Source organism: Ottowia pentelensis (genome assembly GCF_964341695.1).
The window spans coordinates 612,182-723,761 of the sequence record NZ_OZ224513.1 but is presented as its reverse complement, the minus strand read 5'-3'; the positions used below and the strand labels follow the sequence as shown (position 1 = coordinate 723,761).

100 protein-coding genes and 1 pseudogene (2 of these 101 cut by a window edge) are annotated in these 111,580 nt (G+C 68.7%); 32 read left to right on the top strand and 69 right to left on the bottom strand.

Translation table 11 applies throughout. The annotated features are described in order from the left end of the window. The 20 genes from ACWHMB_RS03450 to rfbB form a co-directional block, all read right to left on the bottom strand. A protein-coding gene (locus tag ACWHMB_RS03450) for a peptidylprolyl isomerase (protein WP_377481445.1) crosses the window boundary here: on the bottom strand, positions 1 to 100 show its beginning. It extends 869 nt beyond the left edge of the window; the window shows 100 of its 969 coding nt (coding positions 1-100); it begins with the start codon at positions 98 to 100; its stop codon lies beyond the left edge, outside the window. A 169-nt stretch (positions 101 to 269) separates the two neighbouring features. Continuing rightward, on the bottom strand, positions 270 to 1,916 hold the full coding sequence (locus ACWHMB_RS03445) for a hypothetical protein (RefSeq protein ID WP_377481448.1): 1,647 nt from the start codon (positions 1,914 to 1,916) through the stop codon (positions 270 to 272). Positions 1,917 to 2,104: 188 nt separating this feature from the next. Further along, a complete protein-coding gene (locus tag ACWHMB_RS03440; RefSeq protein WP_377481451.1) occupies positions 2,105 to 2,521 on the bottom strand; it encodes a hypothetical protein in 417 nt (138 codons plus the stop codon). 182 nt (positions 2,522 to 2,703) lie between these two features. Beyond that, positions 2,704 to 5,094 (bottom strand): type II secretion system secretin GspD, encoded by a 2,391-nt coding sequence (gene gspD / locus ACWHMB_RS03435; RefSeq protein WP_447648434.1) that lies wholly within the window; start codon positions 5,092 to 5,094, stop codon positions 2,704 to 2,706. Positions 5,095 to 5,099: 5 nt separating this feature from the next. Further along, a complete protein-coding gene (locus tag ACWHMB_RS03430; protein ID WP_377481457.1) occupies positions 5,100 to 5,810 on the bottom strand; it encodes a hypothetical protein in 711 nt (236 codons plus the stop codon). Further along, positions 5,807 to 6,367 carry a type II secretion system protein GspM gene (gene gspM, locus ACWHMB_RS03425; protein WP_377481460.1) on the bottom strand — a complete coding sequence of 187 codons (561 nt, stop codon included), beginning with the start codon at positions 6,365 to 6,367 and terminating at the stop codon, positions 5,807 to 5,809. The genes ACWHMB_RS03430 and gspM overlap by 4 nt, the downstream gene beginning before the upstream one ends. Next, positions 6,364 to 7,455, bottom strand: a complete 1,092-nt coding sequence (locus tag ACWHMB_RS03420) for a PilN domain-containing protein (protein ID WP_377481463.1) — start codon at positions 7,453 to 7,455, stop codon at positions 6,364 to 6,366. Before ACWHMB_RS03420 ends, gspM begins: the two co-directional genes overlap by 4 nt. A gap of 13 nt (positions 7,456 to 7,468) precedes the next feature. Beyond that, positions 7,469 to 8,308, bottom strand: coding sequence for a type II secretion system protein GspK (locus ACWHMB_RS03415; RefSeq protein WP_377481466.1), 840 nt, complete (start codon positions 8,306 to 8,308; stop codon positions 7,469 to 7,471). Positions 8,309 to 8,391: 83 nt separating this feature from the next. After that, entirely contained in the window at positions 8,392 to 9,093 is a 702-nt protein-coding gene (locus tag ACWHMB_RS03410) for a prepilin-type N-terminal cleavage/methylation domain-containing protein (protein ID WP_377481469.1), read from the bottom strand. Beyond that, a complete protein-coding gene (locus ACWHMB_RS03405) occupies positions 9,090 to 9,524 on the bottom strand; it encodes a type IV pilus modification PilV family protein (RefSeq protein WP_377481472.1) in 435 nt (144 codons plus the stop codon). Before ACWHMB_RS03405 ends, ACWHMB_RS03410 begins: the two co-directional genes overlap by 4 nt. Positions 9,525 to 9,655: 131 nt before the next feature. Next, complete coding sequence (locus ACWHMB_RS03400) at positions 9,656 to 10,177, bottom strand: GspH/FimT family pseudopilin (protein ID WP_377481475.1); 522 nt, start codon at positions 10,175 to 10,177, stop codon at positions 9,656 to 9,658. A 31-nt stretch (positions 10,178 to 10,208) separates the two neighbouring features. Beyond that, positions 10,209 to 10,646, bottom strand: a complete 438-nt coding sequence (gene gspG, locus ACWHMB_RS03395; RefSeq protein ID WP_293222690.1) for a type II secretion system major pseudopilin GspG — start codon at positions 10,644 to 10,646, stop codon at positions 10,209 to 10,211. Between the two features lie 26 nt (positions 10,647 to 10,672). Beyond that, a complete protein-coding gene (locus ACWHMB_RS03390) occupies positions 10,673 to 11,896 on the bottom strand; it encodes a type II secretion system F family protein (protein ID WP_377481478.1) in 1,224 nt (407 codons plus the stop codon). Continuing rightward, positions 11,896 to 13,635 (bottom strand): type II secretion system ATPase GspE, encoded by a 1,740-nt coding sequence (gene gspE / locus ACWHMB_RS03385; protein WP_377481481.1) that lies wholly within the window; start codon positions 13,633 to 13,635, stop codon positions 11,896 to 11,898. Before gspE ends, ACWHMB_RS03390 begins: the two co-directional genes overlap by 1 nt. Positions 13,636 to 13,686: 51 nt before the next feature. Further along, a complete protein-coding gene (locus tag ACWHMB_RS03380) occupies positions 13,687 to 14,928 on the bottom strand; it encodes an acyltransferase family protein (RefSeq protein ID WP_377481484.1) in 1,242 nt (413 codons plus the stop codon). After that, a complete protein-coding gene (locus ACWHMB_RS03375) occupies positions 14,925 to 15,743 on the bottom strand; it encodes a glycosyltransferase (protein WP_377516439.1) in 819 nt (272 codons plus the stop codon). The genes ACWHMB_RS03380 and ACWHMB_RS03375 overlap by 4 nt, the downstream gene beginning before the upstream one ends. Then, complete coding sequence (rfbC, locus tag ACWHMB_RS03370) at positions 15,740 to 16,297, bottom strand: dTDP-4-dehydrorhamnose 3,5-epimerase (protein ID WP_377481490.1); 558 nt, start codon at positions 16,295 to 16,297, stop codon at positions 15,740 to 15,742. Before rfbC ends, ACWHMB_RS03375 begins: the two co-directional genes overlap by 4 nt. After that, entirely contained in the window at positions 16,294 to 17,193 is a 900-nt protein-coding gene (gene rfbA / locus ACWHMB_RS03365) for a glucose-1-phosphate thymidylyltransferase RfbA (RefSeq protein WP_377481493.1), read from the bottom strand. Before rfbA ends, rfbC begins: the two co-directional genes overlap by 4 nt. Then, positions 17,190 to 18,092: a dTDP-4-dehydrorhamnose reductase gene (gene rfbD, locus ACWHMB_RS03360; RefSeq protein ID WP_377481496.1), complete on the bottom strand. Its 903-nt coding sequence runs from the start codon at positions 18,090 to 18,092 to the stop codon at positions 17,190 to 17,192. The genes rfbA and rfbD overlap by 4 nt, the downstream gene beginning before the upstream one ends. Then, positions 18,089 to 19,159, bottom strand: coding sequence for a dTDP-glucose 4,6-dehydratase (gene rfbB / locus ACWHMB_RS03355; RefSeq protein ID WP_377481499.1), 1,071 nt, complete (start codon positions 19,157 to 19,159; stop codon positions 18,089 to 18,091). Before rfbB ends, rfbD begins: the two co-directional genes overlap by 4 nt. A gap of 158 nt (positions 19,160 to 19,317) precedes the next feature. Between rfbB and ACWHMB_RS03350 the strand changes: the two genes are divergently transcribed. From ACWHMB_RS03350 to ACWHMB_RS03335, 4 genes are all read left to right on the top strand, one after another. Next, positions 19,318 to 19,800: a phasin family protein gene (locus ACWHMB_RS03350; protein WP_377481502.1), complete on the top strand. Its 483-nt coding sequence runs from the start codon at positions 19,318 to 19,320 to the stop codon at positions 19,798 to 19,800. A gap of 501 nt (positions 19,801 to 20,301) precedes the next feature. Continuing rightward, complete coding sequence (locus ACWHMB_RS03345) at positions 20,302 to 21,174, top strand: DUF3108 domain-containing protein (protein WP_377481505.1); 873 nt, start codon at positions 20,302 to 20,304, stop codon at positions 21,172 to 21,174. Further along, the gene (locus tag ACWHMB_RS03340) at positions 21,171 to 21,848 is read left to right on the top strand and encodes a TetR/AcrR family transcriptional regulator (RefSeq protein WP_377481508.1); all 678 of its coding nucleotides are present in this window, start codon (positions 21,171 to 21,173) and stop codon (positions 21,846 to 21,848) included. Before ACWHMB_RS03345 ends, ACWHMB_RS03340 begins: the two co-directional genes overlap by 4 nt. A gap of 36 nt (positions 21,849 to 21,884) precedes the next feature. Next, a complete protein-coding gene (locus tag ACWHMB_RS03335) occupies positions 21,885 to 22,139 on the top strand; it encodes an acyl-CoA-binding protein (protein WP_377481511.1) in 255 nt (84 codons plus the stop codon). 7 nt (positions 22,140 to 22,146) lie between these two features. On the opposite strand, the gene ACWHMB_RS03330 is transcribed toward ACWHMB_RS03335, so the two are convergent. Further along, a complete protein-coding gene (locus ACWHMB_RS03330; protein WP_377481514.1) occupies positions 22,147 to 23,280 on the bottom strand; it encodes an aminopeptidase in 1,134 nt (377 codons plus the stop codon). A gap of 77 nt (positions 23,281 to 23,357) precedes the next feature. Here ACWHMB_RS03330 and ACWHMB_RS03325 point away from each other — a divergent pair, with 77 nt between their 5' ends. Continuing rightward, positions 23,358 to 24,602, top strand: a complete 1,245-nt coding sequence (locus ACWHMB_RS03325) for a M20 aminoacylase family protein (protein WP_377481517.1) — start codon at positions 23,358 to 23,360, stop codon at positions 24,600 to 24,602. Positions 24,603 to 24,684: 82 nt separating this feature from the next. Further along, a complete protein-coding gene (locus ACWHMB_RS03320; protein ID WP_377481519.1) occupies positions 24,685 to 25,770 on the top strand; it encodes a M14 family metallopeptidase in 1,086 nt (361 codons plus the stop codon). Between the two features lie 3 nt (positions 25,771 to 25,773). Here the strand turns inward: ACWHMB_RS03320 and ACWHMB_RS03315 are convergent, their stop codons facing one another. After that, positions 25,774 to 26,553 carry a type III pantothenate kinase gene (locus ACWHMB_RS03315; protein ID WP_377481522.1) on the bottom strand — a complete coding sequence of 260 codons (780 nt, stop codon included), beginning with the start codon at positions 26,551 to 26,553 and terminating at the stop codon, positions 25,774 to 25,776. A 106-nt stretch (positions 26,554 to 26,659) separates the two neighbouring features. Here ACWHMB_RS03315 and lysM point away from each other — a divergent pair, with 106 nt between their 5' ends. The 3 genes from lysM (at position 26,660) to ACWHMB_RS03300 (ending at position 29,990) form a co-directional block, all read left to right on the top strand. Next, the gene (gene lysM, locus ACWHMB_RS03310; RefSeq protein WP_293222426.1) at positions 26,660 to 27,142 is read left to right on the top strand and encodes a peptidoglycan-binding protein LysM; all 483 of its coding nucleotides are present in this window, start codon (positions 26,660 to 26,662) and stop codon (positions 27,140 to 27,142) included. Between the two features lie 84 nt (positions 27,143 to 27,226). After that, complete coding sequence (locus ACWHMB_RS03305) at positions 27,227 to 28,525, top strand: alpha/beta hydrolase family protein (protein WP_377481525.1); 1,299 nt, start codon at positions 27,227 to 27,229, stop codon at positions 28,523 to 28,525. A 7-nt stretch (positions 28,526 to 28,532) separates the two neighbouring features. After that, the gene (locus ACWHMB_RS03300) at positions 28,533 to 29,990 is read left to right on the top strand and encodes an amidase (protein ID WP_377481527.1); all 1,458 of its coding nucleotides are present in this window, start codon (positions 28,533 to 28,535) and stop codon (positions 29,988 to 29,990) included. A gap of 757 nt (positions 29,991 to 30,747) precedes the next feature. Here the strand turns inward: ACWHMB_RS03300 and ACWHMB_RS03295 are convergent. Continuing rightward, positions 30,748 to 31,149 (bottom strand): rhodanese-like domain-containing protein, encoded by a 402-nt coding sequence (locus tag ACWHMB_RS03295; RefSeq protein WP_377481979.1) that lies wholly within the window; start codon positions 31,147 to 31,149, stop codon positions 30,748 to 30,750. Between the two features lie 216 nt (positions 31,150 to 31,365). Further along, positions 31,366 to 31,887 (bottom strand): annotated as a pseudogene (locus ACWHMB_RS03290) (MBL fold metallo-hydrolase); the annotation flags it as partial. Positions 31,888 to 32,171: 284 nt separating this feature from the next. Here ACWHMB_RS03290 and ACWHMB_RS03285 point away from each other — a divergent pair. The 4 genes from ACWHMB_RS03285 to ggt all read left to right on the top strand — a co-directional run bounded on the left by ACWHMB_RS03285 (position 32,172) and on the right by ggt (position 40,084). Next, the gene (locus ACWHMB_RS03285) at positions 32,172 to 33,005 is read left to right on the top strand and encodes a PPK2 family polyphosphate kinase (protein ID WP_293222434.1); all 834 of its coding nucleotides are present in this window, start codon (positions 32,172 to 32,174) and stop codon (positions 33,003 to 33,005) included. 41 nt (positions 33,006 to 33,046) lie between these two features. Then, positions 33,047 to 36,340, top strand: a complete 3,294-nt coding sequence (icmF, locus tag ACWHMB_RS03280; RefSeq protein ID WP_377481530.1) for a fused isobutyryl-CoA mutase/GTPase IcmF — start codon at positions 33,047 to 33,049, stop codon at positions 36,338 to 36,340. A 48-nt stretch (positions 36,341 to 36,388) separates the two neighbouring features. Then, the gene (locus ACWHMB_RS03275) at positions 36,389 to 38,143 is read left to right on the top strand and encodes an AMP-binding protein (protein ID WP_377481533.1); all 1,755 of its coding nucleotides are present in this window, start codon (positions 36,389 to 36,391) and stop codon (positions 38,141 to 38,143) included. A gap of 123 nt (positions 38,144 to 38,266) precedes the next feature. After that, complete coding sequence (ggt, locus tag ACWHMB_RS03270; protein WP_377481536.1) at positions 38,267 to 40,084, top strand: gamma-glutamyltransferase; 1,818 nt, start codon at positions 38,267 to 38,269, stop codon at positions 40,082 to 40,084. A gap of 52 nt (positions 40,085 to 40,136) precedes the next feature. On the opposite strand, the gene ACWHMB_RS03265 is transcribed toward ggt, so the two are convergent. Continuing rightward, positions 40,137 to 40,547: a YbaN family protein gene (locus tag ACWHMB_RS03265; protein ID WP_377481539.1), complete on the bottom strand. Its 411-nt coding sequence runs from the start codon at positions 40,545 to 40,547 to the stop codon at positions 40,137 to 40,139. Between the two features lie 144 nt (positions 40,548 to 40,691). Here ACWHMB_RS03265 and ACWHMB_RS03260 point away from each other — a divergent pair, with 144 nt between their 5' ends. Continuing rightward, positions 40,692 to 42,185, top strand: a complete 1,494-nt coding sequence (locus ACWHMB_RS03260) for an AMP nucleosidase (protein WP_447648433.1) — start codon at positions 40,692 to 40,694, stop codon at positions 42,183 to 42,185. Here the strand turns inward: ACWHMB_RS03260 and ACWHMB_RS03255 are convergent. From ACWHMB_RS03255 to ACWHMB_RS03245, 3 genes are all read right to left on the bottom strand, one after another. Next, a complete protein-coding gene (locus ACWHMB_RS03255; RefSeq protein ID WP_377481545.1) occupies positions 42,179 to 44,326 on the bottom strand; it encodes a 3-hydroxyacyl-CoA dehydrogenase NAD-binding domain-containing protein in 2,148 nt (715 codons plus the stop codon). The genes ACWHMB_RS03260 and ACWHMB_RS03255 overlap by 7 nt on opposite strands. 183 nt (positions 44,327 to 44,509) lie before the next feature. Further along, positions 44,510 to 45,715: an acetyl-CoA C-acetyltransferase gene (locus tag ACWHMB_RS03250; RefSeq protein ID WP_377481548.1), complete on the bottom strand. Its 1,206-nt coding sequence runs from the start codon at positions 45,713 to 45,715 to the stop codon at positions 44,510 to 44,512. A 119-nt stretch (positions 45,716 to 45,834) separates the two neighbouring features. After that, entirely contained in the window at positions 45,835 to 46,647 is an 813-nt protein-coding gene (locus ACWHMB_RS03245; protein WP_377481551.1) for a crotonase/enoyl-CoA hydratase family protein, read from the bottom strand. Positions 46,648 to 46,743: 96 nt separating this feature from the next. Between ACWHMB_RS03245 and ACWHMB_RS03240 the strand changes: the two genes are divergently transcribed. From ACWHMB_RS03240 to ACWHMB_RS03215, 6 genes are all read left to right on the top strand, one after another. Further along, on the top strand, positions 46,744 to 47,619 hold the full coding sequence (locus tag ACWHMB_RS03240) for a branched-chain amino acid ABC transporter permease (RefSeq protein ID WP_377481555.1): 876 nt from the start codon (positions 46,744 to 46,746) through the stop codon (positions 47,617 to 47,619). A gap of 13 nt (positions 47,620 to 47,632) precedes the next feature. Beyond that, positions 47,633 to 48,709 carry a branched-chain amino acid ABC transporter permease gene (locus tag ACWHMB_RS03235; protein ID WP_293220449.1) on the top strand — a complete coding sequence of 359 codons (1,077 nt, stop codon included), beginning with the start codon at positions 47,633 to 47,635 and terminating at the stop codon, positions 48,707 to 48,709. Further along, positions 48,706 to 49,518 (top strand): ABC transporter ATP-binding protein, encoded by an 813-nt coding sequence (locus ACWHMB_RS03230; protein WP_293220452.1) that lies wholly within the window; start codon positions 48,706 to 48,708, stop codon positions 49,516 to 49,518. Before ACWHMB_RS03235 ends, ACWHMB_RS03230 begins: the two co-directional genes overlap by 4 nt. Continuing rightward, positions 49,515 to 50,288 (top strand): ABC transporter ATP-binding protein, encoded by a 774-nt coding sequence (locus ACWHMB_RS03225; protein ID WP_293220455.1) that lies wholly within the window; start codon positions 49,515 to 49,517, stop codon positions 50,286 to 50,288. Before ACWHMB_RS03230 ends, ACWHMB_RS03225 begins: the two co-directional genes overlap by 4 nt. 4 nt (positions 50,289 to 50,292) lie before the next feature. Continuing rightward, a complete protein-coding gene (locus ACWHMB_RS03220; RefSeq protein ID WP_377481558.1) occupies positions 50,293 to 52,152 on the top strand; it encodes an AMP-dependent synthetase/ligase in 1,860 nt (619 codons plus the stop codon). A gap of 86 nt (positions 52,153 to 52,238) precedes the next feature. Next, complete coding sequence (locus ACWHMB_RS03215) at positions 52,239 to 53,402, top strand: ABC transporter substrate-binding protein (protein ID WP_293225782.1); 1,164 nt, start codon at positions 52,239 to 52,241, stop codon at positions 53,400 to 53,402. Positions 53,403 to 53,509: 107 nt separating this feature from the next. Here the strand turns inward: ACWHMB_RS03215 and ACWHMB_RS03210 are convergent, their stop codons facing one another. From ACWHMB_RS03210 to ACWHMB_RS03195, 4 genes are all read right to left on the bottom strand, one after another. After that, positions 53,510 to 55,102, bottom strand: coding sequence for a class I adenylate-forming enzyme family protein (locus tag ACWHMB_RS03210; RefSeq protein ID WP_293225780.1), 1,593 nt, complete (start codon positions 55,100 to 55,102; stop codon positions 53,510 to 53,512). 35 nt (positions 55,103 to 55,137) lie between these two features. Beyond that, positions 55,138 to 56,295: an acyl-CoA dehydrogenase family protein gene (locus ACWHMB_RS03205; protein WP_377481981.1), complete on the bottom strand. Its 1,158-nt coding sequence runs from the start codon at positions 56,293 to 56,295 to the stop codon at positions 55,138 to 55,140. Between the two features lie 11 nt (positions 56,296 to 56,306). Further along, positions 56,307 to 58,280 carry an acetyl/propionyl/methylcrotonyl-CoA carboxylase subunit alpha gene (locus tag ACWHMB_RS03200; RefSeq protein WP_293225779.1) on the bottom strand — a complete coding sequence of 658 codons (1,974 nt, stop codon included), beginning with the start codon at positions 58,278 to 58,280 and terminating at the stop codon, positions 56,307 to 56,309. A 266-nt stretch (positions 58,281 to 58,546) separates the two neighbouring features. After that, the gene (locus ACWHMB_RS03195) at positions 58,547 to 59,737 is read right to left on the bottom strand and encodes an acyl-CoA dehydrogenase family protein (protein ID WP_377481561.1); all 1,191 of its coding nucleotides are present in this window, start codon (positions 59,735 to 59,737) and stop codon (positions 58,547 to 58,549) included. A gap of 274 nt (positions 59,738 to 60,011) precedes the next feature. On the opposite strand from ACWHMB_RS03195, the gene ACWHMB_RS03190 reads away from it, so the two are divergent. Beyond that, the gene (locus ACWHMB_RS03190) at positions 60,012 to 61,100 is read left to right on the top strand and encodes an IS5 family transposase (RefSeq protein ID WP_122379255.1); all 1,089 of its coding nucleotides are present in this window, start codon (positions 60,012 to 60,014) and stop codon (positions 61,098 to 61,100) included. A 158-nt stretch (positions 61,101 to 61,258) separates the two neighbouring features. On the opposite strand, the gene ACWHMB_RS03185 is transcribed toward ACWHMB_RS03190, so the two are convergent. From ACWHMB_RS03185 to ACWHMB_RS03165, 5 genes are all read right to left on the bottom strand, one after another. Continuing rightward, positions 61,259 to 62,902, bottom strand: coding sequence for an acyl-CoA carboxylase subunit beta (locus ACWHMB_RS03185; protein WP_377481564.1), 1,644 nt, complete (start codon positions 62,900 to 62,902; stop codon positions 61,259 to 61,261). Then, positions 62,899 to 63,801, bottom strand: a complete 903-nt coding sequence (locus ACWHMB_RS03180) for an SDR family oxidoreductase (RefSeq protein WP_377481567.1) — start codon at positions 63,799 to 63,801, stop codon at positions 62,899 to 62,901. The genes ACWHMB_RS03185 and ACWHMB_RS03180 overlap by 4 nt, the downstream gene beginning before the upstream one ends. Next, a complete protein-coding gene (locus ACWHMB_RS03175) occupies positions 63,798 to 64,448 on the bottom strand; it encodes a TetR/AcrR family transcriptional regulator (RefSeq protein WP_377481570.1) in 651 nt (216 codons plus the stop codon). The genes ACWHMB_RS03180 and ACWHMB_RS03175 overlap by 4 nt, the downstream gene beginning before the upstream one ends. Before the next feature lie 419 nt (positions 64,449 to 64,867). Then, entirely contained in the window at positions 64,868 to 65,716 is an 849-nt protein-coding gene (gene asd, locus ACWHMB_RS03170; RefSeq protein WP_377481984.1) for an archaetidylserine decarboxylase, read from the bottom strand. A 6-nt stretch (positions 65,717 to 65,722) separates the two neighbouring features. Next, a complete protein-coding gene (locus ACWHMB_RS03165; protein WP_377481573.1) occupies positions 65,723 to 66,421 on the bottom strand; it encodes a fumarylacetoacetate hydrolase family protein in 699 nt (232 codons plus the stop codon). Positions 66,422 to 66,483: 62 nt separating this feature from the next. Between ACWHMB_RS03165 and ACWHMB_RS03160 the strand changes: the two genes are divergently transcribed. Beyond that, positions 66,484 to 67,428: an ATP-binding cassette domain-containing protein gene (locus ACWHMB_RS03160; RefSeq protein ID WP_377481576.1), complete on the top strand. Its 945-nt coding sequence runs from the start codon at positions 66,484 to 66,486 to the stop codon at positions 67,426 to 67,428. A 1-nt stretch (position 67,429) separates the two neighbouring features. Then, the gene (locus tag ACWHMB_RS03155; protein WP_293225464.1) at positions 67,430 to 68,230 is read left to right on the top strand and encodes an ABC transporter permease; all 801 of its coding nucleotides are present in this window, start codon (positions 67,430 to 67,432) and stop codon (positions 68,228 to 68,230) included. 9 nt (positions 68,231 to 68,239) lie between these two features. Here the strand turns inward: ACWHMB_RS03155 and ACWHMB_RS03150 are convergent, their stop codons facing one another. Continuing rightward, entirely contained in the window at positions 68,240 to 69,859 is a 1,620-nt protein-coding gene (locus ACWHMB_RS03150) for a 4-hydroxyphenylacetate 3-hydroxylase family protein (RefSeq protein ID WP_377481579.1), read from the bottom strand. Positions 69,860 to 69,934: 75 nt separating this feature from the next. On the opposite strand from ACWHMB_RS03150, the gene ACWHMB_RS03145 reads away from it, so the two are divergent. The 3 genes from ACWHMB_RS03145 to ACWHMB_RS03135 all read left to right on the top strand — a co-directional run bounded on the left by ACWHMB_RS03145 (position 69,935) and on the right by ACWHMB_RS03135 (position 72,526). Continuing rightward, a complete protein-coding gene (locus ACWHMB_RS03145; RefSeq protein WP_377481582.1) occupies positions 69,935 to 70,615 on the top strand; it encodes a TetR/AcrR family transcriptional regulator in 681 nt (226 codons plus the stop codon). A gap of 76 nt (positions 70,616 to 70,691) precedes the next feature. Then, a complete protein-coding gene (locus tag ACWHMB_RS03140; RefSeq protein WP_377481585.1) occupies positions 70,692 to 71,183 on the top strand; it encodes a pyridoxamine 5'-phosphate oxidase family protein in 492 nt (163 codons plus the stop codon). Next, a complete protein-coding gene (locus tag ACWHMB_RS03135) occupies positions 71,180 to 72,526 on the top strand; it encodes a GAF domain-containing protein (protein WP_377481588.1) in 1,347 nt (448 codons plus the stop codon). Before ACWHMB_RS03140 ends, ACWHMB_RS03135 begins: the two co-directional genes overlap by 4 nt. A 6-nt stretch (positions 72,527 to 72,532) precedes the next feature. Here the strand turns inward: ACWHMB_RS03135 and ACWHMB_RS03130 are convergent, their stop codons facing one another. Then, the gene (locus ACWHMB_RS03130) at positions 72,533 to 73,255 is read right to left on the bottom strand and encodes a hemerythrin domain-containing protein (protein ID WP_377481591.1); all 723 of its coding nucleotides are present in this window, start codon (positions 73,253 to 73,255) and stop codon (positions 72,533 to 72,535) included. A 129-nt stretch (positions 73,256 to 73,384) separates the two neighbouring features. Continuing rightward, on the bottom strand, positions 73,385 to 74,971 hold the full coding sequence (locus ACWHMB_RS03125) for a GMC family oxidoreductase (RefSeq protein WP_447648432.1): 1,587 nt from the start codon (positions 74,969 to 74,971) through the stop codon (positions 73,385 to 73,387). Positions 74,972 to 75,056: 85 nt separating this feature from the next. On the opposite strand from ACWHMB_RS03125, the gene ACWHMB_RS03120 reads away from it, so the two are divergent. Continuing rightward, on the top strand, positions 75,057 to 75,905 hold the full coding sequence (locus ACWHMB_RS03120) for a 3-hydroxybutyryl-CoA dehydrogenase (RefSeq protein ID WP_377481597.1): 849 nt from the start codon (positions 75,057 to 75,059) through the stop codon (positions 75,903 to 75,905). 120 nt (positions 75,906 to 76,025) lie between these two features. On the opposite strand, the gene ACWHMB_RS03115 is transcribed toward ACWHMB_RS03120, so the two are convergent. Next, positions 76,026 to 76,436 (bottom strand): DoxX family protein, encoded by a 411-nt coding sequence (locus tag ACWHMB_RS03115; RefSeq protein WP_293219953.1) that lies wholly within the window; start codon positions 76,434 to 76,436, stop codon positions 76,026 to 76,028. Between the two features lie 170 nt (positions 76,437 to 76,606). Here ACWHMB_RS03115 and ACWHMB_RS03110 point away from each other — a divergent pair, with 170 nt between their 5' ends. Next, positions 76,607 to 76,996, top strand: coding sequence for a sirohydrochlorin chelatase (locus tag ACWHMB_RS03110; RefSeq protein ID WP_293219947.1), 390 nt, complete (start codon positions 76,607 to 76,609; stop codon positions 76,994 to 76,996). 21 nt (positions 76,997 to 77,017) lie between these two features. Here ACWHMB_RS03110 and ACWHMB_RS03105 read toward each other — a convergent pair whose 3' ends face one another. The 12 genes from ACWHMB_RS03105 to ACWHMB_RS03050 form a co-directional block, all read right to left on the bottom strand. Continuing rightward, the gene (locus tag ACWHMB_RS03105) at positions 77,018 to 77,923 is read right to left on the bottom strand and encodes a PhzF family phenazine biosynthesis protein (protein WP_377481600.1); all 906 of its coding nucleotides are present in this window, start codon (positions 77,921 to 77,923) and stop codon (positions 77,018 to 77,020) included. A 66-nt stretch (positions 77,924 to 77,989) separates the two neighbouring features. Continuing rightward, a complete protein-coding gene (locus ACWHMB_RS03100) occupies positions 77,990 to 79,210 on the bottom strand; it encodes an aminotransferase-like domain-containing protein (RefSeq protein ID WP_377481602.1) in 1,221 nt (406 codons plus the stop codon). Next, positions 79,207 to 80,151 (bottom strand): DMT family transporter, encoded by a 945-nt coding sequence (locus tag ACWHMB_RS03095; protein ID WP_377481987.1) that lies wholly within the window; start codon positions 80,149 to 80,151, stop codon positions 79,207 to 79,209. The genes ACWHMB_RS03100 and ACWHMB_RS03095 overlap by 4 nt, the downstream gene beginning before the upstream one ends. Positions 80,152 to 80,156: 5 nt before the next feature. Further along, on the bottom strand, positions 80,157 to 80,780 hold the full coding sequence (locus ACWHMB_RS03090) for a LysE family translocator (RefSeq protein ID WP_293222438.1): 624 nt from the start codon (positions 80,778 to 80,780) through the stop codon (positions 80,157 to 80,159). Positions 80,781 to 80,972: 192 nt separating this feature from the next. Further along, positions 80,973 to 82,154 (bottom strand): acyl-CoA dehydrogenase, encoded by a 1,182-nt coding sequence (locus tag ACWHMB_RS03085; RefSeq protein ID WP_293222440.1) that lies wholly within the window; start codon positions 82,152 to 82,154, stop codon positions 80,973 to 80,975. Between the two features lie 243 nt (positions 82,155 to 82,397). After that, positions 82,398 to 82,796, bottom strand: coding sequence for a RidA family protein (locus tag ACWHMB_RS03080; protein WP_293222442.1), 399 nt, complete (start codon positions 82,794 to 82,796; stop codon positions 82,398 to 82,400). Beyond that, positions 82,793 to 84,415, bottom strand: a complete 1,623-nt coding sequence (locus ACWHMB_RS03075; RefSeq protein WP_377481607.1) for an AMP-binding protein — start codon at positions 84,413 to 84,415, stop codon at positions 82,793 to 82,795. The genes ACWHMB_RS03080 and ACWHMB_RS03075 overlap by 4 nt, the downstream gene beginning before the upstream one ends. After that, complete coding sequence (locus ACWHMB_RS03070; RefSeq protein ID WP_377481610.1) at positions 84,412 to 85,656, bottom strand: acyl-CoA dehydrogenase family protein; 1,245 nt, start codon at positions 85,654 to 85,656, stop codon at positions 84,412 to 84,414. The genes ACWHMB_RS03075 and ACWHMB_RS03070 overlap by 4 nt, the downstream gene beginning before the upstream one ends. 196 nt (positions 85,657 to 85,852) lie before the next feature. After that, positions 85,853 to 86,710 carry an enoyl-CoA hydratase family protein gene (locus ACWHMB_RS03065; RefSeq protein WP_377481613.1) on the bottom strand — a complete coding sequence of 286 codons (858 nt, stop codon included), beginning with the start codon at positions 86,708 to 86,710 and terminating at the stop codon, positions 85,853 to 85,855. Continuing rightward, positions 86,707 to 87,171, bottom strand: a complete 465-nt coding sequence (locus ACWHMB_RS03060) for a MarR family winged helix-turn-helix transcriptional regulator (RefSeq protein ID WP_293220202.1) — start codon at positions 87,169 to 87,171, stop codon at positions 86,707 to 86,709. Before ACWHMB_RS03060 ends, ACWHMB_RS03065 begins: the two co-directional genes overlap by 4 nt. Positions 87,172 to 87,187: 16 nt before the next feature. Beyond that, complete coding sequence (locus tag ACWHMB_RS03055; protein ID WP_377481616.1) at positions 87,188 to 87,982, bottom strand: SDR family NAD(P)-dependent oxidoreductase; 795 nt, start codon at positions 87,980 to 87,982, stop codon at positions 87,188 to 87,190. A gap of 5 nt (positions 87,983 to 87,987) precedes the next feature. Beyond that, positions 87,988 to 90,351, bottom strand: coding sequence for a bifunctional salicylyl-CoA 5-hydroxylase/oxidoreductase (locus ACWHMB_RS03050; protein ID WP_447648431.1), 2,364 nt, complete (start codon positions 90,349 to 90,351; stop codon positions 87,988 to 87,990). 168 nt (positions 90,352 to 90,519) lie between these two features. On the opposite strand from ACWHMB_RS03050, the gene ACWHMB_RS03045 reads away from it, so the two are divergent. After that, positions 90,520 to 90,846, top strand: coding sequence for a DUF1840 domain-containing protein (locus ACWHMB_RS03045; protein ID WP_377481621.1), 327 nt, complete (start codon positions 90,520 to 90,522; stop codon positions 90,844 to 90,846). A gap of 101 nt (positions 90,847 to 90,947) precedes the next feature. Here the strand turns inward: ACWHMB_RS03045 and ACWHMB_RS03040 are convergent, their stop codons facing one another. From ACWHMB_RS03040 to ACWHMB_RS02970, 15 genes are all read right to left on the bottom strand, one after another. Beyond that, positions 90,948 to 91,325, bottom strand: coding sequence for a hypothetical protein (locus ACWHMB_RS03040; protein WP_377481624.1), 378 nt, complete (start codon positions 91,323 to 91,325; stop codon positions 90,948 to 90,950). A gap of 28 nt (positions 91,326 to 91,353) precedes the next feature. Next, on the bottom strand, positions 91,354 to 92,343 hold the full coding sequence (locus ACWHMB_RS03035) for a tripartite tricarboxylate transporter substrate-binding protein (RefSeq protein ID WP_377481626.1): 990 nt from the start codon (positions 92,341 to 92,343) through the stop codon (positions 91,354 to 91,356). 121 nt (positions 92,344 to 92,464) lie between these two features. Then, positions 92,465 to 93,715 carry a phenylacetate--CoA ligase family protein gene (locus tag ACWHMB_RS03030; protein WP_377481629.1) on the bottom strand — a complete coding sequence of 417 codons (1,251 nt, stop codon included), beginning with the start codon at positions 93,713 to 93,715 and terminating at the stop codon, positions 92,465 to 92,467. Positions 93,716 to 93,984: 269 nt separating this feature from the next. Continuing rightward, positions 93,985 to 94,797, bottom strand: coding sequence for an ABC transporter ATP-binding protein (locus ACWHMB_RS03025; RefSeq protein ID WP_377481632.1), 813 nt, complete (start codon positions 94,795 to 94,797; stop codon positions 93,985 to 93,987). 68 nt (positions 94,798 to 94,865) lie between these two features. After that, positions 94,866 to 96,200 carry an ABC transporter substrate-binding protein gene (locus ACWHMB_RS03020; protein WP_293220183.1) on the bottom strand — a complete coding sequence of 445 codons (1,335 nt, stop codon included), beginning with the start codon at positions 96,198 to 96,200 and terminating at the stop codon, positions 94,866 to 94,868. 52 nt (positions 96,201 to 96,252) lie between these two features. Next, positions 96,253 to 97,329, bottom strand: a complete 1,077-nt coding sequence (locus ACWHMB_RS03015; RefSeq protein ID WP_377481635.1) for a branched-chain amino acid ABC transporter permease — start codon at positions 97,327 to 97,329, stop codon at positions 96,253 to 96,255. Positions 97,330 to 97,393: 64 nt separating this feature from the next. After that, entirely contained in the window at positions 97,394 to 98,323 is a 930-nt protein-coding gene (locus tag ACWHMB_RS03010) for a branched-chain amino acid ABC transporter permease (RefSeq protein ID WP_293220177.1), read from the bottom strand. Positions 98,324 to 98,335: 12 nt separating this feature from the next. Next, positions 98,336 to 99,151, bottom strand: coding sequence for an ABC transporter ATP-binding protein (locus tag ACWHMB_RS03005; protein ID WP_293220174.1), 816 nt, complete (start codon positions 99,149 to 99,151; stop codon positions 98,336 to 98,338). Then, positions 99,148 to 101,097, bottom strand: a complete 1,950-nt coding sequence (locus tag ACWHMB_RS03000) for an AMP-dependent synthetase/ligase (RefSeq protein ID WP_293220171.1) — start codon at positions 101,095 to 101,097, stop codon at positions 99,148 to 99,150. Before ACWHMB_RS03000 ends, ACWHMB_RS03005 begins: the two co-directional genes overlap by 4 nt. A gap of 56 nt (positions 101,098 to 101,153) precedes the next feature. Next, positions 101,154 to 101,945: an ABC transporter ATP-binding protein gene (locus ACWHMB_RS02995; protein ID WP_293220168.1), complete on the bottom strand. Its 792-nt coding sequence runs from the start codon at positions 101,943 to 101,945 to the stop codon at positions 101,154 to 101,156. Further along, a complete protein-coding gene (locus tag ACWHMB_RS02990) occupies positions 101,942 to 103,204 on the bottom strand; it encodes an ABC transporter substrate-binding protein (protein WP_377481640.1) in 1,263 nt (420 codons plus the stop codon). The genes ACWHMB_RS02995 and ACWHMB_RS02990 overlap by 4 nt, the downstream gene beginning before the upstream one ends. A 54-nt stretch (positions 103,205 to 103,258) precedes the next feature. After that, entirely contained in the window at positions 103,259 to 104,332 is a 1,074-nt protein-coding gene (locus ACWHMB_RS02985) for a branched-chain amino acid ABC transporter permease (RefSeq protein WP_293220163.1), read from the bottom strand. Between the two features lie 5 nt (positions 104,333 to 104,337). After that, entirely contained in the window at positions 104,338 to 105,216 is an 879-nt protein-coding gene (locus tag ACWHMB_RS02980; protein ID WP_377481642.1) for a branched-chain amino acid ABC transporter permease, read from the bottom strand. After that, the gene (locus tag ACWHMB_RS02975) at positions 105,213 to 107,162 is read right to left on the bottom strand and encodes an AMP-dependent synthetase/ligase (protein WP_447648430.1); all 1,950 of its coding nucleotides are present in this window, start codon (positions 107,160 to 107,162) and stop codon (positions 105,213 to 105,215) included. Before ACWHMB_RS02975 ends, ACWHMB_RS02980 begins: the two co-directional genes overlap by 4 nt. A gap of 13 nt (positions 107,163 to 107,175) precedes the next feature. After that, on the bottom strand, positions 107,176 to 107,979 hold the full coding sequence (locus ACWHMB_RS02970) for an ABC transporter ATP-binding protein (RefSeq protein WP_293220154.1): 804 nt from the start codon (positions 107,977 to 107,979) through the stop codon (positions 107,176 to 107,178). A 317-nt stretch (positions 107,980 to 108,296) separates the two neighbouring features. Between ACWHMB_RS02970 and ACWHMB_RS02965 the strand changes: the two genes are divergently transcribed. Continuing rightward, positions 108,297 to 109,004, top strand: coding sequence for a Crp/Fnr family transcriptional regulator (locus ACWHMB_RS02965; RefSeq protein WP_377481647.1), 708 nt, complete (start codon positions 108,297 to 108,299; stop codon positions 109,002 to 109,004). Between the two features lie 78 nt (positions 109,005 to 109,082). Further along, complete coding sequence (locus ACWHMB_RS02960) at positions 109,083 to 109,922, top strand: pseudouridine synthase (protein WP_377481650.1); 840 nt, start codon at positions 109,083 to 109,085, stop codon at positions 109,920 to 109,922. A gap of 15 nt (positions 109,923 to 109,937) precedes the next feature. Here the strand turns inward: ACWHMB_RS02960 and ACWHMB_RS02955 are convergent, their stop codons facing one another. Continuing rightward, positions 109,938 to 110,930: a sulfurtransferase gene (locus tag ACWHMB_RS02955; RefSeq protein WP_377481653.1), complete on the bottom strand. Its 993-nt coding sequence runs from the start codon at positions 110,928 to 110,930 to the stop codon at positions 109,938 to 109,940. 184 nt (positions 110,931 to 111,114) lie between these two features. On the opposite strand from ACWHMB_RS02955, the gene htpG reads away from it, so the two are divergent. Continuing rightward, positions 111,115 to 111,580, top strand: the start of a protein-coding gene (gene htpG, locus ACWHMB_RS02950) for a molecular chaperone HtpG (protein WP_377481656.1). 1,493 nt of this gene lie beyond the right edge of the window; 466 of the gene's 1,959 nt are visible here — the first part of the coding sequence; the start codon lies at positions 111,115 to 111,117; its stop codon lies off the right edge, out of view.

Genomic DNA, 111,580 nt, shown 5'->3' with positions numbered 1-111,580 from the left:
TGGACGGCTGGGCTGCCACGTGCAGGCTCCCCAGCGTCAGAGCGGCCAGGGTCAGACCCAGCACCGCCCAGCGGCGCAGGGCAAAAAACGGCTTGTACATCTTGACTTCCTTGGCTGGCCTGCGGGACGCCAGCCGACTCGGCCGCGCGCACCGCGGCATCACTGGCCGGGTCGCGCACGACGTCAACGAAAAAAGGGCGGGATCGCTCCCGCCCTTGCTTTGCGCACAACCTGGGCCGCCCGCTGGCGGCCCAGTGACCGATGATCGATCAGTCGTTGCTGCGGTGCGGCGTGGTCACGCCGAAGTTGCCGGTGCTGGCCTTCAGCGACGTGGCGGAATAGCCGACGACCGGGCTGTTGAAGTCGGTATTCAGGCTGGCCCAACCCTGGGTTCCATTGGTCGCCACCGTGGAGTTGGTGATGGTGGCGCCGAGCACCGAGGTGCTGCCCGTGCCCATGGTCAGGGTGAACACTTCACCGCAGGCCAGGTCCTTCTGCGGGGCCGTGCCGGGCGAAGCCACCGGGCCGCCGGCCGCCACCTGGAACTCCTCGCGGTCGGTGGTGCTGATCGAGCGGTTGAAGCACGACTGCGCACCCTTGTCAGCACCCAGCTTCTTCAGGAACAGGCCAGCGTAGCGGTTGTTGGCCAGCGTCAGCGGACCCACGCCAGACAGGATGAGGGTGCTGGGATTCGCCATGTCGTCGTTGGCAACGATGGCCGGGGCAGTCACGCCACCGACGGTCAGCTCGTAAGCCACGGCCGAGTGGTAGCGGCGCGTCGGCTGCGAAATCACCCAGTCGGTGGTGGCGGGAACGGCGCCCGTGGGGTCAGCCACATAGTCGTTGAAGACCACTTGGTGCGTGATCGCCCACGACAATTGGCTCGCCTGCAACTTGGGGTCGCCAGCGTATGCCGGAACCAGCGGGGTCGACATGTCGGGCAGGTCGAACCACAGCGGCGCCTTGTAGGCCGTGTTGAAGAGCGAACCTGCCGTCGGGTCATTGCGCAGCAACGGGTCGGCCGTCCAAGCGTTGACCGAGGTGCCCGTCGGCGTGTCGATCTGGGGCGAGAAGGCAATGTGGCCGCTGCCGTTCAGGTTGGTTGCGGTGTTGACACGCACGGCCGTGTGGTTGCCGCTGAACACCGCCAGTTCGGCGCGGTTGAACACGCCCCAGCCGCCCATCAGGCCGCCGGTGGGCGCCGCCAGGCCAGCGCCTTCGGCTTGCGCAGCGGTCCACGCGCTGGTGTCCCACAGGTGCGACAGGCTGGCGGTGGCACAGGTCGGCACGCCGCTCTTGTGCTTGATGGCCGCGTAGACGCCGTTGGCGCCGCCGGCTTTCACGCCATCGTTGATGGTGCCCGCCAGGCCGTCGCTCACCAGCTTGGGCGGAATGTCGGCCATGTTGAAGTATTCGATGTAGCCTTCGCTCATGCCGTTGAGCTTGCCGGCGGCGCTGAGCGCCGGATCCAGGTTTTGCTCGTTGAAGACGTTGAGGCCCGGCATGGCGCCCGAGGCCGGGATTTGCGGCAGCGTGCAGGACTTGTCTTGCGTGATGATGTAGGGCGCGCTGTCGCCATCGCGGCGGATGTCGCCCGTCCACACGTCGCCAGGCGACAGCAGCACGGTGAAGTCGAACACGTCGTCCGAGTTGGCGGCGCCGCGGAAGCGCACCTTCACGGCCTTGCCGTTGTTGGCATCGGTGTTGGTGATGTTGATGATGGTGCCGTTGCCGTTTTGCACCGAGTAGTACGGCGTGAACAGGTAGTGACCCACGCTGCCGGGGGCGTACGCCACGTCGACGCCGGTGGGCGGCGTGGTGCCGGCGCCGAAGTAATAGCCAGCTTGCGCGACGCCGGCAAAACCCAGTCCACCCAGGGCCACTGCAGCGCCCAGCGCCAGAATGCTCTTTTTCATACGTATGACTCCAAAAAAGAAGAAGTTTGCGAAACCCAAGGGGAAACTTGGAAATGCGAGAGGGATGCTAACACGGTGGCGCACGCCGATTCAACGCCGGAAACCATAAAAACGGACGCCGCCGTCGATTGTGTTGCAATGGCCCCACATAAAAATGGAGGGGTTGCGCGACCGGCGAGCCTTTGACCTCAAAGAGGCGGCAGGTACCACCACTGGCCGTCATCGCGCACCCAGATTTCGGGCACCTCACCGGTGGTGAGCTGGTTTTTAAAGCCCGGGAACAGCAGTCGGGCGGTCAGGCTGACCTGGGCGGTGCAGCGTTCGGCCTTGCAGGTCACCGACTCCACCTTGGCGGCGGTCCATTGGCCGGCGCGGCCGAACTGGTCACGGTAGTCGTTTTGCTTGACGCGCTGGCGAAAGCTGGGCGTGCTGTAGGTCCAGGCCTTGGCAAAGTCGCCCGCCACCAGCGCGTCCCAGCGCTGCTGGGCGCGCTGCTGCACGATCTGCTCGGTGGTTTGGGGCTGCAGGCCGGCGCAACCGGCAAGGGCCAATACGGCGGCGGCCAGGGCGGCGCGGCGCGCAACAGAGGAGAGAGATGGCTTCATGGGTCTGGAGGCGGGTGAGTCGAAAGGGGCCATTGTCGCAAAGCGGCGGCGCGCAGGGGTGAACCCGGCTCGCGCAGGCCGAGTTGATGGATTTTGGGGAGGGTGGCTTTGAGGCAACGCTGGACAAGCCCCCCGCGCTTGGCCCAGCCTACAAAAGGGGGCGCACGGGCGCCACGAGGCCCTCAGGGCCGCGCGGCAGGCGCGGCAGCCGGAAAGGCGCCGCTGTGCAGCAAACCCTGCATGCGGTCGCGCAGCTCGCGGCTGACGGCACGGGCGTCCTCGTCGGAGCGCAGCACGCGCGGGGTGAGGATGACCAGCAGCTCGGTGCGCTCGGCCGCGCTCTTGTGCTGGCCGAACAGCGCGCCCAACACCGGGATGGACGAGAGGATGGGCAGGCCGGACTTGCCGCTGCTGGCGCTGTCCTTGATCAGGCCGCCCAGCACCAGGGTTTCACCCGAGCGCACGGCCACCTTGGAGTTGATCTGCCGCTGCATGAAGGTGGGGTAGCCGGCGGTGGCCGCCGAGGTGGAGTCGGGGCCGATGTCGGTGACGGTCTGGTCGATGTCGAGCGTGACCAGGTCGCCCGCGCTGACCGAGGGCGTGACGCCCAGCATGACACCGGTGTCCTTGTACTGGATGTTGGTGGTGGTGGGAGCGACGCCGCCACCGGTGTTGTAGTAGGTGGTGCCGGTGTTGACGGGCTGCTGGGTGCCGACCTGGATGGCGGCGGTGTGGTTGTCGAGCACCATCAGCGAGGGGCTGGACATGACCTTGACCAGCGACTTGTTGGCCAGCGCGGAGAGCACGGCGGCGACGTTGGCGCCGTTGCTCAGGGTGTAGGTGAAGGAGCTGCTGGACTGGGCCGACGCGATGGCGGTGCTCGGAGTGCCCAGCACGCCCTGGCCGGCAAAGCGGCCCAGGCCGCCGTTGAAGGCCCACTGCAGGCCGTACTGCAGGCCGTCACCCAGGGTGACCTCGACGATGGACGCCTCGATCAGCACCTGGGCGCGCTGGATGTCGAGTCGGCGCAGGGTGGCGGCGATGCGCTCGTACTCGGCCGCGCTGGCGTGAATCAGCAGGGTGTTGTTGATCTGGTCGGCCATGACACGCACGCCCGTGGCCAGCTGGGTGGTGACCACGCCGGGACCTTGCGGTTGCTGGGCGTTGTTGCGATTGGCCGTGGCAAGACCGCCGCTGGTGCCGAAACCTCCGCTGGTGCCGAAGCCTCCGCTGGTGCCGAAGCCACGCGATTGGCTCTGGTTGCGGTTGCTGAACTGGCTGGCGAAGCTGGTGTTGACGTTGTTGGTGAGGCCAGGGGCGACGCCGGTGGCGCCGCTGAAGGCGCTGCCCTGCGGGCCGCCGCCGTAGATGCCGTTGAGCAGCTCGGCCAGGTGGCTGGCGGAGCCGTTTTGCACCTTGTAGACGAACAGCTGGGGCTCGGTGCTGTTCATGTTGGGCTGGTCGAAACGCTCGATCCAGTAGCGCGCCTCGTCCAGGTAGGCGGCGCGCGGGCTGATGACCAGCACGGCGTTGATGCGCTCGATGGGCACGATGCGCAGCGCGCCGAAGATGGGGCTGCCCTCGGTCAGGCCCTGCATGGCGAGTGGGGCGGCACCGGCGGCGGGTGCCGCGCCGACGCGGTTGCCGGCCGAGCGGGCCGTCGCCGCCGCGGTCGGCGCCTGGCCGGCGGCGCCACCGGCCGCCGCGCTGGCGGCGGTGCCGCTGGACAGCAGGCGCAGCGCGGTCTCGACGTCGGCGGCGCTGGTGTACTTGAGCGGGAACACGCCCACCGACATGCCGCGCAGCAGGTTGACGTCGAAGGTCTTGACCAGGTCGAGCCAGCCCTCGGCCTCGGCGCGGGTGCCGCGCATGACGAGGATGTTGCGCAGGGTGTCGACGCGCACGATGGCGTCGGACGCGACCATGGGGCGCAGGATGTTGGCCATCTCGCCGGCGCCCAGGTATTCGAGCGGGATGATGACCGTGCCGTAACCGGGCGGCAAGGGCTTGCCGGGTTCGGCCAGCACGGGCACGCTGACGATGCCCTTGAGCGCCTCGGGGCTGCCGACGTGGTAGGTGCCGTGGGCGTCGCGCGCCATCACCACGCCGCTGGCCTGCAGGGCGCTTTCAAGCAGCAGCAGGGCGCGGTCGGGGCTGACGGCCTGGCGCGTGGTGAGGGTGATGGTGCCATTCAGTGGCGGGTGCACCACGTAGTCGACCTTGAGCAGGTCGCCCAGCACCACCTTGACCACCTCGGACACGGGCGCGGACTCGAACTTGAGCGCGGTGCTGGCGCCCTTGGCCGGACCGGCGAACTTGACGGCGGGCGGCGCCACCACGCGGTCGTTGCCGCGGATGACGATGGGCTCCATGGTGGCGGCCTCGGACGCGGCCGGCGCCGGGGCGGCAGGGGCCGGCGCGCTGGCCTGCAGCATGGCGGCGCTGGCGGGCGCCGGCGCGCCCCAGGCGACCTGGGCGGGCGCGATTGAAGCGGGGCCGGTATCCAGGTTGGCGCAGGCGGCCAGCGCGCCCAGCAGGGCCAGCGTGAAAAGCGATTGGAACAAGCGTGGCATGGGCATCATGGCGAAGTGCGTTGGGCGGATCGTCCCCCGAGGGTCGTAGGCCCTCCGAGAGTCGCGGGGCCCTTGTTGGTTGGCGGCGCCGCAGGCTTGGCGCGCGTTTGATCGGAAATGCCGGAGGGTGGGTTGGGCGCGGCTGCTGGCACCGCCGCGGGTGGAACCACCGGCGTCGCTGCGGCCGCCGGCATGGGCACGGCTGCCGCCCTGCCCGACGTGGCCGCCTCGCCGGGCGCCGGATTGAACGCGATGCGATGCTGGCGACCACCACGCTCGAACACGGCTTCGCGGTCTTGCACGCGGGCAAGCACCCAATCATCCACCCGCTCCCCCACGCGCACAAAGCGGGTTTGGCCGCCTTCCTGCAGCATGACGCCGGTCAGGGTGGGGCCGGCAACAACGCCCTGCAGCGCAAGCTGCTCAATGGCGCTGGGGGCGGGCGCGGCAGCGGGCGCGGCAGCGGCTGCCGCGGCCGCCGGCCGACGCGTGACGGTGAACAACGGGCGATCGAGCACGACCGGGTACGCCCCGGTGGCCAGGGGGTTGGGGCGCAGCATCGCTGCCTGCACGTCGTCCAACCGGGGGGGCTGCGGCGGTGGCGGCTGCCAGTGGCGCCAGGCCGCCAGCGGGCCGGGCGCCGCCCACAGCATGAACAGCAAAACCGCCATCAGGCCAACGGCAACGAGGTAGATCGGCGCAACCAGGCGGCTCATGGCGCGCGCTCCCTGAGCACATACAGGTCGAGTTGGCCAAACATGAGCTGCGCAACGCCCTGCACTTCATGGCGCTGCACCCCCAACTGCAAGGTGTTGATGAAGATGGCGGGGTGCTGCTGTGTCAACTCGCGCAAGGTGGCAACCAAATCGGGCCAACTGCCCTCCACGCGCAGGGCGAGATCGATGCGGTCGAAGCCTTTTTCGTCGCGCGGGGCAGCGCTCTGGCTGCTGGCCACACGCAGGCCGCGCGCCGTGGCCAGGTCGCGCACCTTTTGCAGGGCGGTGTTGCCGGTCTGGCTGGCATCGTCGGAGGCGGGGTAGACGAATTGGGCCAAGTTTGCCGTCAGCGCGTTGGCAGGTTGCGCAAACAACTCCTTGTTTTGTAGCATTCCCGCCAGGCGTGCGTAGCGCGGGCCGATGTCGGCGAGCTGCACCGAGGCCTGGCGGTACTTGGCCACCACGGTCCAGGAAGCCCAGGCAAAGGCGGCCAGCAACACGCAGCCGGCGAGCAGCAGCCACAGCACCTCGGGCCGCTTGAAGCGCTCGACGTTCATGACGCCTCCTTGCCAGTGCTGACTGGACCGTAGCGGCGGGCGTCGAGCTTGAGTTCGATGATGAAGGTCTCCTTGGCCGCGCCGGCGCCGCGGGTGGCGGGCGACGCCAAGCGCACTTCGTGCGCGCCGGGCTGGGCGGACAGGCGCTGCACCAGGGCGGCGGCGTCACTGGCCTGGCCGTTGAGCACCAGCTTGTTGCCGTCGACACGCAACGAGGTGAGCCAAGCGTCGTCGGGAACGGTGCGCGTCAGCAGATCGAGCACGGGCGGCAGGGCGAGTTGCTGCCCAAGCAAGTCAGAGACGGCCTGCACACGTTCAAGCCGCCGCAGCAGCGCTTCACGCTGCGCCAGTTGCGGTGCGGCCTGTTTTTGCAGCGCGTCAAATGAACGGACGGCCTGGCGCGCGCGCTCGCGCTGCAGTGCTGTCGGCGTGACAACCAAGGCCGCCAGCAAGGCCAGCGCGAGCGCGGCCAGCCCCAGGTGTCGCGTGAGGCCGCGCCGGGTGATCTGCTGGCGTGCTCCTTCACCAAAACCACGCAACACGATCGGGCGCACCGCACCGGCATCGTCGGGGACGGGGCCCGTCAGCACCCAGACTTCGGTCGGAGTCGAACTGGCAAGCTTGGCCTCGTACAGGTTCTGCTCAACCTGCTGGCGCGCGGCGATGGCGACATCGACGCGCAGCCGTTCACCGCCGATACGCCGGGTGCAAAAACCCCAGACGGTCTGCTCCGCACCAAACGGGCTGGCGGCCGCAACATCGAGCTGCACGGCCTGCGTCACGTCGACGGGCGCCAGCCGCGGCAGGGTGAGCGAGCGCTCGAGCACACGATCGACGGGCAATTGCAGCACCTGGACAGCGGCGCCATCGCCCGGGCCGGACACCACCGGACACGCCAACTCACCTGTGGCGAGCCACGCGCTGCTGCTGCCGTCTGGCTGGTGCAGGGCAATCGGTACCTGGGGCAGCAGCAGACGCCGCAGCGGCGGCCATTCGAGCAGCATGGCACCAGCGGCCTGCCACTGACGCAGCCACTGTGCAAAGTCGACGCCGAAAGCGGGGCGATTGTCGGTCCGGATCGGATTCATGAAAAAAACAAAACTAGGCGCCGGCTGCCGGCGCCACCTGGCTGTGCGTGCGCAGCACGCGCCACGGTGCAGTGCGCGATGCGCCCGGACGCAGCGCGACATCTTGAACGAGAAGCAGCATTTTGCCTGCTTCCAGCGGCACACTGACGCGCAGCCGGTAAAGATCGCTGCCGCCGGTTGCGGTAAAGGCCGAATTGAAGGCACTGAGGTCGGCGCCCACTTGCGCGCTGGAACGCTGCGCCACGTATTGAGCCACACGTGCCTCGTTGCCTTGCGCCAACACGGCCAGCACACCGGGCGGCGCAGCTTCCGCGTTGACGCGCCCGGTGCCACTCAAGTCGGCACTGACCAGCGGCGCCACGCGGGCATACAGGTCGTAACCGAACCCTGGCACCAAAAGCAGGTCCTCGGGTGCTTCGAAGCGGCGCGACTGGCCACGCGCGCCGGCTTCGCCCGTCAGGGAGAGTTGGGGCGGCACGTCGCGCCACTCGACCAGTGTTTCCGCCAGCGCCTGCGCCTGGGCGGCGGGCAAACCGCCGGCCACCTGCAGCAACGCGGCCAGCAAATCCGGAGCCGCGCCGTTGAGCGAGATCAAACCATTGAGCGGCGCCACCTGGACGTTCATCACGACTCCGCTGTAGCTGACCTGGACATCGGCCAGACCCGTGGGCCGCTGGGACTCGACCTGCAGTTGTTGAACCACAAGCGCCACCGCGGCATTGGCCAGGGCGCGTCCGCTGACCTGCTCGCGCAGGCTGCTCGCCGCCTGCACCTGCTGGCGCACGGTACCGGTGACGCCGATCACCAGGACACTCAGCGCAGCGACGATCCACAGCACGGCGACGATGGCCATGCCCGACGCCTTGGCACATATCCGTGGGCGCCACTCAGTCGCGCCGAAAGGTTGCGCGGTATGCAGAGGGGGCGTCGGCAAGCTCATTGTCCGCGCCCCCCACCGGAAACCGGGCCGCTGGCCGATGGGTCGCTGATATAAGTCGGAACCAACGCAACCACGATCGGCGGCCAAGCCGGCACTGGGCCGTCAAGGTCAAGCTCGACCGCCGCCGGCAGTCCTGACACCGGCAAATCCTTGGCGGCCACGCCGGGCGGGGGCCACACGGGGCTCCAGCGGCCGCTGCCCGGGTCCATGTAGCGCAGGCTCAGCGCGCCGACGGGCGCGGCCAGCACCTGGGCCTGGGCCTGGCCCCAGGCGTCGTACGTGGGCGCGCCGTCCCACGGCGCGTAGCGCAGCACCAGCTGGCCGCCGGCGGCGCCGCGCTCCAGCGCCAGGCGCAGGTAGTGGCGCCCGCCCAGGCCGAAGCGCGCGGGCATGACGCCGATCCAGGCCAGCGCATCGGGGCCGGCCTGGAAGAACGGGATTTGCGTCGGGCCATCGTCGACCCGGCCGCTGGCAAAGCGCCGCGCCGACACGCGGCCCAGGGCGTCGTCGAGCAGCGCGGTGCTGAGGCGGTAGTCGTCGGCGGCCTCGATGCGCTGCTCGACGCGCGACTCGACCTGGCCCATGGAGCTCAGCGCGCTGGTCAGCACCAGCATCAGCAGGGCCAGCAGGGTCAGGGCGATCAGCACCTCGACCAGAGTGAAACCACCCGGCGCCCGCCGGTTCGCCCAACGGCTCATCGCATCACCTCGCCCGGCTGGGGCTTGCGCTCGGGGCGCAGGCTGGCGAGCTCGAAGTGGCGCGGCGCCGCGCCGTCACTCCAGGCGACGTCGACCACCACCTCGTGCAGGCGCGCGGCCTGGGGCGAGGCGCCGCTGGTGGGCGTGGGATAGGGGTGGCTTTGCAGCTGCCAGGCGTAGCCGGCGGCTTCGCCGCTCTCGCTCAGGCCCGCCGCGGGCACGGTCTCATGGGCGGCCAGCAGGCCCTGGGCCAGCAGCATGGCGCGCTCGTGCTGGTCGAGATTGCCGATCTGGCGCGCGTTGTTGCCGCTGACGCGGTAGAGCATGCCCAGCGCCATGGCGGCGATGGCGAAGGCGACCAGGATTTCGAGCAGGGAGAAGCCGCGCTGCGTCGGTCGAAGGTGTCGAGGACTGCTGGAGCGCGGGGACAAGTCAGCGTCATGGCGAGGAGGCCGCAGGCCGACGCGGCCATCCAGCGACGGCGCGTGCCAGGGCAGGCGTTGCGCCCACCGCCCGCGCGGGGCTGGATCGCCACGCCCCTGCGGGGCTCGCGATGACGCGGTCATGGCTCGATCGCCTCCTGCTCGACGCGGCCCGAGAACCAGTCGACGCGCAGGCGCACGCCGCTGCCGGAGGGGCGGATCAGATCGACGCTGCCGCCCGAGGCGCCGCCGCGCGGCAGAAAGCGGATGGCCATGCGGCCGTCGCCGGCGCTTTCCTCGGCGGCCATGACGGCGCGCAGGGTCAGGGGCTCGGGCACGCTGTGCGGCGGGCCGCCCTCGACGCCGAAGGTGCGCGCGCGCAGGTCGACGTCGAAGCGGGTCTCGACGCCCTGGCTTTGCGCCTGCTGACGCGCGGCGCGCAGGTCGGTCAGCACCTGGCGCACGGTGTCGCGGTACTGGCTGGACTCGTGCAGGCGCTCGAAGGCGATCGGGATCAGGCCGACCACCAGCGCCATCAGGGCGATGACGACCAGCAGCTCGATCAGGGTGAAGCCGCGGGCCTTGCGGGGGGTTTGCCCAAGTCGGTCAAATACTATTATATTCATAGCTGCTTGCGCTTTATACACAAGCGCCAGAGCCATATTTGACTTATATTTTTCCCCGCCGCACGGCCTACTGCTTGTTCTGCACGTCGGCGTTCTCGCCCTCGCCGCCGGGCGCGTTGTCGGCGCCCAGCGACAGGATCTGGATGCCGCCGTTGGGGCCGGGGTTGGCGTAGCGGTAGGCGTTGCCCCAGGGGTCGACCGGCAGGCCGCCCTTGAGGTAGGGGCCGTTCCAGCCATTGGCCGAGGCCGGCTTGGTGACCAGCGCCTGCAGGCCCTCGGCGTTGGTGGGGTAGCGGCCGACGTCGAGCTTGAAGATTTCGAGCGCCTTGTCCAGGTCGGCGATCTGGATGGCGGCGGTCTTGCTCTTGGCGCCGCCCAGCCGGTCCATCACCGCCGGGCCGACCAGGCCGGCCAGCAGGGCGATGATGGCGATCACCACCAGCATCTCGATCAGGGTGAAGCCGCGCGCGGCGCGGGCCAGTTGACGGCGAATGAGGGATTTCATGCGGTGTTGCCTTTCAAGGGGGGGCGCTATCCGGCCAAATCGTTGATCGACAGGATGCCCAGCAGGATGGAGACGATGATGGCGGCGATGAGCGCGCCCAGCACCAGGATGAGAATGGGTTCGAGCAGGGTGAGGGCGCGCTTGATGCCGGTCTCGACCTCGCGGTCCAGCACGTCGGCCAGCTCGTTCATCATGGGGCCGATGCGCCCGGTTTCTTCGCCCACTCGGATCAGGTTGATGGCCAAAGGTTCAAACACCTGGGTGCTTTCCATGGCGCGGGTGATGCGCACGCCCTCCTTGACCTGCGGCGCCATCTTGGCCAGCGGCGCGCGCAGGTTGGCGTTGCCCACCGTCTCGGTGGCGATGTGCAGGCCGGTCAGCAGCGGCACGCCGTTGCCCAGCAGGGTGCCCAGCGAGCGCGCGAACAGGGTCAGTTCGTACTTGTAAATCAGCGGGCCGATGACGGGCAGCTTGAGCAGGCTCGCCTGCCACCAGGCGCGGCCGGCGGGCGAGCTCAGGGTGCGCCACAGCAGCCAGCCCAGCACCAGCACGACGATGCCGATCTCCAGCCCGTGCTGGCGAAAGCCCTGGCCCAGCGCCATGACGATGCGCGTGGGCAGCGGCAGCGCGTCGCCCATGCCCTTGAACAGCTTTTCGAACTGCGGCACCACGAAGCCCAGCATGCCCACCAGCGACAGCACGGCCACGCCCAGCAGGATGGCCGGGTACAGGGTGGCCGAGACCACGCTTTCGCGCAGCGCGCGCAGGCGCTCCATGTGCGCCACCAGGCGCTCCAGCACCTCGGACATCTTGCCGCTGGCCTCGCCCGAGCGCACCATGTTCAGATAAAAATCGCCGAACAGCTTGTCGTGCTTGGCCAGCGCGCGCGAGAAGGTGGCGCCGCCCTTGACGTCTTCAAGCACGCCCTGCAACAACTGTTGCACGCGCGGCTTGGCGCTCATCTCGATCAGCACGCGCAGCGCGTTGTCCAGCGCCAAGCCGGCGCGCAGCATGATCGACAGCTCGCTGGTGAAGGCCAGCACGTCGGCGCGGTTGACCGGGCCCTTGTCGATGCGCCGCGTGCGCCCGCCCACGGTGATCGCGCCGGCAGCCGCGGCGCTCTCGACCTTGAGCGGCGTCAGGCCACGCTCGCGCAGCTGGCGCAGCACGGCATCGGCGGCGGCGGCCTGGCTGCGGCCTTCGACCAGTTGCCCGTCGGCCTGGGCGGCGCGCCATGCGAACTCAGGCATCAGCCCTCACCCTGGTCCTGCGTGACGCGCAGCAACTCGTCCAGGCTGGTGACACCGGCCGCCACCTTGCGCAGGCCGTCCTCGTACAGGCTGTGCATGCCGGCGTGCATGGCCAGGGTGTGCAGGCTGCTCGCGTCCCGCCCCTGCAGGATGGCGCTGCGCAGGGCTTCGTCGACCACCAGCAGCTCGTGGATGCCGGTGCGGCCCTGGTAGCCGGTGCCGCGGCAATGCTCGCAGCCCTTGGCCTCGTACATGGGCTGGCCGGCGGGCAGAAAGCGCCCCAGGCCCGAGTCTTTCAGCAGCTCGGGTGCGGGCTGCACCGGCGCCTTGCAGTGCGGGCACAGGCGGCGCACCAGGCGCTGGGCCAGCACGCCGTTGACGGTGGAGGTGATGAGGTAGCGCTCGACGCCCATGTCCTGCATGCGGATGACGGCGCTGGCGGCCGTGTTGGTGTGCAGGGTGGACAGCACCAGGTGGCCGGTCAGGGACGATTGCACGGCGATCTGCGCCGTCTCGCCGTCGCGCATCTCGCCGATCATGATGATGTCCGGGTCCTGGCGCAGGATGGAGCGCAGGGCGTTGGCGAAGGTCAGGTTGATCTGGGTGTGAACCTGGATCTGGTTGATGCCGGCCATCTGGTATTCGACCGGGTCTTCGACCGTGATGATTTTTTGCGAGGCGGCGTCGAGCTCGGCCAGCGCGGCGTAGAGCGTGGTGGTCTTGCCCGAGCCGGTGGGCCCCGTCACCAGCAGGATGCCGTGCGGGCGGTGCACCAACTGGTGAAAGCGCTCCAGCGTGTCGGGCGCGAAGCCCATGTCGCCCAGGCCGAAGCGCACGCTGGCGCGGTCGAGCACGCGCATGACCACGCTCTCGCCGTACACGGTGGGCACGGTGGAGACGCGTAAATCCAGCTCGCGCCCCTTGACGCGGGTCTTGATGCGTCCGTCCTGCGGCAGGCGGCGCTCGGCGATGTCCAGGTGCGCCAGCAACTTGACGCGCGAGCTGACGGCCGCGCCCTGCCCCGCCGGCACCACCTCGCCGGGGTGCAGCACGCCGTCGACGCGGTAGCGCACGTGCAGGCCGTCGTCGAAGGGCTCCAGGTGGATGTCGGAGGCGCGCAGCTCGATCACGCGCCCGATCAGGCTGTTGACCAGGCGGATGACCGGCGCCTCGCTGGCCAGGTCGCGCAGGTGCTCGACGAAGTCGCCCGCGCCCTCCTCGTCCAGCGCGCCGTCGTCGCCGGTCTCGGCCGCGGCCTCTTCCTGCTGGCGCTGCAGCGCCTTGTCGATGTCCGAGGGCAGGCCCACGGCCGGGTGCACCGCCAGTCCGGTGGTCAGGTGCAGCGCCTTGAGCACGAAGGCGTCCTGCGGCGCGCGCATGACGACGTCGAGCCGGCCGTCCTCGGCACGCAGCGGCAGCACGTGGTGGGTTTTCAGGAACTCGGGCAGCAGGCCGGGCAGTTCGGGCGGCGCCTCGGCAAACGCCTCGGCGGCCACGAAGGGCAGGCCCAGGTGCTCGGCCAGCGCATGCGCGGCGTCGGGCTCGGACACCAGGCCCAGGCTGACCAGCACGCCATCCAGCGCGCCGCCCATCTCCTGCTGCGCCGCCAGCGCCCGCTCCAGGTCGCGCGGCGTGAGCTTGCCGGCGCGCACCAGCAGCTGGCCGTAGGCGGGCCAGCTCAGCGCCGCGACGGGGTCGGTCTGAGGCGTGAGCTCGGCGGTGTTCGGTGGTTCAGTCATGAGCAAAAAATCCCCGGTGGAACGCGCATCATGTGTCGGCAAGCGCGAATTTTACGGGTCAGGGCTGGGCGCCGGCACCATCGGTTCGCGCCTGCGCACGCCCGGCTCAAGCACGGGCTGGGTGCCGAAGGGACCCGCCTGCACGCGCCGCGTGAAACGTTCGCGCAAATCGGAGACGGGTTTCTCGAAAATGTGGAACACGAGCGCCGACAGCGCCAGCACCAGCACCAGCCACAGCGGCACCATCCAGCCGACGTGGATGCCCAGATCAAGCCCCAGAGCCTTAGCAAAGTGGACCATCAGAAGCATCAGGGGAAAGTGGCACAGATACACCGAGTATGAATAGTCGCCCATGCGCGCGGCCAGCCAGCGCAGGCCGGGAACGCCGGCACGCTGGCTGGCCAACCAGGGCAGGATCAGCACGATGCCAACGCCGGGCGCGGCGATCAGCGCCAGGTCATTGAAGCGCCCGCCGGCAAAGCCGCGCCAGTCGATCAACATGAAGTAGAACATGGCGGCCGCGGCACCAATCGTCAAGGTCAGGCCCAGCAGGGCCTTGGCACCTTGCCAGCTGGCCCACCACCGGGGATGCCAGCGGCTGAGGATGGCGGCCACCACGCCCCAGCCCGTGGCGTCCAGGTGCATCAGCGTGACGCGTCTGATGTCGTCATCCCACTGGAAAAAGTGCGCTGATGGCGTGACCACGGTGCGCAACACGCTGGGCACCCCGATCAAAAGGCCGGCGACGATCCAGAACAGTTGACGGCGCTCCAACCGGGTCAGCAGCGCCGCCAGCCCCAGGAGCAGAGGCATGAGGAAGTAAAACCATTCATCCAGCGCCAGCGACCAGGCTTCGGCAAAAAACAGCGGCTTGACCTGAGCTGAGGCCAGGTTTTGCGAGAACAGCGCAAACGACCAAGCGAAACGCCCTTCCTCGACGCCCCACCACGCCAGTAGCGCATTGACCAGCAAGAACAGGTAATAGTTGGGAATGGTGCGAAACCAGCGGCGCAGCCAGAAGTCGCGCGCGCTGGCGCCCCAGCCGCCTCGCGTCTCGAAACTGCGGATCATCATCGACCCAATCAGGAACCCGCTGAGCACGAACAGCCATTCGATGGAAAACACGGCACAGGCACTGAGAGCAGCACGCCAACCCTCCCATCTGGATAGGCCGGGGCCAACGAAAAAGCCCAGGAAACCGTGGTTCATCAGCACCACGCTGATGGCAATCGTGCGCAACAGGTCGAGGCCGAAGTTGCGTTGATAGCGGGGGCTGGACTGGACTGGATTCATGGACGATGGATGGATTCTGGCCGATCAGCTTCCGCGGGCAGGCGCACGCGCCACGCCCGCCAGGCCGGCGAACGCCACAGGCGCAGCAGGCTGCCGGCGTGCCAGACGAGCGGCTGCAGATGCCGCCGGCTGGCGCGCTGCGCCGCGTGCTCGACGACGGCGGCGTCGGCACGCGCCAGCCGCCAGCCCGCCAGTTGCAGGCGCAAGCACAGGTCGACGTCCTCGCAATACATGTGGAAGCCTTCGTCGAATCCGTGCACCTCGGTCCATGCCGCGCGGCGCAGCAGCAGGAACGCGGCGTTGACCCAGTCGGGCGACTGCCCGGGCGCCAGCTCGCGGGCACGGCGCAGCAGGTGACGGCGCAGCAGGCGCGCCGGCGTGGGGGCAAGGCGCTCATGGTCTTGCAGGCGGCCGGCCGCGTCGAGCTGGACCGGGTAGGCCGCGCCGATGCGGGCGTCGGTCTGCAGCGCCGCAACCAAGGCCTCGAACGGGTTGGCGCGCAGTCGCAGGTCGGGATTGAGCACCGCCAGCAGCGCGGACGCGCCCAGGCGGGCGTCGCGCTCGAAGGCCCGGTTGTGGTTGGCGCCAAAGCCGGCGGGGCGGGCGTTGGGCAGCCATTCGACCTCGAACGGCCAGTGCCGGCCCTGCAAGGGCGCGACCCGCTGGGGCTCGGGCACGTTGAGCGTGACGATGACGCGCCGCGGACGCGGCCCGGCCAGGCCCGCCAGGTCATCCAGCAACTGGGCCAGCTGCGCGCCATGGCCATGGCTGACGATGGAGGCGGTGATGTCCATGCGCGCCGCGCGATCGCTCAAGCCGGCAGCTCGGCCTGTGCCAGCGGCGGCGCGGCCCGGTCCTTGGCCGACAGCAGCGGCGCCGTGATGCCGTGCGCGGCCAAAGGCCAGGCAACGCCCACGGCCGGGTCGTTCCAGGCGATGGCGCGCTCGTGCTCGGGCGCATAGTAGTCGCTGGTCTTGTAGAGAAAATCGGCGCTGTCGCTGAGCACCAGAAAGCCATGTGCCAGGCCGGGCGGAACCCACAGCTGCCGCTGGTTGTCGGCGCTCAGCTCGACGCCCACCCAGCGGCCAAACGTGGGCGAAGCGCGGCGGATGTCCACCGCGACGTCGAACACCGCGCCCGCCACCACACGCACCAGCTTGCCCTGCGGCTGCCGCAGCTGGTAGTGCAGGCCGCGCAGCACGCCCTTGGCGGAGCGGCTGTGGTTGTCCTGCACGAAATCGGCATCCAGGCCGGTGGCCGCGGCAAACGCGCGGCGGTTGTAGCTTTCCATGAAAAAGCCGCGCGCATCGCCGAACACCCGCGGCTCCAGGATCAGTACCCCGTCGATCGAGGTCGTCAGCACGTTCATGCGCGGCGCTCCGGCGCCGGCCCGCGCAGCAGGCCCAGCAGATACTGCCCATAGCCGCTCTTGGCCAGCGGCTGGGCCAGGCGCTCCAGCTGCGCGGCGTCGATGAAGCCGCGGCGCCAGGCGATCTCCTCGGGGCAGGCCACCTTCAGGCCCTGGCGGCGCTCCAGCGTGGCGATGAACTGGCCGGCGTCCAGCAGGCTGTCGTGCGTGCCGGTGTCCAGCCAGGCGTAGCCGCGCTGCATGATCTGCACGCTAAGCTGGCCCTGCTTGAGATACGTGTCGTTGACGGTGGTGATCTCCAGCTCGCCGCGCGCGCTCGGCTGGATCGACTTGGCGATGTCGAGCACCTGCGCGTCGTAGAAGTACAGGCCGGTGACGGCGTAGCTGCTGCGCGGCTGCGTGGGCTTTTCCTCGATGCTGATGGCGCGGCCGGCGGCGTCGAACTCGACCACGCCGTAGCGCTCGGGGTCGTGCACGTGGTAGGCGAACACGGTGGCGCCCTCGCTGCGCGCGTCGGCGTTGGACAGCAGGGTCTCGAAGTCGTGGCCGTAGAACAGGTTGTCGCCCAGCACCAGCGCGCTGGGGGCGCCGCCGACAAAGGACTCGCCGATGATGAAGGCCTGCGCCAGGCCGTCGGGGCTGGGCTGCACGGCGTACTGCAGGTTGACGCCCCAGGCGCTGCCGTCGCCCAGCAGCTGCTGAAAGCGCGGCGTGTCCTGCGGCGTGCTGATGACCAGGATGTCGCGCATGCCGGCCAGCATCAGCGTGGCCAGCGGGTAATAGATCATGGGCTTGTCGTACACCGGCAGCAGCTGCTTGCTGATGGCCAGCGTGGCCGGGTGCAGGCGGGTGCCGGAGCCGCCGGCCAGGATGATGCCTTTGCGTGATGGGGTCATGGGGCTTGAAGGATTTCTTGCAGCATGCGGCGCACGCCGTCTTGCCAAGGCGGCAGGGTCAGGTCGAAGGCGGCCTGCAGCTTGCGCGTGTCCAGGCGCGAATTGTGCGGCCTCTGTGCTGGGGTGGGGTAGTCGGCGGTGGCGATGGGGGCGATGTCTTTTACTACTAATTTAATAGCTGATTGCGCTTGTCTCGCCTGGGCAAACACGTATTTTGCATAGGAGAACCAGCTCGTCTCGCCGGCCGCCGCCAGGTGATAGATGCCGGCCTTGCCGGGCTGGCGCAGCACCTGGGCGAGGGCGTGGGCACTGACATCGGCGATCAGCTCGGCGCCAGTGGGCGCGCCCCACTGATCGTCGATCACGCTCAAGTGCTCGCGCTCGGCGCCCAGGCGCAGCATGGTGCGGGCGAAGTTGCCGCCGCGCGCGGCATAGACCCAGCTGGTGCGCAGGATGAGATGCGCGCAGCCCGACTGCACGATGGCCTGCTCGCCCGCCAGCTTGGTGCGGCCGTAGACGCTCAGGGGGCCGGTGGCGTCGTCCTCGCGCCAGGGGCGCTCGCCGCTGCCGTCGAACACGTAGTCGGTGCCGTAATGCAGCAGCAGCGCGCCGCAGGCCGCGGCCGTGCGCGCCAGCACGGCGGGGGCCTGGGCGTTGATGCGCTCGGCCAGCGCAGGCTCGGCTTCGGCGCGGTCGACCGCGGTGTAGGCGCCGGCGTTGACGATCACCCGCGGCCGCAGCGCACGCACGGTGGCGGCCAGGCCCTCGGCATCGGCCAGGTCGCCGCACAGCCCATCGGCGCCGTGGCGATCCAGCGCGATCACCTGGCCCAGCGGCGCCAGGCTGCGGCGCAGCTCCCAGCCGAGCTGGCCGTTGGGGCCCAGCAGCAGGATCTTCATGCGCCCGCAGCCGCGCCGTACTGCGTGGCCACCCAGTCGCGGTAGGCGCCGGACTGCACTTGGGCCACCCAGTCGGGGTGGTCCAGATACCACTGCACGGTCTTGCGGATGCCGGTGTCGAAGGTCTCCGCCGGGCGCCAGCCCAGTTCGCGCTCGATCTTGCGCGCGTCGATGGCGTAGCGGCGGTCGTGGCCAGGGCGATCCTGGACGTAGGTGATCTGCGTGGCGTAGGGCCGGCCGTCGGCGCGCGGGCGCAGCTCGTCGAGCAGGCGGCAGACGGTGTGCACGATCTCGAGATTGGGCTTTTCGTTCCAGCCGCCGACGTTGTAGGTCTCGCCCGGCCGGCCGGCGGCCAGCACGCGGCGGATGGCGCTGCAGTGGTCGCCCACGTACAGCCAGTCGCGCACCTGCTGGCCGTCGCCGTAGACCGGCAGCGGCTTTCCGGCGAGGGCGTTGACGATCATCAGCGGGATCAGCTTTTCGGGAAAGTGATAGGGCCCGTAATTGTTGGAACAGTTGGTGGTCAGCACCGGCAGGCCGTGCGTGTGGTGCCAGGCGCGCACCAGGTGGTCGCTGGCGGCCTTGCTGGCGCTGTAGGGGCTGTTGGGCTCGTAGCCGTGCTGCTCGGTGAAGGCCGGGGCATCCGGCGCCAGGCTGCCGTAGACCTCGTCGGTGGACACGTGCAGGAAGCGGAAGTCCGCCTGCCGCTCGACCGGCAGGGTGCCCCAGTGGGCCCGCACCGCCTCCAGCAGCTGGAAGGTGCCGACGATGTTGGTGGCGATGAACTCGCCCGCGCCGTGGATGGAGCGGTCGACATGGCTTTCGGCCGCGAAGTTGAGCACCGCGCGCGGCTGATGCTCGGCCAGCAGGCGCGCCACCAGCGCCCGGTCGCCGATGTCGCCCTGCACGAAGACATGGCGCGCATCGCCCTGCAGGCCCGCCAGGTTGGCGCGGTTGCCGGCATAGGTCAGCTTGTCGAGGTTGACGATGGGCTCATGGCCCGCGGCCAGCCAGTCGAGCACGAAGTTGCTGCCGATGAAGCCGGCGCCGCCGGTAACCAGAATCATGGTGTGGACCTTCTTTGACTCGCGATGTCGCGCAGCGGAACATCCGAGGCGATGACGGATCTTTTCAAGCCGTGAATTATCTTGCAAGCCCGATGCAGCACCCGAAATCGGATAATGGATGCTCCGCACTTGTCGTCTAGTGAACCGAGATCAACGCCATGGCCACTCCGTCGCCAAAAAGCCGCAACAAGGCATCGTCAGCCAAGCCACCTAATGCCGTACAGGAGCCGGCGCACAATATCTGGCTTGCTGGCCTGGGCGCGCTGGCCAGCGCTCAGGCAAATGCTCAGTCCGAAGGGACCAAGGCATTCGAGGCGCTGGTCAAGCAGGGCATGGAAATGCAGGAGCGCTCGCAGGCGTTGGCAAAACAGCAGTGGGCCGAAGCGGCGCAGCGCATCGGCGAATTGACGACGGGTGCATCTGGCTCGACGGGCTCTTGGGATCGCTTGGGCGGGATTTTTGAGGGTCGGGTCGCGCGCGCGCTGGCCAACCTGGGGATGCCGTCCACGGAGGAAATCAAGCAATTGACCCGGCGCGTCGAGGCGCTTGAACGTGCGCTGCAACCCTCTGGCACCGTAGGGCCGGAAGCGGCTAACACGGTGACGCCCAAACCCCGCCGCAACGCGCGCCGAGCATCCTGAAGGCCGGGCTTCCGCGATGCGTACCGGGCGCTGCCCTCGCCGAGTTTCACAACGCGATGCCTGCGACAACGCCGTGACGACTTCATTATTCGTGCCGCCCCCGTGATTTCCACCGCTGCATTGTCATTTTCCACATCGTCCGCCACGACCCGCCGTCAACTGGCATTGACGACGCTGCTGGTGCTGGCCGTCCATGCGGCCTTGTTGCTAGAACTGCCACGTTGGGGCCACAGCGACCAAGCCAGCGCGAGCGGCGGCGTCTTCACCACACGGATGGTGGCCCTGCCCGCTCCTGCGAAAGAACCAAGCCCTGCGGCTGCGGAGCACGAACCATTGTCTGCGCCCGCTCCGCCCCCCGAGGTTAGGCCGGAATCACAGCGCCACGCTCCAACGCCAACCAAGCGCGTGCCAGCGAGGAGCAGTGCCGCGGTTTCAGCCGAGTCGACCAGTCGGCCAAGAGCAGCAGTCACTGCGCCGGCCACCGCTGCGCGTGCGGGGCCGGTGCCCGCTGGCAACGGCAGCAGCAGCGCCGACGCCGACCTGCTGGTGTCCAAGCCCAGCGGACCAGTCAGTGGTCCGTTCAACGTCGCATCGATCGAACCTCCGCTGTCGGAACAGGAGGCCAGCGCGGCGGCCCGCTTGTGGGCGCAAGGCTCGGACGACGCGCCGGTTCATGTGCCGCGCGCCGCCGAGCTGACCTATCTCAGTCTGGGCAGCATCGGAGGCCAGGCGTTTGAAGTGGCCAGCACACTGGCCTGGCGCCAGGACGGCCGATGGTACGACATCCGGTGGACCTTGAACGTCCCCCGGATGGGCGAGCAGTCGCGCCGCGCCTCCGGCGTGCTCACGCCACAAGGGCTGGCGCCGGCGTTGGCGCAGTGGCAGGGGCAGGGGGTCGATAGGCAGGAGTCACGATTCGACTACGACAGCCAGCGCGTGTCGTTCAGCGCCACTGGCGCCCAGGCTCCACTGGTGGCCGGCACGCAGGACCGGCTAAGCGCGTTGATCCAGCTGGGCGCACTGCTGGCAGCGGATCCGGCGCGCTACCCCGTCGGCAGCGCCATCACCCTGCCAGCCGCGCACAACCAGGGCGTGGGTGTATGGCGCTTCGCAATCGTGGCCGACGAAACCGTTCCCGCGCTGGGCGGCAAGGCGGTTGCGGCCGTCCACTTGTCGCACATTCCGACCGGTGACCAAAGCGCGCAAGTCGACATCTGGCTGGGGCGTGCACTCGACTATCTGCCGGTGCGCTTGCGCATCACCGAGGCCAATGGGGATCACGTCGACTACGAGCTGCAGACGGCCTACGCCCGGCCGACGCCGACCACGGCCACCCGCCCGGTTGCGCGCACCGATGCCGGACACACCCCATGACCCGCAAGGCCCCCCGCCGCACCGCCGAGCGCATCCTGGCCACCTCGCTGGAGCTGTTCAACCGCTTCGGCGAGCCCAACACCTCCACCTCGATGATCTCGGCCGAGCTGCGCATCAGCCCGGGCAACCTGTACTACCACTACCCGTCCAAGGACGAGCTGATCAACACGCTGTTCGGCCAGTACGAACACGCCGCCACCGAGCTGTTGGCCGCCGCCGAGGACGTGCGCGACGTCGAGGACGCGTGGTTCTTCCTGCACTCGCTGTTCGAGCTGATCTGGCAGTACCGCTTTTTTTACCGCGACCTCAACCACCTGCTGTCGCGCAACCGCCGGCTGGAGACGCACTTTCCGGCCCTGCTGATGCGCAAGAAAAGCGCCCTGCGCGCGCTGCTCGACCACCTGCCCACCGGCGCGCCCGCCGCGCCGCCCAGCGCCGAGACCGAGCGCCGCCAGGACGCCCTGGCCGCCAGCATGGTGGTGGTGCTGACCTACTGGCTCAGCTACGAATACGTGCTGCAGCCGCGCAGCGCCATGGAGCCCGAGAACGCCCAGGACGCGCTGCTGCGCGGCGCCTACCACGTGATGAGCCTGCTGCTGCCGCACCTGGGCGACGCGGCGCGTGCGCACCTGACGGGCCTGCTGCAGGCCTATCAGGCGCCACCCTTGCCCTAACATGCCGCCATCTCCACCCCTGCCCTGACCCAAGCCATGTCCGACCTCAAAGCCCGCTTCGAACAAGCCTTTGCCGATTCGCAAAAGCTCGCCACCCGGCCCGACAACGCCACCCTGCTCAAGCTGTACGCCGCCTACAAGCAGGCCACCGAGGGCGACAACAAGCGCGACAAGCCCGGCTTTGCCGACCTGGTGGCGCGCGCCAAGTGGGACGCCTGGAAGAAGCTGGAAGGCACCCCCACCGACGAGGCCATGCAGCAGTACCTGGACCTGTTCGAGAGCCTGCGCTGACAGCCGCTCAGGACGGCGGCGCGGCGGCCGGCGCCAGCGCCCGCAGGCGCGCGTCGCGCTCGTCCTTGGGCAGCGCCCCCAATTCGCGCACGGCGGCGTAAAAGCGCGGCCAGTCGTCCCCCCCTTGCGCGAACAGCGCCTCGAAGGCCGGTACCCAGCCGTCGTAGGCGGCCTGCAGCGCAAAGGCGGCGTTGTTGGCCTGAGCCACCCAGCGGTCGTAGCCGTCGAAGGGTGTGCCGGCCGCGGCCCAGCGCGCCTTCAGCGCCTGGTAGCGCGTGCGAAAGCGCTGCATCGCTTCTGATTTCATAGTTAGTCGCGCTTGCTGCGTGCGGGCTGGAGCCTTGTTTTTGTCATAAATGGCGCTCAGCTCGGCGCGCGTGGCGTGGGTGAGTTGGCGAAAGTCGTGCTGGCGCTGCTGCGCCAGTGCGTCGGCGCGCCGCGCTGCGGCATCGCCGTGCCGCGCCAGCCAGCGCGCCGCGCCCAGGGCAGCCACGGCCGTGGCGTAGGACTCGTTGAAGGCGGTGTCGCCGGCCAGGTAGAACTTCTGGTGCGCCAGCTCGTGAAACACGATGCGCGCCAGCGCCGCGTCGGGGTAATGGATGACGGTGGACAAGAGCGGATCGCCGCCCAGCCAGTTCAGCCAGCCCAGGGTGGAATACATGGGCACGCCGTACACCGTCACATCCAGCGCGTCCTGCGTGCGCAGTTGCCGGCCCAGCGCCTGCGCCGCGGCCTCGTCGAAGTAGCCGCGATAGCCCACGCAGCCGAGCACGACGAAGCACCAGCGCTTGAGCGTGAGCGAATCCACCGGCGCGGCCGCCACGTTCCACACCGCGGCCGCGCGGTGGATGTCGGCGTAGCGGCGGTAACTGGCGTTGTCCGGCAGGTCCAGCTCGGTCACGGCATAGCTGCGCAGGCGCTGCGCCAGCGCCAGCCGCGCCTTCAGGGGCGCGGGCGTGGCGGGGTCGCGCAGCCAGTCGTCGATGGGGCGCGCGGCCTGCATCAGCGCCAGCTGCCCGCCGATGGCCTGGGCGTAATAACCCACCGTGCTGCAGCCGGCCAGCAGCGCCAGCGCGCCGGCCAGCAGCAGGGCGCGCCCGAGGCGGCGCCAGCGCGAGACGGGATGAAGCGTGAGGAGCATGTCGGGCGCGATTGTCCATCGCCGACGCGGCGGGCCGCCCGATGGCCAAACGCCCCCCAGACGGCTAGACTGCCGCCATGAACCTCATCGAACCCATCCTGGCGCAAGCCGCGGCCATCACCCAATTGCGGCGCGACATCCACGCTCACCCCGAGCTGTGCTTCGAGGAAGTGCGCACCGCCGACCTGGTGGCAGCCAAGCTGGGCGAGTGGGGCATTCCCATCCACCGCGGCCTGGGCACCACGGGCGTGGTCGGCATCGTGCACGGGCGCGACGGCGGCCAGTCGGGCCGCGCCATCGGCCTGCGCGCCGACATGGACGCGCTGCCCATGACCGAGTTCAACACCTTCGAGCACGCCAGCCAGACGCACGGCAAGATGCACGCCTGCGGCCACGACGGCCACACCGCCATGCTGCTGGCGGCGGCCCAGCATTTCGCGCAGCACCGCGACTTCGACGGCACGGTCTACCTGATCTTCCAGCCGGCCGAGGAAGGCGGCGGCGGCGCGCGCGAGATGATCAAGGACGGGCTGTTCACGCAGTTTCCGATGGAGGCCGTATTCGGCATGCACAACTGGCCGGGCATGGCCGTGGGCAGCTTCGCCGTCTCGCCCGGGCCGGTCATGGCCTCGAGCAACGAGTTCAAGATCACCATCACCGGCAAGGGCGGGCACGCGGCGCTGCCGCACATGGGCATCGATCCGGTGCCCATCGCCTGCCAGGTGGTGCAGGGCTTTCAGACCATCATCTCGCGCAACCGCAAGCCGGTGGACGCGGGCGTGATCTCGGTCACCATGATCCACGCCGGCGAGGCCACCAACGTCATTCCCGACGCCTGCGAGATCCAGGGCACGGTGCGCACCTTCACCTACGAGACGCTGGACCTGATCGAGCGGCGCATGCGGGAGGTGTCCGAAGGCGTGGCCGCCGCCTTCGGCGCGCAGTGCACGTTCGAGTTCGTGCGCAACTATCCGCCCACCGTCAACACCGCCTACGAGGCCGACTTCTGCCGCCAGGTGATGGCCGGCATCGTCGGCGCCGAGCAAGCGCTGGCGCAGGAACCCACCCTGGGCGCCGAGGACTTCGCCTACATGCTGCAGGCCAAGCCGGGCGCCTATTGCTTCATCGCCAACGGCTCGGGCGCGCACCGCGGCCGCTACGCCGGCGGCGGCCACGACGCCGGCCCCTGCACCCTGCACAACCCGCACTACGACTTCAACGACGAGCTGATCCCGCTGGGCGCCACCTACTGGGTGCAGCTGGCGCAGGCCTGGCTGGGGCACACACCACCGGCCGACCGCCCCATGCCGGGCAAGGCTTGATTGCCCCCTCTCCCTCGGGGAGAGGCTTGGGGTGAGGGCCAGCGGCGCTTCGCTCCTCACCGATCCGTCCCTTCGACCCGCCATGCTCCCCATCCCCGCCGCCTTCGCCGCCCGCTACGCCCAGGCGCGCGTCAAGTTTCTCGAAGCCGCCGCCAGCGCCGGCACGCAGATCGAGTCGCTGAACCACCCCCTGCCCGGCGCCGAGGGCGAGACCCTGGCGCTGGACGTGGCCCGCGACGGCGAGCCGCGGGCCGAGCGCCTGCTGATCGTCAGCAGCGCCTGCCATGGCGTGGAAGGCTTTTGCGGCAGCGGCGTGCAGGTGTTCGCCCTGCACGACGCCGACTGGCGCGCCAAGGCGCGCGACGCCGGCGTGACGGTGCTGTACCTGCACGCGCTCAACCCCTGGGGCTTTTCGCACGGGCGCCGCGTGACGCAGGAAAACGTCGACCTGAACCGCAACTTCCACGACTTCAGCCGCCCGCTGCCCGTCAACGCCGCCTACGCGCGCGTGCATGCGCTGCTGCTGCCCGCCACCTGGCCGCCGGACGCCGACAACCGGGCCGCCGTGCAGGCCTTCATCGCGCGCGATGGCCTGCCGGCGTGGCAGGCGGCCATTTCGGGCGGGCAGTACGACTTTGCCGACGGCCTGTTCTACGGCGGGCGCGCGCCCACCTGGAGCAACCAGGCCGTGCGCCAGCTGCTGGCCCGGCACGCCACATCGGCGCGGCGTGTGGGCTGGATCGATCTGCACACCGGCCTGGGGCCGAGCGGCGTGGGCGAGCGCATCCACGCCGACCGCAACGACCCCGCCGCGCTGGCGCGCGCGCGCCGCTGGTGGGGCGAGCAGGTGACCTCCATCTACGACGGCTCCTCGTCCAGCCCGGTGCTGACCGGCCTGTTGTGGGAGAGCCTGCGCGACGCCGCGCCGCAGGCCGAATACACCGGCATCGCCATCGAATACGGCACCGAGCCCATCGCCGAGGTGCTGGACGCCCTGCGCGGCGACCATTGGCTGGCCCAGCATCCCGAGGCGCCGGCCGCGCTGGCGGCCAGCATCAAGGCGCGCATGTTGAAGGCCTTCTACACCGACACCGACGCCTGGAAGGGGCAGGTCATCAGCCAGGCGCGGCAGGCGCTGTTTCAGGCGGTGGACGGCCTGGCCGGCTGATGTTCAAACGCCGCCGTGCAGGGCCTCGCGCTCCTGCGCGATGACCAGCAGGCCGTCGAAGATCAGGTTTTCCACCAGCTCGTAGGGCCGCATCATCGAGGGCATCATCTTCCAGCCCGCGCCGCCGGTCATCAGGCACAGCGGCTCGGCGCCGCTGCGCAAGAACAGATGGCGAAACATGCGCTCGCAGGCGCCGGCAATGGCGTAGGTGCCGCCGCTGGTCAGGCCGTCGCTGGTGTTGGTCGGAAACTCCACCACCTCGCCCGTCGGCACGTGCAGGCCGGCCGTGCCGGATTCGAGCGCGCGCAGCATGATGCCGTGGCCCGGCAGGATCAGCCCGCCCAGAAAGCGGCCGCTGGCGTCGATGGCCTCCACCGTCACCGCCGTGCCCACCATCACCAGCAGGATCGGCCGCGCCGGCCCGCGCGCCAGCATGTGGTGGCGCGCGCCGATCATGGCCACCCAGCGGTCGGCGCCCAGCCGGGCCGGAAAATCGTAACCATTGGTCAGGCCGGCCTCAGCGTCGGAGGCCACCACCCAGCGCGGCTCCACCTCCCAGCGCTCCATCTGCTCGTGCACCCGGTGCTTGACGGCCTGGCCGGCGACGATGCAGCCCAGCATGCGCGTGGGCTCGGCAAACTCGGCCCAGGGGCCCTCGGCCAGGCGGTCGAGCTGCTCCAGGAACTCGGCCCCGTGCGCCAGCACGCGCGCGCCCGCGGCCGGGCGCTCGTACAGCGTCCACTTCAGCCGCGTGTTGCCGACATCGATCGCCAGAAACGTCATGGGCCTGCAATATAAGCGCTCTACCCTGCACGCCACCGAGGGTTTGCACCGCCACCGCAGCGGTTAAAGTGCAGGCCTCATCAACCGCAGACCAAAGGAGAACCGCATGGGATTGTTCAGTTTCATCAAGGAAGCCGGCGAGAAGCTGTTTGGCGCCAAGGAAGTCGAGCAGGCCGCCACCAGCGGCGCGCCCAACGTGGCCGAGCTGAACCAGAAGGCCGCCGACGCCATCAAGACCTACATCGAGCAGCAGAACCTGGGCGTGATCGGCCTGGACGTGGGCTTTGACGGCGCCAGCGGCAAGGTCACCCTGGCCGGCAGCGCGCCCAGCCAGGAAGCCGCCGAAAAGGCCGGCCTGGCCGCCGGCAACGTGGCCAGCGTGAGCGGCGTCGACAACAACCTGCAGTACCCCGCCGGCACCGCCTCGCAATACCACGACGTGGTGCGCGGCGACACGCTGTCGGCCATCGCCAAGAAGTACTACGGCGACGCCAACAAGTACCCCGTCATCTTCGAAGCCAACAAGCCCATGCTGACGCACCCGGACAAGATCTACGTGGGACAAAAGCTGCGCATTCCGGCGCTTTGACCGTAGACTCGCTCCAAGGCGAGCCCTTTTCCCCCAAAGACGGCGCCTTCGGGCGCCGTTTCACATCCCCGAGTCGACACTCCCATGGCCTTGTTTTCCGTCTCGACGCCGTTCGCGTCCACCCACCGCCCGCGGCGCTGGGTCCTCGTGGCCTGCGCCCTGTCCCTGGCCCTGGTGGCCTGTGGCGGCGACGGCGATCCAGCGCCCGGACCGACCCCGAATCCGACCCCGGCGCCGACGCCCGCACCGGCCCCCACGCCTGCGCCCGAACCGACGCCTGAACCCCCACCCGCACCAGCGCCCGCCCCGGCACCCCATGCCGGGCAGTGGCTCGACACCGTGCCGGGCATCGAGATCAGCGCATCGGCCATCGACGCGGCCCTGGCCACCCAGCAATCCAAGGTGCCCGAGATTCCGGCGCGCTACGCCGTCAGCACCTATCGCCTGCGCTATCTGACCGAAGACGCCGACGGCGCGCTGGTGCAGGCCTCCGGCCTGGTGGCGCTGCCCCAGAAAGCCGCTGGCGCGCGCAGCCCCGTCATCAGCTACCAGCACGCCACCACGTTCGAGAACGCCAGCGCCCCCTCGCTCAAGCTGGAGCCGGGCGAGCCCCCCATCGTGCTGGCCTCGCAGGGCTACATCGTGGTGGCGGCCGACTACGTGGGTTTCGGCCAAAGCCAGGGCACGCCGCACCCCTACCTGCTGTCGCGCCCGACGGCACGCGCCGTGATCGACATGATCGAGGCCGCCCAGGCCTGGCGCGCAGCCAGCGGCGTGGCCGACAACGGCCAGCTCTACCTGGTCGGCTATTCGGAAGGCGGCTACGCCACCATGGCCGCCCAGCGCGAGATCACGCGCAGCGGCAGCCCCCTGGGCACGCAACTGCAGGCCAGCCTGCCCGCCGCCGGGCCCTACGACATGCAGGCCACGCTGGACGGCTTGCTCGCGCTGGTGCGCGACGAATATCCGGCCGTGGCCTGGATGTTGCGGCCCGGCACCCTCAGGTACCTCGGCAGCTCGGTGCGCAACGAAGTGCGCCGCGCACTGCTGCGCGAGCTGGTTCCGGGCGATGCCGACGTGCGCTACGACGCGCGCTTTCTCGATGCCTACCTGGCCGACGACCGCGACACCCTGATGCAGGAAAGCAGCGTGCACTGGGGCTGGACGCCCACGGCGCCGGTCTACCTGTTTCACGGGCGCGATGACCAGACCGTGCCCTTCGCCGCCTCGGTGTCGGCGCTGAACACCCTGCGCGCCACCGGCGGCGCGCCGGTCACGCTGCGCGAATGCAGCTCGGTCACGCCCGCCGGGCACGTGGCCTGCGTGCCGGAGTACTTCACGTACGCCCTGCAGGTGATGGCCAACACGGCGCACGGCCTGTAGTCCCGCCATGGCCCCTGCGACGCCGGGCGAAGCCCTCACCGCGCTGGATGCCAGCGCGCTGTCCGAGGCCATCCACGCCCGCCGCGCCTCGTGCCGCGAGGTGATGCAGGCCTACCAGGCGCGCATCCGGCGGCTCAACCCGCGGTACAACGCGCTGGTGTCGCTGCGCCCGGACGACGAACTGCTGGCCGAAGCCGACGCCTGCGACGCCGAACTGGCGCGGGGCCGCTCGCGCGGCTGGCTGCACGGCATCCCGCAGGCCATCAAGGACCTGACCAACGCCGCCGGCCTGCCCACCACGCTGGGCTCGCCGCTGATGCGCCACTTCATCCCGCGCGAGGACGGGCTGATGGCAGCGCGCATGAAGGCCGCCGGCTGCATCGTCGTCGGCAAGAGCAACGTGCCCGAGTTCGGTCTGGGCTCGCACACCTTCAACCCGGTGTTCGGCACCACGCTGAATGCCTTCGACCGCCGCAAGTCCGCCGGCGGCTCCAGCGGCGGCGCGGCCGTGGCGCTGGCGCTGCGCCTGCTGCCGGTGGCCGACGGCTCGGACTTCATGGGCAGCCTGCGCAACCCCGCGGCGTGGAACAACGTGTTCGGCTTTCGCCCCTCGCAGGGCCGCGTGCCCATGTGGCCGGCGCAGGACGTGTGGGTCAGCCAACTGGGCACCGAAGGCCCCATGGGCCGCAGCGTGCGCGACGTGGCGCGACTGCTGGCCACCCAGGCCGGATGGTCGCCGGATTCTCCTCTTTCGATAGCTGGCAGCGCACAACTGGCGGGCGCTGAAGGCATATTCGACCCAAAGAAGGCCCGCATCGGCTGGCTGGCCGACCTGGACGCCTACCTGCCCATGGCGCCGGGCATCCTGGACGGTTGCGCCACCGCCCTGCGCCGCCTGGAAGGCCTGGGCTGCACCGTCGAACCGGCGCGCCTGGGCCTGCCGCCCGAGCGCGTGTGGGACGCCTGGCTGGTGTGGCGCCGCGTGCTGGTGGCCGCGCGCATCGCGCCCTTTCTGCTCAAGGACAGCAACCGCGCCCACATCAAGCCCGAGGCGCTGTGGGAACACGAGCAGGCGCAGGGCTGCAGCGCCGCGCAGTTCATGGCCGCCAGCGTCACGCGCACGCAGTTCCACCAGCAGATGCTGAAACTGTTCGAGCGCCACGACTTCCTGGCCCTGCCGACGACCCAGGTCTGGCCCTTCGACGCCGCCGAGCGCTGGCCGCGCCAGATCGCCGGCCGCGCCATGGACACCTACCACCGCTGGATGGAGGTGGTGATCTACGCCACCTTCGCCGGCCTGCCGTGCATCAGCGTGCCGGCGGGCTTCAACGAGGTCGGCTTGCCGCTGGGCCTGCAACTCATCGGCCGGCCGCTGGACGATGCGGGCGTGTTGCGGTTGGCCGAAGCGTATGAACAGGTGATTGGAGACTGGCTGGCGGTGGAGCCGCCGACTCCGACGGATTGATGGCTTGCTCCCTCGCCCTTTGGGGAGAGGGTGGGGGTGAGGGGCTTGCGGCGTTGGATGCGCGGGCTGGCCGGGATGTGCGCCCGGCGGCGCACCTTCTTTTCTTTGCGTCGCCAAAGAAAAGAAGGCAAAAGAAAGGCGACCCCACTGGCCGTGTCCCTGCGCTGCGCTGCGGGCAACCTGCGATGCTCGCGTCTGGGGCGGTGCTGCGGAACTCGCTGCGCGCTGCGCGCTTCGCTCAGACAACCGCAGCAAGTCAGAACACGAAGCATGGGCATGCTGCGCTGCCCATGCCCGCCCCAGCCGCTGCGCTTCTCGGCACGGCCAGAGGGGATTTCAAAGCCGGGGCCGAGCGCAGCGATGGCCCGCATCAAAACCCCTGTGGCTGCGCCTGCGGCGCGGTGTTTGCGGGGTGGCGCGTGCACCGCAGGATGCACGCGCTTCGTGGTCTGACTCGCGGGGGTTGTCTGAGCGGAGAGAACGCAGTGAACGCAGCGAGTTCCACCGCGCACCCCACAAGCGCCGTGGCGCAGGTCTGCCCCGTAGCAACGCGAAGGGGTCGCAGACTTGGGGTCGCCTTTTCTTTGCCTACTTTCTTTTGGCGACGCAAAAGAAAGTAGGTGCGCCGCCGGGCGCACATCCCGGCCAGCCGACGCCTGCAGCGTCAGCAACGAAGCAAACACCACTGACTCATCCAACGCCCAAAGCCCCTCACCCCAGCCCTCTCCCCAAAGGGGCGAGGGAGCAAGTCGTTTGCTCAGTTCTGCCGCCAAGGCAACCCGGCCTTGCGCCAGCCGCCCAGCTGCCCGCGGTGGGCCTGCTCGTTCAAGTCCCCCTCGAAGCCGCCCAGGATGTTGTAGGCCACCAGGCCCAGCTCGGTCGCGCGGCGCGCGGCGGCAATCGAGCGCACGCCGCTGCGGCACAGCATGGCCAACGGCTGGCCGTGCTGGGCGGCGGCGCGCACCTGGGCGTCGAAGTCGGCGTTCAGGGCCATGCCGGGCCACTGCTTCCAGGCCACAGGCTGCGCGCCGGGGACGAAGCCCACCCATTCGCGCTCGGCGTCGGTGCGCACGTCGACCAGCACGGCGCGGCCGGCCTGCATCCAGGCCAGCGCGGTCTGCGGCGTGACGTCGCCTGCATAGCCGGGGGCCGGCCGCACGGTGTCGTCGGGCGGTGGCGCGCCGCCGGCGTCCTGGCGCAGGCCCGAGTGCTGGTTGGCCGGCACGGCCTCGTCGATGCGGCGCGGACGCGGCAGGTGCAGCTCGGCCATCAGGGCGATGAACTGTTCGCGCGTCTTGCCCGCCAGGCGCGGGTTGCTGGCCTTCTCGGCGCCGATGGTGGACTGCGAGCGCCCGTGGTAGTCGTGCGCCGGCCAGACGACGGTGGTGTCGGGCAGGGTGAACAGCTTGTGCGTGATGCTGTCGTACAGCTTGCCCGCATCGCCGGACTGGAAATCGGCCCGTCCGCAGCCCTGGATCAGCAGCGTGTCGCCGCTGAACAGCAGCGCCGGCTCGGGCTGGCGGCGCGGCGCCCACACGAAGCACACGCTGCCGGCGGTGTGGCCGGGGGTGTGCAGCACGCGCAGGGTCTCGGCGCCGAAGTCCAGCGTGTCGCCGTCTTGCAGTTGCACGGCGGCCGTGCCCACGTCGCAGCCGGCCGGCGCGGCCATGCGCGCGCCGGTCAGCTCGGCCAGCCTGGCGGCGCTGGTGATGTGGTCGGCGTGGGCGTGGGTTTCCACCGTCCACTTCAAGGTCAGGCCGTGCCGCTGCAACTCGGCCAGGTCGCGCTCGAGCTGCTCGTCCACCGGGTCGATGATCAGCGCCTCGCGCGTGCCCTCGTCGAACAGCAGGTAGGTGTAGGTGCTGGAGGCGGGGTCGAACAGTTGGGTCGGGGTCATGCGCGCAGTTTAGAGCGGCGCGAGAACGGGCGCAGCCTGCGCCCGCCCACCGCAAGCGCATCTCGGCAATGGCGTCCGCGCCGGGGCGAGCGGCTGCGATCAGGCCGCCAAGCGTGGCGACGAAGACCTTGCCGAGCGCCGCCCGCCGCCTGCGGCCCGCGCCGTTATCCTGTACAAACTGCACGAGCGGGCGCCGAGCCGCTTGCGGGGGCTGGCCTTTGGCGGGCCGAATCCGCATAATGTGACGTTTACGTAAACGTCAATTCAGAACGGGAGCCGAACGCATGGCGAAGAAGAACGCTTCCAGGGACAGGGAACGCTGGCAGGTGCCGGTGGGCGGCAAGGGCTTCGCGCTGAAGGATCGCGACCCGGGCGACAAGCCGTTTTCGAGTGGCGACAAGGAGGCCGACAAACGGCGCGTGGCCGAGCTGTCGACCGAGATCGACGCCCTGCAGGACATCTTCTGGGCCGAACGCCGCCTTGGACTGCTGGTGCTGCTGCAGGGCACCGACACCGCCGGCAAGGACGGCACCATCCGCGCCGTGTTCAAGGAGACCAGCCCGCTGGGCGTGCGCACCCAGGGCTGGAAAGCACCGACCGAGCTGGAACGCAGCCACGACTACCTGTGGCGCATCCACGCCATGATGCCGGCCGCCGGCGAGTTCATGATCCACAACCGCAGCCACTACGAGGACGTGCTGGTACCGGTGGTCAATGGCTGGATCGACGGCAAGACCACCCGCCAGCGCTACCGCCAGATCAACGACTTCGAGCGCATGCTGAGCGAGAACGGCACCGTGATCATGAAGTTCATGCTGCACATCAGCAAGGACAAGCAACGCGAGCGCCTGCAGGAACGCGTCGACGACCCGACCAAGCACTGGAAGTTCAGCCTGGACGACCTGGAGGTGCGCAAGCAGTGGCCGGACTACCAGCGCGCGTATCAAGACCTGCTGCGCGCCACCTCCACCGAATGGGCGCCCTGGACCGTGGTGCCGGCCGACAGCAAGACGCACCGCAACCTGATGATCGCCACCCTGGTACGCGACCGGCTGCAGTCGCTCAAACTGCGCTACCCGCCGGACGATCCAAGGCTGAAAGGGCTTGTCGTGCAATGACAGTCAGCGCAAGTTGCTATTAAAACCATAGGAAACCACCCATGACCGAACTGTCCGCCGACTACAAAGCCCTGGCCGAGTACCGCCCCAGGAACAAGGTGCGCTTCGTCACCGCCGCCTCGCTGTTCGACGGCCACGACGCGGCCATCAACATCATGCGCCGCATCATCCAGGGCATGGGCGCCGAGGTGATCCACCTGGGCCACAACCGCAGCGTGGACGAGATCGTCACCGCCGCGCTGCAGGAGGACGTGCAGGGCATCGCCGTCAGCAGCTACCAGGGCGGGCACGTCGAATACTTCAAGTACATGATCGACCTGCTGAAGCAGCGCGGCGGCGAGCAGATCCAAGTCTATGGCGGCGGTGGCGGCGTGATCGTGCCGGCCGAGATCCGCGAGCTGCAGGACTACGGCGTGGCCCACATCTTCAGCCCCGAGGACGGCCAGCGCATGGGCCTCAAGGGCATGATCGGCGAGATGGTGATGCGCTGCGACAAGGATTTGTCGGGCCACGCGCCGAAAAAGATCGACGCCATCCAGGGCCCCGGCGAGGCCGCTTGGCGCGCGCTGGCGCAGCTCATCACCGCGCTCGAGAACGGCCATGCCGACGCCGCCCTGCTCAAGGCCGTGCAGGCCGCCGCCGCCAAGAGCAAGGCGCCCGTGCTGGGCATCACCGGCACCGGCGGCGCCGGCAAGTCCAGCCTGACCGACGAGCTGATCCGCCGCCTGCGGCTGGACCAGGACGACGCCCTGCGCGTGGCCCTGATCTCCATCGACCCCAGCCGGCGCAAGTCGGGCGGCGCGCTGCTGGGCGACCGCATTCGCATGAACGCCATCGGCCCCTGGAGCAGCGGGCAGCGGGTGTTCATGCGCAGCCTGGCCACGCGCGAGGCGGGCGGCGAGGTCACGCCCGCCCTGCCCGCCATCATTGCCGCCTGCAAGGCCGCCGGGTTCGACCTGGTGATTGTCGAGACACCCGGCATCGGCCAGGGCGACGCCGCCATCGTGCCGCTGGTCGACGTGCCGATGTACGTGATGACGCCCGAGTACGGCGCCGCCAGCCAGCTCGAAAAAATCGACATGCTGGACTTCGCCGAGTTCGTGGCCATCAACAAGTTCGACCGCAAGGGCGCCATGGATGCGCTGCGCGACGTGTCCAAGCAGATGCAGCGCAACCGCGAGGCTTTCGGCAAGAAGCCGCAGGACATGCCGGTGTTCGGCACCCAGGCCTCGCACTTCAACGACGACGGCGTGACGGCGCTGTACCAGGCGCTCAAGCCCCGCCTGGCGGCGCTGGGCCTGCCGGTGAAGGAAGGCCGGCTGGCGCCCGTCCACACCCGCCACAGCACCAGCCAGACCCCCATCGTGCCGGGGCCACGGGTGCGCTACCTGGCCGAGATCGGCGAGACCGTGCGCGGCTACAAGCAGCGCGTGCAGGCCCAGGCCCGCTTGGCGCGCGAGGTGCAGCAGCTGCACGCTTCGGCGCGCATGCTGAGCGAGGACGACCCCAAGAAGAGCGGCGCGCGCGATACGGTGCAAAAGCTGGCCGAGGCCCGCGCCGAACGCCAGGACGCCGACGCGCGCAAGCTGCTGGCGCAGTGGCCCACCATGCAACAGGCCTACGCCGGCGACGAGTACGTGGTGAAGATCCGCGACAAGGAAATCCGCACCCAGCTGACGCACAAGTCGCTGTCGGGCACCACCATCCGCAAGGTGGTGCTGCCCACGTTTGAAGACCACGGCGAAATCCTCAAGTGGCTGATGCTGGACAACGTGCCCGGCAGCTACCCCTACACCGCCGGCACCTTCGCCTTCAAGCGCGAGGGCGAAGACCCGACGCGCATGTTTGCCGGCGAGGGCGACGCCTTTCGCACCAACCGCCGCTTCAAGCTGGTGAGCGAAGGCATGCCGGCCAAGCGCCTCTCAACAGCCTTCGACTCGGTCACCCTGTACGGCGCCAACCCCGACCCGCGGCCCGACATCTACGGCAAGGTCGGCAACTCGGGCGTGTCGATCGCCACGCTGGACGACATCAAGGTGCTGTACGACGGCTTCGATCTGTGCAGCCCGACGACCAGCGTCAGCATGACCATCAACGGCCCGGCGCCCACCATCCTGGCCATGTTCATGAACGCGGCCATCGACCAGAACCTGGCCAAGTTCAAGCAGGACAATGGCCGCGAGCCGACCGACACCGAGGCCGCCAAGATCCGCGAATGGGTGCTGGCCAACGTGCGCGGCACGGTGCAGGCCGACATCCTGAAGGAAGACCAGGGGCAGAACACCTGCATCTTCTCGACCGAGTTCAGCCTGAAGGTGATGGGCGACATTGCCGAATACTTCGTGCACCACAACGTGCGCAACTTCTACTCGGTCAGCATCAGCGGCTATCACATTGCCGAGGCCGGCGCCAACCCGATCAGCCAGCTGGCCTTCACGCTGTCCAACGGCTTCACGCTGGTCGAGGCGTATCTCGCGCGCGGCATGCACATCGACGACTTCGCGCCCAACCTGAGCTTCTTCTTCAGCAACGGCATGGACCCCGAGTACACCGTGATGGGCCGCGTGGCACGACGCATCTGGGCCGTGGCCATGAAGGAAAAATACGGCGCCAACGAGCGCAGCCAGAAGCTGAAGTACCACATCCAGACCAGCGGCCGCAGCCTGCACGCGCAGGAGATCGCCTTCAACGACATCCGCACCACGCTGCAGGCGCTGATCGCCATCTACGACAACTGCAACAGCCTGCACACCAACGCCTACGACGAGGCCATCACCACGCCGACCGAGGAATCGGTGCGCCGCGCCATGGCCATCCAGCTGATCATCAACCGCGAATGGGGCCTGGCCAAGAACGAGAACCCCAACCAGGGCGCCTTCATCATCGAGCAGCTGACCGAGCTGGTCGAAGAGGCCGTGCTGTCCGAATTCGAGCGCATCAGCGAGCGCGGCGGCGTGCTGGGCGCGATGGAGACCGGCTACCAGCGCGGCATGATCCAGGAAGAAAGCCTGTACTACGAGCAGCTGAAAAACTCGGGCGAGCTGCCCATCATCGGCGTCAACACCTTCCGCAACCCGCACGGCGACCCGGTGCCCGAGCACATCGAGCTGGCGCGCTCGACCGAGGAAGAAAAGCAGAGCCAGCTGACGCGCCTGCAGGATTTCCACCAGCGCCATGCGGCCGAGTCGCCGGCCATGCTGGCGCGCCTGCAGCAGGCCGTGATCGACAACGCCAACGTGTTCGAGGTGCTGATGGACGCCGTGCGCGTGTGCTCGCTGGGGCAGATCACCAATGCCCTGTTCGAGGTGGGGGGACAGTACCGGCGCAGCATGTGAGGCCGCGCGGAAGTAGAGTCCGCCCAAGACCACAACAGGAGACCCGTCATGACCGCCATCACCGCCGACGCCATCGCCTTTCGCGCCGCCCGCGACCACCTGCTGACCCACCGCGGCGACCCCGCCAAGGTGGGCGCGAGCTTTCGCTGGCCACGTCTGACGCAATTCAACTGGGCGCTCGACCACTTCGACCGCCTGGCGCGCGAGGACGGTGACGCGCCGGCGCTGTGGATCGTCAATGAAGGCGCGGGCGAGCAGAAGATCAGCTACGCGCGCATGGCGGCGCGCTCCAACCAGGTGGCCAACTGGCTGCGCGGGCTGGGCGTGCGGCGCGGCGATCGCATGCTGCTGATGCTGGGCAACGAGGTGGCGCTGTGGGAGACCATGCTGGCCGCCTTCAAGCTGGGCGCGGTGGTCATCCCGGCCTCGGCCCTGCTGACCCCGGCCGACCTGCGCGACCGCATCGAGCGCGGCCACGTGCGCCACGTGGTGGCCGGCGAGGCGCATGCGCCCAAGTTCGAATCGGTGGCGGGCGACTACACCCGCATCGTGGTGGGTGCCGCGCAGCCGGGCTGGACGGCGTTCGACGCCAGCCGCGCCGGCAGCGACGCCTTCACGCCCGACGGCCCCACGCAGGCCACCGACCCGCTGCTGCTGTACTTCACCTCGGGCACCACGTCCAAGCCCAAGCTGGTGCTGCACACGCACCAGAGCTACCCGGTGGGGCATCTGTCCACCATGTTCTGGATCGGCCTGAAGCCGGGCGACATCCACATGAACATCTCCTCGCCCGGCTGGGCCAAGCACGCCTGGAGCTGCTTTTTCGCGCCCTGGAACGCGGGCGCCTGCATCTTCATGCACAACGTGGCGCGCTTTGCCGCGCCCAGCCTGCTGGAGACCATGGCGCGCTGCCAGGTCAACACGCTGTGCGCGCCGCCCACCGTGTGGCGCATGCTGATCCAGGAAGACCTGGCCGCCTGGCGCGGCAAGCTGGCCCTGCGCGAGGTGATCGGCGCCGGCGAGCCGCTCAACCCCGAGATCATCGAGCAGGTCAAGACCAGTTGGGGCCTGACCCTGCGCGACGGCTACGGCCAGACCGAAACCACCGCCATCATCGGCAACGCGCCCGGCCTGCCGGTCAAGCCCGGATCGATGGGCCTGCCGATGCCCGGCTACCGCATCGCGCTGCTCGATGCCGAGGGCCGCGAGGCCGACGAGGGCGAGGTCTGCCTCAAGCTCGACGACGTGCCGGGCGAGGCGCCCGGCGGCCACCCCGGCACCGGCCGCCCGCTGGGCCTGATGGCCGGCTACGAGGACAGCCCCGAGCGCACCGCCGAGGTGATGCACGGCGGCTACTACCGCACCGGCGACGTGGCGCAGCGCGATGCGCAGGGCTACTACACCTTCGTCGGCCGCGCCGACGACGTGTTCAAGGCCAGCGACTACCGCATCAGCCCGTTCGAGCTGGAAAGCGCGCTGATCGAGCACGCGGCGGTGGTCGAGGTGGCCGTGGTGCCCAGCCCCGACCCGGTGCGCCTGGCGGTGCCCAAGGCCTTCATCATCCTCACGCAGGGCAGCGCCGCCGACCGGACGATGGCGCTCGACGTGCTGGCCTTCGCGCGCCAGGCGCTGGCGCCCTACAAGCGCGTGCGCCGCATCGAGTTCGTCACCGAATTGCCCAAGACCATCTCGGGCAAGATTCGGCGCGTCGAGCTGCGCCAGCTCGAGATCAGCCGGCGCGAGCGCGGCACCCGGGACGCGGGCGAGTACTTCGAGGAAGACTTTCCCGACCTCAAGAGCTGAACCTCGCTCGGCATCGGCATTGACCCGTGGCGGCCCGGGGTGCCGCCACGTTCGGTGACAACTTCGTGCCCGCTGCGCGCCCGCTTGCCGCTAGCATGGCTTTTTTGTCGCGAGGAGAGAGCGATGGCAAAGCCCACCCCCAAGCTGCTGCTGGCCGGTCTGGCCCTGGCCGTCCTGGCCGCCTGCAGCACCCCCACGGCCACCGCGCCGCAGACAGCGGCGGCCACCCCGCCGACACCCGTCGCCGCCGCTGGCGCTGCCGCCGCGCCCACCTCCGCCGCGCAGGCCGCGGCGGCCGCCTACGACTTCGACATGGACGTGTTCCACCCGGTGGTGGGGCACAAGGGCATGGTCGCCACCGAGCAGGAGCTGGCCTCCCACATCGGCCTGAACGTGCTCAAGTCCGGCGGCAACGCGGTGGATGCGGCGGTGGCGATCGGCTTTGCGCTGGCCGTGGCCCTGCCCAACGCCGGCAACGTGGGCGGCGGCGGGTTCATGATGGTGTATGACGCCAAGTCGGCAAAAACCGTGGCGCTCGATTTTCGTGAGGTGGCGCCCGCCGCCGCCGGCCGCGACATGTACCTGGACGCCAGTGGCAAGGTGATCGACGGCAAGTCGCTCTACACTCACTATGCCGTGGGCGTGCCCGGCACCGTGGCCGGCATGACGCATGCGCTGCAACGCTGGGGCACGCAGCCGCTCGCCCGCTTGCTGGCGCCCAGCATCCAACTGGCCGAAAAGGGCTACCCCGTGAGCGAAACCCTGGCCAAGGTGCTCCAGCAAGAGACCAAGAACATGGGCAAGTGGGACGCCACCAAGGCCATCTTCTGGAAAAACGGCGCGCCTCTGAAGGCCGGCGACCGGCTGGTGCAGAAAGACCTGGGCCACTCGCTGCGCCTGATCGCCCGGCAGGGCGCCAAGGCCTTTTATGAAGGCGAGATCGCCCACAAGATCGCCGCCGACATGGCCAGGAACGGCAACCCCATGAGCCTGGCCGACCTGAAAAACTACAAGGTGGTCGAGCGCGAGCCGGTGCGCGGCAGCTACCGCGGCTACGAGATCGTCACCATGCCGCCGCCCTCCTCCGGCGGCGCGCACCTGGTGCAAATCCTCAACATCATGGAGCGCTGGCCCATCAAGGACTGGGGCCTGAACAGCGCCAACACCGTGCACCACATGGCCGAGGCCATGAAGCTGGCCTATGCCGACCGCGCCGAATACCTGGGCGACCCGGGCTTCGTCAAGATTCCGCTCAAGGGGCTGACCAGCAAGAAATACGCCGACGAACTGGCCAGGCAGATCAACCCCGACAAGGCGCGCAGCGCCAAGGACATCCGCGCCGGCAAGCCCCAGCCGTACGAGAGCGACCAGACCACGCACTACTCGGTGGTGGACAAGGCCGGCAACATGGTGGCCGTCACCTACACGCTCAACACCAACTTCGGCAGCGGCATCGTGGCGCCGGGCACCGGCATCATGCTCAACAACGAGATGGACGACTTCTCGGCCAAGCCCGGCGTGCCCAACGCCTACGGCGTGATCGGCGGCGACGCCAACGCCGTGCAGGCCGGCAAGCGTCCGCTGTCTTCGATGACGCCCACCTTCGTGCTGAAGGACGGCAAGCCCTGGCTGGTCACCGGCAGTCCGGGCGGGCCGCGCATCATCACCACCGTGCTGGAGCAGATCGTCAATGGCATCGACTTCGGCATGAACCCGGCCGAGGCGGCCTCGCAGCTGCGCTTTCACCACCAGTGGACGCCCGACGAGCTGCGCGTCGAAAAGGGCTTCTCGCCCGACACCATCCGGCTGCTGAAGGACAAGGGACAGAACGTGGTCGTCAAGCCGACCATGGGCCGCACGCAGACCATCCAGATCCACGGCGACACGCTGTGGGGCTACTCCGACCCGCGCAACCCGGACGGGCGCACGCTGGGCTTCTGACCTGGCCTGCTCGCCCCGAGCCCGCCGCCCGGCGGGCTTTTTCTTGCGCCGTTCAAGCCTCCGGTCGCCGCCACAACCAGACGCCCATCGCCAGCAGAAAAAGCGGCACCGCCACGCGCACCCACGGCGCCACCGCGCCCATGAACTGCAGGGCGATGACACTGAGCGTCATCGTCGCCGTGGCCAGCCATTTGGCCTTGCGCGACACCGCTCCGTGCGTGCGCCAGCGCCGCACGGGCGGGCCGAAGCGCGGATGGCGCAGCAACCAGGCCTCGAACGCCGGCCAGCCCTTGCCCGCCGCCCAGGCCGCCAGCAGCAGGAAGGGCACCGTGGGCAGCACCGGCAAGAAAGCGCCGACGACGCCCAGCGCAAACGCCGCCAGCGCCAGCAGCCGCCACAGCGCCATCGTCACGCGCTGGCGGTGGCGTGACTGCCGCGGGACGGGGGCAGCGGTTTCAGGCATAGAATCAGGTGTTAGCGCCCGTCAATCAAGCGCGAGCAGCTATCAAATCAGGATTAATCGGGTGCCTCATCATCTTAGCCGCCAGCGCCGATCCCGCCTTGACCCGTGTCATGAAAACGCCGCGATCCGCGTGGACAATGGGGCATGGAATCACGCCCCCCCTTCATCGCCCCCACCGCCTTTCACAACGCCAACGCCGCGCTGGCGCGCGTGCAGGACATCTACCAGGCCGGCCTGGCGCATCTGCGCGCGCAACTGCAATCCTTCATGGCACTGGCCCAGCCGCCCGCCAACGCGCTGCCGCACGTGCGCGCCTGCTACCCCTTCGTGCGCCTGCGCACCACGCACAGCACGCACCCCGACACGCGCCTGGCCTACGGCTTCGTGGCGCACGCGGGGCATTACGAAACCACGCTCACGCGGCCCGACCTGTTTGCCGACTACTACCTGGAGCAGTTCGGCCTGCTGCTGGCCAGCCACGACGCACCGCTGGAAGTGGGCATCAGCAACCAGCCCATTCCCCTGCCCTTCAGCTTTGCCGACGGCGAGTACTTCGACGGCGGCCTGGCGCCCTGGCAGCGCGCCATGCTGGGCGAGGTGTTCGACCTGCCCGACCTGATGGCCATGGACGACCGCATCGCCAACGGCACGCAGCTGCCGCGCGCCGGCGAGCCGCTGCCGCTGGCGCTGTTCACCGCGCCGCGCGTGGACTATTCGCTGCAGCGCCTGCGCCACTACAGCGGCACCGCGCCCGAGCACTTCCAGAACTTCGTGCTGTTCACCAACTACCAGTTCTACATCGACGAGTTCATCGCCCTGGGCGAGGCCGAGATGAAAAGGGCCGACAGCCCCTACAGTGCCTTCGTGCAGCCGGGCAATGTGCTCACGCGGCGCGTGGGCAGCGCCGCGCAGGCGGGCGACGAACGCGGCGCCGCGCCCGAGCGGCTGCCGCAAATGCCTGCGTACCACCTGATGCGGGGCGACCGCAGCGGCATCAGCATGGTCAACATCGGCGTCGGCCCCAGCAACGCCAAGAACATCACCGACCACGTGGCCGTGCTGCGCCCGCACGCCTGGATCATGCTGGGCCACTGCGCCGGCCTGCGCAACCGCCAGCAGCTGGGCGACTACGTGCTGGCGCACGGCTATGTGCGCGAGGACCACGTGCTGGACGAGGAGCTGCCGCTGTGGATCCCCGTGCCCGCGCTGGCCGAGGTGCAGATCGCGCTGCAGGAGGCGGTGGCCGAAATCACCCAGCTGCAGGGCGCCGAGCTCAAGCGCATCCTGCGCACCGGCACCGTGGCGACGACGGACAACCGCAACTGGGAACTGCTGGGCGCAGGCGCGCCGCAGCAGCGCTTTTCGCAGTCGCGCGCCGTGGCGCTGGACATGGAAAGCGCCACCATCGCCGCCAACGGCTTTCGCTTTCGCGTGCCCTACGGCACCCTGCTGTGCGTGAGCGACAAGCCCCTGCACGGCGAAATCAAGCTGCCCGGCATGGCCAACCACTTCTACCGCGAGCGCGTCAACCAGCATTTGAAAATCGGCATCCGCGCGCTGGAGCGCCTGAGCGAGAACGGGCTGGACCGGCTGCACAGCCGCAAGCTGAGGAGTTTTGCGGAGGTGGCGTTTCAGTAACGCGGCTCGAACTTGCGAATCGCCGCCTTCGCCGCCGCATCCAGCGCAAAACCCTGGCCATGCGCGGCCACCAACTCGGCACAGCGCGCCTCGAAGGCTGCGATGCCCTGGCCATAGATGAACTGCATGGCGCCGCCCGTCCAGGCCGGAAAGCCGATGCCGAAGATGCTGCCGACGTTGGCGTCGTGCACGCTGGTCAGGACGCCCTCGGCCAGGCAGCGCGCGGTTTCGACGGATTGACGGTACAGCAGGCGATCCTGGATGTCCTTGACGTTCCAGGCCGCGCCGGGCTTCTCGAACAGCTTCTTCAGTTCGGGCCACAGCTGCTTCTTGGCGCCTTGCGGATAGTCGTAGAAGCCGCCGCCGGCCGCGCGGCCGTTGCGCTTCAGCTCTTTCACCATGCGCTCGACCAGCAGCTCGCCGGGCGTGGCTTCGAACACCTTGCCCTCGGCCTGGTAGTCGGCCCGCGTCTGGTCGAGCACATGCACCGACAGACTGAGCGCGGTTTCGTCCAGCACCGCCAGCGGCCCCACCGGCAGGCCGGCCTGCACCGCCGCGTTCTCGATCACGGCGGCGGGGATGCCCTCGCCCAGCATGGCCGCGCCTTCCATCACGTAGGTGCCGAAGGTGCGGCTGGTGTAGAAGCCCCGTGAATCGTTCACCACGATGGGCAGCTTGCCCAGCGCCAGCACGTAGTCGAAGGCGCGCGCCACCGTTTCATCGTCGGTCTGCTGGCCGCGGATGATCTCGACCAGCTTCATCTTGTCGACCGGGCTGAAGAAGTGGATGCCGACGAACTTGGCCGGTGCCTTGCTGGCCTGCGCCAGGCCGCTGATGGGCAGGGTGCTGGTGTTGCTGGCGAAGAAGCCGCCGGCGGCCAGCATGGGTTCGGCCTCCTGCGTGACCTTGGCTTTCAGCTCGCGCTGCTCGAACACGGCTTCGATGATGAGCTCGCAGCCCTGCAAATCCGCCGCGCTGGCGGTGGGCGTGATGCGGCCCAGCAGCGCCTGCTGGTCGACCGGGCTCATGCGGCCCTTGTCCACGCGCTTTTGCGTCAACCGGGCGCTGTAGCCCTTGCCCTGCTCGGCCTTCTCGCTGGATACGTCCTTCAGCACGGTGGCGATGCCGCGGCTGGCCTGGGCGTAGGCAATACCCGCGCCCATCATGCCGGCGCCCAGGATGCCGACCTTGGCGGGCTTGAAGCGCGGCACGTCCTTGGGGCGCGACTGGCCGCTCTTGATGGCGTTGAGGTTGAAGAAGAAGGTGTTGATCATGTTGCGCGCCACCGGGCCGGCCATCAGGCTGGCGAGGTAGCGGCTTTCGATGCGCGTGGCGGTGTCGTAGTCGACCTGGGCGCCCTCGACCATGGCCGACAGCGCCGCCTCGGGCGCGGGGTAGTTGCCGTGCGTCTTGGCCGTCAGCATGGCGGGCGCGACGACCAGGCCGCCGGCGATCTTGGGGTTGGCCGGCGTGCCGCCCGGAATCTTGTAGGCCTTGTCGTCCCAGGGCTGCTTCGCCTGCGGGTTGGCGGCGATCCAGGCCAGCGCCCGCGCACGCAGTTCGCCATCGCTGGCGACCAGCTCGTGCACCAGGCCCAGTTCGTGCCCCTGGCGCGGGTTGAACAGCTGGCTTTCCATGATGAACGGCTGCGCGCCCATCAGGCCCAGCAGGCGCGTCATCTTGGTGATGCCGGTGGCGCCGGGGATCAGGCCCAGGGTCAGCTCGGGCAGGCCGAACTGGCTCTTGGGGTCGTCGACGGCGACGCGGTGGTGCGCCGCCAGCGCCACCTCCCAGCCGCCGCCCAGGGCGCTGCCGTTCAGGCAGGCCACCACCGGGATGCCCAGCGTCTCCAGCGTGCGAAAGGCGCGCTTGAGGCGCTCGATCTCGGCAAACACGGCGGGCGCATCGGCTTCGGTCAGGCGCATCACGCTCTTCAGGTCGGCACCGGCAAAGAAGGTCTTCTTGGCCGAGGCCAGGATCACGCCCCTGAGCTGGTCCTTCTGGGCGGCGATCTGCTCCACGGCCGCGACGATGTCGTCCTGCCAGGCGGCGCACATGGTGTTGACGGGCGAATTCGGCTCGTCGAAGCTGAGGGTGGCGATGCCGTCGGCCAGTTCGCAACGCAGCGTTTGAAATGTCATGATTCTATTGATTTGATAGCTGTTCGCGCTTGCCCAACAAGCGCTATAGCTTGATTTGAATTAGAAAGGTCGCAGAGATTTCGCAGAGGGCGCAGAAAAAACCATAAAAATTTCTGGCTGTTCTTTTGCGTCCTCTGCGAATCCTTTGCGTCCTCTGCGTTCGGCTGTTCGGCTGTTCCGGCCTCACAAACGCTCGACGATGGTGGCAATGCCCATGCCACCGCCCACGCACAGCGTCGCCAGACCGTAGCGCAGTTGGCGGCGGTGCAGCTCGTCGATCAGCGTGCCCAGGATCATCGCGCCCGTCGCCCCCAGCGGGTGGCCCATGGCGATGGCGCCGCCGTTGACGTTGAGCTTCTCGTGCGGCACCTTCAGGTCCTTCATGAACTTCATGGGCACGGCGGCAAAGGCTTCGTTGACCTCGAACAAATCGATCTGATCGATGGTCAGGCCCGCCTTGGCCAGCGCCTTTTGCGTGGCCGGCATGGGGCCCGTCAGCATGATGGTCGGATCGGCCCCCGACAGCGCGGTGGCGACGATGCGCGCGCGGGGCTTCAGGCCATGCGCCTTGGCGGCCGCCTCGCTGCCGATCAGCACCGCCGCCGCGCCGTCGACGATGCCCGATGAGTTGCCCGCGTGGTGCACGTGCACGATGCGCTCGACCTGCGGATAGCGCTCCTGCGCGACAGCGTCGAAACCCATGGCGCCCAACTGCTCGAACGAGGCCTTCAGGCCCGCCAGCGCCTCGACCGTGGTGCGCGGCTTGATGAACTCGTCTTCATCCAGAATGGTCTGGCCCAGAAAGTCCTGCACCGGCACCACCGAGCCCTTGAAGTGGCCGGCCGCGCGCGCGGCGGCGGCGCGCTGCTGGGAGGTGACGGCAAAGGCATCGACGTCGGCGCGGCTGAATCCCTCCAGCGTGGCGATCAGGTCGGCGCCGATGCCCTGCGGCACGAAGCCGGTCTTCAGGCTGGTGGCCGGGTCCTGCGCCCAGGCGCCGCCGTCGCTGCCGATCGGCACGCGGCTCATGCTCTCCACCCCGCCGGCGACCACCAGGTCTTCCCAGCCCGAGCGCACCTTTTGCGCCGCCAGGTTGACCGCCTCCAGGCCCGAGGCGCAAAAGCGGTTGATCTGCACGCCGGCGCAGCGCCAGTCCCAGCCGGCCTTCAGCGCGGCGACCTTGGCGATCACCGAGCCCTGCTCGCCAATGGGGGAGACCACGCCCATCACCACGTCGTCGACCGCCGCGGTGTCGAAGTCGTGGCGCGAGCGCAGCGCCTGCAGCGTGCCGGCCAGCAGATCGACGGGCTTGACCTCGTGCAGGCTGCCGTCCTTCTTGCCCTTGCCGCGCGGCGTGCGGATGGCGTCGAACACATAGGCTTCGGTCATCGGGGTAACTCCTCAGCAGGAAATCGGACAAAAAAGGCAGTATAGACATTTAACCAAGCAATTGCTCGATTAAATTGAAACCGACGCTCCCGGCCCGCCGGCCTGCCGCGTGCCGCCGCTCAGCCGCCCTCGAAATCGCCATGCCGCCCGGCGCCGCCGGCAAAGCGCGCGGCGCCCGCCAGCGCGGCGCCGATGCAGCGCTTGCCGCCGTCCCACTCGCGCTGCAGGGCCTGGGGCAAAGGCCAGTCCCACTGCGTCAGGGCGCTCAGCCGGTCGGCGCGCAGCGTGGCCTGCGGAAAGGCCGCCAGCTCGCGCGCCAGGGCAATGGCCGCCGCGCGCGCCGTGCCGGCCGGCACCACGCGGTTGGCCAGGCCCATGGCCAGCGCCTCGGCCGCGTCGACCCGACGCCCGGTCAGGATCAAATCGAGCGCACGGCTTTGGCCGATCAGGCGCGGCAGGCGCACGGTGCCACCGTCGATCAGCGGCACGCCGAAGCGCCGGCAGAAGATGCCGAAGTAGGCGTCCTCGGCCATCACGCGCAGGTCGCACCACAGGGCCAGCTCGGTGCCGCCGGCCACGGCCGCGCCCTCCACCGCCGCGATCACCGGCTTGGACAGCAGCAGGCGCGAGGGGCCCATGGGGCCCAGGGGCTGCACGTCGGCGGCGTCGAACTCCAGCTCATCCTGCAGGCGCTGGGCGGCGCCGGCGTCCTGGCGCGCCAGCCGCGCGCCGGCCTGCAGGTCCCAGCCGGCGCAGAAGTGGCCGTGCGCGCCGTGCAGCACCGCCACCCGGGCGGTGGCATCGGCCTCGAAGGCCATGAAGGCGGCGTGCAGGGCGCGCGCGGTGGCCGCGTCCACGGCGTTGCGCACGTCGGGGCGCTCCAGTGTGACGACGGTGACGGTGTCGATCTGCTCGACGCGGACTTCGGTCATGGGCTTGCGGCTGCTAAGGGTTTTTCGGGGATGCGGCCAGCGCATCGCGCCCTTAGAGTCTGACGAATTTTGGCAACGCACAGCATTGGGGATAGCGTGGAGTTCATCCAACTGGTGATCAGCGGCGTGGCGCAGGGTTGCATCTACGGCCTGATCGCGCTCGGCTTCGTGCTGATCTACAAGGCGACCGAGACCGTCAGCTTCGTGCAGGGCGACCTGATGATGCTGGGCGCCTTCTGCGGCTACGTCGGCATGACGCTGCTGGGTTTTCCGTTCTGGCTGGCGGTGCTGGCCAGCATCGCCGCCATGGGCCTGTTCGGCGTCGGCATGGAGCGCGCGGTGATCCGCCCCATCCTGGGCCAGCCGGCCTTCACCATCGTCATGCTGACCATCGGCATCGGCTACGTGGCGCGCGGCGCGATCACCATGATCCCCGGCATCGGCACCGAGACCCACGCCCTGCCGGTGCCCTACAAGGATCAGATCTGGAACCTGGGCGCGCTGGTGCTCAGCGCCGAGCAGATGGTGGTGATCGCCGTCACCGCCGTGCTGTGCGCCGGCCTGTACGCGCTGTTTCGCTTCACGCGGCTGGGCATCGCCATGCAGGCGGCGTCGCAAAACCAGCTGGCCGCGTACTACATGGGCATCCCGGTCAAGCGCCTGAACGGCCTGGTGTGGGGCCTGGCCGCCGCCGTGGCCGCCATCGCCGGCCTGCTGCTGGCGCCCATCACCTTCGTGTACGCCAACATGGGCCTGATCGGCCTGAAGGCCTTTCCGGCCGCGGTGGTGGGCGGCTTCGGCAGCCTGCCGGGCGCCATCGTGGGCGGGCTGGTGATCGGCGTGGTCGAGTCGCTGTCGGGCTTTTACCTGCCCGAGGGCTTCAAGGACATCGCCGCCTACATCGTGGTGCTGCTGATGCTGATGGTCAAACCCAACGGGCTGTTCGGCGAGCGGCTCACCAAGAAGGTCTAGCAGGTTTCTGACGATGCGTTTCATTTTCAAGACCAGCTACGAGCAGGACATCCGCCTGGCCAAGCACGGCGGGCACGTGTTCTGGTACGGGCTGCTGCTGCTGGGCCTGCTGGCGGCGCCCTGGCTGCTGCCCGAATACTGGCTGGCGCAGCTGACCTTCATCCTGATCTACGGCATCGCCGGCCTGGGGCTGATGCTGCTGTCGGGCTACACCGGGCAGATCTCGCTCGGGCACGCGGCCTTCCTGGGCGTGGGCGCCTACACGCAGGCGGTGCTGGCCAACGCCGGCTGGCCGTTTCCGCTGGCCATGGTGGGCGCCGCCGTGCTGGCCGCCGCGGTGGGCGTGGTGGTGGGCCTGCCGGCGCTGCGCGTCAAGGGCATCTATCTGGCCATCGCCACGCTGGCCTTCGGCTTCATCGTCGAGGAGGGTTTTGCCCGCTGGGAAAGCGTGACCGGCGGCAACGCCGGCCTGTCGGTGCAGGCGCCGTCCTTCTTCGGCTGGACGATCGAGTCGACGCACGGCTTCTACGCCCTGTGCCTGGTCACCGCCGTGCTGGCCACGCTGGGCATCGTCAACCTGCTGCGCGCGCCCACCGGCCGCGCCTTCGTGGCGATCCGCGACTCCGAAATCTCGGCGCAGAGCATGGGCATCAACCTGGCGCGCTACAAGACGCTGTCGTTCGCGCTGTCGGCCGCGCTGGCCGGCCTGGCCGGGGCGCTGTACGCGCACAAGATCCAGTTTCTGACGCCCGACCAGTTCAACATCCTGCAGTCCATCGACCTGCTGCTGCTGGTTGTCATCGGCGGCCTGGGCTCCATCCACGGCGCCTTCCTGGGCGCCATCTTCCTGATCGCCATGCCGCAGTTGATCGCCCTGGGCAAGGACTGGCTGCCCGACGCCATCGGCCAGGCGCCCGGCCTGCAGGCGGTGGTCTACGGCGTGGTGCTGGTCGGCTTCGTGCTGTTCGAGCCGCTGGGCCTGTACGGCCGCTGGCTGAAGATGCGCACCTGGCTGCAGCTGTTCCCCTTCTACCAGCGCGGCATGTTCAAGCGCCAGAAGTCGTTCCAGAAATCGGATCGTTTGAAATGAGCGCCGACGTCCTGCTTTCCGCCAAGAATCTCAGCGTGCGCTTCGGCGGCGTGCTGGCCGTGAGCGACGTCAGCTTCGACGTGCGCGCCGGCGAGGTGTTCACCCTGATCGGGCCCAACGGCGCCGGCAAGACCACGGTGTTCAACCTGATCAGTCGTTTCTACCAGCCCACCAGCGGCCGCATCGAGTACGCCGGCCCGCAGGGCCGGATCGACCTCACCGCACAGGCGCCGCACCAGGTGGCCTCGCTGGGCATCGCGCGCACGTTCCAGAACATCGAGCTGTTCGAGCACGCCAGCGTGCTGCACAACCTGCTGGTGGGGCGCCACACGCACCGCCAGACGGGCTTCTGGAGCGAGCTGCTGTTCACCCCCGCCACGCGCCGCGCCGAGCTGGCCGCGCGCGAGCACGTCGAGCGCGTGATCGACCTGCTGGACCTGCAACGCTTTCGCGACCTGCTGGTGGCCGGCCTGCCCTACGGCGTGCGCAAGGTGGTCGAGCTGGCGCGCGCGCTGTGCGCCGAGCCGCGCCTGCTGCTGCTGGACGAACCCTCGTCGGGCCTGAACGTGGAGGAGACCGACGACATGGCCTTCTGGATCCAGGACATCGTGCACGAGCTGGGCGTGACCGTGCTGATGGTGGAGCACGACATGGGCCTGGTCTCGCGCGTGTCCGACCGCGTGGTGGCGCTCAACCAGGGCGAGGTGCTGGCCATGGGCACGCCGGCCGAGGTGCAGGCCGACGCCGGCGTGGTCGAGGCCTATCTGGGCTCGGTCGAGGACGTGTCCTCGCTGCGGAGGGCGGCATGAGCAATATCGTGCTTCAGCTGGCCAACGTCGAGAGCTCCTACGGCCCCATCAAGGCCATCCGCGGCGTCAGCCTGCAGGTCAGCCAGGGGCAGATCGCCACCGTGCTGGGCAGCAACGGCGCGGGCAAGACCACCATCCTCAAGACCATCTCGGGCATCATCGACCCGCGCAAGGGCAGCGTGCACTTCAAGGGGGCCGACATCACCGCGCGCGACCCGGCCTTCATCGTGCAGCAGGGCCTGATGCACGTGCCCGAGGGACGCGAGGTGTTTCCGCTGCTGTCGGTGCACGACAACCTGCTGATGGGCGCCTACACCCGTCGCGACCGCGACGGCGTGGCACGCGACATGGAGCAGGTGTATGCGTACTTTCCGATCCTGAAGGAGCGCCAGGCGCAGGACGCCGGCCTGCTGTCGGGCGGCCAGCAGCAAATGCTGGCCATCAGCCGCGCGCTGATGGCCCAGCCCGAGCTGATCCTGCTGGACGAGCCCAGCCTGGGCCTCAGCCCGAAGCTGACCAAGGAGATCTTCGAGATCGTGGTGCGCATCAACCGCGAGCGCGGCACCACCATCCTGCTGGTGGAGCAGAACGCCAACATGGCGCTGAACGCCGCCGACTACGGCTACGTGCTGGAAAACGGCCGCATCGTGATGGAAGACACTTGTGCCCACCTGCGCGAGAAGGAGGACATCAAGGAGTTCTACCTGGGCATGAAGGAGTCCGGCGTGCGCGGCGAGCGGCGCTGGAAGAAAAAGAAAACTTGGAGATAAGTCCGTGTCGAACTTGTGGGACCTGTCGCACATCCAGCCGCGCACCGACGTCGTGGTGCCCGGCGACACCATCGCCGCGATGTTCTGGAACGCGGTGGCGCAGCGGGGCGACAGCGTGTGGCTGCGCGAGAAGGACCTGGGCCTGTGGCGCAGCTGGACCTGGACGCAGGTGGGCGAGGCCGTGGCCGAGATCGCCGGCGGCCTGATGAGCCTGGGCCTGGCGGCCGGCGAGACCGCCTCGATCCTGTCCAACACCGTGCCCGAATGGGTGCTGGCCGACCTGGCCGTGCTGTCGTGCGGCGGCGTGGCCAACGGCATCTACCCCACCGACGCCGCCAGCCAGGTGCACTACCTGTGCGAGGACTCGCGCACGCGCGTGCTGTTCGTCGAGGACGACGAGCAGTTGGACAAGGCGCTGGAGGTGCGCGAGCAACTGCCGCTGCTGGCCCGGATCGTCGTGTTCGACATGGAAGGCCTGCGCGACATGGATGACCCTCAGGTGATCAGCCTGGACGCGCTGCGCGAACTGGGGCGCGCCTACAACCGCCAGCACCCGGACGCGCTCCAGCAGCGCGTGGCAGCCGTGCGGCCCGACGACCTGGCGATCCTGGTCTACACCTCGGGCACCACCGGCAAGCCCAAGGGCGCCATGCACCGGCACTCGGCACTGGTCTATACCGCGCGCGGCTACAACACGCTGATCGCGCGCAGCGAGCAGGACGAGTGCATGTGCTTTCTGCCGCTGTGCCACATCGCCGAGCGCATGGGCGGCGAGTACTACTCGCTGTACACGGGGGCCAAGCTCAACTTCGTCGAGAACCCCGACACCGTGCCCGAGAACGTGCGCGAGATCGCGCCCACGGTGTTCACCGCCGTGCCGCGCGTGTGGGAGAAGTTCTATTCCGGCGTCACCATCGCGCTGAAGGAAAGCACGCGCCTGCAGCAGGCGGCCTACGCCTGGGCCATCGGCGTGGGCCGGCAGATCGCCGACCGCGTGCTGGCCGGCCAGCCGGTGCCGGGCTCGCTCAAGGCGCGCTTTCGGCTGGCGCGCTGGCTGGCGCTGGACAACGTGCGCAAGATGATCGGCATCCACCGCGCGCGCTACCTGGTGACGGGCGCGGCGCCGATCTCACCCGAACTGGTCAAGTGGTATTTGTCGCTGGGCGTGCCCATGCTGGAGGTGTGGGGCATGACCGAGACCTGCGGCGCCTCCACCGGCGTGCCGGTAGCGCGCATCAAGCCCGGCTCGATCGGGCCGGCGGCCGACTTCAACCAGGTGCGCCTGGACGCGGCCACGGGCGAGATCCAGGTCAAGGGCCCCAACGTGTTCGCCGGCTATCTGAACCTGCCCGAGAAGACCGCCGAGACCTTCACGTCCGACGGCTGGCTGCGCACCGGCGACGTCGGCACGGTGGACGCCGAGGGCTTCTACCGCATCACCGACCGCATGAAGGACATCATCATCACCGCGGGCGGCAAGAACATCACGCCCAGCGAGCTGGAAAACGAGCTCAAGTTCAGCCCCTACGTGACCGACGCGGTGGTGATCGGCGATGCGCGCGCCTACCTGACGGTGATCATCATGATCGACCAGGAAAACGTGGAGAAATACGCGCAGGACCACGACGTGCCGTTCTCCAACTACGCCAGCCTGACGCGCGCGCCCGAGGTGCAGGCGCTGATCCAGGGCGTGATCGACGAGGTCAACCGCAAGTTCGCCCGCGTCGAGCAGATCAAGAAATTCTTTTTGCTCGACACCCAGCTGACGGCCGAGGACGAGGAGCTGACGCCCACCATGAAGCTCAAGCGCAAGCTGGTGCAGACCAAGTACGCGCCGCAGATCGAAGCCATGTACGGCCACTGAAACACGGCCGTATCAGGGAAATCACCGCCGCCCTCGGCGCCACATCCATCCACAATTCGCCCATCAACCCAAGGAGGCCTCAGCCCATGAAACGCACCCTGTTTTCCCTCGCCTGCGCGCTGGCCGTCGCGGCCGGCCCGGCCCTGGCCCAAAGCCAGGGCGTGAGCAAGACCGAGATCACCGTCGGCACCATCCAGGACCTGTCGGGCCCGCTGGCGGGCTTCGGCAAACAGGCGCGCAACGGCATGCAGCTGCGCGTGGACGAGATCAACGAGCAGGGCGGCATCAACGGCCGCAAGCTGGTGTTCAAGTCCGAGGACTCGGGCTACGACCCCAAGCGCGCCGTGCTGGCGGCGCAAAAGCTGGTCAACCAGGACCACATCTTCGCCATGCTCGGCCACATCGGCACGGCCCCCAACATCGCCACCTTCCCGGTGCTGTTTCCCAAGAAGGTGATCAACTTCTACCCGCTCACCGGCGCGCGCGAAATGTTCGAGCCGCCCAACCTGAACCTCAAGTTCGGCTTCAGCGTGCCCTATTACGACCAGACGCGCACCGGCACGCCGCGCCTGGTAAAGGAAAAGGGCGCCAAGAAGGTCTGCGCGCTGTACCAGGACGACGAGTTCGGCCTGGAGGTGATGCGCGGCGCGGAGGACGGCCTGAAGACCATCGGCATGCAGCTGGCCGAGAAGACCACCTACAAGCGCGGCGCCACCGACTTCTCCTCGCAGGTGGCCAAGCTGAAGTCCGCCGGCTGCGACTTCGTGGTGATGGGCACCGTGATCCGCGAAACCATCGGCGCCATCGGCGAGGCACGCAAGACCGGCTACAACCCCACCTTCATGGGCACCACGGCCTCTTATACCGACCTGATCCACAAGCTGGGCGGCAAGGCCATGGACGGCTTCTACTCCACCTCGGCCATCCAGGTTCCGTACCTGGACGATGCCTCGCAGCCGATCCGCTTCTGGGCCAACAAGTACAAGACCAAGTTCAACGAGGATCCGGGCGTGTTCTCGGTCTACGGCTACGAGATCATGGACAACTTCATCCAGGGCGCGCAGCGCGCCGGCCCCAACCTGACCACCGAGAGCTTCATCAAGGGCATGGAAAGCGCTCCCATCGAACCCGACATGTTCGGCAGCGACACCCTCACCTACACGGCCAAGAAACGCCTGGGCACCGAGCGCTCGCGCCTGTCGCAAATTCAGGACGGACGCTGGAAGGTGGTGTCGGACTACTTCAAGTAAGCCAACCGGCCATCACGCCCCAAGCCGCCCGCGGGCGGCTTTTTTATTGTCCAATCAGGCTGCAGCCCGCATGTGGAAAGCGCAAGCAGCTATCTTTTCAGGACTTGTCACGTCCCATCGCCCCAGGCCTTCTGCGCCAGCGCCTCGAACTGCTGGCGCAGCCGGTGCTTTTGCACCTTGCCGGTCGAGGTGGCCGGCAAGGCATCGACGAAGTGGATCAGCTTGGGCACCTCGTAGTCGCCCAGCTGCGCGCGACAGTGCGCCTCCAGTGCGGCCACGTCGACGTCGGCGCCGGGCTTCTTGACCACGAAGGCGCACACCGCCTCGGCCCAGCGCGGGTGCGGCAGGCCGATCACGCCAACCCCCGCGACGCCGGGGTGGGCCAGCAGCACGGACTCGACCTTGACGCTGGCCACGTTTTCGCCGCCGGTCTTGATCATGTCCTTCTTGCGGTCCAGGAACATCAGCTGCCCGCCCGGCCCCCACTGGCCCAGGTCGCCCGTGTGGTGCCAGCCGAAGCGCTGCGCCGCGGCCGTGGCCTGCGGGTCCTTGAAGTAGCCCAGCATGGCGTTGGCGCCGCGGTGCACGATCTCGCCGGGCTGGCCTTCGCCCAGCAGATGGCCCTCGTCGTCCATCACCGCCGTCTCGTTGTGCGCGAGCGAGGCGCCCCAGTAGTTGGCGTCCAGGCCAGGGTGCTCCAACGGGCGGAAGCTCATCGTGGCCGGGTACATCTCGGTCTGGCCGGTGGCGAGCATCACGTTGGGCGTCATGCGCTCGGCGATCTGCTGGATGAGCGGCTTTGGGATCGGCGCCATCGCGTAGATCGCCAGGCGCATGCTGTCGGCGCGAAACGCCGGGTCGGCCAGCAGCGCCGCGTACATCATCGGCAGGCCGGTGAAGCCGGTGTAGCGCTCCTTGCGCATCGACGCGCGCACCTCGTCGGGCACGAAGCCGCGCAACACCACCACGCAGCCGCCGGCGATGTGCACCGTGGCCGCCAGGCAATGCTGCGCGCAGTGGTACAGCGGCAGCACGCCGGAGAACACGTCGCGCTCGGTGATGCCGAAGCCCACCATGTTGCCCATCAGCGCCGCCGCCACCGAGGCGTGCGAATGCACCGCGCCCTTGGGGTTGCCGGTGGTGCCGCTGGTGTACATGATGAGCGCGGGCTGCTCGCTGTCGATGGCGACTTCGGGCAGCGCGCTGCTCTGCCCGGCCTCGGCGGCGGCCAGCGTGCGCACACGCGCATCACCCGGCCCGTCGGCGCTGCTCAGGGTCAGGATCAGCGGCACGGTCAGCTTCTCCAGCACCGCGGCCAGCGCCGGCTCGGCGCGCAGGGCCTCGTCCACCACCACGGCCGACACCTCGGCGTGCCGCAGGATGTAGTCGATGGCGCCGGCGTCCAGCCGGATGTTGACCGGCACCCACACGCAGCCGGCCTTGTGGATGCCGTTGTAGGCCACCACCATGTCGGCCGAGTTCTGGCACAGCATGCCGATCTGTTTGCCGGCGCCCACGCTGGCCAGCAGGTGATGCGCCAGGCGCGAGCTGCGGGCGTCGAGCTCGGCGTAGCTCATGCGGGTGTCGCCGTCGACGACGGCGGTGCGCTCGGCAAACTTGAGTGCGCTGCGGTGCACGAAGTCGCCCAGCGCGACCCGGCGGATGCGGCCTTGGGCGTCGGTGGTGGCTTGGTCGATCATCTTTGTCTCCTGAATGAATCAGCGTCTGTCCGCAGTCAAAAGCCCCATTGCCGCGCGGCCAGCTCCTTCATGATTTCCTCGGTGCCGCCGCCGATGGTCAAGACCTTGACCTCGCGGTAGATGCGCTCGCACACCGTGCCGCGCATGAAGCCCATGCCACCGAGGATCTGCACGCCGGCATCGGCGCAGAACTGCAGGGTCTGCGTCGCCTGGTTCTTCAGCGTCGCCACTTCACCGACCCAGTCGGCGCCGACGTCACCGGCATCCGCGCGGGCCGCCAGTTGCTCCAGCCACGCCGCCGTGGCGCGGATGTGCTGCTGCATGTCGACCAGCTTGTGGCGGATCACCTGGTGCTCGGTCAGCAGCTGGCCGAAGGTCTTGCGCTGCCGCGCCCAGGCCAGCGCCTCGTCGTAACAGGCCTCGGCGAAGCCCAGCGCGCCGGCGGCGATGCCGAAGCGCTCGCCGTTGAAGTTGCCCATGATGGCCTTGAAGCCCGCACCCTCATCGCCCAGCCGATAGCGCGCCGGCACGCGCACGCCGTCGAAGCGCAGCTGGGCGGTGTCGGAGCAGAGCCAGCCCATCTTGTCCAGCCGGGTGCGCGACAAGCCGCGGCTGTCGCCCGGCACGAGGATCAGACTGAGGCCACCGGCGCCCTTGGTTCCAGCGTCTCCGGTTCTGACGGCCACCGTGATCCAGTCGGCGCGCATGCCCGAGGTGATGAAGATTTTTTCGCCATCGACCACGTACTCGTCGCCCTCGCGCCGCGCCATGGTGCGCACCGCCGCCACGTCCGATCCGCCACCCGGCTCGGTGATGGCCAGCGCGGCGATCTGCTCGCCCGCCAGCACCGGCGGCACGACTTCGCGCTTGACGGCGTCACTGCCCAGCGCCACCACCGGCGGCAGGCCGATGTTGTGCGACAGCAGGCTCGCCAGCACGCCGCCCGAGGTACCGAAGCGGCACAGCGCGCGCCACATCACCAGCCGCAATGCATACGACGCCGGCGTGCCGCCGAATTCCTCCGGGTAGCCCAGGCCCAGCAGCCCCAGCTCGGCCGCGCGCCGGTACAGCGCGCGCGGAAACTCGCCCGCCGCGTCCCATTCGGTGACGTGCGGCGCGATCTCGCGGTGCGCAAAGCGCTCGACCAGATCGGCCAGCGCGGTGCGCGCCTCGCGCAGCTCGGCATCCGTCATGGATAGCGTGCTCATTTCACGGCCTCATCGACGACCGGCGGCGCGGCAAAGCGCAGCAGCACCTGGCCCGGCGTCACCTGCTGCCCCTCGGTCACCAGCAGCTCTGCCACGGCGGCGTCGGCGCGCGGCGCGACGCTGTGCTCCAGCTTCATGGATTCGATCACCACCGCCGTTTCGCCCGCCGCGAGCGCCTGGCCGACCACGGCCGCCACGCGCACCACCTTGCCGTTGAACGGCGCTCTCAGTTCCGTAGCTGCCTGCGTTTGTCCGGCGCCGGCTACAGGGTCAAAAGACGCATCGACGATCCACCAGTCGACGCCGCCCGCCTGGGCATGCCAGCGGCGCGGCGCGTCGGCCGCGGGCGCGAGGGCGGCGCGCACGCGGCGCGTGACGCCGTCTTCCGCGCACTGCACGGCGCCGTCGGCCAGGGCTTGCAAGGCGATCGTGCGCGCGGGCTCGCCCAGCAGCTGCACGCCGCCGGCGACGGCGCGCACGGTCAGCGCGCTCACCTCGCCCCGGTGCGACAGCCGCAGCGGCGCGGCGAAGGCGCAGGGCAATGGGCCTGTCTCTTGCGGGTAAACCACCGCGAGCGCGCAATGCTCGTGCGCCAGCCGCTCCTTTTTCAGGAGTTGCTCGCGCAAGGCGTCGCCGTGCTCCGCCAGGAAGGAGATCAAGGCCTCGCCACTTTGATACCGCGCATCCTGAAGACACTCCATCAAGAAGCCGCGGTTGCTGGGCAGGCCCAGCAACTCGGTCTGCGCCAGCGCGCCGATCAGCCGGTCGATGGCTTCGGCGCGCGTGGGCGCGTGCACGATCAGCTTGCCCAGCATCGCGTCGTAGTACGGCGTGACCTCGCCGCCGGCCTCGATCGCGTGGTCGAAGCGCAGCGGCGCGCGCTCGAAGGCGGCCGCCGGCGGCGCGGCGAAGTGGCGGATGCGGCCGGCGTGCGGTACGTAGTGCTCGTCCTCGGCGCACAGGCGCACCTCGATCGCGTGGCCGTGCAGCTGAACCTCGTCCTGCGCCAGTGGCAGCGGCTCGCCGCGCGCGACGCGGATCTGCCATTCGACCAGATCGAGTCCCGTGATGGCTTCGGTTACCGGGTGCTCCACTTGCAGGCGCGTGTTCATCTCCATCAAAAAGAAGTCATTGCCTTCGACCAGAAACTCGACGGTGCCCGCGCCGACATAGCCCGCGCCCTGCGCCAGCGCCACCGCGCACCGCCCCATGCGCGCGCGCAGCTCGGGCGACACGGCGGGGCTGGGCGCTTCCTCGACGATCTTCTGGTGGCGCCTTTGCACCGAGCAGTCGCGCTCGCCCAGGTGGATCACCTGGCCGTGCGTGTCGGCAAACACCTGCACCTCGACGTGGCGCGGGTGCAGCACGGCGCGTTCGATCAGCAGCTCGCCGTTGCCGAAGCCGGCCAGCGCCTCGGAGCGCGCGCGCTTCAAGGCCTGCGGCAGTTGCGCCGCCTCGGTCACCAGCCGCATGCCGCGCCCGCCGCCGCCGGCCACGGCCTTGACCATCACGGGGTAGCTGATCTTCGCGGCCTCGGCCACGAAGCGCGCCTCACCCTGATCATCACCCGCATAGCCCGGCAGGCAGGGCACGCCCTGCTGCGCCGCCAGCGCCTTGGCTGCGGCCTTGCTGCCGAGCGCGCGGATGGCAGCGGGCGGCGGGCCGATCCAGCTCAGGCCCGCGTCCTGCACCGCCTGCGCGAAACCCGCGTCCTCGCTCAGGAAGCCGTAACCGGGGTGCACCGCGTCGGCGCCGGTGGCCTTGGCGGCCGCCAGCATCTTGTCCACGCGCAGATAGCTGTCGCGGGGCGTGTTGCCGCCCAGCGCATAAGCCACAGTGGCTTCACGCACGTGCAGCGCGGCGGCATCGGCATCGGAATAAATCGCCACCGTGTCGATGCCCATGCGGCGCGCCGTGGCGATCACGCGGCGGGCGATTTCGCCGCGATTGGCAATCAGGATGCGGCGCATGCGGCCCTCTGCACAGGTTTTTTAAAGATTTTTGGTATTAGCCCGTGTGGGCATTGCCCAAGTCGCTTCGATTTCAGGAGCAATCGCATCGCGGTCATCTCTTGCGCCGCACGCCAGTCACAGCCGATGAAGTCGGACAGCCGAACGCAGAGGTCGCGAAGGACTCGCAGAGGACGCAAAAGAAAATCATGAAAAATTTCCTTGAATCCTTTTGCGTCCTCTGCGAAATCTTTGCGTCCTCTGCGTTCGGCTGTCCGCATTTCATGTCAGCCACCCGGCCGCTTCGCCATGCCCATGGTCTTGGCGATGATGCCCATCATCACCTCGTCGGCGCCGCCGCCGATCGACGCCAGGCGGCCGTCGCGGTACAGGCGCGCGACGCGGTTGTCCAGCGTGAAGCCCATGCCGCCCCAGAACTGCAGGCAGGTGTCGCTGACCTGGCGCATCAGGCGACCGGCCTTGAGCTTGACCATGCTGGCCCATTGCAGCACGTCGTCGCCGGCGATGTAGCGCTCGCCGGCGCGCCAGGTCAGCGCGCGCAGCGCCTCGACCTCGGTCTGCAGCTCGACCAGCTTGAACTGCACCCACTGCTGGTCGAGCAAGGTGGCGCCGAACATCTTGCGCTCGCGCGCCCACTCGATGGTTTCGCGGATGCAGTCGTCCAGCGCGCTGAGCGAATTGGCCCCCGCCCACAGGCGCTCCTCCTGGAACTGCTGCATCTGGTAGATGAAGCCCTGGCTCTCCTGGCCGATCAGGTTGCGCTGCGGCACGCGCACCTCGTCGAAATAAATGAGGCCGGTGTCGCTCGAATCCATGCCGATCTTGCGGATCTTCTTCGCCACCGAGATGCCCTTGGTGAGCTTGCCGTCCGGCCCCTTTCCAGTCCCTTCCCGCATCGGCACCATCACCAGGCTCTTGTTCTTGTGCACGGGGCCATCGCCGGTGTTGACCAGCATGCACATCCAGTCGGCCTGCAGGCTGTTGGTGATCCACATCTTCTGGCCGGTGATGAGGTAATCGTCGCCGTCCTTGCGCGCCACGCTCTTGATGGCCGACACATCGCTGCCCGCGCCCGGCTCGCTCACCCCAATACAGCCCACCATGTCGCCGGCGATCGCCGGGGCCAGAAATTCACGCTTCAGATCATCGCTGCCAAAGCGCGCCAGCGCCGGCGTGCACATATCCGTCTGCACGCCAATCGCCATCGGCACGCCGCCGCAGCGGATCAAGCCCAGCGTCTCGGCCATCACCATGCTGTACGAATAGTCGAGCCCCATGCCACCGTATTCGACCGGCTTGGTCAGGCCCAGCAGGCCCAGATCGCCCAGGCCCTTGAACACCTGGTGCGCGGGGAAGATCTCGGCCTCTTCCCACTCGTCCACATGCGGGTTGATGTGCTCGTCGATGTAGCGCTTGAGGGTGTCTCGGATCTGTTCGTGTTCGTGGGTCAGTTGCATGGGGTGTCTCCTCAGAATCTTGAAAACCAACAGCCGAACGCAGAGGACGCAAAGGATTCGCAGAGGACGCAAAAAAAAGACAAAAAAGCTTTCTTGTGTTCCTGGCCTTGAATCACAAGCCTCTTCAAGAATTTCTTCTGCGTCCTTTGCGTAATTTTTGCGTCCTCTGCGTTCGGCTGTTCGGCTGTTTAGCAGGCCGTTGAAAAATTCTCCGCCGGTGCCCGAGTCGGCCGCTACGATCTGAAGCCATCCCAGAACGACCCAGCCGAGGAAGATGAGAGGCAACCAAGACTTCCAGAGTGCGATGTTCAGCTACATCAGCCTTGAAGAGAGAGTGCCGCAGGCCCACCCGCTGCGCAAGTTGCGCGCCGTGGTCGATGCGCTGCTGGCGACGATGAGCAACGACTTCGAGGCGGTGTATGCCCGCCGTGGGCGCCCCTCGGTACCGCCGGAGATGCTGCTCAAGGCACTGCTGCTGCAGATCCTGTTCTCCATCCGAAGCGAGCGGCAACTGGTCGAGGCCATCAACTACAACCTGCTGTACCGCTGGTTCGTGGGCTTGAACATCGAAGACAAGGTCTGGGACCACTCCACCTTCAGCGCCAACCGCGAACGCCTGTTCAACGAAGACCTTGCCCGCGCCTTCTTCGAGCGCGTCAAGCTCAGCGCCCAGTGGGGCAAGCTCGCCAGCGACGAGCACTTCAGCGTGGACGGCACGCTGATTGAGGCCTGGGCCTCGCACAAGAGCTTCAAGCGCCGGGACGACGACAGCAGTTCGCCGCCCGGGCGCAACCCCGAGGTGGACTTCAAAGGGCAGGAGCGCTGCAACGACACCCATCAGAGCACCACGGACTCTGACGCTCGGCTGTTCAAGAAGAGCCAGGGCGACAAGTCCCGCCTGTGCCACATGGGGCACATCCTCATGGAGAACCGCAACGGGTTGATCATGGATGTCGAGATCACCCATGCCAACGGAACCGCCGAGCGCGAGGCGGCACTGGCGATGCTCAAACGCCGGGGCAACAAGAACAAGCGGGCCACGGTCGGGGCCGACAAGGGGTACGACAGCAAGGCCTTCATCAAGGGCTGCAGAAAGCTCAAAGTCACGCCGCACGTGGCGGCCAAGGACAAGCACTCGGCGGTGGACGGCCGCATCAAACGGCACGAAGGCTACAAAACCAGCCTGAAGGTGCGCAAGCGCATCGAAGAGGCCTTTGGCTGGATCAAGACGGTGGGCAGTCTGGCCAAGACCAAACTGATCGGTCAGGCCAAGCTCACGGGGCAGGCGCTGCTGTGCTTTGCCACCTACAACCTGGTGCGCATGGGCAGCATCGGCGGCTGGTGGGACGCGCATCATGCGTGATCCATGGGATAGGTGCGCCCGAAATGGGCAACGTGGCCTGCAAATGGGCCGAAACAAGCCCCGACATCGCCAGGCAACCGCCTCTGGACCACCCGAAACGTCGAATTCGATGCACACACCGTGTTCGATGTTCACTTTTTCAACGGCCTGTTAGGTATTCACATCCGCGCCACGCCGAACTGCATGGGTCGCACGTCGCGCGCCGCGCCCTCGGCCAGCGTGTCGAGGCAAAAGGCCAGCACGGCGCGGGTGTCGCGCGGGTCGATCACGCCGTCGTCCAGCAGCAGACCGCTGGTGGCGAACGCGTCCTGCTGGCGCTCGAACATCGCGACCACGGCATCGAACTGCTGCTGCATCTTGTCCGCATCGGGCTCGATGCCTTTGCGTTTCAGACCGGCCTCGGTCACGATGCGCATGGTGCCGGCGGCCTGCTCGCCGCCCATCACCGCCGTCTTGGCGCTCGGCCAGCTGAACAAGAAGCGCGGCGCGAAGCCCCGGCCGCACATGCCATAGTTGCCGGCACCGAAGCTGGCGCCGCACTGGATGGTGAGCTGCGGCACGCTGGCGTTGGTGACGGCCTGGATCATCTTGCTGCCGTGCTTGATCATGCCGCCCTGCTCCACGTCCTTGCCGACCATGTAGCCGGTGGTGTTCTGCAGGTAGACGATGGGGTGGCCCAGTTGGCACATCCACTGGATGAAGTGCGTGGCCTTGTTGGCTCCTGCTATGTCGATCGGGCCGTTGTTGGTGATCAGGCCCACCGCGTGGCCGCGGAGGTAGCCTTGCGCGCACACGGTGGCCGCGCCGTAGCCGGGCTTGAACTCCAGCAGCTCGCCGCCATCCAGCAGGCGCGCCGCCACCTCGCGCATATCGACCGGCTCGCGGTGGTGGGCGGGCATCAGCGTGAGCAGCTCGTCCACCGGCCAGGGTGGCTCGATTGCTTCTAATTTAATAGCTGCTAGCGCTTGTCCATCAAGCGCTGCAGCCCGTTTTGACCCTTTCAGCTGCGCCACCACGCGGCGCGCGAGGCCCAGCGCCTCGCGGTCGTCACGCGCCAGATACTCGCCCAGGCCCGACACCGTGGTGTGCATCAGCGCGCCGCCCAACTCCTCTTCGGTGGCGACTTCGCCGGTGGCGGCCTTCAGCAGCGGCGGGCCGGCCAAAAAGGCACGCGAGCGGCCCTCGACCATGATCACGATGTCGGACAGCCCCGGCATGTAGGCGCCGCCCGCCGTGCCCGAGCCGTGCTGCACCGTGATGACCGGGATGCCGGCGGCCGACAGCCGCGCCAGGTTGCGGAACAGGCCGCCGCCGTGCACGAAGCCTTCGACCCGGTAGCGCATCAGGTTGGCGCCGGCGCTCTCGACCAGATGGATGAAGGGCAGGCGCTCGCGCAAGGCGATCTCCTGCACGCGCAGGATCTTGTCCAGGCCCATGGGCTGGATGGCGCCGGCCTCGATGCCCGAATCGCTCGCGACCACCATGCAGCGCGTGTTTTCGATGAAACCGATGCCGGCGATGATGCCGCCGCCGGGCACGGATTTGTCGGCGTCCGGCACGTCGTGCAGAAAGCCCGCCAGCGTGGCGAGGGGCAGCCAGGGCGCGCCCGCGTCGAGCAGCAACGCCACACGCTCGCGCGGCAGCAGCTGATGGCGCTTGGCAAAGCGCGGACCGGCCTGGGCGGATGCATGGGCAGCACGGTCTTCCAGCGCGCGCAAGCGCTCAATGCGCGCCAGCATGGCGGCGCGGCGCTCGGCGGCCTGGGGCGAGGCGGCGTTCCAGCTCGATGGAAAAGCACTCATGGCTTGGCCGCGTCCTGCGTGGCGAACACCTTGGGCGTCACGGCACGGTGAAAGCCGTCGAAGGGCTGGACGGCCGCGCGCTGCTGCGCCGCGCCATCCGGCGTCGTCATGCCCCAGCCCATGCGCACCTGCGGGCGCGCGCCATCGACGCGCAGCACGCTGCCGCTGATGAAGCTGGCAGCGGGCGAGAGCAGAAAGACGATCGCCGCGGACACCTCGGCCTCGGTGCCGAAGCGCCCGGCCGGCACGGTCTGGCGCATGGCGCGCAGCATGTCGCCGGCCTCGGGCGGGTAGTGGTCCATGCCGCTGGAGGCGATGTAGCCCGGCGCCACCGCGTTCACGCGCACGCCGCTCTTGGCCCATTCCACCGCCGCGGTCTCGGTGAAGCTGACCATGCCCGCGCGCGCCGCGCCGCTGTGGCCCATGCCGGGCATCGAGCCCCACATGTCGGCCACGATGTTGACGATGGAACCTCCGTGCTGCTGCATCGATTGCAGATAGCACTCGCGCGCCACCAGAAAGCCGCCGGTCAGGTTGGTGTCGATCACCGCCTGCCAGCCCTTGGCGCCAATGGCCTCCAGCGGCGTCATGTACTGGCCGCCCGCGTTGTTGACCAGCGCGTCGATGCGGCCGCGCTCAAGAACGATGGCGCCCACCATGGCCTGCACGGCCGCTTCCTGGCGGATGTCGCAGGCCTGCCAGCTGGCCTGCCCGCCGTCCTGCGCGATCTCGGCCTGCACGGCTTGCAGTTTGTCGGCGTTGCGGCCCACCAGCACCACCTGCGCGCCCAGCGCGGCCAGCTCGTGCGCGGTGCAACGCCCGATGCCTGAGCCGCCACCGGTCACCACCACGGTGCGGCCGTTGAACAGGCCAGGTGAAAAAATCGATCGATAGCTCATGCTTTCCCCACGAACAGGCACAGCGCCTGCTCGGTCAAGTCGTCCAGCGTGCGCGGGCCGGCCGGGTCGAACCACTGCACGGTCCAGTTCAGCGCGCCGAAGATGAACAGGCGCGCCACCGCCGGGCGCGCCTGCAGCTGGCCCGTGCGGTGCAGGGCATTGAGCGAGGGCATCCACGCCGCCTCGTAGCCGTCCTTTTGCGCCGCCACCTGCTGGCGCTGCTCGGCGGTGAGCGAGCGCCATTCGTACAGCATCACCGGGATGAAATCGCTGCCCGCGCCCAGCAGCACCTCGAAATGCTGGCGGATCAGCGCGCGCAGGCGCTCGCGCGCCGGCGCGCGTGCCGGCAAGGCCTGCAGCGCCGCGTCCTGCCGGGCCTTTGCCTGCGCCATGCCGTCGCACATGACGGCCAGCAGCAGCGCGCTCTTGCTTTCAAAGTAATAAAAGGGCGAGCCGCTTTGCATGCCGGCCGCCGCCGCGATGTCGCGCGTGGGGGTGGCGTCGAAGCCCTTGGCGCGAAACAGCTGCGCCGCCGCGCGCACCAGCTCGGCCCGGCGCAGGCTTTCGTCGCGCTCCTGCTCGCTCTTGCGCGGACGCCCGCGCCGCATCGGCGGGGGCGTTTCGGCCAAGGCGGCGGACTTGAGCATGCCTGCAGCATAGCCGCCTTCATTATTTTTATCAAGCAGTTGCTTTGTAAAAATAAACGAAGGGGGGACTTCTTACCAGATTGCAATCAACGCGTTGAGAACGCGGGGCGGGCGGTGGCGCGCCAAGGGGCATGGGTGGGCAGCTCCGCTCGTGTCCCCCGCTGTCCGTCTGCGACGGCCATTTCCGCCTTGACCTCGCTGCGCTGCCCACCCATGCCCCTTGGCGGGAGGCGGCGGTCACACATCAGGCGGCTCGCTCGGCGCGCGACGCCTCGGATCAGGTCGTCGGGGTGCCCGGCGCAGTGAAGTGAAGGCGGAGCCGGCCGCAGGCCGGCGGGGGACATGAACGGAGCCGGGCGCCCCGACGGCCTGGTCCCGCCCCGCGGCAGGCGTTTTGTCTTTTCGAATGCGAAGCCGTATCAGCCCAGTGCCTTGCCCATCGCCTCGCCCATGCGGACGGCCCCGCCGGGCGCCCAGCCGGGGTTGAAGCGCAGCGTGCCGTGCGGCCACAGCAGCACCACGGTGGAGCCCAGCAGAAAGCGCCCCATCTCGACGCCCTGGGCCAGCTCGATGGCTTGGCCGGTGTAGTCCCAGTGCCGCGGCTGCGCCGGCCGCGGCGGGTTGACCACGCCGTGCCACACGGTGGCCATGCTGCCGACGATGGTGGCGCCCACCAGCACCAGCGCCATGGGGCCGCGCGCGGTGTCAAACCAGCACACCACGCGCTCGTTGCGCGCGAACAGGCCCGGCACGCCGCGCGCCGTCGCGGGGTTGACCGAAAACAGCGCGCCCGGCACGTGCACCATGCGCTGCAGGCGGCCGGCGCAGGGCATGTGGATGCGGTGGTAGTCCCTGGGGCTCAGGTACAAGGTGGCGAACTGGCCGTTGTCGAACGCCGCCGCCTCGCGCGCGTCGCACGCCAGCAGCGCGCGCGTGCTGTAGGCGTGGCCCTTGGCCTGGAAGATCTGGTCACGCTGGATGGCGCCGAACTGGCTGATGGCACCGTCGACCGGGCACACGTAGTCGGCGGGCGCCAGCGGGCGCGCACCGGTGCGCAGCGCGCGCGTGAAGAAGTCGTTGAAGCTGGCGTAGCCGGCGATGTCGGAATCGGCCGCCTCGCTCATGTCCACGCCGTAGCGCGCGACAAAGCGGCGAATGGCCGCCTGCGTCAAACCGCCCAGCCGCGCGCCGGCAAAGGCGCCGGCCAGGCGCGTCAGGGCCTGCTTGGGCAGGGCGTATTGGGCCGCCACGGCCCAGCGCTCGGGCAGCGGCACTTATTCGGGCCGGCCGATGGCCAGCTGAATCTCGCCCACGCCGTCGATGTGCCCGGCCAGCACGTCGCCCGGCTGCACGGCGCCCACGCCCTCGGGCGTGCCGGTGTAGATCAGGTCGCCGGGGCGCAGGTGGTAGTACTGCGACAGGTTGGCGATCACCTCGGGCACGCTCCAGATCAGGTCGGCCAGGTCGCCCTGCTGGCGCGTCTGGCCGTTGACGGCCAGCTCGATGCGCCCGCGGGTCAGCGCGCCGGTCTGGCTGGCGGGCACCAACTCGCCGATGACGGCGGCATGCTCGAAGTCCTTGCCGAAACTCCAGGGCCGCCCCGCCTTCTTGGCCTCGCCCTGCAGGTCGCGCCGCGTCATGTCCAGCCCGCAGGCATAGCCCCACACGCAGGCCTGGCCCTGCTCGGGGTTGGCGCGAAACGCGGCCTGGCCGATGGCCACCACCAGCTCCATCTCGTGGTGGTAGTCGCGCGTGCCGGGTGGATAGGGCACGGTGGCGCCGCTGGCCACCAGGTGCACCGGCGCCTTGTTGAAGAAGAACGGCGGCTCGCGCTCGGGGTTGCCGCCCATCTCGCGCGCGTGCGCGGCGTAGTTGCGGCCGACGCAAAAAATGCGGCCGACGGGGTAGCGCTGGCGGCTGCCCTGCACGGCCACGCTGGCCTGCGCCGGAGGGGCAAAAACATAGTCGCTCATGATCGATCCCTTTCGAAGAAGTCGCCAGTTTAGGGCGAGCCGGCTGGCACAATGGCCGGCCCATGACCACGCTGCCGCTGCTGGACATCCGCGAGCTCGTCAAGAGCTACGGCGGCACGCGCGTGGTCGATGGCGTGTCGCTGGCCATCGCGCCGGGCGAATGCCTGGGCGTGATCGGCCCCAACGGCGCCGGCAAGACCACCACCATCCGCCTGGCGCTGGGCCTGACGGCCCCCGAGGCGGGGCAGATCCACTACTTCGCGCGTGCCGACGGCTCGTCCCTGGCCATGCCGCGCGACGCGCTGGCCATCAAGCAGCGACTGGGCGTGGTGTCGCAGTTCGACTCGCTGGACCCGGACTTCGACTGCGCCGAGAACCTGTTCGTCTTCGGCCGCTACTTCGGCTTGCGGCGCCAGCAGCTGGCCGAGCGCGTGCCCCAGCTGCTGGCCTTTGCCGCGCTGTCGCACAAGGCCAGGGCGCGGCCCAGCGAGCTGTCGGGCGGCATGCGCCGGCGCCTGTCGCTGGCGCGCGCACTGATCAACAACCCCGACCTGCTGCTGCTGGACGAACCCACCACCGGGCTGGACCCGCAGGCGCGCCACCTGATGTGGGAGCGCCTGCAGATGCTGCTGGCGCAGGGCAAGTCCATCCTGCTGACGACGCACTTCATGGACGAGGCCGAGCGCCTGTGCCACCGCCTGCTGGTGATCGACCACGGCCGCAAGATCGCCGAGGGCACGCCGCGCGCGCTGATCGCCGAGCACCTGGAGCCCGAGGTGGTCGAGGTGTACGGCAACGGCGCCGTGCAGCTGGCCGCATCGCCGCTGGCCGCGCACGCCGAGCGGGTGGAAACCAGTGGCGAGACGGTGTTCTTCTACACCCGCCAGGCGCGCGCCCTGCTGCAGGCGCTGGAAGGCCACCCCGGTCTGCGCACGCTGCACCGGCCGGCCAATCTGGAGGACTTGTTCTTGAAACTCACGGGCCGACAAATACGAGACGACGGCTGACATGAACGACCTCTCCCTCTGGGCCCCGCCGCGCCCCTCGCTGCGCTGGTGGCCGGTGTTCGCGCGCAACTGGCTGGTGTGGCGCAAGCTCGCCATTCCCAGCCTGCTGGCCAACATCGGCGAGCCGCTGATCTGGCTGGTGGCCTTCGGCTACGGCCTGGGCAGCATGATCGGCGCGGTGGCCACGCACGGCCAGCAGGTGCCCTACATCCTGTACCTGGCCAGCGGCTCGGTGTGCATGAGCGCCATGAACGCGGCCAGCTTCGAGGCGCTGTATTCGGCCTTCTCGCGCATGCACGTGCAACGCACCTGGGACGGCATCCTCAACACCCCCGTGCAGCTGGACGACGTGGTGCTGGCCGAAATGCTGTGGGCCGGCTTCAAGGCGCTGTTCTCGGTCACCATCATCATGGGCGTGATCTGGGCGCTGGACATCAGCCGCACGCCGCGCATGTGGCTGGCGGTGCCGATCCTGCTGGGCGCGGGCATCACCTTTGCCAGCATGGCGCTGGTGTTCAATGCCAAGGCGCCGGGCTATGACTTCTTCACCTACTACTTCACGCTGGTGCTCTCGCCCATGATGTTCTTGTCGGGCGTGTTCTTCCCGCGCGAGCAGCTGCCCGAGGCCGCGCGCCTGGTGACCGACTGGCTGCCGCTGACGGCGGCGGTCGAACTGGCGCGGCCGCTGTTTCTGGGCCAGTGGCCGCAGCAGCCGGGGCGCTGGGCGGCGGTGCTGGCGGCGTATGCGGTGCTGGGGCTGTGGGTGGCGCTGGCCTTCACGCGGCAGCGGTTTCGGCGTTGACGCTCGCGATCAGCCTGGCCTGGCCTTGGTGCTGACCGGCAGCGCCACCATCACGGGCTGGCCCGGGGTCGTGCAGCCGACGTCGCAGCAGCGACCCGGCTGGCGGTTTTTGGTGATGGCGCGCTGCTCGTCGTGCAGCACACCGCGCTCCAGCAGGCGCTCCACCAGCTCCACCTTCGAGCCCACGGGATAGTTGCGCCAGATCTCCTGCTTCATCGCCGCCGGCGAGCCGCCGCCGTGCAGGCTGATGACCGAATACCAGCCGCCCTGGTAGGACGCGGTCAGATCCTCGATGAAGCGCGCCGTCTGGATGCGCTGCTCATAGGGGATGCTCGTATTGGCCTGCAGCACCTCGGACAGCCTGGCCGCCGTCTCCGGGTTGTGGTCCTCGTCCGGGCCGGGCAGCGCGACGATCAGGCCACCCGAGACCTCGTGCGCGATGCGGTGCATGTCGTAGATCTGCGTGGCCAGCAGCAGCTTGCCGATGTTGGCGAATACCGGCTCGGGCATGAAGGAGCCGCTGTGCTCGTCCCGCGTGGCGTAGACGCTGGCGGCCACGCCGCAGGCATAGAAGCCCTCGGTGATCTTGATCAGCTCGACCATCGGGTCGCGCAGGTTGGCCTTTTGCGCGGGGTCGAGGCCGTTGGCCTCGCACATCAGGGCACCGGCGCCGATCAGCAGGTCGCCGAAGCCCGCGCGCGCGGCGATGCAGCTGTGGCGGTGGTGCGTGGCGTAGCTGTAGGTCAGCACCTGGCTGTGCTCCCACTCGCCGGCGTAGAACACCCGCTCCCAGGGCACGAAGACGCGGTCGAACAGGACCACGGCGGTGGACTGGCCGTACTTGCGCGAGAACAGCGCGTCGCCGTGCTCCAGCTTCTCGCCCGGCCGGCCGGCCGGGCGGGCAACGAGGGTGATGCCGGGCGCATCCACCGGCACCGCGCAGCACACGGCGAAAGCCTCGTCCTCGCGCCCCATGTTGCGGCTGGGCATGACCAGCAGCTCGTGCATGTAGGGGCCGCCGGTCACGATGGCCTTGGTGCCGCTGATGACGATGCCCTTGGCATTTTTCTCGACCACGTGCACATAGGTGTCGGGCTTGGCTTGCTGGTGCGGCTTCTTGCTGCGGTCGCCCTTGGCGTCGGTCATCGCCACGCCGAGCGACAGGTCGCGCTCCTGCACGTCGGCCAGGTAGGCGGCGAAGCGCGCACGGTGCTCGGTGCTGCCGCGCGCGTCGTCGATGTGCGCGACGGCCTGGTGGATGCCGTTGAGCGCGTCGTGGGCCAGGTAGCGCTGGGCGCAGCCAGTCTCCTGGCACAGCACGCGCACGGCTTCGAGCTTGTTCAGCAGGTCGCCGGCCGATTCGTTGACGTGCAGCATGCGGGCGACCACCCGGTTGCGGCTGTGCTGCGTGGCCAGGGCGATCGGCTCCAGTTCCGGCCGCAGGGCGTAGTCGTAGGTGAAGGCCAGCGCGTTGACGCCCGGCCGCAAGGACGGCTCGTCGGCCACGCTGCCCACTTCGCGGCCATCGACGAAGACCCTGGGCTTGTACCGGCGCAGGGATTCGCGGTACGCCTCGCCCGACATCAGGTCGACTTTGCTGGCCGGCGCGGCTTGGCTGGATGCACTCATCGCGGTCTCCGTTGAACGACAGATGGATAATTTGAACGGCGTTCAATTAATTTGTCAATGTTTATACTGGCACCCATGAGCACCCCGCCCGCACCCGCCCGCCCCGCGTCCGCCAAACGTGCCGCGAAAGCGGGCAACCCGCGCCAGCTGCGGCAGCAGGCACTGGCCGACGTTCGGCGCGAACGGGTGCTGGACGCCGCGCGAGCAGCGTTCTTCGAGCTGGGGATGGAAAAAACCAGCATCCGCGAGATCGCACACCGGGCCGGTTACACGCCGGGCGCGATCTACAGCTACTTCGCCAGCAAGGAGGCGCTGTACGGCGCCCTGCTCGGCGAATCGCTGGCGCGCCTGAACGAGCGCGTGCAGCAGGCGCTGGAGCCGAGCGCCGCAGGGCCGGCACGCGTGCGGGCGGCGGCAACGGCGTTCTTCGACTTCTATCGCGAGAACCCGCGCGACCTGGACCTCGGCTTCTACCTGTTCCAAGGCATGCAGCCGCGGGGCCTCACGCCCGAACTGAACGAAACGCTCAACACGCGCCTGCGCCAGGCCTTGCAACCGACGCAGGACGCCTTGCAGAGCCTCGGCATGCCGGCGCCACAGGCGCTGCAGGAGCTTACGGCGCTGTTTGCGCACACCGTGGGCCTGCTGGTGCTCAGCCATACGGGGCGCATCCGCATGTTCCGGCAGGCGTCCCAGGACCTGTTCGACAAATACCTGGAGCAACTGATCCGGCGGGCCGGCACGGCCTCGGGTTGACACCCGCCCCAGGTTCTTGGGCGCGGCACTTTGGCGTGCCAACGGCGCCGCGGGCTCATAAAATTCCCGCCAGCCCATGACCGCCCACCTGAGCCCGGAGCACATCGCCCTGATCGACTCGGGCGTGTCGGCGATCGTCGCCTCGCGCGACGCGCGGTTGCGGCCCAGCGTGATGCGCGCCGTGGGCACCCACATCAGCGCGGACGGCGCGCAGATCACGGTCTACCTGCGGCCCAGCCAGGCGCGCGCGCTGCTGGACGACCTGGCGGCCGGCGGCCCGATCGCGGTGGTGTTCAGCGATCCGCCGTCCAACCGCACGGTGCAGGTCAAGGCCGGCCGGGCCAGCATCCGCCCGGCCCGGCCCGACGACCAGCCGGTGTTGCGCCGCTACCTGGCGGCCATGCAGCACTGCGTGGGCCAGGTGGGCTATGGCCCCGACTACGTGGCGGCCATCCTGTCGGCACCGCCGCACGATCTGGTGGCGGTGCGGTTCGGCCCCGAAACCGCCTTCGACCAAACGCCGGGGCCGCGCGCGGGCCGATCGCTGCAACCGGGTCACGCACCATGAGCGCTGCCGCGGCCCCCCGATTGCGCTCCATCCGCGCCTGCCTGGAAGGCGCGATCCCGTCCCAGGTGGCCACCTGCGCGCCCGACGGCACGCCCAACGTGGCCTACCTCTCGCAAGTCGTCTACGTGGACGACGAGCACGTGGCCCTGTCGTTTCAGTTCTTCAACAAGACACGCCAGAACATCCTGGCCAACCCCTGCGCCACGGCACTGGTCAACGACCCCGTCACCGCGCACTACTTTCGCCTGCACCTGCGCTATCTGCGCACCGAGACCGCCGGGCCGCTGTTCGAGCGCATGCGCGCGCAGCTGGCCGGCATCGCCTCGCACGACGGCCTGGCCGACGTGTTCGCGCTCAAGGGTTCGGACATCTACGCCGTCGAGCACATCGAGGCGCTGCCCGGCGAGCCCCTGCCGCCCGCCCCGCCACGCGCCGACCTGCTGGGCGGACTGCGCCTGTGCAGCCAGCGCCTGGCGCGCTGCAACGCGCTGGACGAGCTGCTGCAGACCCTGCTGGCATGCCTGCACGAGCAGTTGGGCATCGAGCACGCCCTGGTGCTGATGCTGGACGCGCCCGCCGGCGCGCTCTACACCGTGGCCAGCCAGGGCTACGCGCGCTCGGGCGTGGGCTCGGAGGTGCGCCTGGGCCAGGGCGTGATCGGCATGGCCGCGCGCGAGGCCACGCCGGTGCGCATCAGCCACATGACGCACGCCGCGCTGTACAGCCACACGCTGCGCGACAGCCTGGCCGGCGGCGACACGGCGACGGGCCCCGAGATCCCCTACCCCGGCCTGGCCGAGCCGCACAGCCAGCTGGCGGTGCCGCTGATCAGCGGCGGGCGCACGCTGGGCGTGCTGTTTGTCGAAAGCCCGCTGGACCTGCAGTTTCGTTACCCCGAGGAGGACGCCCTGGTGGCCCTGGCCGGCCAGCTGGCGGCGGCCATCGAGCGGCTGCAATGCCCCGACGACAGCGCCGAGCCGGCCCCCGCGGGCGCCATGGCCGCCTACCCCCAGGGCGCGCCGGTGCGCGTGCGCCACTTCGCCGCCAACGACAGCGTGTTCGTCAACGACGCCTACCTGATCAAGGGCGTGGCCGGCGCCATCCTGTGCCGGCTGCTGCGCGAGCATGCCCGCACCGGCCGCCAGGAATTCAGCAACCGCGAACTGCGCCTGGACCGCAGCCTGGGCCTGCCCGAGGTGGCCGACAACCTGGAGGCGCGCCTGCTGCTGCTGCAGCGCCGGCTGCAGGAAAGCCGAACGGGCATCCGCCTGGAAAAGGCCGGCCGCGGCCGCATCCGCCTGTGTCTGGAGGCGCCGGTTCAGCTGGAAGAAGGCTTGGTGTAGAGCCCGTCAGGCATGGCCCAGGGTCAAGTCCTGCGTCAGGCGGCGCCATTGATCGGCCGACAGGTGCGGGCGCACCAGCGCGAGCACCGCGTCGAACACCGGCGCCGGCGCCTGTGCGCGCAGGCCGGACAGCACCAGGGCGCGCTCGGCGGGCGCCAGGTGGGGCAGCATCCAGCGCATGCACAGCATGGCTTCCGCGGGGTCGAGGCTGGCGTGGATCGCGCCCTCGATGGCGGCGATCTCTTCGTCGCGATGGTGCGCCCACAGCACGGCGTTGTGCGCGGTTTCCTCCTGGTGCATGTGCTCGAAGTTGTGCGCCACGAACAGCGCCAGCTGCTGGTAGAGCACCCGCGCCACGCGCCCGCGCGCCGGCCGCGGGCAACTCGCCAGCGCCTGCACGACGGCGCCCAGCGCGTCGATGGCCTGCCCGTGACCCACGTGCTCGGCGGCAATGGCCTGGCTGCTGCCCGCCACATGGCGTTCCAGCGCCGGGTGGATGAACTGGTTCTCGTGCGTCAGGTGCGAGCGGCAGAACGCCAGCAGCTCCCCGACGCGCCCGGCCGCCTGCGCCAGCGCGGCCTCGTCGTCCACGTCGAGCTGGCCGACCACGAGCAGCGTGTCGACCATGTAGGCGCGCAAGGCCTTGTGGATGAGAACGTAAATGTCGTAGCGCGGCGCGGTGGCCTCGGCCTGGGCCAGCGCCGTGATTTCCTCTGAACTGAAGTGCATGAAGGGTTCCTTGGTGGTTCGGGACAAGGCATTTGCCCCGACCCGAGACTGTAGGAACGGCACGCCCGGCGCGCTGCTAAAAATCGCTTAGGGCAACCCTCAAAATTTCTTAAGGCGAGCGCATGGGGCTCACGCCGCCCGGCGCATCAGGTGCGCCGCCTTCTCGGCCAGCATCACCACCGGCGCGTTGGTGTTGCCCCCCGGCACGCTGGGCATGACGGAGGCGTCCACCACGCGCAGGCCGGGCACGCCGCGCACGCGCAGCCGGTCGTCCACCACGTCCAGGGGGCCACGGCCCATGCGGCAGCTGCCCACGGGGTGGTAGATGGTGTCGGCGTGCTGGCGGATGAAGGCCTCGATCTCGGCGTCGCTGCGCACGTCGGCCGATTGTTCACGTCCGCCGTGGCGCGCCAGCGGCGCCTGGCTCAGGATCTCGCGCATCTGCTTGAAACCCTTGACCATGCGCCGCACGTCGTCGCCTTCCTGCAGGAAGGCCGGGTCGATCAGCGGCGCGGCGAGTGGGTCCTTGCCGGACAGCCGGATGCTGCCGCGGCTCTTGGGCCGCAGCACGCACACGTGGCACGAAAAGCCGTGGCCGAACACCGTGGCGCGGCCATGGTCGACCAGCTTGCCGACGATGAAGTGCAGCTGCAGGTCGGGCACGGGCTCGGCCGCATCGCTCTTGATGAAGCCGCCCGCCTCGGCGAAGTTGGTGGTGAGCGGCCCGCGCCGCTCGCGCCGCCAGCGCCGGACGTCGCCCACGGTGCGCCAGGCGCCGGCCAGCGACAGGCCGAACAGCTCGTGCGCGCCCGGCACGTCCCACACCTGCACCAGGTCGGGGTGGTCGTGCAGGTGCGCACCCACGCCGGGCAAGTCCAGCGCGACGGCGATGCGGTGCTGGCGCAGGTGCTCGGCCGGGCCGATGCCCGACAGCATCAGCAGCTGCGGCGACTGGATGGCCCCGGCGCTGAGGATCACCTCGCGCTCGGCGCGCAGCGTCTTTTCCTGCCCGTCCTGCACATAGGCCACGCCCACGGCGCGGCCCTGCTCCAGCAGCACGCGCGTGACGCGCACGCCGGTCAGCACCTGCAGATTGGGCCGCCCCCGGTTGGGCGTGAGATAGCCCTTGGCCACCGAGCAGCGCTCGCCCGTCCGATGCGTGACCTGGTACAGGCCCACGCCCTCCTGCGTGGCGCCGTTGAAGTCCCGGTTGTGCACCTGCCCGGCCTGCACGCCGGCCTCGACGAAGGCCTGCGCGAAGGGGTTGGGGTCGGACAGGTCCTTCACGTTCAGCGGGCCGCCCGTGCCGTGCCAGGGGTTGGCGCCGCGCTCGTTGTTCTCGGCGCGCTTGAAAAACGGCAGCACCTCGTCCCAGCACCAGCCGATGTTGCCCTCGGCGGCCCAGGCGTCGTAGTCGCGCGGCACGCCGCGCATGTAGATCATGGCGTTGATCGAGCTGGAGCCGCCCAGCACCTTGCCGCGCGGTTGATAGCCCCGGCGGCCGTTCAGTCCCGGCTGCGGCACGGTCTGGAAGGCCCAGTTGGCGCGGCCCAGCCTGGCCAGCAGTGCCAGGCCGGCCGGGCAGTGGATCAGCGCGCTGTGGTCGGGCACGCCGGCCTCCAGCAAGGTGACCCGCACCTCGGGGTCCTCCGACAGGCGCGCGGCCAGCACGCAGCCGGCCGAGCCGGCACCGACGATCACGTAGTCCATGGGCATGGGTCTCCTTGCCGTGGCCGGCATTGTGCATGGCCGGCCCGCTAACATGGGTGGTTTTGCGACTCAGCTTCTACTGGAGAACCCTATGAACATCAGCACCGTCGGCATCGTGGGCGCAGGCACCATGGGCAATGGCATCGCGCAGGCCTGCGCCGTCTCGGGCATCCGGGTCGTCATGGTCGACATCGCCCAGGCAGCGGTCGACAAGGGCCTGGTCACCGTGGGCAAGGGCCTCGATCGCCTGCTGCAAAAGGACAAGATCAGCGAGCAGGAGAAGGCCGCCGCGCTGGGCCGCATCCAGGGCTCGACGAACTACGACGAGCTGAAGGCGGCGCAGCTGGTGATCGAGGCCGCCACCGAGAACCACGCGCTCAAGAACAAGATCCTGGCCCAGCTGGACGGCCTGCTGGCGCCCGAGGTCATCATCGCCACCAACACCTCGTCGATCTCGATCACGCAGCTGGCGGCCGTCACCCAGCGCCCCGACCGCTTCGTCGGCATGCACTTCTTCAACCCCGTGCCCATGATGGCGCTGGTGGAGATCATCCGCGGCCTGCAGACCAGCGACGCCACGCACGACGCCGTCAAGGACCTGGCCGTGCGCCTGGGCAAGTCGCCCATCACGGTGAAGAATTCGCCCGGCTTCGTGGTCAACCGCATCCTGGTGCCGATGATCAACGAAGCCTTCTTCGTGCTGGCCGAAGGCGTGGCCACGCCCGAGGACATCGATGCCGGCATGCGCCTGGGCTGCAACCACCCCATCGGCCCGCTGGCGTTGGCCGACATGATCGGCCTGGACGTGTGCCTGGCCGTGATGGAGGTGTACCTGGAGCAGTTCGGCGACAGCAAGTACCGCCCCTGCCCCCTGCTGCGCGAATACGTGGCCGCCGGCCACCTCGGCCGCAAGACCGGGCGCGGGGTGTACCACTATTGAGAGCAGCCGGCGCTCCTCCGTCCTGCCATTCATGCACTTGGCTGCAGGACACCCGCGCCTTGTGAACCTGCGCCATGCCGGCAAAAGCCGGAATCCACGGGCGCGCATGGCCATGCCAGCTCAGGGGTTCAGCAACGCGTAGCGGCCCGGCCCGGTCACGGCCAGCAGCAGCAGGCCGCCCATCATGCTGATGTTCTTGTAGAAATTGAGCAGATTCGCGTGGCGCTCGGCTCCTTGCTGCGTCCAGTAACGGTGGCCGATCAGCGCCGTCGCCAGCGTGAACAGGCACAGCAGCAGGGCCAGCGGGCGCGTGAAAACGCCCAGCACCAAGGCAATGCCGACGCCAAACTCCATCACGATGGCCACCACCGTGGACAAAGCCGGGGCCGGCGCGCCGACCGAGGCCATGTATTGGGCCGTGCCGGCGAAGTTGGTCAGCTTCTCCCAGCCGGTGATCAGAAACAGCGACATCAGGAGAATGCGCGCCAGCAGAATCACAAGGTCTGCATTCGCGGCAAGAACGCTGGTCATCAAAGCCTCGCTTTCAGCAGCCTGTCGCCCTGGGGTGCTGCGTCGGAGCTTCACTCTACGCCGACCGGGGATTGCGCGCTCTGGTCCACGCGACGCGGCGCCAAGCGCGGCATTCGACGCGAGAATCGACATCGAGTCGAAAATCGCGGAACACCCCTTCCCTTTCCATCGTGACCCCAACACCCGACCGCCCCGCCATCGTCCTGTTCGCCCACGGCTCGCGCGACCCGCAGTGGGCAGAGCCCATGCAGGCGCTGCAGGCGGCGGTGCAGCGCCACGCCGGCCCCTCGGGCACGGTGCGCATCGCCTATCTGGAACGCATGGCGCCCACCCTGGCCGAGGTGCTGCACGAGCTGGCCGGCAGCGGGCACGGGCGCATCGACCTGGTGCCCGTCTTCTGGGCCGCGGGCGGGCACGTGTTGCAGGATTTGCCGGCGCTGATCGACAGCGCGCGCCGCCAGTACCCGGGCCTCGCGGTGCAGGTGCGGCCCACGCTGTCGGGCTGGCCGGGCGTCATGGACTGGCTGGCCGAGCAAATCGTGCGCGCGCCCCGCGCCTGAGCTTCGAGGCGCCGCTGGCGCCTACAGCCGCACCTCGCCGCGGATCACCGCCATGCAGTCGCCGCCCACCCACACGGCGCCGGCCGCATCGCGCTCGACGTGCACGCGCCCGGCGCGGCCCAGCACCGTGCCTTGCGCGGCGAGGTAGCGCGCGGGCAGCTCGCCGGCTTCGATCAGCCACTGCGCCAGGCTGGCGTTGAGGCTGCCGGTGACCGGGTCTTCGGGCACGCCGATGGGGGCGGCAAAGGCGCGCACTTCGATCAGCGGCGCCTCGGCGGCGGCACCGAAGGCGCGCGCCTCGCGGCTCGAACGCGCTATCAATGAAGTAGCCGCTGGCGCTTGATGCATGCCGGCTACACCCACTTTTTGCCCCAAAGTGGCGAGTCGGGCGTGGTCGGGCTCCAGCGCCAGCACGGTGTCGGCGCTGTCCAGCCACAGCGTGAGCCAGCGCGGGCCGTTGTCCAGCCATTGGGCGCGCCGCAGCTGGGCGGGATGCAGACCCAGGGCGGGCAGCACGGCGGCCAGCAGGTCGGGTGCCACGTCTTCGCGGCGGCTGGGCGGCGCGGCAAAGGCCAGGCGCTCGCCGCTGCGCCGCAGCTCGACCAAGCCCTGCGCGCACTGCTGCACGATGCGCTCCTGCGCCTTGGGCTGCCCTCCCGCCGCCAGCCATGCAAAGCACGAACCCAGCGTGGGGTGGCCGGCAAAGGGCAGCTCGCCACCGGGGGTGAAGATGCGCAAGCGGTAGTCGGCCGCCGCCTCGGTGGGCGGCAGCACGAAGGTGGTCTCGGACAGGTTGGTCCAGCGCGCAAAGCGCTGCATGGCCGCGGCGTCCAGGCCGCTGCCGTCCAGCACCACGGCCACCGGGTTGCCCCAGCCGCCCTGGGCCGTGAAAACGTCGATCTGGGCGAAGGGGCGGGCCTGGGTCATGATGAAAAAACTATTGTTTTGATAGCTGTTGGCGCTTGATGGACGGGCGTCAGAACCCCATTTGACTCATGAAACCGCCTGCCGCACCACGCCGGCCAGCATCGCCATGCCGCGCTCGATCTGCTCGGGCGTGGCGGTGACGAAGGACAGGCGCAGCGTGCGCGCATCGGGCTGCTCGGCGTAAAACGGCGCGCCGGGCACGAAGGCCATGCCGGCATCGACGGCGGCGGGCAGCAGCGCCTGCGCGTTCAGGCCCGCGGGCAGCGTGACCCACACGAACATGCCGCCCACCGGCTGCGTCCACTGCACGCCGAGCCCCGCCATGTGGCGCGCCAGCGCGGCCAGCATGGCGTCGCGCTGGGCGTGATAGCGCGCGCGGATGGTGGGCACGTGGCGGTCGAGAAAGCCGTCCTTGATGACCTCGGCCACCACGCGCTGGTTGAAGCCGGGCGTGTGCAGGTCGGCCGCCTGCTTGGCCTGCAGCAGCTTGGGGTAGAGCGCGGGCGGCGCCACGACGTAGCCCAGGCGCAGGCCGGGCGCGAGGATCTTGCTGAACGAGCCCAGGTAGATCACGCCTTCGGGCCAGCGCGCCAGCAGCGGCGCGGGCGGCGGGGCGTCGAACCACAGCTCGCCGTAGGGGTTGTCCTCGACGATGGGCAGGCCCTGCTCGCGGCACAGCGCCACGATGGCCTCGCGCCGCGCCGCGTCCTGCGTGCGGCCGGTGGGGTTCTGGAAGTTGGGCAGCAGGTAGACGAAGCGCGGGCGCTCGCCTTTTTGTAGTACGTCACGCAAGCCCTGCACCGACACGCCGCCCTCGTCGCTGGGCACGCTGGCAAAGCGCGGCTGCATGGGCGTGAAGGCCTGCAGCGCGCCCAGGTAGGTGGGCGTCTCCACCAGCACGCGGCTGCCGGCGTCGATCAGCACCTTGGCCACCAGGTCCAGCCCCTGTTGGCTGCCGGTGGTGATCAGCACCTGCTCGGGCGACACGCGCGCGCCCTGCTTGCCCAGCTCGGCGGCCACCCACTGGCGCAGCTCGGGCAGGCCTTCGCTGGACGCGTATTGCAGCGAGGGCTTGGCCACCGGGCTGCCTTCGGCCAGCACCGCCGCGCAGGCCTCGCGCATGGCGGCGACGGGAAAGGTCTCGGGCGAAGGCAGGCCGCCGGCAAAGTTGAGGATGCCGGGGCGCTCGGTCACCTTGAGGATTTCGCGGATGGCCGAGGGGTTCATGGCCTGCGCACGCTCGGCCAGATGCCAGAGCCCGGGCTGCGGCCGGTCGTTGGGGTTCATGATGGATCTCCTTGAACAATGGAAGAAGCCGGTGCGGCGGGCCGCGAAATGCGCCGGCCCAGCACCACGGTGGCCACCACCGCCAGCGCAAAGCCGATCGAGCCCCAGTCCAGCCGCTCGCCCAGCAGCGGCAGGGCAAACAGCATGGACAAAAACGGTTGCAGCAGCTGCACCTGGCTCACGCGCAGCGCGCCGCCCCAGTCCAGCCCGCGAAACCAGGCAAAAAAGCCGGCCCACATCGACACGCAGCCGACGTAGGCAAAGCCCAGCCAGGCGCTGGCGCGCACCGGGTGCGCGGCCGTGTCTGGCCACAGCCAAAGCGTGGCCGGCAGGCTGAACGGCAAGGTCATCAGGCACATCCAGCAGATCACGCGCTCGGCGCCCAGCTCGGGCGTGACCTGGGCGCCATAGACATAGCCGACCGAGGCGGCGACCACGGCGCCCAGCAGCAGCCAGTCGGCCCGCGCCAGGCCGAAGCCGCCGGCCTGGTCAGCGCGCAGCCAGGCAAACACCACCACCAGCGCGCTGCCGGCCACGGCGCAGGCCCAAAAGCCCAGCCGCGCGCGCTGCCCCAAAATCAGCGCCGCCGCAACCGCCGTCACCAGCGGCAGCAGCGCGGTGACCACGGCGGCGTGCGTGGCGGTCACGCTGCGCAGCGCCAGCGCCAGCAGCAGCGGGTAGCCGATGACGTTGCCGGCCACCGCCCCCAGCAGCGGCCCCCAGTGGCGCCGCCGCGGCCAGGGCGAGCGCGTGGCGAGCAAAAACGCCAGCGACAGCAGGCCCGCCGTGGCGGCCCGCCCCACGGTGATGAACAGCGGCGCCAGCTGCGGGTCTTGGGCGCTGCCGGTGGCCAGGCGCGTGGCCGGCAGCGTGATGGCGAACAGGGTGACGCCCAGCACGCCCAGCCAGAAGCCCAGCAGCTGGCGCCGCTCGGGGGTCATGGCGCTCACGATGTCGCCCCAGCCGCCAGCGCCGACCACGCCATCCACGCCGCCGTCGCCACCAGCGCCAGCGCCATCGCGCGGTTGAACCACAGCAGGCGCCGGCCCTGCGCCAGCCAGCCGCGCAGCAGCGAGCCCACCAGCGCATAGGTGAAGTTGCTGGCCAGGCCGAACACCACCATCAGCAGCCCCGTCCAGCCCAGGCGCGCCAGCCAGTCGGGGTGGCCCAGCACCCAGCCGGCCAGCACCGTCAACGCCAGCAGCCAGACCTTGACGTTGAGAAACTGCAGGCCCACGCCCTCGACGAAGCTCACGTCCAGCTGGCGCGCATCGGCCTGCCCCAGCGTGCCACTGCGCGCCAGGCGCGCGGCCAGCCACAGCATGTAGGCCACGCCCACGACCAGGATGCCCCAGCGCAGCCAGGGCAGCGCCAGCACCAGCGCGCCCAGGCCCGCGCCGCACAGCAGCAGCAGCACGATCCAGCCGGCCGGCACCGCACAGATGAAGTGCAGCGTGCCGCGCAGGCCCCGGTTGGCCGCCAGCGCCGTGGCCAGCGTGGTGTTGGGGCCGGGCGTGAAGGTGGCAGCGGCAAACAGCAGCAGCAGGGCAGAGAACTCGGCAGCAGACATGACGGCACTGTAGCGGCTGGCACGCCGAGCGCCGGCCGAGCACGCTGATGCGCATCAACTTCGCCGGCACGCAGGAGGCGGCGTTCTGGCGGGTGTTCGAGCGCGCGCGGGATGGGGTTTTTAAATGAAATAGACCGACATCGCCCGTCCATCAAGCGCGAGCAGCTATCAATTTCGATAGCAATCGAATGCTCAGAACGCCGCCATCCCCGTAATGGCCCGCCCGATGATCAGCGCATGGATGTCATGCGTGCCCTCGTAGGTGTTCACGACCTCCAGGTTCACCAGGTGGCGCGCCACGCCGAACTCGTCGCTGATGCCGTTGCCGCCCATCATGTCGCGCGCCAGGCGGGCAATGTCCAGGCTCTTGCCGCAGCTGTTGCGCTTGATGATGGAAGTCAGCTCCACCGCCGGGCTGCCTTCGTCCTTCATCCGGCCCAGGCGCAGGCAGGCTTGCAGGCCCAGGCTGATTTCGGTCAGCATGTCGGCCAGCTTCTTCTGGATCAGCTGGTTGGCCGCCAGCGGCTTGCCGAACTGCTTGCGGTCGATGACGTACTGGCGAGCGCGGGCGTAGCAGTCTTCGGCGGCGCCCAGGGCGCCCCAGGCGATGCCGAAGCGCGCCGAGTTGAGGCAGGTGAAGGGGCCTTTCAAGCCGCGCACTTCGGGGAAGGCGTTTTCTTCGGGGCAGAAGACTTCGTCCATGACGATTTCGCCGGTGATGCTGGCGCGCAGACCGACCTTGCCGTGGATGGCGGGGGCGCTGAGGCCCTTGGCGCCCTTGTCCAGCACGAAGCCGCGGATGGCGCCTTCGTCGTCCTTGGCCCAGACGACGAAGACGTCGGCAATGGGGCTGTTGGAGATCCACATCTTGCTGCCGGAGAGCGAATAGCCGCCGGGCACCTTCTTGGCGCGGGTGATCATGCTGCCGGGGTCGGAGCCATGGTTGGGCTCGGTCAGGCCGAAGCAGCCGATCCATTCACCGGTGGCCAGCTTGGGCAGGTACTTTTGCTTGGTGGCTTCGTTGCCAAACTCATTGATGGGCACCATGACCAGGGAGGACTGCACGCTCATCATGGAGCGGTAGCCCGAGTCGACGCGCTCGACTTCGCGCGCGATCAGGCCGTAGCTGACGTAGCCCAGGCCGGCGCCGCCGAAGCGCTCGGGGATGGTGGGGCCGAGCAGACCGAGTTCGCCCATTTCGCGGAAGATGGCCGGGTCGGTTTTTTCGTGACGAAAGGCTTCTTGCACGCGCGGCAACAGCTTGTCCTGGCAATAGGCGGCAGCGGCCTCTTGCACGGCACGCTCGTCGGCGGTGAGTTGGTCATGCAGCGCAAACGGGTCTTGCCAGCTGAAGGGGGTCTTGGGTTTGGACATGGGGGCTCCTGGGGTGGAATCGATGGGTGGGACTGTGGAAGGGTTTCTAACAGCCGAACGCAGAGGACGCAAAGGAATCGCAAAGGGCGCAAAAAAGACAATGAAAAGTACTTTGATTTTTATAGCTGCCAGCGCTTTCTACACAAAGGCTACAGCCGTATTTCATAAAATTTTTGTATTCTTCTGCGTCCTCTGCGTATTCTTTGCGTCCTCTGCGTTCGGCTGTTCGGGGTTTTGAGGTCGTCAGTCGGGAATGACCGCAGTCACTTCGATCTCCACCTTGGCACGCGCTTCCATCAGCGCCGCCACCTGCACGCAGGTCATGGCCGGAAAGTTCTTGCCCATCACGTCACGATACACGCCGCCCAGTTCCTTCAGGCGGCTGTTGTATTCCACGCGGTCGATCACGTACCAGGTCATGCGCACCATGTGCTCGGGGCCGGCGCCGGCTTCCTTCAGCACGGCGGCGACGTTGCGCAGTGCCTGGTGCACCTGCTCGATGAAGTCGTCGGTGTCGAACTGCTGCTGCGCGTTCCAGCCGATCTGGCCGCCGACGTAGACCTGCGTGCCGCGCGCGGCGATGCCGTTGGCGTAGCCCTTGGCGGGCGCCCAGCCGGGAGGTTGAAGGTGCCGGATGCTCATGTTTGCTGCCTCAGCTTGAAGCGCTGCAGCTTGCCCGTTTCGGTGCGCGGCAGCACGGTGACGAACTCGACCTCGCGCGGATACTTGTAGGGCGCGATGTGCTTCTTGACGTAGTCCTGCAGCGCCTCGGCCATGGCCTCGTTGGCGCTGTGGCCGCCGCGCAGCACGACGAAGGCCTTGATGATCATGCCGCGCACCTCGTCGGCCTTGCCGACCACGCCGCACTCGGCCACCGCGGGGTGCGTCAGCAGACAGTCCTCGACCTCGGGCGCGCCGACGTTGTAGCCGGCGGTGATGATCATGTCGTCGTCGCGCGCCTGGTAGTGAAAGTACCCGTCCTCGTCCTGCGTGAAGGCGTCGCCCGGGTGGTTCCAGCCCTTGGACACGTAGTGCGTCTGCCGCGCGTCGTCCATGTAGCGGCAGCCGGTGGGGCCGATCATGGCCAGGCGCCCCACGGTGCCGCGCGGCACCTCGTTGTCGTTCTCATCGACCACCTTGGCCTGGTAGCCGGGCACCACCTTGCCGATGCTGCCGGCGCGCACGTCGGCGCCGGCGGCCGAGATGTAGATGTGAAACACCTCGGTGCCGCCGATGCCATCCAGCATCTCGATACCGGTGGCTTCCTTCCAGAGCTGGCGCGTGGCGTCCGGCAGGGCCTCGCCGGCACTGACGCAGATGCGCAGGCTGGGAATGCCCAGCGCCTTGGCGTAGGGCGCCATCTGGCGGTAGAAGGTGGGCGCGGTGTAGCAGATGGTGATGCCGTTGTCGCGCATCTTGCGCACCATGGTCTCGGGGCTGAAGCGCACGTCGGGGTAGTACACCGAGGCGCCCGCCGCCATCGGAAACAGCAGCAAGCCGCCCAGCCCGAAGGTGAAGGCCAGCGGCGGCGAGCCGGTGACCACGTCGTCGGGCGTGGCCTGCAGCACCGAGCGCGGCCAGGCGTTGCAGGCCGCCAGCACGTCGCGGTGCGTGGTGATCACGGCCTTGGGCACGCCGGTGGTGCCACTGGTGAAGGCCAGCAGGGCCACGTCGTCGGCCGCGGTGGCGCAGCCGGCCCAGTCGGCCGCGCGACGGGCGGCGCGCGCTTCCATGCCGTCGGGCCGCTTGGCGTCACCAAACACCAGGATCGGCAGCAGCGCCTTGGCGTCCTGCGCGGCGGGCACCATCTCGGCCAGCAGCGCGACGTCGCAAATGGCCAGCGCCGGGCGCGCCTTGTCGATGACCTTGCCCAGTTCGACCGCGCGCAGCAGCGGCATGGTGGCGACGGCGATCAGCCCGGCCTTGACCACGCCCAGCCAGGCCAGCGCCATGCCGATCGAATTGCCGCCGCGCAGCAGCACGCGGTTGCCAGGCTCGAGCTTGTAGTCCTTGATCAGCATCTCGGCGATGCGATTGACCTGCGCATTCGCCTCGGCGTAGGTGTAGGTCTCGCCCGGCGAGCGCAGCATCAGGCGGTTGTCCCAGCCGTTGCGGTGCGCGGCGTCGAACAGGTGGGTGGCCACGTTGGCCCGGTCGGGAATCCGCAGCTCGGGCAGGTCGTAGCGAAACTCGGGCCACTGCTCGCGCGGCGGCAGGCGGTCGCGCACGAAGGAATCGGTTTGGGCGGATGGCGTGCTCATGATTGGGCCTCCTGCAAGACAGCCTTGCCGATGATGAGTTGCTGCACTTCGGTGGCGCCCTCGTAGATGCGCAGCGCACGGATGTCGCGGTACAGCGACTCGACCTTGCTGCCCACCATCACGCCCAGGCCGCCGTGCATCTGCAGCGCCATGTCGATCACGCGCTGGGCGTTTTCGGTGGCGCACATCTTGGCCATGGCAGCGGCCACGCTGCAATCCTTCTGGTGCTTGGCGGCCACGCTGCGCTCCTTGGCGCTGCCTTGCGCGGTGTCGCGCAGCCATGCGGCGCGGTAGGTCAGCAGCGCGCCGGCGTCGATCAGCGCGGCCATCTCGCCCAGCCTGGCCTGCGTCAACTGGAAGTCGGCCAGCGTCTGATTGAACATGCGGCGGCGCTGCGCGTGGTGGATGGCCTCGGCCAGCGCGCGCCGCGCCATGCCCAAGGCGGCGCCGGCCACGCTGGCGCGGAAGATGTCCAGCGTCTGCATCGCCAGCTTGAAGCCGCCGTTCAGCTCGCCGAGCATCTGGTCGGCCTGCACGCGGCAGCGCGTGAAGCTGAGCGTGGCCAGCGGGTGCGGCGCCATCACGGGGATGTGGGCCGAATCGTCCAGGCCTTCGCTGCCGCGATCGACCACGAAGGCGCTGATGCCGCGGCTGCCGCCGTCGGGATCGGTCTTGGCGAACACGCAGTAGAAGTCGGCCATGCCGCCGTTGCTGATCCAGGTTTTCTGGCCATCGAGAAAAAACGAACCGTCCTTTTCCTGCATGGCGCAGTCGGGGCGCGCGGCGCTAGCTATCAATTTCATGGCAGCCACGTCCGATCCCGCGTCCGGCTCGGACAGGGCGAAGGCGGCGATCTTGCGGCCGCTGGCCACGTCGGGCAGGTAGGCGCGACGCACGGCGGTGCTGCCGCCCAGCGAAATCGCTCCGCTGCCCAGGCCCTGCATGGCCAGGGCGAAGTCGGCCAGCGGCGAATAAAAGGCCAGCGTCTCGCGCAGCACCACCAGGGCGCGCGAATCGAGCTGCGGCAGCGCGCCGCCGAACTCGCCCGGCACGCAGTACTTCAGCCAGCCGCCCTCGCCCAGGCGGCGCACCCAGTCGCGGCAGGCCGCGCGGTCGTCGGACTCGTCGACGCCCTGGGCGTTGACCCAGTCGGGCAGGCGCGCGGCGATGTGCCGGTGCGCCTCGTCGAAGAACGGCAACGCCAGGTGGCCGGCGTTCGGCCGCAATGTTGTGGGTTGCATCACACCATGGCTCATTGCGCCACCTCGCACGTTCGGTCTGCCAGCGCATCCGCATCGAAGAAACCGTCGGCTGCGGAGCAAGCCGTGCGCGGGCACCCGTGGCCGGGGTTTCCCCGGCCACTGGGTGCGCCCCCTCGTAGGGGGGAGGCGAAACAACGCGCAGCGTGTGGAGTCTGGGGGTGGACCATGACTCTCATCAATCGCCTCCGAACACCGGCTTTTGCCGCGCGGCAAAGGCCTCGTAGGCGCGGCGGAAGTCGTGCGTCTGCATGCAGATGGCCTGCGCCTGCGCCTCGGCCTCGATGGCCTGCTCGATGGTCATGGCCCATTCCTGCTGCAGCATGGTCTTGGTCATGGCGTGGCCGAAGGTGGGACCGGCGGCCAGTTCGGCGGCGATCGACTGCGCCACGACCAGCAGTTCGCCGCCGTCGTGCAGCGCATTGAAAAAGCCCCAGGCCAGGCCTTCTTGCGCGGTCATGGCGCGGCCGGTGAACAGCAGCTCGCTGGCGCGGCCCTGGCCGATCACGCGCGGCAGCAGCGCGCAGGCGCCCATGTCGGCGCCCGCGAGGCCCACGCGGGTGAACAGGAAGGCGGTGCGCGTCGTCTCGCTGCCGTAGCGCAGGTCGCAGGCCAGGGCCATCATGGCGCCGGCGCCGGCGCACGTGCCGTCGATGGCGCCGATGACCGGCTGCGGGCAGTTGCGCATGGCCTTCACCAGGTCGCCCGTCATGCGCGTGAACTCCAGCAGCTCGGGCATGCTCATCTTGGTCAGCGGGCCGATGATGTCGTGCACGTCGCCGCCGGAGCTGAAGTTGCCGCCCTCACCCGTCAGCACCACGACCTTCACGTCGGTGGCGTAGCGCAGGCCGTTGAAGAGGTCGCGCAGCTCGGCGTAGCTGTCGAAGGTGAGCGGGTTCTTGCGCTCGGGGCGGTTCAGCGTGACGGTGGCCACGCCGGTCGTGTCGTAGTCCCACTTGAAGTGCCGGGCCTGGTAGGAGGCGCGGGCGTCGAACTGCGCGTGCATGGGATTGGTGGCGCCAATGTAGTGTTTCATACGGTCTCCTGGAAAGATGCCTTGACCTTGCCCAGCAGCTCGTGCAGGGCGCGAATGTCCTCCGGGCTCAAGGCGCCGAAGGCGTCGACGACCCAGCTCTCGTGCGCTTGGGCCATGCTGTTGAACAGGCGCCGGCCGCGCGGCGTCAGGCGCACGCGGTAGGCGCGGCGGTCGCCCGCGACCTCGACGCGCTCGACCAGGCCTTCGGCCGCCAGCTGGTCGGTGATGCCGGTGACGTTGCCGCCGGTCACCATCATGCGGCGCGACAGCTCGTTCATGCGCAGGCCCTCGGGCGCGCGCTCCAGCTGGGCCATCAGGTCGAAGCGCGGGAGCGTGGTCTCGAAGCGCGTGCGCAACTCGGTGCGCAGCTGCTTTTCGATCAGCTGCGCGCAGGTGAGCAGGCGCAGCCACAGGCGCAGCTCGTCGGGGTGTTCGGCATGGGCGCGGGCTTCGAGATCCATCGCATCGATCCTTGGGTTACATCACTTCGCCGCCGCTGACCGAAAGCGCCTGGCCGGTGACGGCGCCGCTGCCCGCCTGGCACAGCCACAGCACGGCCGCCGCCACCTCGGCGGGCTGCACCAGCCGCTTTTGCGGGTTGCCGGCGGCCAGCTCGGCACGCGCCTGGGCCTCGCTGCGGCCGGTCTTGGCGACGATGTTGGCGATGCTGTCCTTGAGCAAATCGGTTTCGGTGAAGCCGGGACACACGGCGTTGACGGTGACGCCCTTGGTCGCGCATTCGAGCGCCAGCGCGCGCGTGAGGCCCAGCACGCCGTGCTTGGCCGCGCAGTAGGCGCTGACGTAGGCATAGCCGCGCTGCGCCGCCGTGCTGGCGACGTTGATCACCCGGCCCCAGCCGGCCGCCAGCATGGCCGGCAGCGCGGCCTGGGTGCAAACCATGGTGCCCGTCAGATTGACCGCCAGCATCCGCTGCCACAGCGCCAGATCCATCTTCATGAACGGCGCGCTGTGCGCCTGGCCGGCGTTGTTGACGAGGGTGTCGATGGCGCCGAAGCCCGCGCTCGCCTCGGCGAACGCCCGCGCCACCGCCGGCGCATCGGCCACGTCGGCGGCCACGGCCTGCAGGCGGGTGGCGGCCTCGGCGTTGCCGGCCAGCACCGCCAGGCGCTCGGTGGCCACCGCGCCGCGCCCCAGCACCGTGACGCGCGCGCCCTGCGCCAGCAGCGCCTGCGTGACGGCCAGGCCGATGCCGCGCGCGCCGCCCGTCACCAGGCAGTGGCGTTCGTTCCAGGTCGGGGCGCTGGTGGACATGATGCTTACGCCGCGGCGTGCATGGCGGCCTGCGCGATCTGCGCCGCCACCTGGGCCTTCTCACGCTCGAACAGCGCCTCGATCTGCCGCTTGCCCTGGTAGTAAGGCTTGGGCCAGACGATGGGCGTGTAGCCGATCCTGGCCGCCTCGCTCAAGGTCCAGGCCGGGTTGGCCAGGTGCGGGCGGGCAATGGCACACAGGTCGGCCCGGCCGGCGGCGATGATGCTGTTGACGTGGTCGGCCTCGGTGATGGCGCCCACCGCCATGGTGGCGATGCCCGCCTCCTGGCGCACGCGATCGGCAAAGGGCGTTTGCCACATGCGGCCGTAGACCGGTTTCTCATCCTTGCTGACCTGGCCGGCGGAGCAGTCCACCAGATCAGCGCCGGCGGCCTTGAAGGCCTTGGCGATCTCGACCGCGTCGGCCGGGGTGATGCCGCCTTCCACCCAGTCGGTGGCCGAGATGCGCACCGACATCGGCTTGTCGGCCGGCCACACGGCGCGCATGGCCTTGAACACCTCGATGGGGTAGCGCAGGCGATTCTGCAGGCTGCCCCCATATTCGTCGCTGCGCTGGTTGGTCAGGGGCGAGATGAACTCGGACAGCAGGTAGCCGTGGGCGCAGTGCAGCTCCAGCCAGTCGGCGCCGATGTCGCTCACATCCTGCGCCGCCTCGACAAAGCGCTGCTTGAGCGCCTGCATCTCGTCCCGGGAGATTTCTTTGGACACCTGGCTCACGCCGGGCAGGTATTGCTGGGCCGAGGCGCCGATGATGGGCCAGTTGGCCGAGGGCGGCTCCAGCGGCAGGTCGGTGCCCTCCCAGGCCACGCGCGTGGAGGCCTTGGAGCCCGCGTGACCCAACTGCATGGCGAACTTGGCGTCGGAATGCGCGTGGATCCAGTCGGCAATGCGCTTCCAGCCGGCCTTTTGCTCGGCGTTGTACAGGCCGGGGCAGCCGGGGGTGATGCGGCCCTCGGGCGTGACGCAGGTCATCTCGGCAAACACCATGCCGGCGCCGCCCAGCGCGCGCGCGCCCAGGTGCACCAGGTGGTAGTCGGCCGGCAGGCCCTCGACGCAGGAATACTGCGCCATGGGCGAGACGACGACGCGGTTCTTCAGCGTGAGGCCGCGCACCGTGTAAGGCAGGAACATGGGCGGCGGCGGGGTCTGGCCCGCCGGCACGGCCACGCCGTCGCGCTCGGCCAGCCAGCGCTCGTAGCCTTCGAGCCAGGCCTTGTCGCGCAGGCGCAGGTTCTCGTGGCTGATGCGCTGGCTGCGCGTGAGCATGCTGTACATGAACTGCGGCGGCTCCAGCTGGTCGCAATAGCGCTCGCCGCACACCTCGAACCACTCCATCGCATTCCAGGCCGCGTTTTGCAGGCGCAGGGCCTCGACGCTGCGGTCGGCCTGGTAGGTGGTCAGCACGTCTTCGATCTGGCCGGCGCCGTCGCCCAGTTCGATGAACTTGCGCGTCAGGTCGATCGCGTCTTCCAGCGCCAGCTTGGTGCCCGAGCCGATGGCGAAGTGCGCCGTGTGCACCGCGTCGCCCAGCAGCACCACGTGCGCGCCGTTTTGGTTCTTGAGCCACCAGTGCTCGCACTTCACGCGCGTGAAGTTGATCCAGGCCGAGCCGCGCAGGTGGCGTGCGTTGCTCATCAGCTTCTCGCCCTGCAGGTTGTCGGCGAACAGCTTTTCGCAGAAGGCGATGGATTCGTCCGGCCCCGCCTGGTCCAGGCCGTGCGCCAGCCACACGTGCTCGGGACACTCGACGATGAAGGTGGAGGTCTCGTCGTCGAACTTGTAGATGTGGGCCTGAAACCAGCCGTGCTCGGTCTTCTCGAAGATGAAGGTGAAGGCGTCGTACTGCTTCTTGGTGCCCAGCCAGATGAAGCGGTTGGGGCGCACCACCAGCTCGGGCTCGAAGCGGTCCTGGTGCAGGGTGCGGATGCGCGAGTTGACGCCGTCGCTGGCGATAATGAGATCGGCGTCGGGATAGTCCAGGTCGGACGCGACCTCGGTCTCGAACACCAGCTTGACGCCCAGCTGCTCGCAGCGCGCCTGCAGGATGTTGAGCAGCTTCTTGCGCCCGATGCCGACGAAGCCGTGGCCGCCCGAGCGGATCACCTCGCCCTTGAACAGCAGCTCGATGTCGTCCCAGTGGTTGAAGGCCTGCTGGATGGCGTCGGCCGTGGGCTTGTCCAACTGGCGCATGTTGTCCATGGTGGCGTCGGAAAACACCACGCCCCAGCCGAAGGTGTCGTAGGGCTTGTTGCGCTCGACCACGGTGATGTCGTGTGCGGGGTTGCGCTGCTTCATCAACAGCGCGAAGTAGAGGCCGCCGGGGCCGCCGCCGATGCACACGATCTTCATGCGTGTCTCCTGAATTTTTGGCCTACGATTTAGATATAGATAATTTACATCTAAATTAAATGCTGTCAAGAGATCCGGTGCGCCGGCCGAACTAGGGAATTACCCGAACAAGACCGCTTTCAGAATGTGCATACTGGATACCCTTGCACCATTCACAGTCGCTTGACCATGCTGTACAAATTCAAATCCAAGGCCACGGCCGACCTCGTCATGTTGCAACCCAATGCCGAGGAACTGCTCAAGATCATCGGCAAGGCTGCCGGGCCGACCGGCATCATCACGGTGGCGCAGGCCAATGCCGCCATCGCGGCCATCCAGGCCGAAATCCAGCGCCGCGAGGCGCTGCACGAAGCGCCGCCGCCGGTTGCCGCCGACGCCGACACCAACGACGCGGCCAAGGAAGAAGCCGTCTCGCTGCGCCACCGCGCCGCGCCCTTCCTCGACATGCTCAGGCAGAGCAGTGCCGAGGGCAAGGACATCGTCTGGGGTGTTTAGTGCAGCGCCATGGGGCCGCATCGTCAACTATCGAATTGATAGTTTCTTGCGCAAGGCCGATGCGGGCCATGGCCTGATTTGACTTGAAAACTCGGCGTGGGTCAGCCGGCCCCGCCCAGCAGCCGCTCGATCAAGGCCGCGCAAGCCTGTCCCGGCGCCGCGCCCAGCGCGAGCGCCCGTTCGTTGCAGTGGCTGATGACGCCCTCGTCCAGCGTGCTGCGCGCCTCGCCGATGCGCGCGCTGTGGTGACCGACGGTGCAGGCCGCGAGGCCATGGCCCTGCAAAAAGGGCAAGGCGGCCAGCCCGGCCCGATCCTTGCCCACCCCGGCATCATTGAACACCGCCAGCAGCGGGCGGGCGGCCCAGGCGTATTGCGCCGAGCTGATGCCGCCGTGCGAGCCGCTGACCGCCAGGCAGCCCGCATCGAGGCCGGGCCTGAGTTCGGTGATCGAGTCGACGACGCGCAGCCGGGGCGTCATGGCGACGGCCGCGCGGCGCGGTGGGGCATCAATCGGCGTACTGGCCGGCCGCCTTGATGACCGGGCCCCACTTGGCAACCTCGGCGGCAACGAACTTCTTGTGGCCCTCGGACGTGACGCGATCGTCGTGCGCCACGATGGCGCCCAGGCTTTCTTCCTTCTTGATGAAGTCCGGGTCCTTCAGCGCGGTCTGCAGCGCCGTGTTGATGGCCTTGACCACCTCCGCCGGCGTGCCCTTGGGGGCGTACAGGCCGTGCCAGATCGACACGTCGAAATTCTTGAAACCCACCTCCTGCAGCGTCGGCAGGTCCTTGTAGACGGCGGGAATCATCAGCCGCTTGGCGGTGGTGACGGCGTAGGCCTTGATCTTCTTGCCCTCGATCTGGGGCGTGGTGTTGGTGGTCTGGTCGCACATGATGTCGACCTGCCCGCCCATCAGGTCGGCCATGGCCGGCGCGGTGCCCTTGTAGGGCACGGTGGTCATCTCGGTCTGCAGCGCCTGCTGCAGCATCAGGCCGCACAGGTGCGAGGCGGCGCCCAGGCCGGCGTTGGCCAGGTTGACCTTGGTCTTGTTCTCCTGGATCCAGCTCTTGAGCTCGGGCCAGGTGTTGGCCGCCAGGGCGGGCTTGCCGACCACCACCATGGGCACCTCGTTGACCAGGCCCAGGTATTCGAACTCGCTGTACTTGTAGGGCAGCTTGCGATAGAGCGAGGCCGTGGTGGCCATGCCGATGTGGGTCAGCAGCAGCGTGTAGCCGTCGGGGTTGGCGCGCGCCACCTTGGTCGAGCCGATGGTGCTGCCGGCGCCGGCGGCGTTGTCGATCACGATGGTGGCGCCATTCAGCGGCTTGCGCAGCGCCTCGCCCAGGTCGCGCGCCACCTTGTCGGTGGGGCCGCCGGCGGCAAAGGGCACGACGATGGTGATGGTGCGGCCGGCGGCCGGAAAGTCGGCGGCCTGGGCACCGACGGCCAGCATGGCGGCGCCGACGGCCAGGCTCAGGGTTTGCAAACGGATCATGGGAGTCTCCCTGGTGGGTGGATGAAAAGGAATTTGAATTTAACCGTGAAACCGCGCCAAATCGTCGTGATTCCGTTCAGGGATTTCCCCTGAAACGCGGACTGCGGTTGAGGCGGGTCAACTACCGATAACTGCGCGCGTCCTCGATCACCTTGCCGTCATTGGGCAGGCTGCCGGGCGCCACCAGCTCGACCTCGCCGCGCAGCTTGGTGACCTCGCGCACGGCCTCGGCAAAGCGCTCGGCCAGGCCGGGCGCGGGCGCGGCCTCGACGCGCCAGGTCATCTGGTCGTTGGCCATGGCGCCGCTGACCACCAGGCGCGCGCGCGCCACCTCGGGAAAGCGCTTGAGCACCTCGGCCACCTGGCCCGGATGCACGAACATGCCGCGCACCTTGGCGGTCTGGTCGGCGCGCCCGAGCCAGCCCTTGATGCGGGTGTTGGTGCGCCCGGTGGGGCAGGCGCCGGGCAACACCGCCGACAGATCGCCGGTGCCGAAGCGCACCAGCGGGTAGTCGGGGTTGAGCACGGTGACCACCACCTCGCCCACCTCGCCGTCGGCCACCGGATCGCCGGTGCCGGGCCGCACGATCTCGACGATCACGCCCTCGTCCAGCATCAGGCCTTCGCGCGCCGCGGTCTCGTAGGCAATGAGACCGCAGTCGGCCGTGGCGTAGGTCTGGTAGGCCGCGATGCCGCGCTCGGCGAACCAGTCGCGCAGCGAGGGCGGGCAGGCCTCGCCGCTGACCAGCGCCTTGCGCAGGCTGCGCAGGTCGGCGCCGGCCTCCTGCGCCTTCTCGACCAGGATGCGCAGGAAGCTGGGCGTGCCCAGATAGCCGTCGGGCCGCAGCTCGGCGATGGCCTGCAGCTGCTGCTCGGTTTGCCCGGTGCCGGCCGGAAACACGGTGCAGCCCAGCGCCAGCGCGCCGGCCTCGACGATGAAGGCGCCCGGCGTCATGTGATAGCTGAAGGCGTTGTGCACCAGGTCGCCCGCCAGAAAGCCGGCCGCATGCAGCGCGCGCGCGGTGCGCCAGTAGTCCGCCGCCGCGCCTTCGGGCTCGTAGATCGGCCCCGGGCTGGCATACACCCGCCGCATCGCCCGGCCGCGCCCGATGGCCGCAAAACCGCCGAACGCGTCACCCCCCGCCGCACGCGCGGCCTGCTGGCGCGCCAGCAGCTCGCTCTTGCGCGTGACGGGCAGGCGCGCCAGCGCGGCGCGTGACATCACAGCGGCGGCATCCACGCCGGCCAGGATGTCGGCCATGGCGGCGCTGTGGCTCTGCGCATGCGCCACGTGGCGGGCCAGCGCGGCCATCAGCGCGGCCTCGCGCTCGGCGGGGGCGCGTGTTTCGAGCGCGTCGAAGAATTCCTTCATGGCATCATCCTTGGCTGGCGATTACTCTCAATTCAATAGCTGTCAGCGCTTTCTACGCCTGTGCCATCGACCGATTCGGTTCAAGTATTTTCGTGCTCGATCGTGTGCTGCCGGCCCTCACCCCTGCCCTCTCCCAGAGGGAGAGGGAGAAGAACCGGTGGCGCGCGACACACAGCAAAGAATCCATTTTTGGCTGTTCCTTTTGCGCCCTCTGCGAATCCTTTGCGTCCTCTGCGTTCGGCTGTTCGGCTGTTCGCCTGCACGACAAGTCAGGCCAGCCAACGCTTGCGCCGCTTGTAGCTCTTGACGTCGCGAAAGCTCTTGCGCTCGGCGCCGCCCACGCCCAGGTAAAACTCCTTGACGTCTTCGTTGCTGGCCAGATCGGACGCCTTGCCGTCCATCACCACGCGGCCGCTTTCCATGATGTAGCCGTAGTCGGCGAACTTCAGCGCCATGTTGGTGTTCTGCTCGGCCACCAGAAAGGTGACGCCCTCCTTGCCGTTCAGATCGCGCACGATGTGGAACACCTCTTCCACCAGCTGCGGCGCCAGGCCCATCGAGGGTTCGTCCAGCAGCACCAGCCTGGGGTTGGTCATGAGCGCGCGGCCGATGGCGCACATCTGCTGCTCGCCGCCCGAGGTGTAGGCCGCCTGGCTCCTGCGCCGTTCCTTCAGGCGCGGGAAGTAGGTGTAGACCTTTTCCAGGTTGGCCGCGATCTCGGCGCGGTCGCTGCGCGTGTAGGCGCCGGTCAGCAGGTTTTCCTCGATCGTGAGGTGGGCGAAGCAGTGGCGCCCCTCCATCACCTGCACCACGCCGCGCCTGACCAGCTCGGACGGCGTGAGGTTCTCGATGCGCGCGCCCTGGTACTCGATGCTGCCCTTGGTGACCTCGCCGCGCTCGCCGCGCAGCAGGTTGGAGATGGCGCGCAAGGTGGTGGTCTTGCCCGCGCCGTTGCCGCCCAGGATGGCAACGATGCCGCCCTGGGGCACGGTGAGCGAGACACCCTTGAGCACCAGGATCACGTGGTGGTAGATGACCTCGATGCCGTTGACGTCGAGCAGCGGCGGGGCGGGTTCGGGCATGGTGCGCGTCTTTCGCGGTGGCACGGCGGCGCGCCCGCGGCACGCTGGCCGCGGGCGGGCGCTGCCGCTTACTGGCAGGTGCGGGGCGTGATCTTGTGCTCGGCCGCGTACTTGGCCGAGGACTCGTTGTCCACGCCGTCGACGATGCCGCGATCGGCCTCGATCCAGTCGCTGGAGATCTTCCACTCCTTGCCGTCCCAGGTGGAGATGCGCGCCTTGTAGGAGCCCATGTGGTCGGCGCAGCTGGTCTTGATCGGCAGCAGGATGCCGTTGAAGCCCAGCTCGTCGATGCGCGCCTGGGTGATGTCCAGGTTCTCCAGCGCCCAGCGCATTTCCTCGCCGGTGATGCGCTGGCCCTTCTTGTTGAAGTGTTCCTGCGCGGTGCGGATGCCCTCGGTGGAGAACAGCGCCGCCAGCAGCCCGCGGATGTAGAGCACGTCGCCCACCTCGCTCTTGTTGCTGGCCGTGCCCTGACCCTTGGCGTAGAGCTCGGAGAGAATGTCCTTGACCACCTTGGCGTCGCGGTTGGCGGTGCTTTGCAGCACCACCGCGTTGTAGCCCTTGGCGCCGTCGGCCACGTCCTTGACGTCGGTCTCGGCGCCGGCCCACCACGAGCCGTACATGCGGTCGCGCGCGAAGCCCACGCCCTGCGCCTCTTTCAGCGCGGTGGGCGTCATCACGCCGTAGCCGCGCAGGATGATGTAGTCGGGCTTGTCGCGGCGCACCTGCAGCCAGGTGGCCTTCTGCTCCAGGCCGGGCGGCGTCACGGGCAGCTCGATCAGCGAGAAGCCGTGCTTTTGCGCGCGCAGCTTGATCAGCGGAATCGTCTCCTTGCCGTAGGGGCTGTCGTGGTAGACGAGGGCGATCTTCTTGCCCTTGAGCTTGTCCATGCCGCCCTCGCGCTTGCCGATGGCCTGCAGGATCACGTCGTCGCCCACCTCGTAGTTGCCGCCCACCGGGAAGACCCAGTTGAACACCTTGCCGTTGGCCGAGTCGCCGCGCCCGTAGCCCAGGATGAGCAGCGGAATCTTGTCGGTGTCGGCCTTCTCGGTGATGGCGAAGGTGGCGCCCGTGGACCAAGGCTGGAACACCACCGCGCCGCCGTTCTTGGTCTTCATGCGCTCGTAGCACTCCACGGTGCGCGCGGTGTCGTAGCCGGTCTCGCACTCCTCGTAGTCGAGCTTGACGCCGTTGATGCCGCCGCGCGCGTTCACCAGCTTGTAGTAGTCGTCCAGGCCGTTGGCCGCCGGCGTGCCGCTCGGTCCGTAGGGCCCCGTGCGATAGGTCACCAGGGGCATGTACTGCGACACGCCCTGCGCCAGCACCGGCGCGCCGGTGAGCGCGATGCCCGCCGCCGCGAGCAGCGTGGCCGCCAGCTTGGTCAGATGCCTCGAATGTTGCATGTCAGTCTCCTTTGGAATCGACGAGGGTGAAGAAAAAGGCCGATGATGGGCGTCAATGCGGGAACGGCCATAACCGCATCTTCTGCTTGCCCGTGGACCACAGCCGCGCCAGTCCGTGCGGCTCGACAATGAGGAACCAGACGATCAGCGTGCCGAAGATGATGAATTCGGCGTGCGTCGCGGCGGTGGTGGTGATCTCGACGTGGATGAGCGAGGCGAGCCAGGGCAGCACGCGATTGAGCACGATGGGCAGCACGATGATGAAGGCCGCGCCGAACAGGCTGCCCATGATCGAGCCCAGGCCGCCGATGATGATCATGAACAGCAGCTTGAGCGACACGTCGAGCGAGAACGCCGCCGGCTCCCACGAGCCCAGGTAGAAAAAGCCCCACAGCACGCCCGCCACGCCCAGGATGAAGCTGCTGATGGCGAACGCCGTGAGCTTGGCGTACATCGGGCGGATGCCGATCACCGCGGCGGCCACGTCCATGTCGCGGATCGCCATCCACTCGCGCCCGATGGCGCCGCGCACCAGGTTCTTGCTGGCCAGCGCCAGCACGGCGAGCACCGCCAGGCAGAACAGGTATTTGGCGGCGCTCGACTCCAGCGGCAGGCCAAGCACCGAGAGATTGGACACCGCCACCGCGCCCGAGGCGCTGTCCAGCGTGAACCAGCGCACGCGCAAAAACAGCCAGTCGGCAAAGAACTGCGCCGCCAGCGTGGCGACCGCCAGGTACAGCCCCTTGATGCGCAGGCTGGGCAGGCCGAACACCACGCCGAAGGCGGCCGCGCACACGCCGCCCAGCAGCATCGCCAGCACCAGCGGAATGCCCGGCACGCGCATGACGAAGTTGTACGCGCCGTAGGCCCCCACCGCCATGAAGGCCGCGCCGCCGAGCGAAATCTGGCCGCAGTAGCCCACCAGCAAATTCAGCCCCAGCGCCGCCAGCGACATGATGACGAAGGGAATCAGGATGGCGGCGAACAGGTACTCGCTGGCGACGAAGGGCACGACGGCAAACGCGAACAGCACCAGCGCCAGCACCGCCACGCGATCCTGCAGGATCGGGAAGATCTGCTGGTCGGCGCGGTAGCTGGTTTTGAACTGGCCGTTTTCGCGGTAGAACATGGTTATTGGTCGTTTTGGCCTCTAGCCCTTGTCTGTCAAGCGCAAGCAGCTATCAAAATCAAAGTCATACGCGGTCAATGATCTTCTCCCCGAACAGGCCCTGCGGACGAAACAGCAAAAACACCAGCGCCAGCACGTAGGCGAACCAGATCTCGATGCCGCCGCCGACGTAGGGGCCGAGAAAGACCTCCGACAGTTTCTCGCTCGCGCCGATGATCAGCCCGCCGACGATGGCGCCGGGCACCGAGGTCAGGCCGCCCAGGATCACCACCGGCAGCGCGCGCAGCGCCAGGGTGGAGAGCGAGAACTGCACCCCCAGCTTGCTGCCCCAGACCATGCCCGCCACCAGCGCGGCCACGCCCGCCACGCACCAGACGATGACCCAGATGCGCGACAGCGGAATGCCCACCGACTGCGCCGCCTGGTGGTCGTCGGCCACCGCGCGCAGCGCGCGCCCGGTGGTCGTCTTTTGAAAGAACAGCGCGAGCAGGGCCACCAGCGCGGCGGCAATGGCGGCGGCGATCAGGTCCTCGGGGTCGACCAGCAGGCCGCCGTCGAACACGCTGCCCAGGATGAACATCGGGTCCTTGGGCATGCCGATGTCGATCTTGTAGATGTCGCCGCCAAACACCGTCTGGCCCACGCCTTCGAGGAAATAGGCGATGCCCAGCGTCGCCATCAAGAGCGTCGTCTCGGACTGGTTCACCAAGTGGCGCAGCGCCAGGCGCTCGATCAGCCAGGCCACCAGAAACATCAGCAGCGCCGCGCCGATGAAGGCCAGCACGTTGGCCAGCACCTTGCTTTCGATGCCCGTCCACTGCGGAATCCATTCGGCAAAGCGCGCCATCGCCAGTGCCGCGAACAGCACCATCACGCCCTGCGCGAAGTTGAACACCCCCGAGGCCTTGAAGATCAGCACGAAGCCCAGCGCCACCAGCGCGTAGAGCATGCCGGTCATCAGGCCGCTGATCAGGGTTTCGAGGAAAAAGCCCATCGCCCGCGCCCCTCAATGCTCCGCGCCCAGGTAGGCGCGGATCACGTCCTCGTTGGCGCGCACCTCGTGCGGCGCGCCGTCGCCGATCTTGCGCCCGTAGTCCAGCACCACCACGCGGTCGCTGATGTCCATCACCACGCCCATGTCGTGCTCGATCAGCACGATCGTGGTGCCGAACTCGTCGTTGACGTCGAGGATGAAGCGGCTCATGTCCTGCTTTTCCTCCACGTTCATGCCGGCCATGGGCTCGTCCAGCAGCAGCACCTGCGGCTCCATGGCCAGCGCGCGACCCAGGTCGACGCGCTTTTGCAGGCCGTAGGGCAGCTGGCCCACGGGCGTCTTGCGATGCGCCTGGATTTCAAGAAAGTCGATGATGTGCTCGACGAATTCGCGGTGCGCGATCTCCTCGCGCTCGGCCGGGCCGATGCGCAGCGCCTGCAAGAGGATGTTGCTCTTGATCTTGAGGTTGCGCCCCGACATGATGTTGTCCAGCACGCTCATGCCCTTGAACAAGGCCAGGTTCTGGAAGGTGCGCGCCACGCCCATCTCGGCCACCTGGCGCGAGTTCATGTGGCTGAAGGTGCGGCCGCGAAAGGTGATCGAGCCTTCGCTGGGCGTGTAGACGCCGTTGATGCAGTTGAGCATCGAACTCTTGCCCGCGCCGTTGGGGCCGATGATGGCGCGGATCTCGTGCTCGCGCACGTCGAAGCTGATGTCGCTCAGCGCCTTCACGCCGCCAAAGCGCAGGCTGATGTTCTTCACGTCCAGGACAACGTCGCCGATGGCGCGCGTCGGCGCGAGTTCGGTGCTCGTCTGCGGCACGTTCATGCAGCCACCTTCACCGGCGCGAAGCGCCTGGCGTCCAGGATGCCGAGCGTGGCCGACACCGTGCCGCTGCGCCCGTCCTCGAACTTGACGGCGGTCTCGATGAACTGCTCGCTCTTGCCGCCATACAGCGCGTCCAGCAGCACGCCGTATTTCTCGGCGACGAAGCCGCGGCGCACCTTGCGCGTGCGCGTGAGCTCGTCGTCGTCCGGGTCCAGCTCCTTGTGCAGCACCAGAAAGCGCGCGATCTGCGTCGCCTCCATGCCTTCCTCGCCGGCCAGCTCGGCATTCACCTTCTCGACGCACTCCTTCATCATCGTCAGCACGTCCGGCTTGCCGGCCAGGTCGACGTAGCCCGCGTAGGGCAGGCCCCGGCGCTCGGCCCAGTTGCCGACGGCGTCGAAGTCGATGTTGAGGAAGGCGCAGACCTGCTCGCGCGCATCGCCGAAGCACACCGCTTCCTTGATCTGCGGAAAGAACTTGAGCTTGTTCTCGATGTAGTTGGGCGCGAACATGGCGCCCGAGGTGAGCCGCCCCACGTCCTTGGCACGGTCGATGATGCGCAGATGACCGTCGGAGTCGATCACGCCGGCGTCGCCGGTGTGGAAGAAGCCCTCCGCGTCCAGCACCTCGGCCGTGGCCTCGGGGCGCTTGTAGTACTCGGTCAGCAGCGACTGGCTGCGCACCAGCACCTCGCCGCCGTCGGCGATCTTCAGCTCCACGCCCGGCGCGGCCTGGCCCACGGTGTCGAGCTTGACCTCGCCGTCCTTCTGGATGCACACGTAGGCGCAGGTCTCGGTCTGGCCGTACAACTGCTTGAGGTTGACGCCGATGGAGCGGAAGAACCGGAACAGGTCGGGCCCGATGGCCGCGCCCGCCGTGTAGGCCACGCGAATGCGCGACAGGCCCATGGCGTTCTTCAGCGGCCCGTACACCAGCAGCTTGCCCAGGCCGTACAGCAGCCGGTCGCCCAAGGCCACCGGCTTGCCCACCAGGATGTCGGCGCCCACGCGGCGCGCCACGCGCATGAAGCTCTCGTGCATCCACCGCTTGACGGGCGCGGCGTCTTCCATGCGGATCGACACCGAGGTCAGCATGCCCTCGAACACGCGCGGCGGCGCGAAGTAATAGCTGGGGCCGATCTCGCGCATGTCGATGGCCACGGTCTCGGCGCTTTCGGGGCAGTTGATGGTGAAGCCCGCCACCAGCCACTGCGCCACCGAAAACAAAAAGTCGCCGGCCCAGGCCGGCGGCAGGTAGGACAGCACGTTGTCGCGGCCGTTCAGCCCGTCGATGGCAACGCCGCCCTCGGCCGCCGCGATGTAGGCGTGGTGGGTCTGGCACACGCCCTTGGGCCGGCTGGTGGTGCCCGAGGTGTAGAGGATGATGGCCGTGTCCTCAGGCTTGAGGCGCGCGATCTGCTGCGCGAAGTGGTCCGGGTGCTGCTGCTCGAAGCGGCGGCCCGCCGCCATCAGGTCCTGCGCGCTGATCAGGCCGGCGTCGCGGTAGTGGCGCAGGCCGCGCGCATCGTCGTAGATGATGTGGGTCAGGCCCGGCACGGCGGCCTCGCCCGCGCCGGCGCGCAGCTCGAGCAGCTTGTCGACCTGCTCCTGGTCTTCGGCAAAGGCGAACTGCGCGCCCGTTTCGCGCAGCACGAAGGCCATCTCGGCGGCCACCGCGTCCTGGTACATCGGCACCGGCACGCCGCCCAGCGACTGCACCGACAGGAACATCAGGTACAGCAGCGGGCGGTTGTCACCCACCAGCGCCAGGTTCTGCCCCGTTGCGAAGCCCAGCGACGCCAGGCCCAGCGCCATGTGGCGCGCGTCGTCCAGTGCGCGCTGCCAGCTCCAGGTCTGCCAGATGCCGTATTCCTTCTCGCGCAGCGCCGGCGCCAGCGGGCGCTGGCGCGCATGCTGCAGCAGCAACTGGGGAAAGGTCGCCGTCATGGGCGGAAGGTCTCCATGGCCGAGCGGCCGGGGAAAGCTGGGGCCATCACCGTCGATCACGCCAGCCAGCGCTTGCGCCGCCGGTAGTGCTTGACGTTGTGGTAGTCCACGCGCTCGCCGCCGCCCAGATAGAACGCCTGGATGTCGGGGTTCTGCTTGAGCACGGCGGCCTCGCCGCTCATCACGATGTTGCCGTTCTCGATCAGGTAGGCGTGGTCGGCCACGTCGAGCGCGGCGGTGGCGTTTTGCTCGACCAGCAGCACGCTGGTCTTCTGCTCGCGGTTGATCTTGCGGATGATGGCGAAGATCTCCTTGACCAGCACCGGCGCCAAGCCGAGCGAGGGCTCGTCGAGCATGATGAGCGTGGGCTCGGTCATCAGCGCGCGGGCGATGGCCAGCATCTGCTGCTCGCCGCCCGACAGGTAGCCGGCCTTGCTGCGCATGCGCTCGGCCAGCCGCGGGAAATAGGTGTAGGCCTGCTCGCGCAGCTCGGCGTAGCTGCGCTTGGCACCGTGGCCGCGGTAGGCCGCCAGCAGGTTGTCGTCGGGCGTCAGGTGCTCGAAGATGCGCCGCCCCTCCATCACGTGCACCAGGCCCATGCGCACGCGCTCGGGCGGCGAGAGCTGCACGATGTCCTTGCCCTGAAACATCACCTCGCCCCGGCGCACCTCGCCGCGCTCGGGCGCCAGCAGGCCGCTCACGGTCTTGAGCGTGGTGGACTTGCCGGCGCCGTTGGCGCCGAGCAGGGCCACCATGGAGCCTTCCTGAACTTCGAGCGAGACGCCCTTGATGGCGAGAAAGACCTTGTCGTAGGCGACCTCGACGTTGTTCAGGGTCAGCAGGCTCATTTCTTTTCCTTGGACTTGGCGATGTCTTCCTTGATCAGGTCCCAGACCACGTCCTGGTAGGCGCTGCCCCAGTCGGACTTGGGCGCCCACTGCTTGCCGTCCCATTCGGAAATCATGCCCGCGCCGCCGCCCTGGTGGTCCTTGGCGGTGATGGTGAGCGGCGGCATCAGGCCTTCGGCGGTGAAGTCCTTGATCGTCTCGTAGCCGGCCTTGATCTTCTCGCCCGTGAGCGGCGCGCCGCCCTTTTGCATGCCCAGCTTGACCGCCTGCACCGCGATTGCCATGCTGGCCACGCCGATGTTGTAGTAGGTGGTGCCGACCTTGGCCTTGTCGCCGCTGCCCTTGCCGGGCGTGACCACCTTGTCGACGATGCGCTTCAGGATCGCCGGACCGGTGCCGGTGTTGACCAGGGTGACGCGCTTGACGCCCACCACCTCGTTGCCCTTGAAGGCCGACATGTCGCTTTCGGACAGCCAGATCACCGAGTGGATGTCCTTGGGCGCGATGCCGTTGGTGACGGCGCTGCGAATGGACACCGCCTGGCCGGGGCCGGCGCCCCAGATGATGATCTTGTCCGGACGGTTCTTGCGCACCTCGCTCCAGGTCGCCGCCTGCTCGGTGCCGGGCACCGGATAGGGGTAGAGCTTGAGCTCGAAGCCCTTGGTCTTGGCCACGCGCTCGATCAGCTCGATCGGCTCCTTGCCGAAGGCCGAGTCGATGTGCACGAAGGCGATCTTCTTGCCCTTCAGGCCGCCCTCCTGCTCGTCGATGTACTTGAGCAGCAGCGCCGCCTGCGAACGGTAGATGGCCGCCGACGGGAAGACGTAGGGGAAGGCATCGCCGTCGGCCGCGTCGGCGCGGCCGTGCGCGAAGGCGATCATCGGCATGTGGTCTTCGTCGACGCGCGGCATCAGCGCGTTGGCCACCGGTGAGCTCAGGAAGTCGAAAAACACGGCGCCCGCGGCCTTGGCCTCGTTGTACAGCGCGATGCCGCGCTCGGGGTAGCTGGCGTGGTCCTTGATGATCAGCTTGATCGGGTGGCCGTCGATGCCGCCCTCCTGGTTGACCAGGTTGATGTAGTCCTGCTGGCCCTGGCTGTATTCGGCGGTCAGGAAGGTGTAGACGCGCGTGAAATCGAGCAGCGTCGCAAACTGGATGGGCGCCTTGTCCTGCGCCCAGGCGGGCAGACTGCCCATGCTTGCCGCGGCGGCGGCCGTCAAGACGGTGCGGCGGCTCAGTGCCAGGTCGGTGTGTTTCATCGCGTGTGTCTCCTTTGCGTGGTTGACGTGAATGAACCCGGAAAACCCGCGTGCTCAGCTTTGCGTGTGGCGGAACGGCCAGACCAGCAGATACTTGCGCGCGTTGTCGTAGATTTTGGCCAGCCCCAGCGGCTCGAACAAGAGAAAGCCGATGATCATGGCGCCGTACAGCATCAGCGGGATATGCGCCATGAGCGAGGCCGAGATGTCGAGCCAGCCGTTGCTCACGATCCAGGCGATCAGGTTGAGCAGCACGATCGGCACCAGCAGCACGAAACCCGCGCCGAGAAAGCCCCCGACCACGCTGCCCAAGCCGCCCACCAGCGCCATCGCCACCAGCTGGATGGTGACGTCGAAGTTGAACTGCGAGGGCGTCACCGCCTTGTAGAAGCAGAACGCCAGGATGGCGCCGGTGACGCCGCCCAGGAACGAGCTGGCGAAGAAGGCCAGCAGCTTGTACTTGAAGATGTTGACGCCGATGACGGCGGCGGCGAAATCCTTGTCGCGCACCGCCACCAGCGCGCGACCGAAGCTGGTGCGCTTGACGTTGAGGATGAACAGGGTGACCACCACCGCCCAGGCCAGCGCCAGGTAGTAGCGCGCCGTGAGGCTTTCCAGCGGCACGAACAGGAAGCTCACCTTGGGCGTCTGCAGCGTGGCCACCGCGCCGCCCGAGATGGCGTTGACGTTGACGATCACCCAGTCCACCAGAAACTGCATCGCCAGCGTGGCCATCACCAGGTACAGGCCCTTGACGCGCAGCGCCGCGGCGCCGAACAGGCAGCCGATCAGCGCCGACAGCAGGCCGGCGCCGAGCAGCGCGAGTTCCAGCGGCACGCCGGCGCGCGTCAGGTGGATGCTGGTATAGGCGCCGATCGCCATCACGGCGGCGAAGCCGAAGTGCAGCTGGCCGGCCAGGCCCATCAGCAGCGTGAGCGACAGCGTGGCGCTGCTGAAGATCAGCCAGGGCAGCATGTAGCTCGACAGGTACAGCTGCGACATGTACAGCGGCGCCAGCAGGGCCAGCGCGGCGATGATGCCGACCTGCCAGCGGTCGGCCGGAATGGGCCAGAGCTGGCGCGTCTGGCTGTAGCGCGTGTGGTAGACACCCGAGAGGCGGTAGAACATGGCGGTCAGATCCTCTCGATGTCTTCGCGGCCGAACATGCCGTGCGGCCGGATCAGGATGGTCAGCAGGATCACCAGCGAGGTCACGACGTCGCGCGTGCTGCCGCCGACCCTGGAGTCCACGTAGCCCGGAATCACGCTGCCGAGGATGCCGATGATCAGGCCGCCCAGCAGCGCGCCCATGATGCTGTCGATGCCGCCCAGGATCACGACGGCCACGGCCGGGAACAGCAGCGCGGTGAGCGACCAGTCCACCCCCTGCGCCGCGCCCCACAGCGTGCCGGCGGCGACCGCGCAAATGCCCGCCAGGCCCCAGGAAATGGCCACCGCGTGCTCGACCGAGATGCCGACCGACCAGCTGGCCACGTGGTCGTCCGAAACCGCGCGCAGCTTGGTGCCCAGGCGCGTGCGGAAGAACACGATGGCCAGCGCCACCAGCACCAGCGCGATCACGGCGCCGACGGCGTAGGTGCGGTTGGCCAGGATGTCGCCCATGATCAGCGGCGCCAGGCCCAGGCCGATGTCGAGCTGCTTGGGCTCGGTGCCGAGCACGCCCGGGCCGAAGCCGCGCAAAAACACGTCCAGCCCCAGCGTCAGCATCACGACCATGATGATGGGCTGGCCGACCATGGTGCGCAGCAGCAGGCGCTCGACGACCAGCCCCAGCACGAACATGACCCCCAGCGCCGCCACCGCCGCCAGCCAGATCGGCAGCCCCCAGGTGGTGAACAGCCAGACGGTGTAGCCGCCCATCATCACCAGCGCGCCCTGCGCGAAGTTGAGCACGCCCGAGGACTTGTAGATCAGCACGATGCCCAGCGCCACCATGCTGTACATCAGGCCGGTGAAGGCGCCGTTGATCAGCAGTTCCAGAAAGTAGCTCATGCATTCACCTTGGGCGCTGCGGGCACGTCACGGATCGCGAGCAGGCGCCTCAGCACGCCCGACTCGCCGGTCTCGTAGGTGATCTGCGCCACGGATTCGATGCGGTCCCGGCCGGCGTAGATCGCCTCGATGATGTTGGCGTAGTGCTCGGCGATCACGCCGCGGCGCAGCTTGCGCGTGCGCGTGACCTCGCCGTCGTCCGGGTCGAACTCCTTGTGCAGGTTGACGAAGCGGCGGATGCGCGTGCCCTCGGGCAGCCTGGCGTTGACCGTGGCGAACAGCTCTGCCATCAGGTCGTACACGCCGGGCTGCTGCGACAGGTCGGAAAACGAGGTGTAGGCCACGCCGTGCTCCTGCGCCCAGTGGCCCACGGCCTCCCAGTCGATCGCCACCAGCGCGGCCAGGTGCTCGCGCCCATCGCCCAGCACGCAGATGTCCTTGATGTAGGGGCTGAACTTGAGCTGGTTCTCGATGAAGGTGGGAATGAAGCGCTGGCGCGCGCTGGTGTAGACCACCTCGGACACGCGCCCGAGCACGACCAGCTGGCCGTCGTCTTCCAGGTAGCCGGCGTCGCCGGTGTGCAGCCAGCCGTCCTGCAGCGCCTCGGCCGTGGCGGCGAGGTCGTCGAAATAGCCGTCGAACACGTTGCCGCCGCGCACCAGGATTTCGCCGCTGTCGCTGATCTTGATCTCGATGCCGGGAAAGGGCTTGCCCACCGTGTGCAGCTTGACCGTGTCGGCGCCCTGCGCGGCGCACAGCGCCGAGTTTTCGGTCTGGCCGTAGAACTGGCGCAGCGGCAGGCCGAGCGCGCGAAAGAACAAAAACGATTCTTCGCCGATCGCCTCGCCCGCGGTGTAGGCGTGGCGCGCGCGCACCAGGCCCAGCTGGTCCTTGATCGGGCCGTAGACCAGCAGCTCGCCCAGCGCGCGCAGCAAGCGCTGGCCCAGGCCCGGCTGACGACCCTTGAGGCGTGCGCGCTCGATCTCGATGGCCAGCGGCATGAAGCGCTCGTAGAGCCAGCGCTTGAGCGGCGTGGATTCGGCAATGCCCACCTGCACGCGCGTGAGCATGGTCGACCAGGCGCGCGGCGACGTGAAGTAGACCGTGGGCGCGATCTCGCGCAGGTCGCGCTGCACGGTTTCCTGCTTTTCGGGGATGTTGACGGAAAAGCGCAGTTCCAGCGCCGCCGCGATCGAGAAGATGAAATCCCCCACCCAGGCGATCGGCATGTAGGCCATGTGCGTCTCGCCGGGGTTGAAGTAGCCGGCCTGCGCCGCGCTGCGCACCGCGAACAGCACGTGGCGGTGCTTGAGCGGGATGCCCTTGGGCGCGCCCGTGGTGCCCGATGAGTGCAGCAGGATGGCGACGTCGTCGGCGCGCGGGCGCGTCTGCAGCTCGGCCTGCAGCCCGGGCTCGGCGTGCAGGCGCTCGCGCCCGCGCCGCGCCAGTTCGGTGAAGGCGATCGTCCCCGCGGGCTCGTGGTCGGCCAGGCCGCGCGGGTCGTCGTAGATGATCCATTCGAGGCCCGCGTACTGCTCGCGCAGCGCCACCAGCTTGTCCACCTGCTCCTGGTCTTCGGCGATGGCGAAGCGCACGCCCTCGCGCTGCAACTGGCCCAGCAACTGCTCGGGCGTGAAGTCCGGGTAGGCCGGCGAGGGCACGGCGCGCAGCGTGATCGCGCCCAGCATGCCGAAGTACAGCGCCGGCCGGTTGTCGCCGACGACCAGCACCTTGTCCTCCGGCGCCACGCCCAGCGACTCCAGGCCGGCGGCGGCGGCCATCACCTGCTCCAGGTAGGCCTGCCAATTCGTTTCCTGCCAGATGCCGCGGTCGCGCTCGCGCATGGCGATGGCCTTGCCATGGCCGGCGGCGTTGGCGGCCAGCGCGGCGATCAGGTGGTCGTGCGCGCCAGCGGCCGGCGTGCTCTGGGGCGCTGCGACTTTCATGCCCGAGGTGTCCTCACGCCGCATCGCCCACCCCTCCGATGTAGGCCGCGATCACGGCGGGGTGGTTCACCGCCTCGCGCACCGGCCCCTCGGCGATCATGCGGCCGTTGTTGAGCACCAGCGCGCGGTCGCAGATGGCGGTGATCACGTCCATGTGGTGCTCGATGATCAGCACCGTGAGGTTCAGCGCCTCCTTCGCGTCGAGGATGAAGCGCACGATGTATTCCTTCTCCTCCTGGTTCATGCCGGCCATGGGCTCGTCCAGGATCAGCATGCGCGGCTCGGCCGCCAGCGCGCGCGCCAGCTCCACGCGCTTTTGCAGGCCCAAGGGGATGACCTCCACCGGCTCGTCGCGCGCGCTTTCGAGCTGCAGCAGGTCGATGATCTCCTCCACCTTGTCGCGCTGGCGGATTTCGTCCTTCTCGGCCCACCACCAGTAGAACAGCGAGGCCAGCGCGCTCGGCCGCATGAAGGCGTGGCGCCCCATGAGGATGTTATCGAGCACGCTCATGCCCTTGAACAGCGCCACGTTCTGGAACGTGCGCGCAATGCCCAGCGAGGCGATGCGGTGCGGGCGCACGCCGTTGATCGGGCGCCCCTCGAAGCGGATCGTGCCCTGTTGCGGCGGATAAAAGCCGGTGATCGAATTGACCAGCGTGGTCTTGCCCGAGCCGTTGGGGCCGACCAGCCCGAAGATTTCGCCCTGCCGGATGTCCAGCGACACGTCGGTCAGCGCCCGCACGCCGCCGAACCAGCGGTTGACGCCGGAGCACGACAGGATCGCGTCCGCGGAACCCTTGGAACCGGTGCCCTGCATCTCAAGCCACCCCGGTGCGCCCGCTCACGGGCGATCGGCCGCATGGCCAAGCGGTGCGTGGCGCTTCGGCTGGCGATATCGGCATGAAGACAAGCACCCGTTCCTCGCTTTGTTTGGGGCCGCATGGGCCGGTTGCTGCGCTGCCTCGCGTGCGGCAGGCCCACCCGCCGGGTGAGTCGCCACCATCGGTGCAGTGCCGACAGGCTGGCTCCCGCTCATGCGGGAGCCCGATGAGCGGAATATTAAGTGTGGACTTTGACGTCATGTTGTCATTGGGACGACAATTGACGGGCATTCCGATCGGGTCTTTCCCTTACATGAGCGCCCACCCCACCCTGCTCGAACGACGCCGCCTGCTCACCGAGGACGAATTGCACGGCGTGCCCTGGCTGCCGCACCTGCTGCCCGACGAGCGCGAGCGCGTGGTGCCCGAGCTGCGCGTGAGCCACGCCGCGCCGGGCGAGCTGGTGTGCCGCATCGGCCGGCCGGCCACGTACTGGTTCGGCGTCATCGACGGGCTGCTGAAGATGAACACCGTGACCGACGACGGCCGCGCCATCACCTACTCGGGCCTGGCCTCCGGCGGCTGGTTCGGCGAGGGCACGGTGCTCAAGCGCGAGTCCTACCGCTACAACATCCAGGCGCTGCGCAACAGCCGCGTGGCCGGCCTGCCGGTGGACACCTTCCACTGGCTGCTGGACCACTCGATCGGCTTCAACCGCTTCGTGATGAACCAGCTCAACGAACGCCTGAGCCAGTTCATCGGCGTGGTCGGTGCGGGCCGCTCGGCCAGCCCCGAGCAGCGCGTGGCGCGCAACCTGGCGGCGCTGGTCAACCCGGTGCTGTTTCCGGGCGTGGGCGAGGTGCTGCGCATCACCCAGCAGGAGCTGGCCTACCTGGTCGGCCTGTCGCGCCAGCGCGTGAACGAGGCGCTGGCCGCGCTGCAGGCGCGCGGCGTGCTGCGCATCGAGTACGGCGGCCTGCGCATCCTGCAGATCGACGCCCTGCACCGCGAGGACTTCTGAGGCATTTTTTGAATAAAATCAGCCTCCAGCGCCCGTCCATCAAGCGCGACAAGCTATATTTAATATAGCATTCGATTCATGCCCGACACCCCACCCTCCTCCCCCCGCTGGCGGCGCGCACCCGCCCCCACGGGCGGCAGCGGCACATCGCAAGGCGGCGCTGGCCCGGTGCGCCTGAACAAGCGTCTGGCCGACATGGGCCTGTGCTCGCGCCGCGAGGCCGACGAGTGGATCGAACGCGGCTGGGTGCGCGTGAACGGCGCGCCGGCGGTCATGGGCGTCAAGGTCGGCCCGCAGGACCGCGTGACCGTGGAGCGCCAGGCCGAGGCGGCGCAGGCGCAGCGCGTCACCATCCTGCTGCACAAGCCGATGGGCTACGTCAGCGGCCAGGCCGAGGACGGGCACCAGCCGGCGGTGACCTTGATCAACGCGCACAGCCACTGGCGCGAAGACCGCACGCGCACGCGCTTTGCACCCGCGCAACTGCGCGGCCTGGCGCCGGCCGGCCGGCTCGACATCGACTCGGTCGGCCTGCTGGTGCTGACGCAAGACGGGCGCATCGCGCGCCATCTGATCGGGCAGGACTCGGAAATCGAAAAGGAATACCTGGTGCGCGTGGCGCTGGACGGGGCCGAGGCGCGCAACACGCAAGCGCAGTTTCCGTCCGAAAAACTGGCCCTGCTGCGCCACGGCCTGCAGCTCGACGGCCAGCCGCTCAAGCCCGCCAAGGTGAGCTGGCAGAACGAGGAGCAGTTGCGCATCGTGCTGCGCGAGGGCAAGAAGCGCCAGATCCGCCGCATGTGCGAGCTGGTGGGCCTGAAGGTGGTGGGCCTGAAGCGCATCCGCATCGGCTCGGTTCTGCTGGGGCCGCTGCCGGCGGGGCAGTGGCGCTATCTGGGGCCGGGCGAATTGTTCTGAAGGTCGGTGGCCGGCTCACTTCTTGGCGGCCAGTTCCTTTTCCAGCGCATCGATGCGCTTTTGCATCGCGGCGATGCGGCCGTTGAGCGCCCCCACGTTGAAGGTGGTCTCGTTCTCGGCCGGCGCGTCCAGCTTGTTGCCATAGCCCAGCCAGGACGAGTCGTACACCTTCACGTTCTTGAAGCCCAGTTGCTCCAGCACGCCCGCCGTCTCGCTGGCGCGCGCGCCGGACTGGCAATACACCACCGTCTCCTTGTTCGGGTCGAGTTTGGCGTACAGCGCCTGCAGCTCGGGCTGTGCCTTCAGCGACATGCCGCGGCTGTCGCCCACGGTCTTTTGCGCCAGCTTTTGCAGCGTGGCGGGGTCGCTCCAGTTCATCTCGTAGGGGATGTTGACCGCGCCCGGAATGTGCCCGCCGCGCAGCGCGCGGATGTCGGCGCCGGCAAACTCCCGGGGCGTGCGCGCATCGACGATCTGCACGTCTTGCTTGCCCACGCGCGCCAGCACCTCCTGCGTGCTGACGGCGACCGCCGCGTTGGGCGCCAGCGTCAGCGCCACCGGCGTGGCCTTGGCCGCGCCCGTCTCCACGGGCAGGCCGGCGACCTGCCAGCCCTCGATGCCCTCGTGGTAGACGGTGACCCGGGTGCCGCCGAAATAGCGCAAGGCGTAACGGCCGAAATACGCGTTCCAGGTGCCGCGGTCGCCGTACACAACGGTCTCCTTCGCCGGGTCGATGCCGGCCGCGCCCAGGATCTGGGCGACCTCGGCGGTCGGCAAGAAGTCTTCCGAGTTGGCATCGCGCAGCGCGGCGGCGGCATCGCCCACCGACAGCGCGCCGGGCAGGTGGCCCCTGGCAAAGTCCTTGTCGCTGCGCACGTCCCACACCTGCACGGAGCGCTGCAGCGCCGCCTGGACCTGGGGCGTGTCGACGATCACCTGGGCCTGCGCCAGGCTGGCGCAGCACGCCAGGGTGACGGCCAGTGCGGCATGAAGGGATGGGGTGCGCATGGGATCTCCTCGACGTCGTGAATACGGCACGCTTGCCGATTCGCAGCATATCGACTTTCGGCGATGTGCCGCGCCGCGCCCGGTGGCCTCTTGAAAGGCCTCGCCTTGACCATAATTGTCAGTTTTATCCGCCTGCGCGGGCGGGCCTTTTCGGCCTGCCGCGGGCATACGCCGCCATTCATCCATGACCAAACAATCCCACGCCTTCCAGGCCGAAGTGGCCCAGCTGCTGCACCTGGTCACGCATTCGCTGTACTCCAACAAGGAGATCTTCCTGCGCGAGCTGATCTCCAACGCCTCCGACGCCTGCGACAAGCTGCGCTTCGAGGCGCTGGCCGACACCAGCCTGTACGGCGAGCAGCCCGAGCTGCGCGTGCGCATCGCCTTCGACAAGGCGGCCAGGACGCTCACCGTGACCGACACCGGCATCGGCATGAGCCAGGACGAGGCGGTGGCCCACCTGGGCACCATCGCCAAGAGCGGCACGCGCGAGTTCATGGCGCGGTTGTCGGGCGACCAGAAGGCCGACGCGCAGCTGATCGGGCAGTTCGGCGTGGGCTTTTACTCGGGCTTCATCGTGGCCGACCGCATCACCGTCGAGTCGCGCCGCGCGGGCCTGCCGCCCGAGCAGGGCGTGCGCTGGACGAGCG

What these genes read in the sequence shown, in the direction of transcription:
- ACWHMB_RS03350 (WP_377481502.1), top strand. Translation starts at nt 19,318, where the DNA reads ATGGCCACTCCGTCGCCAAAAAGCCGCAACAAGGCATCGTCAGCCAAG.
- ACWHMB_RS03190 (WP_122379255.1), top strand. Translation starts at nt 60,012, where the DNA reads ATGAGAGGCAACCAAGACTTCCAGAGTGCGATGTTCAGCTACATCAGC.
- ACWHMB_RS03095 (WP_377481987.1), bottom strand. Translation starts at nt 80,151, where the DNA reads ATGACCCCCGAGCGGCGCCAGCTGCTGGGCTTCTGGCTGGGCGTGCTG.
- ACWHMB_RS03005 (WP_293220174.1), bottom strand. Translation starts at nt 99,151, where the DNA reads ATGAACGTGCCGCAGACGAGCACCGAACTCGCGCCGACGCGCGCCATC.
- ACWHMB_RS03275 (WP_377481533.1), top strand. Translation starts at nt 36,389, where the DNA reads ATGACCGCCATCACCGCCGACGCCATCGCCTTTCGCGCCGCCCGCGAC.
- ACWHMB_RS03135 (WP_377481588.1), top strand. Translation starts at nt 71,180, where the DNA reads ATGAGCGCTGCCGCGGCCCCCCGATTGCGCTCCATCCGCGCCTGCCTG.
- icmF (WP_377481530.1), top strand. Translation starts at nt 33,047, where the DNA reads ATGACCGAACTGTCCGCCGACTACAAAGCCCTGGCCGAGTACCGCCCC.
- ACWHMB_RS03155 (WP_293225464.1), top strand. Translation starts at nt 67,430, where the DNA reads ATGAACGACCTCTCCCTCTGGGCCCCGCCGCGCCCCTCGCTGCGCTGG.
- ACWHMB_RS03260 (WP_447648433.1), top strand. Translation starts at nt 40,692, where the DNA reads ATGGAATCACGCCCCCCCTTCATCGCCCCCACCGCCTTTCACAACGCC.
- ACWHMB_RS03015 (WP_377481635.1), bottom strand. Translation starts at nt 97,329, where the DNA reads ATGTTCTACCGCGAAAACGGCCAGTTCAAAACCAGCTACCGCGCCGAC.
- ACWHMB_RS03000 (WP_293220171.1), bottom strand. Translation starts at nt 101,097, where the DNA reads ATGACGGCGACCTTTCCCCAGTTGCTGCTGCAGCATGCGCGCCAGCGC.
- gspE (WP_377481481.1), bottom strand. Translation starts at nt 13,635, where the DNA reads ATGACTGAACCACCGAACACCGCCGAGCTCACGCCTCAGACCGACCCC.
- ACWHMB_RS03380 (WP_377481484.1), bottom strand. Translation starts at nt 14,928, where the DNA reads ATGAATCCAGTCCAGTCCAGCCCCCGCTATCAACGCAACTTCGGCCTC.
- ACWHMB_RS03040 (WP_377481624.1), bottom strand. Translation starts at nt 91,325, where the DNA reads ATGACGCCCCGGCTGCGCGTCGTCGACTCGATCACCGAACTCAGGCCC.
- ACWHMB_RS03150 (WP_377481579.1), bottom strand. Translation starts at nt 69,859, where the DNA reads ATGAGTGCATCCAGCCAAGCCGCGCCGGCCAGCAAAGTCGACCTGATG.
- ACWHMB_RS03055 (WP_377481616.1), bottom strand. Translation starts at nt 87,982, where the DNA reads ATGTCCACCAGCGCCCCGACCTGGAACGAACGCCACTGCCTGGTGACG.
- gspM (WP_377481460.1), bottom strand. Translation starts at nt 6,367, where the DNA reads ATGAACGTCGAGCGCTTCAAGCGGCCCGAGGTGCTGTGGCTGCTGCTC.
- ACWHMB_RS03115 (WP_293219953.1), bottom strand. Translation starts at nt 76,436, where the DNA reads ATGACCAGCGTTCTTGCCGCGAATGCAGACCTTGTGATTCTGCTGGCG.
- ACWHMB_RS03265 (WP_377481539.1), bottom strand. Translation starts at nt 40,547, where the DNA reads ATGCCTGAAACCGCTGCCCCCGTCCCGCGGCAGTCACGCCACCGCCAG.
- ACWHMB_RS03210 (WP_293225780.1), bottom strand. Translation starts at nt 55,102, where the DNA reads ATGATCGACCAAGCCACCACCGACGCCCAAGGCCGCATCCGCCGGGTC.
- ACWHMB_RS03070 (WP_377481610.1), bottom strand. Translation starts at nt 85,656, where the DNA reads ATGCAACCCACAACATTGCGGCCGAACGCCGGCCACCTGGCGTTGCCG.
- ACWHMB_RS03330 (WP_377481514.1), bottom strand. Translation starts at nt 23,280, where the DNA reads ATGCTCCTCACGCTTCATCCCGTCTCGCGCTGGCGCCGCCTCGGGCGC.
- lysM (WP_293222426.1), top strand. Translation starts at nt 26,660, where the DNA reads ATGGGATTGTTCAGTTTCATCAAGGAAGCCGGCGAGAAGCTGTTTGGC.
- ACWHMB_RS03235 (WP_293220449.1), top strand. Translation starts at nt 47,633, where the DNA reads ATGCGTTTCATTTTCAAGACCAGCTACGAGCAGGACATCCGCCTGGCC.
- rfbA (WP_377481493.1), bottom strand. Translation starts at nt 17,193, where the DNA reads ATGACCCCATCACGCAAAGGCATCATCCTGGCCGGCGGCTCCGGCACC.
- ACWHMB_RS03160 (WP_377481576.1), top strand. Translation starts at nt 66,484, where the DNA reads ATGACCACGCTGCCGCTGCTGGACATCCGCGAGCTCGTCAAGAGCTAC.
- ACWHMB_RS03415 (WP_377481466.1), bottom strand. Translation starts at nt 8,308, where the DNA reads ATGGCCATCGTCGCCGTGCTGTGGATCGTCGCTGCGCTGAGTGTCCTG.
- ACWHMB_RS02970 (WP_293220154.1), bottom strand. Translation starts at nt 107,979, where the DNA reads ATGCAGGGCACCGGTTCCAAGGGTTCCGCGGACGCGATCCTGTCGTGC.
- ACWHMB_RS03130 (WP_377481591.1), bottom strand. Translation starts at nt 73,255, where the DNA reads ATGCACTTCAGTTCAGAGGAAATCACGGCGCTGGCCCAGGCCGAGGCC.
- ACWHMB_RS03325 (WP_377481517.1), top strand. Translation starts at nt 23,358, where the DNA reads ATGAACCTCATCGAACCCATCCTGGCGCAAGCCGCGGCCATCACCCAA.
- ACWHMB_RS03215 (WP_293225782.1), top strand. Translation starts at nt 52,239, where the DNA reads ATGAAACGCACCCTGTTTTCCCTCGCCTGCGCGCTGGCCGTCGCGGCC.
- ACWHMB_RS03080 (WP_293222442.1), bottom strand. Translation starts at nt 82,796, where the DNA reads ATGAGCATCCGGCACCTTCAACCTCCCGGCTGGGCGCCCGCCAAGGGC.
- ACWHMB_RS03400 (WP_377481475.1), bottom strand. Translation starts at nt 10,177, where the DNA reads ATGGCTCTGGCGCTTGTGTATAAAGCGCAAGCAGCTATGAATATAATA.
- ACWHMB_RS02965 (WP_377481647.1), top strand. Translation starts at nt 108,297, where the DNA reads ATGAGCGCCCACCCCACCCTGCTCGAACGACGCCGCCTGCTCACCGAG.
- ACWHMB_RS03250 (WP_377481548.1), bottom strand. Translation starts at nt 45,715, where the DNA reads ATGACCGAAGCCTATGTGTTCGACGCCATCCGCACGCCGCGCGGCAAG.
- ACWHMB_RS03230 (WP_293220452.1), top strand. Translation starts at nt 48,706, where the DNA reads ATGAGCGCCGACGTCCTGCTTTCCGCCAAGAATCTCAGCGTGCGCTTC.
- ACWHMB_RS03315 (WP_377481522.1), bottom strand. Translation starts at nt 26,553, where the DNA reads ATGACGTTTCTGGCGATCGATGTCGGCAACACGCGGCTGAAGTGGACG.
- ACWHMB_RS03185 (WP_377481564.1), bottom strand. Translation starts at nt 62,902, where the DNA reads ATGAGTGCTTTTCCATCGAGCTGGAACGCCGCCTCGCCCCAGGCCGCC.
- ACWHMB_RS03100 (WP_377481602.1), bottom strand. Translation starts at nt 79,210, where the DNA reads ATGAACCCCAACGACCGGCCGCAGCCCGGGCTCTGGCATCTGGCCGAG.
- ACWHMB_RS03035 (WP_377481626.1), bottom strand. Translation starts at nt 92,343, where the DNA reads ATGATCCGTTTGCAAACCCTGAGCCTGGCCGTCGGCGCCGCCATGCTG.
- ACWHMB_RS03200 (WP_293225779.1), bottom strand. Translation starts at nt 58,280, where the DNA reads ATGCGCCGCATCCTGATTGCCAATCGCGGCGAAATCGCCCGCCGCGTG.
- ACWHMB_RS03065 (WP_377481613.1), bottom strand. Translation starts at nt 86,710, where the DNA reads ATGAAACACTACATTGGCGCCACCAATCCCATGCACGCGCAGTTCGAC.
- ACWHMB_RS03050 (WP_447648431.1), bottom strand. Translation starts at nt 90,351, where the DNA reads ATGAAGATCGTGTGCATCGGCGGCGGCCCCGGCGGCCTCTACTTCGCG.
- ACWHMB_RS03030 (WP_377481629.1), bottom strand. Translation starts at nt 93,715, where the DNA reads ATGAAGGAATTCTTCGACGCGCTCGAAACACGCGCCCCCGCCGAGCGC.
- ACWHMB_RS03430 (WP_377481457.1), bottom strand. Translation starts at nt 5,810, where the DNA reads ATGAGCCGCCTGGTTGCGCCGATCTACCTCGTTGCCGTTGGCCTGATG.
- ACWHMB_RS03145 (WP_377481582.1), top strand. Translation starts at nt 69,935, where the DNA reads ATGAGCACCCCGCCCGCACCCGCCCGCCCCGCGTCCGCCAAACGTGCC.
- ACWHMB_RS03045 (WP_377481621.1), top strand. Translation starts at nt 90,520, where the DNA reads ATGCTGTACAAATTCAAATCCAAGGCCACGGCCGACCTCGTCATGTTG.
- ACWHMB_RS02980 (WP_377481642.1), bottom strand. Translation starts at nt 105,216, where the DNA reads ATGAGCTACTTTCTGGAACTGCTGATCAACGGCGCCTTCACCGGCCTG.
- ACWHMB_RS03305 (WP_377481525.1), top strand. Translation starts at nt 27,227, where the DNA reads ATGGCCTTGTTTTCCGTCTCGACGCCGTTCGCGTCCACCCACCGCCCG.
- ACWHMB_RS03075 (WP_377481607.1), bottom strand. Translation starts at nt 84,415, where the DNA reads ATGAGCACGCCATCCGCCCAAACCGATTCCTTCGTGCGCGACCGCCTG.
- rfbC (WP_377481490.1), bottom strand. Translation starts at nt 16,297, where the DNA reads ATGAACGTGCTGACGACCTCGATCGACGGGGTACTGATCCTGGAGCCG.
- ACWHMB_RS02960 (WP_377481650.1), top strand. Translation starts at nt 109,083, where the DNA reads ATGCCCGACACCCCACCCTCCTCCCCCCGCTGGCGGCGCGCACCCGCC.
- ACWHMB_RS02995 (WP_293220168.1), bottom strand. Translation starts at nt 101,945, where the DNA reads ATGAGCCTGCTGACCCTGAACAACGTCGAGGTCGCCTACGACAAGGTC.
- ACWHMB_RS02975 (WP_447648430.1), bottom strand. Translation starts at nt 107,162, where the DNA reads ATGAAAGTCGCAGCGCCCCAGAGCACGCCGGCCGCTGGCGCGCACGAC.
- ACWHMB_RS03320 (WP_377481519.1), top strand. Translation starts at nt 24,685, where the DNA reads ATGCTCCCCATCCCCGCCGCCTTCGCCGCCCGCTACGCCCAGGCGCGC.
- ACWHMB_RS03390 (WP_377481478.1), bottom strand. Translation starts at nt 11,896, where the DNA reads ATGCCTGAGTTCGCATGGCGCGCCGCCCAGGCCGACGGGCAACTGGTC.
- ggt (WP_377481536.1), top strand. Translation starts at nt 38,267, where the DNA reads ATGGCAAAGCCCACCCCCAAGCTGCTGCTGGCCGGTCTGGCCCTGGCC.
- ACWHMB_RS03180 (WP_377481567.1), bottom strand. Translation starts at nt 63,801, where the DNA reads ATGAGCTATCGATCGATTTTTTCACCTGGCCTGTTCAACGGCCGCACC.
- ACWHMB_RS03285 (WP_293222434.1), top strand. Translation starts at nt 32,172, where the DNA reads ATGGCGAAGAAGAACGCTTCCAGGGACAGGGAACGCTGGCAGGTGCCG.
- ACWHMB_RS02985 (WP_293220163.1), bottom strand. Translation starts at nt 104,332, where the DNA reads ATGTTCTACCGCCTCTCGGGTGTCTACCACACGCGCTACAGCCAGACG.
- ACWHMB_RS03140 (WP_377481585.1), top strand. Translation starts at nt 70,692, where the DNA reads ATGACCGCCCACCTGAGCCCGGAGCACATCGCCCTGATCGACTCGGGC.
- ACWHMB_RS03060 (WP_293220202.1), bottom strand. Translation starts at nt 87,171, where the DNA reads ATGGATCTCGAAGCCCGCGCCCATGCCGAACACCCCGACGAGCTGCGC.
- ACWHMB_RS03225 (WP_293220455.1), top strand. Translation starts at nt 49,515, where the DNA reads ATGAGCAATATCGTGCTTCAGCTGGCCAACGTCGAGAGCTCCTACGGC.
- ACWHMB_RS03085 (WP_293222440.1), bottom strand. Translation starts at nt 82,154, where the DNA reads ATGTCCAAACCCAAGACCCCCTTCAGCTGGCAAGACCCGTTTGCGCTG.
- ACWHMB_RS02955 (WP_377481653.1), bottom strand. Translation starts at nt 110,930, where the DNA reads ATGCGCACCCCATCCCTTCATGCCGCACTGGCCGTCACCCTGGCGTGC.
- ACWHMB_RS03125 (WP_447648432.1), bottom strand. Translation starts at nt 74,971, where the DNA reads ATGCCCATGGACTACGTGATCGTCGGTGCCGGCTCGGCCGGCTGCGTG.
- ACWHMB_RS03120 (WP_377481597.1), top strand. Translation starts at nt 75,057, where the DNA reads ATGAACATCAGCACCGTCGGCATCGTGGGCGCAGGCACCATGGGCAAT.
- ACWHMB_RS03010 (WP_293220177.1), bottom strand. Translation starts at nt 98,323, where the DNA reads ATGGGCTTTTTCCTCGAAACCCTGATCAGCGGCCTGATGACCGGCATG.
- ACWHMB_RS03420 (WP_377481463.1), bottom strand. Translation starts at nt 7,455, where the DNA reads ATGAATCCGATCCGGACCGACAATCGCCCCGCTTTCGGCGTCGACTTT.
- ACWHMB_RS03020 (WP_293220183.1), bottom strand. Translation starts at nt 96,200, where the DNA reads ATGCAACATTCGAGGCATCTGACCAAGCTGGCGGCCACGCTGCTCGCG.
- ACWHMB_RS03025 (WP_377481632.1), bottom strand. Translation starts at nt 94,797, where the DNA reads ATGCCCGAACCCGCCCCGCCGCTGCTCGACGTCAACGGCATCGAGGTC.
- rfbD (WP_377481496.1), bottom strand. Translation starts at nt 18,092, where the DNA reads ATGAAGATCCTGCTGCTGGGCCCCAACGGCCAGCTCGGCTGGGAGCTG.
- ACWHMB_RS03440 (WP_377481451.1), bottom strand. Translation starts at nt 2,521, where the DNA reads ATGAAGCCATCTCTCTCCTCTGTTGCGCGCCGCGCCGCCCTGGCCGCC.
- ACWHMB_RS03205 (WP_377481981.1), bottom strand. Translation starts at nt 56,295, where the DNA reads ATGACGGATGCCGAGCTGCGCGAGGCGCGCACCGCGCTGGCCGATCTG.
- gspG (WP_293222690.1), bottom strand. Translation starts at nt 10,646, where the DNA reads ATGAAATCCCTCATTCGCCGTCAACTGGCCCGCGCCGCGCGCGGCTTC.
- gspD (WP_447648434.1), bottom strand. Translation starts at nt 5,094, where the DNA reads ATGCCACGCTTGTTCCAATCGCTTTTCACGCTGGCCCTGCTGGGCGCG.
- ACWHMB_RS03165 (WP_377481573.1), bottom strand. Translation starts at nt 66,421, where the DNA reads ATGAGCGACTATGTTTTTGCCCCTCCGGCGCAGGCCAGCGTGGCCGTG.
- ACWHMB_RS03195 (WP_377481561.1), bottom strand. Translation starts at nt 59,737, where the DNA reads ATGCAACTGACCCACGAACACGAACAGATCCGAGACACCCTCAAGCGC.
- ACWHMB_RS03410 (WP_377481469.1), bottom strand. Translation starts at nt 9,093, where the DNA reads ATGAGCCGTTGGGCGAACCGGCGGGCGCCGGGTGGTTTCACTCTGGTC.
- ACWHMB_RS03255 (WP_377481545.1), bottom strand. Translation starts at nt 44,326, where the DNA reads ATGACATTTCAAACGCTGCGTTGCGAACTGGCCGACGGCATCGCCACC.
- rfbB (WP_377481499.1), bottom strand. Translation starts at nt 19,159, where the DNA reads ATGATTCTGGTTACCGGCGGCGCCGGCTTCATCGGCAGCAACTTCGTG.
- ACWHMB_RS03105 (WP_377481600.1), bottom strand. Translation starts at nt 77,923, where the DNA reads ATGACCCAGGCCCGCCCCTTCGCCCAGATCGACGTTTTCACGGCCCAG.
- ACWHMB_RS03445 (WP_377481448.1), bottom strand. Translation starts at nt 1,916, where the DNA reads ATGAAAAAGAGCATTCTGGCGCTGGGCGCTGCAGTGGCCCTGGGTGGA.
- ACWHMB_RS03340 (WP_377481508.1), top strand. Translation starts at nt 21,171, where the DNA reads ATGACCCGCAAGGCCCCCCGCCGCACCGCCGAGCGCATCCTGGCCACC.
- ACWHMB_RS03245 (WP_377481551.1), bottom strand. Translation starts at nt 46,647, where the DNA reads ATGACCGAAGTCCGCGTCGAGCAGATCGACACCGTCACCGTCGTCACA.
- ACWHMB_RS03300 (WP_377481527.1), top strand. Translation starts at nt 28,533, where the DNA reads ATGGCCCCTGCGACGCCGGGCGAAGCCCTCACCGCGCTGGATGCCAGC.
- ACWHMB_RS03335 (WP_377481511.1), top strand. Translation starts at nt 21,885, where the DNA reads ATGTCCGACCTCAAAGCCCGCTTCGAACAAGCCTTTGCCGATTCGCAA.
- ACWHMB_RS03090 (WP_293222438.1), bottom strand. Translation starts at nt 80,780, where the DNA reads ATGTCTGCTGCCGAGTTCTCTGCCCTGCTGCTGCTGTTTGCCGCTGCC.
- ACWHMB_RS02990 (WP_377481640.1), bottom strand. Translation starts at nt 103,204, where the DNA reads ATGAAACACACCGACCTGGCACTGAGCCGCCGCACCGTCTTGACGGCC.
- ACWHMB_RS03175 (WP_377481570.1), bottom strand. Translation starts at nt 64,448, where the DNA reads ATGCTCAAGTCCGCCGCCTTGGCCGAAACGCCCCCGCCGATGCGGCGC.